Below are 111874 nucleotides of genomic sequence, written 5' to 3' on the forward strand. Positions count from 1 at the left end.
CCGGCCTGTTCGTCGGCTCGGAGGGCACCTTCGGAGTGATCACCGAGATCACGCTGCGCCTTCGTCCCGCGCCCGCCGCCGAACCCCGCACCGTCGTCGGCGCCTTCGACGGCCTCGTCGCGGCGGGCGCCGCCGTCGCGCTCACCACGCGGCGCGGCCTCCAGCCCGCAGCCCTGGAACTCCTCGACCGGCACTGCATGCAGGCCGTCGAGGACTGGAAGCACCTCGGGATCGAACCCGGCGCCGCCGCCCTGCTCCTCGCACGGATCGACGCGCCGGGCGACGCGGGGGCGGCGGAGGCGGCTGCAGTCGCCGAGGCGTTCGCGGACGCGGGAGCACTCTGGGCCGAACAGTCCACCGACGCCGTCGAGGCCGAAGCCTTGTTCGACGTCCGCAGGCTCGCCTACCCGGCCCTCGAACGCCTGGGGCCCGTGCTCACCGAGGACATCTGCGTACCGCGCTCGGCCGTGCCCGCCATGCTCGCCACCGTCGAGGAGATCGGGCAGCGGCACGGGGTGCGGATCGCGACCATCGCGCACGCCGGGGACGGCAACCTCCACCCGCTCCTGATCACCCCGCCCGGGGACGCCGAGGCGCGCTGCGCGGCGCAGGCCGCGTTCGAGGAACTGCTCGGCGCCGCGGTCGCCGCGGGCGGCACCGTCACCGGTGAGCACGGTGTCGGCCTGCTCAAGCGGGGCGGCATGCGGCGGGAACTCGGTCCCGAGGTCTGCGCGGTGCAGCGCGCAGTGAAGGACACCCTCGACCCGCTCGATCTGTTCAACCCGGGGAAGGTCGTCGGCGACCCCGGCCAGAGCTGACCCTTTGGACGGCGCTTTGCCCGCCGCGCCGACCTAAATGAACTAATTGTGTGCTTATCCGACTTACGGTGCGTGTGTTGTCAGGGGGGCTGCGCAACGTGTCCCTCGCGGACGCGGGTTGGGATGCCGATGAGTGAGATCAGCCGCAGAGGAGCAGTGGGTCTGGGACTCGGGATCGGCCTGGGCGCCGCTGCCGCGGGCCTCGCCGGATGCGGGACGGGCAAGGACACGGACCGCCCGCCCGCGGGCCCCGGCCGCCGCCCCGACCGGGACCCCCACTTAGGCAGGAAGGCCGCTCCACGGCTGATCGGTGACGGCTCGACGGCGTACACCGGCAAGCAGCCGAACCAGCCCGAGTCGCCCGTCCCCCTCGAACCCGGCCAGACGCCACCGCAGTTCGTGGTCTTCTCCTGGGACGGTGCGGGCGAGGTCGGCAAGGGCCTCTTCCCCCGCTTCCTCGAACTGGCCGAGACCCACGGCGCCCACATGACGTTCTTCCTGTCGGGCTTGTACCTCCTGCCCGAGTCGAAGAAGCGGCTCTACGACCCGCCCAACAACCCCGTGGGCGCCTCCGACGTCGGGTATCTCACCGACGCGCACCTCAAGGAGACGCTGAAGTACACCCGGCAGGCGTGGCTCGACGGCCACGAGATCGGCACGCACTTCAACGGCCACTTCTGCGCCGGCTCCGGTTCCGTGGCCAACTGGACGCCCGCGCAGTGGTACAGCGAGATCGAGCAGGCGAGATCGTTCATCAAGACCTGGCGTACGAACACGGGTTGGCACGACCAAGACCCCCTGCCGTTCGACTACGACAAGGAACTCATCGGCGGCCGCACGCCCTGCCTGCTCGGCCAGGACAACCTGCTGCCCACCGCCCGCGAGCTCGGCTGGCGCTACGACGCCTCGTCCCCCGGCGGCGTCCAGCGCTGGCCCGGGAAACGGCAGGGCCTGTGGGACCTGCCGCTCCAGGGCATCCCGTTCCCCGGCCACACCTTCGAGGTCCTGTCGATGGACTACAACATCCTGGCCAACCAGTCGAAGAACTCCACGCGAGCTCCGTCCTACAACTACGCCGCCTGGCGCCAGCAGGCCACCGAGTCGTACCTCGCGGGCTTCAACAGGGCGTACGAGACGAACCGGGCGCCGCTCTTCGTCGGCAACCACTTCGAGGACTGGAACGGCGGGATCTACATGGACGCCGTCGAGGCCGCGCTCAAGGAGATCGCCGGCAAGAAGGACGTACGCCTCGTCTCCTTCCGGCAGTTCGTCGACTGGCTGGACACCCAGGACCCGAACGTGCTCGACCGGCTCCGCTCGCTGGAGGTCGGAGAGGTACCCGCGGGTGGCTGGTCGCGTTACCTCGGCGACGCGGTCACGGCACCCACCGGCGCCGCAGGCAGTGGCACCTAGAGGGCTCTGGCGTGTTGTCCGCCTCGCTGACGCACACTGGTCGGGACCTGATCAGCGACGGAGAGGCAGGCGCATGGACCGCTGGATCACCGCGGGAGTGGACGGATCGCCGGAGAGCTCGGCCGCGGCTGCGTGGGCTGCGCGCGAGGCGGAGCGCCGCGGATACGGGCTGCGCCTGCTGCACGCCTGGTCCCCGCTGCCGGACATCGCGGCGTCCGCGCCCGATCTCGAGGCGCAGGCCGAGTGGGCCACTAGTGTGACCGACGAGGCCGGGCGCGCCGTGGCCGGCGGCCACCCCGAGCTGGCGCTGTCGGTCGAGTCCCCGTCCGACGAAGCCGTTCCCGCGCTCCTCGGCGCCGCGGCCGACGCGGAGTTCCTCGTCCTCGGCTCCCGCGGGCACGGCGCGCTCGTCGGCTTCCTGGTCGGGTCGGTCGGGCAGCAGGTCATCGCCGAGTCGTCGCGGCCCGTCGTCCTGGTGAGAGCCGGCGACCGCGCCGAGCCGGAGGCGGCGGGACGCGAGATCGTCGTCGGCCAGGAGGGCGCGCCCGAGGACAGCCGCGCGGTCCTCGAGTTCGCCTTCGCCGCCGCCTCCGCCCGTGGCGCGACGCTGAGGGTCGTCCGCGCGTGGACACTGCCACCCCTGTACGCGTACAGCCCCGCCTCGCTGAAGCTGCTCGACGAGGCCGGCGGCATGGAGCCGTACGAGGAGAAGGCGCTCGGCGAGGCGCTCGAACCGCTGCGCACGCGGTACCCCGACGTGCCGGTGGTGGAGCACGTCGAGATCGGCAGCGCCGGCCAGGTCCTTCTCGCGTCGGCCGCGGGGGCCCAGCTGGTGGTCGTGGGCCGCCGCGCCCGACGCTCGGCCATCGGATCCCGGATCGGGTCCGTCGCGCATGCCGTAATGCACCACGCGCCCTGCCCGGTGGCCGTCGTACCGCCCGCCTAGTTGCGCTTGGGGGGGTGTCCTCAGTCGTCGGCGACGGTGATGGCCCGCACCGGACAGGCGCGGGCCGCCTCCCGCACCAGCGGGTCACCGGCGCCGTCTTCGCGGCCCTCCAGCACCTCGCTGAAGCCGTCGTCGTCCTGCGTGAACACGTTCGGCGCCGTCAGCGCGCACATGCCCGCGCCCACACAGCTGTCCTTGTCGATCCGGATCCGCACGGTCTGCGCCTTTCTTGCGGCTCGGGCGGTCACCACGTGACCGGAAGTTCGAGCATGCCCTGGATCGTGTCTCCCGGCTTGAACGGGATCTCCTCGGCGGGCGCCGCGAGGCGCAGTCCGGGCAGCCGCGAGAACAGCGACCTCAGCGCGATCTCCATCTCGGCCCTGGCCAGGTTCTGCCCCAGGCACTGGTGGACTCCGTAGCCGAACGCGAGGTGGTGGCGCGTGGGGCGGTGCCAGTCCAGGGAGTCGGGGGCCGTGAAGCTGTCGCCGTCGCGGTTGATGAGCGACGTGGAGAAGATGACCCCGTCGTCCGTCCGGATGGTCTCGCCGGCGACCTCGATGTCCTCAGTGGCGACGCGCAGGATGCCGTCGGCGATGGACAGGAAGCGCAGCAGTTCCTCGACCGCGGCCGGCAGCAGCGCGTCGGCGGAGCGCAGCTCCTCCAGGAGATCCGGGTGCCGGAGCAGGGTGAACGTGCCGAGCGAGATCATGTTCGCCGTCGTCTCGTGCCCCGCGATCAGCAGGATCGTGGCGAGGCTGATCAGCTCCTCGCGGTCGATCTCCTTCTCGTCCGGCCCGCGGTGGATGAGCTCGTCGAGCAGTCCTTCGCCCGGCTCGCGCCTCTTGCGGTCGATCAACGAGCCCAAGTATGTATCGAGTTGCTCGCGCGCGGCCTCGATGTCCGACACCTTCGGCCCGCGCAGCAGCCGCCGCGACTGCTCCTCGAAGAAGTCGTGATCGGCGTAGGGCACACCAAGCAGTGAGCAGATCACCATGGACGGCACGGGCAGCGCGAACGCGCTCACCAGGTCGGCCGTCGGGCCCTGCTCGACCATCGCGTCAAGCAGTCGGTCGACCGTCTCCTGGATGCGGGGCCGCAGCGCCGTGATCCGCTTGAGGGTGAAGCTCGGGATCAGCATGCGGCGCTGGGCGTTGTGCTCGGGGTCGTCGACTCCGAGGAGGGCGATGCGGCGTTTACCGGAGAGGGCGAGCCGCTCCGTGGGCATCGGGAAGGCGCGGTTCTCACGGTCGGTGGACAGGCGCGGGTCGACGAGCAGGTCGCGCGCGGTCGACTGGCCGGTGACCACCCACACGGTCCGTCCGTCGAAGAGCGAGACACGCGAGAGGGGCCGCGCAGAGCGCAGCGGATCGTAGGAGGCCGGCGGGTGGTAGGGACACGTGCGGTCCTGGGGGAAGGCGACGGTGTCCGGCGTGGGGGGTGTCACGGTCATGGTGACCTCGCAGGCGGTGAGTCTTCCTCGGTGATCTTTATTAGATGCCTTGGGCATCCAGTCGGCCACTCGAAGATCGGCCAGTCCGCCGATCAGGGACATCTGGCCGAACCCTGTTGTTCCGATTCTCTCAGCGGTGTGTTTTGTCTGGTCGGGGCGTGCCGTCGGACCGGCGGGGCGGACGGAGCAGGTGCCGTACGGCCGGAGCCGACGGGGTGTCCTCAGTCGTGGCGCGGCTTGTTCGCGCCCCGTCGACCGCACCGGTGCCGACCGCGCCCGCGGGGAAATGCGGATGCTTGTGCGAGCGGCGGTGGGTATCGTCGCCGCACGTGGAACCACTCAACGAGAAACAGATCCGGGCGTCCTTCGTGAACAGCACGAAGGGTGAGGCCGCCCGGATGAAGCTCCCCCTCGACTTCGCCGAGGTCCCCTGGGAGGACCTCGACTTCCTCGGCTGGGTCGACCCGGGAGCGCCCCTGCGGGCCCACCTGGTGCGGTCCGGCCCCGACGGGCCCCTCGGCATCACCCTGCGGGTTCCCTCGGTGGGCCGGACCAGCGCCGTGAAGTCCAGCATGTGCCAGGTGTGCCTGACCGGACACGCCTCCTCCGGTGTCGCCCTCCTCGCGGCGCCCCTGGCCGGGGCGCGCGGGCGGGAGGGCAACACTGTCGGCATCTATCTCTGCGCGGACCTCGCCTGCTCGCTCTATCTGCGCGGCAAGCGGCAGCCCAAGCTGCGGGCCGGGCGCTACGAGGAGTCGCTCTCGCTCGACGAGCGGATCGCCCGCGCCATGAGCAACCTGGACGCCTTCGCGGCCAAGGTCACCGAGGCTGCGTGACGGGTGCGTGACCGGCGTGGGGCTTGTTCGGGACCGGTTTCGGCGAGGCGGCCTTACACCGCCGCGTCCAGCAGCGGGATGAGTTGTTCCTCCTCGTGCAGCAGATGCCTCTCCAGTTCGTCCGTGAGCCGTTCCACTTCGGGGAGCACCAGGCTGGGGTCGGCGGCGTCGTTGGAGACCGTCTCCTGCAGACGTGCGAGGAGCGCTGCGATCCGCTGGTGCTCCTCGCGCATCAGCTCCAGGACCGCGCCGAGCTCGGGGTGGCGCGAGCTGATGAACGGGAACAGGGCGGCGTCCTCTCCGGCGTGATGGTTGTGCAGTCCCTTGCAGAGCGTGAGGCAGTTGACCCGGAGCTGCGCTCCCAGGCCGAGACCCGGGCCCGACTCGGCCATCTCCTTGCGGATCAGGCCCAGTTCACGCCGGATCCCGTCGTGGACGGCCTTGAGGCCGTCACCCCATGACGTCGCGCCCGTCACCTTCGGCGGGCCGCTCTCGATGGCCCGCAGGGCGACCACGGGGATCACGCGGGAGGTTTTCGCCTGGTACTCCGCCCAGCCGGGATCGCGCTCGACCGCCCGGGCGAACGCGGCGTCGCGCTCGGCTCCCGTCAGGACCTCGGCCTCCGCCTCGTAGGTGAACACGCCGTCCTCGACCGAGACGCGCGGGGTGGCCAGGAGATTGTGGAACCAGTCCGGGTTGCCGGGCGCGCCGCCCGCCGAGGCGATCACCAGGACGCGCTCGCCGCCGTCGGGGAGGAAACCGACCGGCGTGGTGTGTGCGGCGCCCGAGCGGGCTCCCGTGGTGGTGAGGAGGAGGATCCGGCCACCTTCGAAGGGGCCTGAGAGCCGGCCGCGATGGGCTCGGAACTCTTCGATGACGTGCTGATTGAAATCGTTGGGCATTCTCTTCTTTCGTCTCCGGGACTTACGAAATCTGGATCGCGGAAGCAAAAGAAGACCGGCGGGCCTCGCGCCCGCCCCGGCCTCACTCGGAGGCCGGGTGCCCTACTCGTTGATGGCCCAAGGCCGACCCGGCAGTCACGGGGCGTGACCCTAGTTCATGCGGGCGTGTGGCGGCAATGCGTTTCTTTCCGGTGCGGGCTCGGGGTGGTCGTTCTGCTGAGGTGTGCTCTCAGGTGCGGGATCGTCAGGTGCGTTTTCGGGTGCGGGGCCGCGGGTGCGTGTACGTGCTCGCCTGTGGGGGCCTCCGGTTGGGCGGCTTCCTACTGGACCTTCGCCTGGATCGCCGAGATGCACGAGGCGATGGCCTGCTGGAGGTCCTCCAGGCGCTTGAGCATGTCGTCCTCGTAGACGTCGTCCTCGGCGTCGTCGAGGGTGAGCTCCTCGAATACCTTCGTCGCCTTCTGCAGGCTGTTGTAGAACTTCGCCCTGCGCTCCTTCACCCGGAGGTCTGGGTCGCTCTCGACGGTCTTGGTGACGAGCTCGCGGACGCTGTCGTACGCCTCACGCGCCCACTCGCCGGCCTCTTCGCCGTCGTCCAGCTCGTCGATCAGGGAGAGGTGGCGCTCGGCCTCCTCGCGCAGCTCGCGGGGTGCCTCGATCTTCTGTCCCGCCGCTGTCTTGATCTGGCCGTTCTCCGCGATCTGACGCACGTACTCGACCCGGTCGCCGGCCTTCGCCTCGGCGGCTACGGCCTTCTTCAGGTCGTCGGTGCGCACGATGTCCCTGACCAGCTCCGTGCGCAGGGCGGGGTCCTCCTCCAGTCGGTCCATGAGGGCTTTCCTGGCCGCCTCGGCGGTGCCGGGGTCGGCGAGGATCGCGGCGCGCAGCGCGGTCGGGTTCTCGGCGACCTCCAAGGCCTTGGTCGGGCGGATGCCCTCGGCCTCGGCGGCCGCCGAGATCGCGTGGCCGCGCGGCGACACGGCGATGGAGCGCGACGCGTAGTACGTCAACCAGGTGTCGGAGTCCGGGAGTTCGACGTCCTGGCCCGGGGTGAGCGCCTCGAAGTGCGGCACGAGACCGTCGTCGGCCGCCTTGTCCCAGGCCTTGTAGTAGCGCATGACGCGCTCCGGCGAGCAGCCCGCCAGCTCGCTGAACCGGCGGGCCGAGATCTTGGGTGTCTCGCCCACGGCCTGCCCGCCGGGACGCACGCTGCGCGCCACCATGACGGCGAACGCCCAGCCGCCGGTCCGGGCGTAGACGCCGAAGGCCCGTGCGTCCTCGGCGACCAGGTCCGAGACCGGCGCGGCATCGTCCGGCGTCTCCTCGTCCGACGCGCTCTCCCCGCTCGGCACCCAGATGTTCGCCTCGGCCTCGGCGGGCCCGGCCTGGGCCGGAACGGACCCTTCGGGCGCGACGTCTGCTGCTGCGGATTCTGTCGGGGCGGTCGCTGAGGTCACGCGGTTCTCCTGAGGCGTCTCGGGCGGACGAAGGTCGACGCGCTACTTTATCCCTCCCAATTGACCGTTTTGTACGCGGGTTCTTGTGTGGTGTCTCAGGTGCTGTGCTCGATCCTGCCGCCCACGACGACTGTTTCGGCCACGGTGCCGGGGATGTCCTCGGGTGCGGCGCTCAGGATGTCGCGGGACAGGACCACGAAGTCCGCTGCCTTGCCCACGCTCAGCGAACCTCGCTCATTTTCAAGGAAGTTGGCGTACGCGGAACCCATCGTGTACCCGTACACCGCGGTCTCCACGTCCACCGTCTCGCCCGGCATCCAGGGCTCGCCGCCGTCCAGCGGGCGTCGCGTGACAGCCGTGTAGATGCCGACCATGGGGTCCATCTCGGCCACGTTCCAGTCGCTGGAGAAGGCAAGGACGGCGCCCGACTCGTGGAGGCTGCGCATCGGCCAGGCCTTGTGCCAGCGGTCCGAGCCGACGTTCTCCGCCCAGTCCTTGCCCGGCCCGGCGACCTCGGGTGCGCAGTGCCTGGGCTGCATGCAGGCGACCACGCCCAGCGCCGTGAAGCGCGCGGTGTCGGCCGGGTCGAGGCACTCGACGTGCACGACCTGGTGGCGGGCGTCCCGCTCACCGTTGACCGTACGGGCGTGCTCGACGGAGTCGAGGACCGTGCGGATGCCGCGGTCACCGGTCGCGTGGACGAAGCACTGGAAGCCGCGCGCGTCGAGCTTGGCGAGGAGGTCCGCGAACTCCTCCGGCGGGTAGAAGGTATCGCCGCGGTGGTGGCCGCACCCCGTGTACGGCTCCAGGAGCGCGGCGGTGCGCGGCTCGACGACGTCGTCGATGTAGAGCTTCAACGGTCCGACGCGCAGACGGTCGTCCGCGTGGCGGGCCGCGGCGGCGGCGAAGTCGTCGAGGTCGGCGTCGGTGGTGCCGCGCGGGTGGAAGAGCGCGGCCACGATCCGCGAGCGGAGCCGGCCCTCGGAGCGGGCGCGCTCGAACAGGGCGAGGTCGTCGATCGAGTTCTGCGGTTCGACGACGGTCGTGATGCCGAAGCGGATCGCGTCGTCGAGGGACTTGGCCAGGCGCCCGTACTGGCGGTCGGCCGAGGCCCACGGCACGCCGAGCCGATTGAGCGCGCGGTGCCCGTCGCGGGACAGGCCCTTCACCGCGAAGTCCTTGATGAATCCGGTGGGTTCACCGGTCTCGGGGTCGGTGGCGGCCTCGCCGAACGGCAGGCTCGTACGGTCCTTGTCGATGCCGAGGCGGCGCAGCGCGGCCGTGTTCAGCCAGGCCGTGTGCACGTCGTAGCTGAGGACGAACGCGGGCGTGTCGCCGGTGACCGGGTCGAGGTCGGCGGCGGTGGGCATCCGGCCGCCGGGGATCGCCGAGTAGTCGAACGCCTCCGCCTCGATCCAGGCGGCGCCGGGGTGCGCCGCCCGCCACGTGCGGATCCTGTCGTGGATCTCGTCGAGCGTGTCCGCGCCGGACAGCTGGACGCAGGCGTCGTCGGAGCCGAGCCGTACGTGGTTGTGCGCGTCGATGAAGCCGGGCAGGACCAGCTTCCCGCCGGTGTTGATGACCTCGGTGCCGGGCCCCGTCCAGGCCCCGGTGTCCGCGTCGGCCCCGAGCCAGACGATCTTTCCGTCGCGCACAGCGAGCGCCTGCGCCTTGGGCAGCGCCGGGTCGACGGTGTGGACGCGTGCGCCGCGCAGGACGAGGTCGGCGGGGGCGGGTGAGTGGGACATGAGGGGTAACTCCTGTGGTGATACCGGTGGTTCGGGAGAAGGTCTACGCGGCGGGGGCGACGGTCCGCCGGGCGAGCGCCCAGTACACGAGGGCGGAGACGACCGAGCCGAGCAGCGTCAGGTCGGCGCCGCCGAGCGGGGCGACCAGCGGGCCGGTCCAGAGTTCGGAGTCGCAGGTCAGCGAGGCGAAGACGATGCCGGCGAGCAGCGCGGCGACCCCGGCCGGGTGGTAGCCGCCCCGGTACCAGTAGGCGCCGTCGCGGCCGGCGTGCAGGGACGGGGCGTCGTACCGGCAGCGGCGCATCACCATGTCGGCGAGGAACACGCCGCCCCACGGCGCGAACACGATGATCAGCAGGGACAGGAACGACAGCAGCGAGTCGGTGAAGTCCGTGAGGAACAGGGCGTAGAGCGAGCCGACCACGGTGACGCCCGCGCTGATGAGGATCGCCTTGGACCGGCTCCACGGGATGCCGAGGACCTGGAGGTTCAGGCTCGACGAGTACAGCGTGATGATCGAGTTGGTGACTGAGCCGCCGAGCACCAGGGCGAGGAAGAGCGGCTGGAACCAGCCCGGCAGCAGCCCCTCGGCGCCGGCCACCGCGTCCGACATGTCGGCCTGCGTGGCGGCGGCGACACCCGCGACGCCGAGCGCCACCGAGGAGACGAGCCCGCCGAGCGTGCCGCTCCAGGTGATCGACCGCAGCGAGGTGGTGCGCGGCAGGTAGCGGGTGTAGTCGGCGGGCATCGGGACGTACGAGAACGGTCCCGCCAGCATCACGACGAACGCGAGACTCCAGCCCGAGGCGCCGGGGACGCCGCCGGTCGACGCCCGGGTGTCGGCGCCCGGGATCAGGAAGACGAGGAGTGCGGCGAAGCCCACGGCGAGGATGTACGCCATCCAGCGCTCGGCGAACTGCACGGTGGCGTGGCCCCACAGGGCGACGGCGAAGGTGAGCACCATCGTGACGGCCAGCGCGAAGGCGCGGGCGGTTGAGCCGTGCCAGCCGAGGTCCGCGCAGAACGCTTCGAGGGCGAGCGCGCCGACCACGGTGTTCACGATCGTGTAGCCGATCGAGACGATCCAGTTGAGCAGGCCGGCGGGCCAGTTTCCGAGGACGCCGAAGGGCGCGCGGGAGATCACCAGGGTCGCGGTGCCGGTGCGGATCCCGCTCAGTCCGGCGGCGCTGATCGCGAAGAACGCCAGGCCTCCGACGACGACGGCCGCGGTCGCCTGCCAGAACGAGAGCCCGAAGGACACGGCGAGCGCGCCGTTGATGACGTACGTGAAGGTGAGGTTCGAGCCGAACCAGAGCCAGAAGAGGTCCTTCGCGCCGCCGTGCCGCTCCTCGTCGGGGATGGGGTCGATCCCGTGGGTCTCGACCTGGAAGACCTCGTCACCGGTGGCGGCGACCGCCGGTCCGGCCTGCGCGGGTCCGGCATCCTCGGTGTGCTGCTGTGTCATCCCGCCGTCCTTGAATGTTGTTCTTGAATATCGTTCTAACTTCTTGAACGGCATTCAAGATGCGCCTCCTCGTCCCGTACGTCAAGAGCCCTCGCGAAATCGCCGGATAGGGTCATGGGTGTCGGGACCACAGATCAGGGAGGCGCGGCTGTGGCGGCTACTGCGCGACGGCGCGACGGGCGGGTCGCCCAGGAGCGCATGCTCGAGGAGGCGATGACGGCCATCGCCGAGGACGGCCTGGCATCGCTCACGATGTCGGCGCTCGGCAAGCGCCTCGGCACCAGCGGCGGCCACATCCTGTACTACTTCGGCAGCAAGGACCGCCTCCTCCTCGAAGCCCTACGCTGGAGCGAGAGCGGCCTCACCGACGAACGCAGGGCGCTGCTGTCCCGGCGCGTCACCGCCGAGCGCAAGCTCGACCAGTTCGTCGAGCTGTATCTGCCGCGCGGCCCGCGCGACCCGCGCTGGACGCTGTGGATCGAGCTGTGGGCCCGCACCTCCACCGACGAGGCGCTGCGCCAGGCCCAGGACGAGCTGGACCGGGGCTGGCAGGAGGACCTCGAGACCCTTCTGGAGCGGGGGGTCGAGCAGGGGCGGTTCGCCCCCCTCGACACCGCCGAGCGCGCCTCCCAACTCCTCGCCCTGCTCGACGGGTTGAGCACGCGCATCGTGATCGGCCAGCGGGGTGCGGAGCGGTCCGCGGTGCTCGCCTCCGCGCGCTCGGCTGCCGAGCGGCTGGTGGCGCGGGCCTGACCGCCGGTGCGGGCGCGGTCGCGTGCGTGCCAGGGTCGGGCGACGGGGTGCGGCGTCCGCCGCTCGCCGGCACTGGCATGATCGGTGTCATGGCAGATCGCGTAATCGCCGCGTGTGACGGGGCGTCGAAAGGAAATCCAGGGCCCGCCGGCTGGGCCTGGGTCATCGCCGACGGCGGGGAGACCCCGGTTCGCTGGGAGGCGGGCGCGCTGGGCACGGCGACGAACAACGTCGCGGAGCTCACCGCCCTGGAGCGCCTCCTCGCCGCCACGGACCCGGGCGAGCGGCTCGAGGTCCGGATGGACTCCCAGTACGCGATGAAGGCGGTCACGACGTGGCTGCCCGGCTGGAAGCGCAACGGCTGGAAGACCGCGGCGGGCAAGCCGGTCGCCAACCAGGAGCTCGTCGCCCGCATCGACGCGCTGCTTGAAGGGCGCGCCGTCGAGTTCCGGTACGTTCCCGCGCACCAGGTCGACGGCGACCGGCTGAACGACTTCGCCGACCGGGCCGCGAGCCAGGCCGCCGTCGTCCAGGAACCTGCGGGCACCGACTACGGGTCCCCGGAGCCCCCGCCGTCACCCGACACGGTCGCCGGTCCGTCGAAGAGGAAGCCCAAGGCGGGTTCGGCCCGATCGAAGGCGGCCTCGTCGCGCACGCTCAACGCCAAGTTCCCGGGCCGCTGCGTCTGCGGCCGGTCCTACGCGGCCGGTGAGGCCATCGCCAAGAACCCGAAGGGCTGGGGCCACCCGGAATGCCGTACGGGCGCGGGTTCCGCGGAGTGAGCCGGGCGGGCTGTGGGGGCCGGCGGGTGGCGTGATGAGGGTGGGATCCGCGTGACCCCGGAACCGGACCTCACACGTGTGCCGGACCTCGCACGTGAGCCGGACCTCGCCTCCGAGCCGGACCTCGCCCCCGACCCCGCCGTCCCGGCGACTCCGGGTCCCTGGGACGGTCGGCCGTCCCTGTGGCTGCTCAGGACCCCGGAGCACGCAGAGCCGTACTCCCTGCTGGACGACTCCGCTCTCGACGCCGACGAGCGCGCCCGGGCCGCCGCCTTCGTACGGCGCATGGACCGCGACCTGTACCTGGCCGCACACATCTCCCTGCGCCGGCTCCTCGGTGCCTGTCTGGGGACCTCGCCGGGGAGTGTCCGGTTCACCCGCGAACCGTGCCCGCAGTGCGGCGGCCCGCACGGACGCCCGGCGCTGCCCGGCCCCCGCCCGCCGCTGCACTTCTCCCTCTCGCACTGCGAGGGGCTTGTCCTGATCTGCGTGGCGGGAAGCCCGGTGGGCGTGGATGCCGAGCGGGTGCCGGACCCCGAGGCCGTGGACGACCTGGTGAAGGAGCTGCACCCGGCGGAACGCGCCGATCTCGCCGCGCTCCCCGCCGGGTCGCGCGCCGCGGCCTTCTGCCGTGTGTGGTCCCGCAAGGAGGCCTACCTCAAGGGCGTCGGCGTCGGCCTCGGGCGTGCACTGGACGCGGACTACGTGGGTGACCGTCCACGCCACGGAGCCGTCCACCCCTCCGGCTGGTCCCTGCGCTCGCTCGACCTCGGACCGCAGCGCGGCACGCACGCCGCCGCGGTGGCCCTGCGGGACACCGTGCTCCCCGTCATGCGTGTCCTGCCCGACGCGTACCCGCACACCCCTCAACAGGTGCGCCGCACATAGCCGTCGCTGCCGGGAGTCGTCACGGCGTGGTCCCTGCGCACGATGTCCAACCGCTTTCCGAATGCGCTACAGGCCTTGCGCAGGCCGGTGTCGGTGTACTCGATCACCACGACCCGGTCGTCGAAGGCCTTGGCGTACACCCCGCACTCGCTGTAGGCGCCGCATTCCTCGGCGACAGCGAAGTCGACTCCCAACTGACGGCCGTAGGGGGCCAGTTCGGCCGTGTTCTTCTGGCCGACGGCGAGCCCGGCCCGGTGTGCTCGACCCACCAGCAACGACATGAACGCCTTTGCGTCGCGGGCGCTCAGCAGCCCCTTCGAGCGTAAGTAGCTGTCGTAGTTGTCCGGCTCGACCCCGTCGAAGCCGTGGTCGGCGCACCCGTCGATCCAGGGGCCGACACGGGCGGCCACCCGCTCACGCTTGTCCGGCGTGCCGATGTCCAGGAGCGGCTCGTCCCAGTCCTGGTCGATCACGACCCGTCCGTTCGGGTCGCGCAGCAGCAAGTCGGCGGGCCAGTCGTCCCGTTCGTCGGGCTGGGCCTGGAAGGCGTTGACGTAACAGAGGTTGTACAGGCCGGGGGCGGGCCGGTCCGCCCGGTCACGGGTCACGACACCGACGCCCTTCGCGGGAGGATAGGCACCACCGATCTGGTAGTCGAAACCCGCGTGCCGGGGCAGCGGACGCCAGTCCGGGCCCTCGCTCTTCGCGTCGCCGGACGAGCACCCCACGGCGAACGGGAACAGCAGGGTGGCGACCAGGACATGGATGAGTACGTTCGTGCGTGACGCCATGCCGTATTCCATCATCAGGTTCAGGGATTGCCCTCAGAGGTGAGCCGGGGGCGGTCCAGCACTGAGTCCCGACTCGAATGGTCCGTGCGTCGACTCGGCAGGTGTACCGCTGTGCTCAGCCCGAGGCCGTCGCACGGCCACCGCGAGGAGCCATTAGTGTGCCGGTACCGGATCTTTCAGGGGAGTTGCGTTGACCAGACTGCGCTGCGCCGTGCTCGACGACTACCAAGGCGTGGCCTTGTCCATGGCGGACTGGACCAGAGTCGGGTCGGACGTCGAAGTCCGGTCCCTGCAACGCCACTTGCCGACCGAGGACGCCGTCGTCGCGGCGGTCGGCGACTGCGAGATCGTGGTCGCGATGAGGGAGCGCACACCCTTCACGGACACCCTCCTCGCCCGCCTCCCGCAGCTGCGTCTCCTGATCACCTCGGGGATGCGCAACGCGTCCATCGACCTGGCCGCAGCGGCTCGGTACGGCGTCACGGTGTGCGGCACCGCCAGCAACTCCGAGCCGCCCGTCGAACTGACGTGGGCGATCATTCTCGGCCTCGCCCGGAGCGTGGTGCGCGAGAGCACCGCCCTGCGCGACATGGGCCCCTGGCAGAGCACACTCGGCGCCGACCTGCACGGACGCCGCCTCGGCCTCCTGGGGCTCGGGAAGATCGGGACCAAGGTCGCCCGTGTCGGCCAGGCCTTCGGCATGGAGGTGGCCGCGTGGAGCGAGAACCTCACCGAAGAGCGCGCCGCGGCGGCCGGTGTCACCCTCGCGCGCTCCAAGGAGGAGCTCCTGGAGAGCAGCGACTTCGTCTCCGTCCACCTCGTGCTCAGTGACCGCACGCGCGGTCTGATCGGCGCGGACGAACTCAAGCGCATGCGTCCCACCGCCTACCTGGTCAACACCTCGCGCGCCGCGATCGTCGACCAGGACGCGCTGGTGCGCGCCCTGCACGACGGCCGGATCGCGGGCGCGGGCGCCGACGTCTTCGAGACGGAACCGCTCCCGGCCGGCCACCCCCTGCGCAGCGCCCCGAACTTCCTCGGTCTGCCGCACCTCGGCTATGTCACCCGCCGCAACTACGAGGGCTACTTCGAGGGCGCGGTCGAGGACATCGAGGCGTTCCTGGCGGGGAGCCCAGTCCGCACGATTACGGCCTGAGCCGGGAGAAGGGCGGCTGGGCCCGGACGCGGGGCGAACAGGCGGGCCGGGTAGAGCCCGGCGGTACGTGTGAGGCCACGGGGGCCGTTGGCCAGTGAGTCGAGGCCGCCGTACGAGACGTTCCAGCGGGCGATCGAGCGCTTCAGCCGTGAGCGCGAGGAGGGCGACGAGAAGTTCCCGGACGCCCGGGACCGGCTGCGGGCCTCGCGGGGCGCCGCACACGTACCGGGGTGATCGCCATGCTGCACGCCTACGCCCGGATGGCTACGGGGTTCGACCCGTCGGCATGAGGTGGCGCGTGCCGGCGCGCAGGGTCACACTCCTCGTAGCCCTCAGTCCACGTAGCCGTCACAGACCGAACCGGCGCGCCGACTGCTCCTCCTGGGCCAGCCTGCGCAGCGTGAGCAGGACCGGCTCGTACAGAATCGCCGCCGCGACCGCGATCTCGACCTTCTCCACCTCCTCGGAAAAGGTGTCGAGCCGGTCGATGTCGTGCTCGGCGACGCGCTCCATGTGCCGTGCGTACGGGGCGAGTTCGGGCGCTCCGCAGGTGTAGCCGAGGCGGTTGAGCGTGGCGACCGTCGTGACGAGGGTGCGGTACGAGGGGGAGAGGCTGCCGATCTCGCGCGCGGTGTCCCAGCCGAGTTCCTCAAGGAGCCGGTCGACGGCCGATCTCGCCTCGACCGTCGCCGGGTCGTCCTCGGGAGCCTCCGGCGGCTGCGGCAGCGCCCACAGGGCCGCGCCCAGGCGGATCGTGCGGCCCAGCGAGTCGTCGTCCACCGCCGCGAGCACCTCGCGAGCGGTCGCCACCGGCACCCGGCCGACCTGGATCAGTGCCCGTACGAGACGCAGCCGGCGCAGATGGGAGTCGTCGTACTCGGCCTGTGTGGCCGTGATCCGCCGCCCAGGGGGCAGGAGTTGCTCCCGCAGGTAGTACTTGATGGTGGGGATGGAGACCCCGCTCAGCTCGCTGAGTTCCGCGAGTCGCATCTCTTGCACCCTTCCTTGGGCAGTGCCACTATCCAAACATGGGTGTCTGGGTAGTGGCACTCTCCGAAACCTCCAGAACTCTCCAACACAGCTGAATCGGGGGCGACATGGGCACGAAGAAACATGCCGGACGGATGACCGCGGGCGCACAGGGGGATGTGGTGGTCTTCCTCATCGGCATGCGCGTCAACCACTTCTGGGCGGTCCACCGGTGGCTGCCGGTGTTCATCGCGATGCCCATGATGATCAAGGAGCTGAACCGCGACCGCTCTCTCGGCCTCCTGCACCACATCCTCCTCACGGGCTCGCCGCGCACCTACATGGTCGTCCAGTACTGGGAGTCGAAGGAGAAGCTGCTCGCCTACGCAGCGGCCCCGGACAAGCGCCACCACCCGTGGTGGGTGCGGATCAACCGGTACGCCCGCAAGGGCGCGACGCACGTGGGGATCTGGCACGAGACGTACGTCGTACCCGAGGGCTCTTACGAGACGATCTACGGAGACATGCCGGCCCAGGGCCTCGCCAAGGCGTTCGGCGTCGCGGGCCTCGAGGACGGGGTGCAGGCGCAGGACCGGCTGAGGGTGTGAAGCGGAGCGCTCGAGTCCGGGCGTCGCCGTCGCCTCCGGTCGATTGTCAGTGCCACCAGGCACGATGGCAGCATGACAACGACTTCTGGTGAGCTCGTCCTGGCCGATGCCGCTGCCTATGCCCAGGCCGTCTCGGACGCGTCGCTGGCGGCGGGCGCTTACTACACGGGCGGTACGTCCGCCCTCGACGACGACGCGTACGACCGGCTCGTCCGGGCCGTCGCCGCGTACGAGGCGGACCACCCCGACGAGGTGCTGCCGCAGTCGCCGACCGGGAAGGTCGCGGGCGGCGCCGTTGAGGGGGACGTGCCGCACACGGTCCCGATGCTGAGCCTGGACAACGTCTTCGACGGTGAGCAGTTCACTACCTGGACCGCGTCGGTGGCCCGCAGGATCGGCCACGACGTGACCCGGTGGAACGTCCAGCCCAAGCTGGACGGCCTGGCCATCGCGGCGCGTTACCACGAGGGCCGCCTCACGCGGCTGATCACCCGGGGCGACGGGACGGCCGGGGAGGACGTCTCGCACGCGATCGGCACCATCGAGGGCCTGCCCGACCGCCTCACCGAGCCGCACACGGTCGAGGTGCGGGGCGAAGTCCTCATGACCCTCGGCCAGTTCGAGCATGCGAACGAGGTGCGTACGGAACACGGCGGCGCCCCCTTCGCCAACCCGAGGAACGCCGCGGCGGGCACGCTCAGGGCCAAGGAGCGCGCCTACACGGTGCCGATGACGTTCTTCGCGTACGGCCTGCTGCCCCTGCCGGACACGTCGGCCGGGCACACGGACGCGCTGCGCTCCCTGGCCCACGGCGAACTGATGGACCGCACGGCCGCGCTCGGTGTCAACACACCGGCCACGACGGCTGTTTCGGGACTCACCGTCGACACCGTCGAGGAGGTGCTCGCACGGGTCGAGCACATCGCGGGCCTGCGCGCCGAGCTGCCGTTCGGCATCGACGGGATCGTCGTCAAGGCGGATCTCGCCGCCGACCAAGAGGCCGCCGGAACGGGCACGCGCGCCCCGCGCTGGGCCATCGCCTTCAAGCTGCCGGCGGTCGAGAAGATCACCCGTCTCCTCGACGTCGAGTGGAACGTCGGCCGTACGGGCATCATCGCCCCGCGCGCCGTCCTCGAACCCGTCGACATCGACGGCAGCACGGTCACGTACGCCACTCTGCACAACCCGGCCGACATCACCCGCCGCGATCTGCGGCTCGGCGACCACGTGATGGTCTACAAGGCGGGCGACATCATCCCCCGCATCGAAGCGCCCGTCGCCCATCTGCGCACCGGCGACGAACAGCCGATCGCCTTCCCCGACGTATGCCCGCAGTGCGGCTCCGGCATCGACACGAGCGAGCAGCGCTGGCGCTGCGAGCGGGGGCGGAACTGCCACCTGGTGGCATCGCTCTCCTATGCGGCGGGCCGCGACCAGCTCGACATCGAGGGCCTCGGCGCCACCCGCGTCGTCCAGCTCGTCGACGCGGGCCTGGTCGCCGATCTCGCCGATCTGTTCGCGCTCACCCGTGACGGGCTCCTGGCGCTCGATCGGATGGGGGAGACCAGTACGGACAACCTCCTCGCAGCGATCGAGGCCGCCAAGGCCCAGCCGCTGTCCCGCGTGCTGTGCGCCCTCGGTGTGCGGGGCACCGGACGGTCCATGTCCCGCCGTATCGCCCGGCACTTCGCCACGATGGACCACATCCGCGCCGCGGACGCCGAGGCGATGCAGCGGGTCGAGGGCATCGGCGCCGAGAAGGCCCCGGTGATCGTCTCCGAGCTGGCCGAACTCGCCCCGCTCATTGACCGGTTGGCCGCGGCGGGGGTGAACATGACCGAACCCGGCGCCACCCCGCCTGCCCCCGAGGGCGAGGCCGAGACGGACGGAGCGGGCGAGCCGGCGACCGCCGCGGGACCGCTGGACGGCATGACCGTCGTTGTCACGGGGGCCATGACCGGCCCCCTGGAGAAGCTCAGCCGCAACCAGATGAACGAACTCATCGAGCGGGCCGGCGGCAAGTCCTCCTCCAGCGTCTCCAAGCGCACCTCGCTCGTGGTCGCCGGTGAGGGCGCGGGTTCCAAGCGGGCCAAGGCCGAGGAGCTGGGCATCCGCCTCGCCACGCCGGACGAGTTCGCCGAACTCGTCGCGGACCTCCTGGAGTGAGGTGACGCCGTCCGTGGAGAGGCTGCGCAGATGACTGTTCTGGCGGAAAGGTGCGTGCTCTGGACGGCTCCGCCGATGAGGCGCTCGACCATGCGCCGCACAGGAGACAAGGGCTGTCACGGGCCCTGCGTGGAGGGCACATGGCATCGGGGGATGGGGGGCCGGACAAAGGACTGATCGTGGAGGGCACGCCGGAAGGCCCGGTCGCGGCGCAACTCTGCTCCCTGCTGGGCGGTCCGCTGTCTGTCACGGCCGTCTCCCTGTGGGAGCTGCGGAGGATGCGAACCCGCCACGGAGTCGGGCTGTGTGGCTGATCTAGGCCGCATCGCCCGGGCACGGCAGGGAGTTGACACTGTGTGACGCAGTCGCACGGACCACAGAATCCCGCTGATCCCGCCGGCGCGCGTCCCGGCGAGCATCGGCCGCAGGCGGAGCGCCGGCCCCGGGCCTGGCGTGAGTACGGCACGCTCTTGATGGCGATCGTGGGGCTCACCCTGTCGCTCAGCACCATCTTGGCGACGGCGCTTCGCTGACTCCCGCTCCGGCCCCGCGCCGGTGCGGCCCGCACGACTCCAGAAGCGCCGAAGGCGTCGGCGCTTCTGGAGTCTCCTGGCCCTGCGCACCCCGATCTGGATGCCATGAGGAGGCGCGCGGCGTGATCATCGTCGGGGGGCGGGCCGTGCTCGGACGCGCGGATCACCGGGATACGAGAAAGCTTCACCTTCTTCACAATTTGTTGCAATGCCCACACCCGGAGTGACGGACGTGACAGGGCCCCGACAGCCGCCCGCCGAGGAGCCGTAGACTCGAGGCATGGACACCACGCGGCTCGCGCGGCTCGGCGCCGGGAAGTACCTGCTGGTCACCAGCTTCCGGAAGAACGGGAGCCCGGTGGCCACCCCCGTCTGGGTGGTCAGGGACGGGTCCGCGCTCGGCGCCTGGACCCCCGCCGACTCATGGAAGGTCAAGCGGATCCGCAATCGCGCGGACGTCCTGGTGGGCCCGTGTGACGCGCGCGGCAACCCGACCGGCGATCAGTCGCCCGCCACGGCGGAGATCTGCTCCCCCGAGGTGACGGCCCGCTATCGCAGCCTGATCGGGAGCAAGTACGGCCTGCTCGGCAAAGTGACGCTGTTCGGCAGCCGCCTGCGCCGCGGCCTCCACGGCACCGTGGGCATCCGCATCACGCTCGACGAGTGACCGAGGCGGTCAGGCCGCTTCACGGTGCCCGGGCCGAAGGGCACCCGGAGTCGTCTCCGCGCGGAACGCGACCACCATCTCCCGCGCGTGCCGCAGCCCGATCCGCTTGAAGTCGGCCTCGAGAACGTCGAGTTCGGCGAGTGTGTCACACCGGTCGCGGCCCAGCCGGGAGCGCGACTTGACCAGCCCCAGCCGGCACAGCGCGACACCGCGCGGCTCGTGCAGATGGCGGAACTCGGCGAGCGTCGACGCATAGGTGTCCCGGGCTGCCTCATAACGCCCGTCCCGGTAAAGGACGTTGGCGCGCATCTTGTGGTTGTACGCGAGGGCGCTCGCCAGATCCATCGCACGGCAGATGCCCTCGGCCTCCGAGAGCAGGGACAACGCCCGGTCGGGTTCGCCCCGGACGGACAGCACATCGGCCACGCCGCGCAGCGACCAGGCGCGGCCCCGCGCGTCGTCCGCCTCGGTGGCCACCCGGACCGACTCCTCGAACAGTTCCAGGGCCTTCGCGTGGTCGCCGGTGTTGCGGTGCATCTGCGCGATGCCGGACATCGCCCAGACCATGTGCCGCGGTTCGCCGTGGGCGCGGCCCTGTTCGAGCAGCTCCTCGTGGAGGGTGGCGACCGCCGCATAGTCGCCCTGGATGCGGCCCGTCTCAGCCAGGCCCGCGAGCGCGTAGCCGTGGGCGAGCCGGTCGTCGCTGTGGGCGGCCAGGGCGACGGCGTGCCCGAGCAGACGCCGGGCCAGGCGCAACGAGCCGCACTGGCGGGCGAGTGTGCCGCCGCTCCACAGCGCCCAGGCCATCGCACCCGTGTGCCCGGCGGTCCGCGCGCTGCGATAGCTGCCCCGCCACGCGTCGCCCGCCTCGCGGACGCGGCCGAGCCGCCGGTTCGCCTCGGCGAGCGCCAGTGCGGCGCGTGCCCGTTCCAGGGGGCCGGCCGCCGTGTCGAGGGACCGGCCCGCCGCCGCGCGCACATCCTCGTAGGAGGAGTTCACTGTGAGGGCCGTGCGCAACTCGCCCTGATACTCAGGGGCGAATGCCTTGCCGTACATGTAGTCGTGTCCCTTCGCCGGTCCCGTCGTGCCGCTGCGTTCTGATCAAGAACGTACGAGCGACGAGGGTCCCGGCGGATCCGTCCACGTATGTGTTGTGCCGTGCGACTTGAGTGCTACTCGACGTCGGCCGGTCATCAAATGGACGTACGGGAAGTACGGAAGGCCGCCCGTCCCCGAGGGGGTGGGGAGGCGGGCGGCCCGGCTTGGACATTCCTTGCCGGCCCTACGCGTTGGCCGCCTTACTCGTCGATCGCCGCGCCGAACATCGCGTCCGCGGAAGGTGCTCCGAGGGAGCCCGCGCCGTAGGTCCATGAGCCGGAGGCCGTGACACCGCCGGAGCCCGCCGAGAACACCCAGACGACCCCGTCGTTCGTGTTTTCGCCCGGCGCCGCGGCGAGCAGGCCGAAGCGGCCGTCGCGGTTCGGGCCGGTGAGGCGGACCTGGCCGCCCCACTGGTCGCCCTCCCGGATGCACGACGGCGAGATCCGGTGGCAGCGCACCGTGGGGTGACGGCTCACCGGATCTCGGGCCGCCACCTCGCAGTGCGCGGGGACCGTGCGGCGTCAGTGCTGCTGGGCCTTCTGCGGAGTCGCCTCGCTGGGACGCACGATGACGTACCCCTCACCTTCCAGCTTCAGCTGGACGGCCTCGCCCGAACCGCCGCGGATCATCGACCCGATGGACTGCGACCGGTGCAGCGAGGTGTGCAGATGGGCGGTCCAGCCCACGACCGCGTCCGTGTCGACGAACACCGGCTGCTGCGGCGAGACCGGGATGACCAGGGGGTTGCCCTCGCAGACGAGCCCCAGCCGGCCCTGCCCGGTGAAGACGCTGTTGAACAGCCCTCCGCCGGATATGCCCGCGCCCTTCACGGTCTTGATCTCGTACGACAGCGTGGAGTCGAAGCACAGGACGTTGCGCCCGTTGACCGTCAGGGCCTCGCCGGCTTCGACGTCGACGATGAAACAGTTCTGCGCCTCGTGCGCGAACCAGGCCTCGCCCTGTCCGCGCACCGTCATCAGGGGCAGGCCCTCGCCCGTGACCGCGCGCTTGAGCATGCCGCCCATGCCCTGGCCCTTGCGCTCGAACTGCAGGTTCCCGCGGTAGGCGATCATCGCGCCCTGGCGGGCCATCATGTCGCCGTCGACGGCATAGCGGATCGACTTGGCGTTCTGTGCGGTCATTCCCGGCGCGGAGGCGGGCTGTACGACGTGCTCGCTGGAAAAGAGATCACCCTTCATGCGGGCATCCTGTCCCGGACGGACCGCTTCCGCCAAGGCCGGGCGGCGCAACGGCCGGAACCCGACCAGCGCGCGGGTGGCCGCCGGCCCAACTCGCTTGTCAGGCGCGGGTCTTTGCCAGGAGTTCGGCGATCTCCTCGGTCGTGCCGGTCTCGCCGAGACGCGGGAAGATCCGCTCGATGCTGTTGTGGTGCGCCTCGACGTCCAGGTCCGTCATCGCGTCGGTGGCCAGGGTGACGTGGTAGCCGTGCTCGTGGGCGGCGCGGGCCGTGGACTCGACGCCGATGCTGGTGGCGACTCCGGTCAGCACGACCTGCGTGATGCCGCGGCGGCGCAGCTGGAGGTCCAGGTCCGTGCCGAAGAAGGCGCCCCAGTTGCGCTTGGTGACCGTGATGTCCTCGGGGTGGCCGGACAGTTCGTCCACGATGACGTCCCAGCCCTCGGGGCGGGCGCCGGTGCGGCCCTGAGTCTCGTTGCGCCCCGGCACGGCGTCCGCTGCGTCGGGGGCGGCGCTGACGCGCACGAGGACGACCGGCAGGCCGTGCGCACGGAAGACATCGGCCAACTCGACCGAGCGGGCGACGACTTCGGGGCCGCTGTACGGAGTCGTGGGTGCGCCGACAATGCCCTTCTGAAGGTCGACGACAACGAGAGCGGTGCGCTCGTCGAGGGTGGTGAGAGCCATGGGGGCCTTTCAGGGTGGATCGATTGCTTCTTTTTTTGGGGGAGGGTGCTCCGGTCAGGCTTCTGTGAGCCGTTCCAGGAGGGTCAGTGCGGTGACGATGGTCTGGCGCTCCTCTTCCGAGTAGCCGTCCTGGAGGGTGCGGGCCAGCCATTCCCCGCGGGCCTGCCGGGTGCCCTCCGCGCTCTCGCGGCCGGCGTCGGTGAGGGTGACCAGCTGGCGGCGGCCGTCCTCGGGGTCGGGCCGGCGCTCGATCAGCCCGCGCTGTTCGAGCGCGGCGAGTGTGGCGGCCATCGACTGCGGCCGAACGCCCTCGGAGGCGGCGAGACCGCTGGCCGTGGCGGCCTCCGCCTTGCTGAGCCGGTTGAGCGCGGAGACCTGGGACGGGGTGAGGTCCTGGCTGTCGGAGACCTCGCGGAGCCGGCGCCGAAGGCGGCTGAACATCACGCGCAGTTCGCGCGCGGCACGGTCCGCGGATTCTGAGATGCCCTCGGCGTGGTCGATGCCCTCGGCGTTGTTCATGCGTCCACGCTAAAACCTTCAGCCCAAGCTGTCCAGTCTGGGCTGAAGACCTGGGGGGGGGTGGGGGTCCGCGGCCCGTGGCGGCCACGCGCGCCGCCGCCACATCACCTAAGACCAGGCCCCGCGCCCCCGCCGTGACAGACGTGACGAACGCATGGAGCGCGCCGCCACCAGGGCGATCAGGCTGCCGCCAATGACCAGCAGGCCCGGGCCGACGCTGCGGGTGTTCACGACCCTGGAGATCGCGACGACCGGGCCGGTGTCAGTGCTGGTTCCCGTGCCGGAGACGGTGCCGTCCCCGGTCTCGGCGGCCTCGCCCATGTTCGTACCAGGACCCGTACCCGTGCCCACTCCCGTACCCGTCCCGCCCCCACCCGGAGCGCCCGCCTCGGAGCCTGCGGGAGGCGCGGCTGAGCCGTCGCCGCCGGGCCGCGCCTGCCCGGAACCGGCCCCCGCCTGCGACCCGTCGTCCCCGGACGCGCCGGCCAGGCGCACGTCGAGGGCCGTCATCGCCGCTCCGACGGGCTGGAAGAACGTCGTGCCCCCGGCATCGCAGTTTCCATTGCCGCCCGACGTCAGGCCCAGGGCGAGCCCGTCGGCGAACAGGGGGCCGCCGCTGTCGCCGGGTTCGGCGCACACCGTGGTCTGGATGAGTCCTGTGACCGTGCCCTCCGGGTAGTTCACTGTCGCGTTCAACGCGGTCACCCGGCCGGAGTGCAACCCCGTGGTGCTGCCGCTGCGGAAGACCCGCTGGCCCACCACGGGATCGGTCGCCCCGGTGATCCGTACGCCACGGCCTCCGCCGATGGCGACGACGTCACTTTCTGCGCGAGGCACCCCATCGTCGTAACGCACGAGGGAGAAGTCGTTCCCGGGGAACGTGCCGCTCACGGTGGTGCCCAGTGCCGTGGCGTCGCCGGGTCGTGCGAACCATGTCGTGCCGACCGGGCCGCAGTGCCCCGCGGTCAGCAGGAACGCGTCACTGCCGTCGGTCACGTCGAAGCCCGCCGAGCAGCGCCCGCCGCTCGCGAAGATCGGCGAGGCGCCGTCGACGCGGGTGGTGAACGTGCCACGGGTCCGCTCCATGCGGACGGACGCGCCGATGGCCTTGGCGACGTCGGCCAGCCGCGACCAGTCGGCGGCGGAGACAGTCGAATCGGCCCGCACCACGACCTCGTTCGAGCCGTAGTCCATCGCCCACGCCGTACCGGCCACGCGGGGCGCCGCCCGCAGCGTCGCGGTGGCCGAGCGCAGGTCGCGCATGCTGTGGCGCACGACCTCGGCCCGCGCCCCGGCCCGCCGCACGTCCGCCGCGGCGCCCGCGTCGGTCACCGCGACCACCGTCCGCCCGTCCGCGCCGAGCCAGCTGCCCGCCGTACGGGCGGTGCCGAGCTGCGTCACCAGCCGTTCGCCCACCGGTACGGGCGGACGGGAGGCGCCGGGTTCGCTCGCTATCGCGTGCGTGACCAGCAGGCTTCCGCAGAGCAGGCCGCCGACGGCAGCAAGGCGCGTGATCCGCCGGGCGGTGCGTCGCGCATGCCTCATCCAGACTCCCCAACGTGCGAAACGGCGTACGGACAACAGGTCAACGACCTTGAGGGGAAAGGGCGTTGAGAGCGCCGACCGGCCCGTCCCCTCGCTTCACGTACGTACGGGCGGGGCGCCTCGTTCAGCGGGGAGCTGCCCGGCCGCCGGGCCGTCGCCGACGCGGGGGCGGGCCGAACGAGTGGACGCGCGGCCCGAGGGACCTGCGAAAGCCCGGCCCGAGGAGCGCACGGGCCACGGGGAGTGCAAGGATGTCGCCATGGCAATCAAGGCATATTTCGACATCACCATCGACGACAAGCCCGCCGGGCGCATCAGCTTCAACCTCTTCGACGACGTCGTCCCGAAGACGGTGGAGAACTTCCGCGCCCTGGCCACGGGCGAGAAGGGCTACGGCTACGCGGGGTCGTCGTTCCACCGCATCATCCCGCAGTTCATGCTCCAGGGCGGCGACTTCACCGCCGGCAACGGCACGGGCGGCAAGAGCATCTACGGCGAGAAGTTCGCCGACGAGAACTTCCAGCTCAAGCACACCAAGCCGGGCCTGCTCTCCATGGCCAACGCGGGCCCGAACACGAACGGCTCGCAGTTCTTCATCACCACGATCGTGACCGACTGGCTCGACGGCAAGCACGTCGTGTTCGGTGAGGTCGCCGACGAGTCCAGCATGGAGCTCGTCAAGAAGATCGAGGGCCTCGGCTCCCGCAGCGGCGCGCCCTCGGCGAAGGTCACCATCTCCGAGTCCGGCGTTCTCTAGCCTCCGGAGCGACGCCTGACCGCCGGCCACTCGAAAGCCGGCGGACGGACACCGTCGACGGGCCGGGGCAGTCGATCAGGCCGCCCCGGCCCTCTCCCTTCCCGCCTTCCTGAAAAAACGCCTCACTCCGCAACGCCTCACCCCGCAGCGGCTCACCCCGCGGCGCCTCAGCGCCGGCGCCCCGCGACCGGCACATCGAGCGGCCGGGCGAGACCCACGACCCCCTCGTCGAGGCGCTGAAGATGCCGCAGCACGCGGAAGGTGACCGTGCCCGAGCGCAGCGCCCCCGTCCCGTCCACCTCCAGCATCGAGGCGATGCTCGCGCCCGCCTCGACCTCCCCGCCGGTCCCCTCGTCCCGCACCTGCGCGTCGATCACGTCGATGTTGTGCGCGATACGCACCCCGGCCCGCTCGAGCCGCGGATCCGCCGCGATGGTCTTGCTGTACGGCACGAGCTCGGCCGTCGCCGCCAGGGAACGGGCGTGATAGGCGCAGGTCTCCAGGAGCGCCACCAGATAGCGGGCCGTCTGCCTCCGCACCCGTAGCGGCGTGATCGGGTGCGTCAGCGGCTTCGTGGAGGCGCGCAGATCGTCCAGCGCCGTGTCCAGGTCCCGCGCCTTGTCGAGGAGATCGACCGCGGGCCCGCCGCTGAGCTGCTCCACCGCGGCCGACACGACGTCACCGAGCCTGACCAGGACCGTACTGAGGAGTTCGTCGGTACGGCGGTCCGTGTGCACGGGCAGCACGAGCACCGCCGCGATAATGCCGCACGCGGCGCCGAGCGCCGTCTCCTCGATCCGCAGGACGAGCACGTCCAGGCTGTACGTGTTGAGGAGTGTGTAGAGCAGGCCCAGCATCGCGGTGACGAAGAACGACATCAGGGCGTACGACAGCGGCGCCGTGAAGAACATCGCGAAGATGAAGACCAGGACGAGGGCGAACGCCGTCCACGTGTGGTTGCCGACCACGCTCGCGAGCGCGACACCGGCGACCACGCCGAACACCGTGCCGAGGAGCCGGCGGTAGCCCTTGACCAGGATCTCGCCCGTGGACGCGGTGTTGAGGAAGACCACCCAGCACGTCAGGACCGCCCAGTACCAGCGCTGACTGGAGAGGAACTCGCCGCCGACGATGGCCAGCGACGAGCCCACCGCGACCTGGAACGCGGCCCGCGTGGTGGGCCGCTGGAGCCCGCTGCGGTCGTCCTTGTCGTCCTCGTCCTGCTCGGAGCTGGTGATCGCGAGGTCCTCGGCGTCGAGTTCCTCGCGGGAGCGCGTCGTCGCCGGGGAGTCGTCAGACTCGTCCTGCGGCCCGTCGAGGGCGACCCGCAGGCCCATGACGGCGCGCGCCGCCTCACCGATCCCGCGGAAGACGTCCTGCACGGCGGCAGAGCCGCGCGGCAGATTGTCCTCGTCGCGGTAGGCGAGCAGCCGGTTGCGCAGGTGCGCGACAGCCGTCCCGCGGTTGCCCGTCACCGGGCGGGCGACGAGCAGGTGCAGAGCGCCCAGGTCGCGGCGCAGGGTCGCGGTCGCGTCGCCGTCGGCGTACAGGCGCTTCGACGGCTCCGGCACGGGCGCGTGCGGCAGATGCAGGGTGAGGGTGTCGGCACGCTCGGCACTGCGGGCGTTGAGCAGCAGGACGCCGAGCCGTTCGGCCGCGATCTCGGCATCGGCGACCCTGCGTTGTACGAGGGCGGCCGTGGCCGAGTCCCGGGTGCCTTCCTCCAGGCGGCCCTGGATCATCATCGCCGTCTCGTGCAGCCGTGCGGTGCCCCGCCGCAGGTCGTCGAGGACCTTCTCCAGCTGGTCCGGTTCGGCATCGAGCAGTTCCGCCTGCGTGTCCACCAGTTGCGCGAGCCGCGCCCTGAACGCGTCACGCAGCCGGCCGAGCACGCGCTCCGGTGTCTCCGGTACGACGGCGAAGCGCACGACCGCGCTGCACGCGAAGGCGACGGCCAGCGTCGCGTACAGCCGTGGCAGCGACGACACCGTCGCGCTCACGAACAGGGAGACGAAGTAGATCTGAAAGCCGATCAGGCCCAGCGCGGTGCCGCGGTCCCCGAAGCGGCGGCTGTAGACGGCGCCGAAGATCAGGGCGATGAAGAAGAGATCACCCGCGACGACCCGGTTGTGCAGCAGCGCGGCCAGCGACACCGCCGCAAGCGCCACGGGCAGACCGAGGGCGACGGTGACGGCCTGGCCGCGTACGTCCTTCTCCTTGATCGCGAACGTGGCCACCATCGCGGCCATGGCGCCGGCGACCATGTGCGTCACATCGGTGTGGAACGCCGCGAGAACGGCCAGGGTGAGCGCGATCGCGCCGACCGTCCGCAGTCCCGCCATCAGCCGCAGCAGCCCCGGATCGGACGCCACGAACCGGTCCCACGTGCCCCCGATCTCCGTCACCCGTGTCACTGCCCTCACTCTGGCGCACTCTCCTGATCCAGCCATGATCCGCGGACGCCTCAGCATCCCATGCGCGTCAACAGCGTTCCGAGGCCGGTCGCAGGAGGTGGGAGGCGGTACGGGACCGCGTGGGGGAGAGGAGGGCGCTTACCTCAGGGGCCTGCGCACCCACAGCTGTTTGTCGCGCGCTCCGGGCGCGTCGCCGGGGTCCGATGTGCCGAGATTCAGCCAGCCCCAGGAGCGCAGCAGCGTGGAGCCCGTCGCCTCGGGGCCTGCGGGGTCCGGCAGGTCCACCGCGGCGACGATCAGATCGGTGTCGTGGCGCGCGAGGAGCCGTACCTGAAGGTCCGTCGCGACGCCGTGGCGCCGATGGGCGGGCAGCACCATCAGTTCGGCGAGGACGAAGGCCCGGCCGGACGCGGTCAGTTCCTCGAACTCGGTCGGCAGGTCACCCCGGAAGCCCGCCCACCAGTCACCGGCGCGGTCGGCCCGGAACCCGTACACGCAGCCGACGAGGCCGCCCGAGTCGGCCGCCACCATGTCGAAGTCGGGACGCCGGCCGTGCCTCTCGAAGCGGGTCAGGAACCCCTGCCGGTCGCGGTACTCGGCCCCCGCGGCCCCGTGGTACGCCGAGACATACACGTCAGCGACGGCGTCTCGCTGCTGCTCCGCCTGCCACCGGGACAGCCGCCGCAAGTACACCTGAGCCATATGAGCCTCCCGTCAGGCCGCGGGACATGCCCGGGCTCAGCATGGTGACACTCACGGGCGACGAGGGGAACGGGGCGTCAGGCACTGCCGCGCGAACTCCCGGTGACCTCAGGGTACTTGGGGTCAAGTGCGCTTGGACGGCGCGGTCCTTGCGGCCGTCAGGACAGGGACCGCACGGTCTCCCGCACCTGGGTCGCGACCGTGTCCGGAAGCGGCGCGTAGTGGATCCGGGTCAGCGCCTGCTGGCCCTCGTCGCTCGCGGTGTAGGTCAGAAAGGACTTGAGCGCGGGGAGTGTGGCGGCCCGGTTGCCCTTGTCGCACACGATCTCGTACGTGACCAGGACGATCGGGTACGCCCCCGTGGCCGAGTGACCGTAGCGGAACTTCAGCGACATGTCCTTGCCCTCGCCCGCGACACGCGCCGCGGCGATTCCCGCGGACGCGGACTCCGGCGACGGGGCGACGGGCTCCGCCGTGCCCGTGTCGATGCTGACAGTCGGTACCTGGCTGCTCGCCGCGAAGGACAGCTCGAAGTAACCGATCGACCCGTACGAGGAGTTGACCTGCGAGACGACACCGCTGGAGCCGTTCGCCGAGCCGCCGCCCCTGCCCTGCCACGACTTCTCCGCCGAGTAGGGCCATGCGGCCGGGGCGGCTCCCGCGAGGTAGGCCTGCAGGTTCTGCGTCGTGCCCGAGTCGTCCGAGCGGTGCACCGGGCGGATGCGGGTGGAGGGCAGTTTCGCGCCGGGGTTGAGCGCGCGGATCTCCGGGGCGTCCCAGGAGACGATCCGGGTGTCGAAGATCTTGGCGAGGGTCGCGGCGTCGAGGACCAGGTCGTCGACGCCGGGCAGGTTGTAGCCGACCGCGATGGGGCCGCCCGCCATGGGCAGGTTGATGGCCCGGCCCCCGGTGCACGTCTGCTTCGACAGCTCGACCTCTTCGGGCTTCAGCGCGCTGTCCGAGCCGCCGAACGCGGTCGCGCCGCGCAGGAACTGGGCGGCGCCGGCGCCCGATCCGAGCGGGTTGTACGCGATCTGGACGCCGGAGCAGGCGCGCTGGTACTGGTCGATCCAGTACTTCATCACGTTCTGCTGGGCGGTCGAACCCGAGCCGGGAACCTGGCTCTTGCCCGCGCAGTCGATGTCGGCCACGGGGGAGGCGCCGGCCGGGGACGCTGCGTCGTCGGAGTCACCCGGGCCGCCCGCGCCGCACCCCGCGAGCAGGAGCAGGGCCGCGAGCGAAGCCACGCCGGCCGGAGCGCTCCGCTTGATCACACGTCTGGCACGGGCGCTCTGCACTGTCGTTCCCCCTGGTGAAACCGCGATCGGAAGAACAGATGCTTTCCGACCACGCCGGTCGCGGGGTGACGTACGGGTGAACTCCAGGCGAATCACCACCGTACGAAGGGCGAGCGGGGCACTTGGTTTCCGCTCAGTCCTTGCCCAGTCCTTGCCCAGCCCTTGCCCAGCCCTTGTTCAGTCCTTGTTCAGTCCTTGTAGTCGGGCGCGATCCGGTCGAGCAGGCGCAGCATCGCCGCCCACGCCAGCTCGTACGCGTCGTCGTCCTGGAAGTCCGCGTCGGCCTCCGCCTCGCCCGCGAGCTGCCGGGCGGTGTACTCGCACACCTTTGGCGACGGCACGGTCAGCGGGACGCCGCCCGCCTGTGCGGTGACCTGTATCTCGCAGGCCTTCTCCAGGTAGTACATGCGCAGGAACGCCTGGGCCGCGCTCCCGCCGACGGTGAGCAGGCCGTGGTTGCGCAGGATCAGCGCGGGGTGGCCGCCGATGTCGTCGACGAGGCGCTTCTGCTCGTCCAGGTTGAGCGCCACGCCCTCGTAGTCGTGGTAGCCGACCCGGTTGTGGAACTCCATCGACATCTGGTTCAGCGGCAGCAGCCCGCCCTGCTGTGCGGCGACGGCGCAGCCCGCCTTGGTGTGCGTGTGCAGGACGCAGTGGGCGTCCTCGCGGGCGGCGTGGATCGCGCTGTGGATGACGAACCCGGCCGGGTTGACCGGATAGGGGGTCGGCTCGACCGGGTTCCCGGACAGGTCGATCTTGACCAGGTTGGAGGCGGTGATCTCCTCGAAGAGCAGCCCGTACGGGTTGATCAGGAAGTGGTGGTCCGGGCCCGGCAGGCGCAGCGAGATGTGCGTGAAGATCAGGTCGGTCATGCGGAAGTGGGCCACGAGCCGGTAGACGGCGGCGAGTTCGCGGCGCAGCCGCAGTTCCGTCTGCGCGGCGTCCTGATCGGCGGCAGGGGTCAGCAGGTCGGTCACGAGACGGCTCCTTCGAGGGTCGGGTCGACCACGGGCGTGAGCGGGCGGCCGGTGCGGTGCCAGGCGATGACGTTCTCGGCGGGCGCGCACACGTACGCGCGCTGCGAGGCGTCGGACAGGAACGCGCTGTGCGGGGAGAGCTGGATGCGTGGGTGGGTGCGCAACGGGTCGTCGGCGGGCGGGGGTTCGACCGGGAACACGTCGAGCGCGGCCCCGGTGAGGTGCCCGCTGTCCAGCGCGCGCAGGAGAGCGTCGGGGTCGACGAGTTCACCGCGCGAGACGTTCACGAGGAACGAGCCCGGCCGCATCCGGGCGAGCAGGGCCTCGTCCGCGAGACCGTGGGTCTGCGGGGTGAGGGGGGTGTGCAGGGACAGCACGTCGGCGCGGCTCACCAGCTCGTCGAGGCCGAGCCGGTCGACCTCGGGCGGCCAGCCGGCCGGGTCGGCGTGCGGGTCGAAGGCGGCCACGCGGCCGAAGACGGGTGCCGCCATCCGCGCCAGGGCGCGGGCGATACGGCCGAACCCGACCAGGCCGAGCGTCAACTCGCCGGCCCGGCGTGGCAGTTCACCGAACTCCGTGTTCCATCCGCCGGTCCGCACCGTGGCGTCGGCGTGCGGCAGGTGGCGTACGAGGGAGAGGGTGGCGGCGAGTGCGTGCACGGCGACGTCCTCGGTGGCCGCGTGCGGCAGGTTGCTCACCCACAGGCCGCGCCGGCGGGCCTCGGCGGTGTCCACCATGTCGTAACCGGCGGACATCGTGGCCAGCATGCGCACCGTCGGCAGCCGGTCCAGGAGGGTCGCTTCCACCGGGGCGTAGCCGACGATCAAGGCCTCGGCGTCGTGCGCGGCAGCCGCGATCCTGGCGGGGTCGCGGCTCCCGACCACGCGGACCTCGAAGCCCGCGTCGCGCAGCAGGCGCGCGCCCGGCTCGACATCCAGCTCCTCGGGGTCGGTGAAGACCACCACCGGCTGACCCATCGCATTCTCCCCACGCTTGGAGCGACGACCTCAGGGCGACGAATGATTCGTCGGTCGCTTCGGTGTTGAAGTTACGTTTCGTCTTCCATAATTGTCCAGTCCGCATGAGACGGGCGTCTGTGAGGGGCGTCACGGGTGTCCGGCACCCGTGTCCCTCGTGGTCGACAATGGGCGCCGACCCCGGGTGCGGCCGTACCCGGGCAGCCGAGCTGAGGGGAAGCCCCGGTGGACCTGGACCACATCGACCTCGCCGTCGTCCGCGAGCTGCAGGCGGACGGCCGCCTGACGTACGAGACGCTGGCGCAGCGGGTCGGCCTCTCCCGGCCCGCCACCCGGGCCCGCGTCCAGCGGCTGCTCGAGGGCGGCGGTGTGCGTGTGGTGGCCGTCGTGCACCCCGCCGTCCGGGGTCTGACGGCGTCGGCGCATCTGTCGATCGGCGTCCGCGGACCGGCCGGGCCCGTGGCGCGCGCCATCGCCGCCATGCCCGAGGCCCCGTTCGTCACGCTGACCGCCGGCGGCTACGCGGTCATGGCCGAGCTGCGTACGAAGGGAATCGCCGATCTGGACCGGGCGATCGAACGCGTCCGCTCCCTGCCCGGCGTCGACGTCGTGAACCCGCTGATCTCCACCCGCCACCTCAAGGACCCGTATCTGCTCGCGGGGGACCCTGCCGTCACGGAACTCGACGAGACCGACCAGCTCGTCCTGCGCGAGCTGGAGGCTGACGGCCGCCTCCCGTTCGCCGAGCTCGCCGAGCGGGTCGGCCTCTCGGCCGGGGCGGCCCGCGCGCGCACGCTCCGGCTCCTCGACGGCGGCGTCGCGAAGGTCCTCGCGCTGGTGCGCCCGGAACTCCTCGGTCTCGGCATCCTCTGCGGCTTCGCCGTGCGCGTCGAGGCGGAGCGGGACGAGGTCGCGGCCCGCCTCGCCGACCGCGAGCAGGTCTCCTTCCTGTCCTCCTGCATGGGCCGCGCGGACCTGGTCGGCACGATCACGGTGGAATCCCTCGCGGCGATCCGGACGGCCGTCGAGGACATGCGGGCCGTGAAGGGCGTGCGCGCGGTGGAGAGCTGGGTGCACCTGGAACTCATCAAGGAGCGCTACGAGGATCCGGCGGCCAAATGAGTCGCCGGGAGTGGGGGCAGTCAACAGATGCGACAGGCTCTTATCGAGGCGTTCACAGTCGGCTTGAGGTACTCAAGGGCGCGGAGCGGCCGTCAGATCGGCTGCGTCCGGTGGATGGTGTACTGCTCCATGAGCTTGGCGCGGGTCGCCCCGAGCCGGTACGCCAGGATCTCGGCGACGGTACGGATCAGGGTCATGCCCAGCGCGGGATCGGCCTCGCAGAGATTGCGCACCGCCTTCGCGTCGAACTCGTAGGCACGCACAGGACTGAACGCCTCGGCCCCGAAGTCCCACCTGTGCGGCGGGAACAGCCATGACCAGCCGAGCAGATCACCCGAGCCCAGCGAGGCGACAGTCACCTTCCTGTGCTCGGTGACCTGCTGGTCCAGAGAGACCGCGCCCGAGCGCACGACCCAGAACCGGTCGGCGATGTGGCCCTCCTCGAAGATCCGCTCGTCCTCGTCGAACGACACCTCCTTGGCGAGCGTCATCAGCCGCTCCCGGTGCTCGTGAGGAAGGGCGGTCAGCAGTCGCGTCGCGTTCGTCATGGAACAGGCCTCCTCGCCGAGGTTCCCCAACCTCCATTGGAGCCGCCACGGGCCGATTGAGCACCCCGGGAGCGGCACCGAATTCTCACGGATTACGTGGTGTCACCCGCCGGCTTCGCTGCGACAGCGGAAAGCCACGCGACGACGTCCGTGGCTTCCTGCTCGCGCGCGACGTCCAGAGGCGTCTTGTCGCCGTAGCCGACCCGGCCGGGATCCGCCCCCCGCTCGTACAGGTACTGGGCGGTGGCCAGGCGGCCGCCGTGACAGGCGCACCAGAACGCGTCGGCCACCTCCTCCGGCGTCGGCGGTTCCCCGGCGGTCGCCCGGGCCCTGACCCGGTCGATCAGGCCGAGCGACGCGGCCTCCTCGAACGTGACGTGGGCGCCGTGCTCCACCAGCCGGAACGCGGCGCGCCACTGCCCGAAGGCGCAGGCGTCGGCGAGGGGCGTGCCGTTGCCGATCACCGCGCCGGGCGCCTCGATGTCCGCGCCGGCCGCGACGAGGGCGTCGACGGCGGCGACGTCGTCATTGCTCGCCGCCCAGTGCAGGGGCGTCTCGGTGTGTGCGCCGGAGAAACGCGCGTCGGGGTCCGCTCCGGCCTCCACCAGGGCGGCGATGACCTGGGCGCCGTTGGGAAAATGGCCGGGCCAGTCGGTCGCGATGTGCAGCAGTGTGCGGATCCCGGAGCAGTCCGGGCGGGCGGTCTCCGCGATCGCGGCGGAGGCCAGCCCCGGGTGTTCGGCGATCAGGTGGCGCAGGGCCGGTACGTCGCCCTGGCGGATCGCCGCCGTGACCGCGACGGCGATCGGGTCCTGCGAGTCGAGCGTGGTCGTCATGGGGGTGCCTTCTGCCGTGAGTGCTCTGTTGACCAGGAGGCGCAGTACCACGGCCTTTACGCGGCGTGGTGGGCGAGTGCCGCGTGCGGGTCGGGCACGCCGGGGGCGGGCGCCGGGTCGGCGTGCACCAGAGCGCCGGTGAGCTTGGGGACGGCGTGCAGCAGGGTGTGCTCCGCGGCGACCGCGACCTCGTGGGCGGCCCGCACGCTGAGGGCGCCGTCGACGACGATGGCCACCTCGGCGCGTAGCCGGTGCCCGATCCAGCGCATCCGCAGCTCGTTGACGGCCAGCACTCCGGGTACGTGCCCCAGGGCGTGCTCGGCGCTGTCCACGACGGCCGGGTCGACGGCGTCCATCACCCGCCGGAAGACCTCACGGCAGGCGTCGCGCAGCACGAGAAGGATGGCGGCGGTGATGGCCAGCCCCACGATCGGGTCGGCGAGCCGCCAGCCGACGGCGGTGCCGCCCGCCCCGATGAGAACGGCGAGCGAGGTGAACCCGTCCGTACGTGCGTGCAGTCCGTCGGCGACCAGCGCCGCTGAACCGATGTCACGGCCGACGCGGATGCGGTAGCGGGCGACCCATTCGTTGCCGAGGAACCCGATTACGGCGGCCGCGGCCACGGCCGGCAGATACGTGATGCCGCGCGGATTGACGAGCCGGTCGACGGCCGTCCACGCGGCGAACACGGCGGAGGCGGCGATGGTCAGGACGATGACGAGCCCGGCGATGTCCTCGGCGCGCCCGTATCCGTAGGTGAAGCGGCGGTTGGCGGCCCGGCGGCCCAGGACGAAGGCGACGCCGAGCGGCAGGGCGGTGAGGGCGTCCGCCGCGTTGTGGACCGTGTCGCCGAGCAGCGCGACCGAACCCGAGAGCACGACGACGACCGCCTGGGCCGCCGCGGTCACGCCCAGTACGGCCATCGAGATCCACAGGGCGCGCAGGCCCCGGGCCGAGGCTTCGAGCGCCCGGTCGGTCTTGTCGGCGGTCTCGTGGGAGTGGGGGGTGAGGACGTGCGCGAGCCGGTGCCGCCACCGGGCCGCTCCTGATACGTGGCCGTGGTCGTGCTCGTGGCCGTGGTGATGCGTGCCGTCGTGGGGTGCGTGTCCGTGCTGAGGGCTCAAGGGTCGGGCCTTCCTGGACTGGGGCGGAGGGCGAAGGCCGCGGGGACCGGGGCCGAGGTGGACACCGGAAGGCGTCCCGTTCCATTATGTGCGTATGAGCGCACGCATGCACCTATCACCTGCGCACAGTGCGCACCCGCAAGAGCCGAGCGGCGAGCAACTGGCATACGCCGCTGATCTCCTCGGCCTCCTCGCCGACCGCACGCGTCTCGTACTGCTGCACACGCTCGGCAAAGGCGAGGCGGACGTCACGACGCTCACCGAGGCGTGCGGCGCGGCCCGCCCCGCCGTCAGCCAGCATCTGGCGAAACTCCGTCTCGCGGGCCTGGTGACCGTCCGCAAGGAAGGGCGCCGCATGATCTATGCGCTGCTCGACGGGCATCTGCGACGCCTGGTGAGCGAGGCGCTGAACCTCGCGGACCATCACCTCGGCCGCCACCCCGTTCCGTAAGGGTGCGAGGGCGCGGTTCGGGCTCCTAGGATCCCCGGCATGACGGATTGCGACTGCTACCCATGCGGGAAGGAAGCGCAGTTCGCCGGTCTGCCGCCACGCGAACGCATCGCCTTCGACGAGCGCTGGCGGGTGGTCCACGCCATCGGAACGGCGCTGCCCGGTTGGCTGGTGCTGCTGCCGCGACGCCACGTCACGGCCGTCCACGACCTCACCGACGCGGAGGCCGCGACGCTGGGCGCCTGGCAGGTCAGGCTCTCCCGCGCGCTGCGGAGCGTGACCGGCTGTGAGAAGACCTACGTGGCGCAGTTCGCGGAGGCCGAAGGCTTCTCGCACGTGCATTTCCACGTGGTGCCCCGACCGCCCGGCCTCCCGCGGGAGCGCCGCGGTCCCGGCGTCTTCGCGATGCTCGGCCGGCCGGAGGGGGAGTGGGTGACGGACGGTGAGGCGGACCGGATGGCACGCGAACTACGGGCTCATCTCCGCCCCGATCCGCCTCTGTGACCGCCGTGGTGACCTTCCGTCAGTTCCCCACCGGGGAATCCTGGTCGAGTACGTACAGCTCCGGCAGATTCACGACGATCGCCTCCTGTGTGCTGCGCGCGATCACGACGACCGCCTCCTCGTCCGGGCTCGGGTTCTCCTCGCGGTGCGGGACGTAGGGCGGCACGAAAATGTAGTCGCCCGGTGCGGTGCGCAGCCGGATCTCTTCGGGGGTGCCGCTGGAGTCGTCCAGGAACACGAACTCCGGGTGGCCCTTCACGACATGGATCGCCGTCTCCGAGGCGCCGTGGTGGTGATTGGAGGAGGCGGTGTCGGGGGCCACGTGCGTCTGGCCCATCCAGATGCGCTCGGAGCCGACCGTGCTCCCGCTGATCGCCGCGAACCGCCGCATGCCACCGGTCTGGGCGGTGTCGCCGTCCAATTCGCCCGCGCGGATGTGGTGGAGCCGGGCGCGCAGCGGCAGGGGCCCGTCATGGCCTGGAAGGTCGGGGTGGAACGCGTCGCGCTCGGGTGAGTCGCCGGCGTGTGAAGGTGTGGCCATGGCAGTCCTGCTCGTCGTGGGCGGGCCGTCGGCGGTGGCCCGGCGTGGGATGCGGGGGGCACGCGCCGGTGTTGGTGCCGATGACGACGGAGACCCGGGTGCTCGCGGCTCGCTCGGTGGCGTGCCGTGAACGCTCAAGATCTTCGGCCGACCGTAGAGAGCCGGTCGAATGGATGTCAAGGTTTGTCCGTTGCCGTCGCTTCGGGTCCTGATCTCCGCCGAAGTCGCGTCCGGCGGAGGGTCGGCCGCGGTGATGGGTGGATCGACCCGGAAGCTCGTGCGGCTGTCCAACGCACCGTCAGGAGCTCACGAGGTGACAGGAGTTCATGGTGTCGAGGGAGCCATGTATGCGCGCGCGGCGGCGAGCCATCCGGGCGAGCCGGCCATCGGCGGTTGTCCAGCCGGCGGTGGACGTGACGACGTCGCGGGATCACTGCACCCCCTGCGGCCGGAACTGGATGCTGATCCGTCCGCCCGCGGCGCGCGTCGTCTTCGGGATGGCGTGCTCCCACGTCCGCTGGCAGGAGCCGCCCATCACGATCAGGTCGCCGTGGCCCAGCGGCCGGCGGACCACGTCGCCGCCACCGCGAGGGCGGAGCAGCAGGTCGCGCGGCGCGCCCACGGACAGGATGGCGACCATCGTGTCCTCGCGGGCGCCGCGCCCGATGCGGTCGCCGTGCCAGGCGACGCTGTCGCGCCCGTCGCGGTAGTGGCACAGCCCGGCCGTCGTGAAGGGCTCGCCGAGCTCGGCCGCGTAGTGCGCGGACAGTGTCTGCCGCGCCTCGTCGAGCACGGGGTGCGGGAGGACCTCGCCCGCGCCGTAGAAGGCGAGCAGGCGCGGCACGTCCACGACCCGCTCGTACATCTGCCGCCGCTCGGCCTTCCACGGCACGTCGGTGGCCAGCCGTTCGAACAGGGCGTCGGCGCCGCTCAGCCAGCCCGGCAGCAGGTCGATCCAGGCGCCGTCGCCGAGCACGGTCCTACGGACCCCGTCCAGTGGCCGCAGTCGCACGTCGTCGCTCTGGTCGAACAGGGACCCCTGGAGTTGGTGCGTTGCCATGAGGACAGCGTACTCCTTGATTCGAACGTATGCGCTAATTGGGTGGACGCGAACACCCCGGGTCCTGCGAAACTGGGCGTGTGGACGAGATGAGACGGTTCCGTCGGGCGGCCGGAGCGTGGGCGGCACGCGGGGGTGACGGCGGGTCCGCCGCGGACGCGGCCCGCGACCTGGCCGTCACGGCCGGTGTGCGCAAGGTCGTCCTGGTCGAGGGGGAGAGCGACCTGGTGGCCGTCGAGGCGCTCGCCCGGCGGCGCGGACGCAGGCTCGACGAGGAGGGTGTCGCGGTGCTGCCGCTCGGCGGCGCGATGAGCATCGGGAGGTTCCTCGCCGTGTGCGGCCCGGACGGGCTCGATGTCACCGTCGCCGGGCTGTGCGACGCGGGGGAGGAGCACTACTTCCGCAGCGTTCTGGAGCGGACCGGCCCGCACCCCCACCTCACCCACGCGGACATGGAGGAGCTCGGCTTCTACGTGTGTGTCGCGGACCTGGAGGACGAGCTGATCCGCGGCCTCGGCGCGGCCACCGTGCAGCAAGTCCTGGACGTGGAGGGCGACTTGAGGTCCTTCCGGACCTTCCAGAAGCAGCCCGCGCAGCGCGACCGGGGCGTGGAGCGGCAGTTGCGCCGGTTCATGGGGACGCACAGCGGCCGCAAGGCGCAGTACGCGCGCTCACTCGTGGAGCGGCTCGACCTCGACCGGGTGCCGCGCCCTCTGGACCGGCTCCTCGCGCATCTTTGACTCCGGTCCGCGTGTCAGACCCCCGGCGCGACCACCGACCCGTCCGACCCCGCCGCCGCGAACAGCGCTCAAACAGGCAGCAGCCGCGCGATCAGCGCGCTCAGCTGCTGGGCGTTCCGGCACTCATGCATCTCGACGATCTCCGCATACGTGTCGGCCGCCGAGTCGCCGGTGTCCCACAGTGAGCGCCGTTCGGGGTTGAGCCAGTACACCTTGCGGGCGCGTGCGGCGACGTCCCGCAGCGCCCCCGTGTTGGGGTCGCTCATGTTCGTACGGGCGTCGCCCAGGACGAACACGGTGCTGCGCGGGCCGACCGCGTCCGCGTACCGCTCGGCGAACTCGCCCAGCGAGGTGCCGTAGTCACTGCTCCCGTGCCAGCCCGTCACGGCCGCCGCCGACAGGATGCGGGCACTGAGTCCCTCCGGCCCCGCCGTGTCGCGGCCGATGAGGTCGGTCACCTCGTCGACGCGGTTGACGAAGGCGAACACCCGCACCTTGCTGAACTGGTCGTGCAGCGCCTGCACCAGCAGCATGGTGAAGTTTGCGAACCCCGCGACCGAGCCCGACACGTCACACAGCAGGACGAGTTCGGGGCGCGCGGGCCGGCGGCGACGCAGCACGGGCCGCATCGGTACGCCGCCCGTCGACAGGGAGCCACGGAGCGTCCGGCGCAGGTCGATCCGTCCGCGCGCGGCCCGGCGTCTGCGGGCGGCGAGACGGGTGGCCAGTTTGCGGGCCAGCGGCTGAACCGCCCTGCGCAGCTCGTCGAGCTGAGCGCGGCCCGCGATGAGGAAGTCGACACGGTCGGCGGTCGGGGCGATGGCGCGGCGGGCGATCTCGTCGGTGCCCCGACGCTCGGCGACCCGGCGCCGCGCCTCGGTGCCCACGCGCCCGCGGAACGCCTGGATGCGGCGGCGGATCTCGTCCGCCTGGAGCCGGTCGGTGAACTCGTCGTCGCCGGTGGACCCGGCCCGCATCCCGGCGAGGATCCGGGCGAGCAGGGTCTCCGGGCGCAGCCGGGCGAGTGTCTGGTGCGAGGACCAGCCGTCCGAGCGGCCCGAGGGACCCGATCCTGCGGACCCGCCCGAGCCGCCCGCACCGTTCGCGATGCCGTAGCCGCCGAGGCCGTCCACCGCCTCGGCCGCCAACTGGTCAAGCATCTCTTGGTCGTTGGCGGCCAGTGCGGCGGCGAGCCGCTCGCGCAGGTCGTCCGTGTCGGACTGCTGCCACGTTTTCAAGGCGCTCGGTTCGTGCCGTGTGTCCTGCGGGGCTCCGACGCTCCGGGGAAAGTACAGATCGAAGACGGGGTCGAAGACGGCCCGCTGCCCCTCGCTGTGCAGCAGCGCCGCCGCCAGGCCCTCCCGCAGATGCTCGCGGTCGGTCAGGCCGAGCGCCTCGACGGCGAGCCCGGCGTCCACGGTCTCGCCGGTGCCGATGCGCACCCCGTGCGAGCGCAGTGCCTGCACGAGCGCGGTGAGCCGCTCCGGGACACCGGCCGCCGTCGCGCTCACACGGCGTCCAGATCCAGCTTGGCCGCCGCCTTCAGCACATCCTCCTGGTGCTTGAGGACGACGCCGAGCGTGTCGCGTACGACCTCCTCGCCGAGGGTTGTGGCGCCGAGGGCGAGGAGCGTGCGGGCCCAGTCGATGGTCTCCGCGACCGACGGCACCTTCCGCAGGTCCATCGCGCGCAGCGCCCCGACGACCCGCACCACGGCCTGCGCCAGCGCCTCGTCGAGCCCCGGCACCTTGAGCCGTACGATCCGGCGCTCCAACTCCTCCTCGGGGAAGCCGATATGGAGGAACAGGCAGCGGCGGCGCAGCGCCTCGGACAGCTCGCGGCTCGCGTTGGAGGTGAGGACGGTGAACGGGCGGCGCGTCGCGCTGATCGTGCCGAGCTCGGGCACCGTCACCTGGAAGTCGCTGAGCACCTCCAGAAGCAGGCCCTCCACCTCGACGTCGGCCTTGTCGGTCTCGTCGATGAGCAACACCTTCGGGTCGCTGCCGCGGATCGCCGTCAGGAGCGGGCGCGGAAGCAGGAACTCCTCGCTGAAGATGTCCGTACGGGTCTCGTCCCAGGACTCGTCGCGGCCCGCCGTGATGCGCAGGAGCTGCTTGGCGTGATTCCACTCGTACAGGGCGCGCGACTCGTCCACGCCCTCGTAGCACTGGAGCCGGACGAGGGTGGCGCCGGCGACCTCGGCGACCGCCTTGGCCAGTTCGGTCTTGCCGACGCCCGCGGGGCCCTCGACGAGCAGCGGCTTGCCGAGGCGGTCGGCGAGGAAGACAGTGGTGGCCACCGCGGGGGACGCCAGGTAGCCCGTCGCGGCGAGCCGCGCGGACACATCGTCGACGGACGTGAAGTACCCGGTCGTCATGCGTGAGCCCCCTCCTCGTGCGGCGCCGCGCGCCGGCTGGTCTGCGGCCACTGGATCAGTTCCGCGAGGGGCTCCACAACAGGGACGCACTGTTTGCGTCGTAGGTCACGTGCCACAGCCGTACGGAACGCCCGAACCGGCCGGCTGCTGGAGTGCCCTCGGGGCCCGAACTGCTGGGTCTCAATCCGAGACCCACGTATGCTGACGGCATGAGGCGGACCTCCTTTGCCAACTGGCCCTGCTCCATCGCCCGCACCATGGACCTGCTCGGCGACTGGTGGACGCCGCTCGTCCTGCGTGAGGCTTTCTACGGGATCAAGCGGTTCGACGTGTTCCAGGATGAGCTCGGCATCGCGCGCAACACTCTGGCCGACCGCCTCCGGCGCCTCGTCGACGAGGGGCTCATGGAGAAGCGCGCCTATCAGCATGAGCCCGTCCGCTACGACTACGTCCTCACGGACATGGGACGCGACTTCTTCGGCGTGCTCGCCGCGATGAACCGCTGGGGCGACCGCTGGCTGGCGGAGGAGGCCGGTCCGCCCGTCGTGTTCCACCACGACCGGTGCGGCCACGAGAGCCACGCCGAGGTCGTGTGCAGCGAGTGCAAGGAGCCGATGACGGCCGACGACACGCGGCCCCGCCTCGGCCCCGGCTATCCGCCCCACCTCGCGGTGCGCCCCGGCATCAAGGCCCGTTTCGCGCACTGACTCCCCGTCCCGTCCTTCGGCGCTGTCTCTTGACGAGTGAGTCTATCTACGAAACTCTCGTGCTCAGGGTCGCTTTTCACGGATCCGCCCAGTGAACTTCCCGCAGACGGAGAGGCAACCGGCAATGGAGTGGACGGGCGCGCGCTACGCCGACAAACCGACGGTCGAGGTCCGCAGAACGGTTCAGGCGTCGCCGGAGCGGGTGTGGGAGTTCGTCTCCGACATCACCCTGATGCCGACGCTCAGCGCCGAACTCCAGTCGGTCGCTTGGCTGGACGGGGCGGCGGGCCCCACGCTCGGTGCCCGGTTCCTCGGGCGGAGCAAGCACGAGTCGCTGGGGGACTGGGAGACCACGTCGTACGTCGTCGCGTGTGAGGCGCCACGCGAGTTCGCCTGGGCGGTCGAGAACCCCGAAGAGCCAAGCGCCCTCTGGAGGTTCACCCTGACACCGCTCGACGACGGCGGCACCGATCTGGCCCAGAGGATGCAGCTCGGCCCCGGCCGCTCCGGGCTCTCGTACGCGATCGACGCGATGCCGGAGAAGGAGCAGAAGATCGTGTTCGTGCGGCTGCGGGAGTTCGAGCGGAGCATCACCTCCACGCTCGACGCGATCAAGGACCTGGCCGAGGGCCGCCCGGCTCAGGAAGGGCGGGGCGAGTGATGCGTACGTCTACGACGATCGAGGCCTCGGGCGGCAGCTGGCGCGAGACGGTCGACTTTGTGACCGAGGCCGAGCGGCTCGGGATGGACATCTGCTGGGTGGCCGAGGCGTGGGGCTCGGAGGCGCCCTCGCCGCTCGGATATCTGGCGGCGCGCACGGAGAGGATGCTGCTCGGCTCCGGGATCATCCAGCTGGCGACCCGCACCCCGGCCGCGATCGCCCGCGCGGCGATCACCCTGTCCAACATCTCCGAAGGCCGCTTCCTGCTCGGACTCGGACCGTCGGGACCGCAGGTGATCGAGGGGCTGCATGGTGTCCCCTTCGCGCGGCCCCTGTCCCGTATGCGCGAGACGGTCGAGATCGTCCGGCAGGCCGTGGCGGGAGAGAAACTCTCCTATGGGGGGCGGGAGTTCACCCTCCCGCTGCCGGGCGGCGAGGCGAAGCCGATGCGCCTGTCGATGCGCGCCGAGCATGATCTGCCCGTCTATCTGGCCACACTCTCGCCCAAGATGCTGCGGCTCACGGGCGAGGTCGCAGACGGCTGGCTCGGCACGAGTTTCGTGCCGGAAGGTGCGCAGCAGGCCTACTTCGAGCACCTGGACGCCGGGCTCGCCGCGGCCGGCCGCAAGCGCTCCGACCTGGACGTCTGCCAGGGCGCCGAGGTGGCGTTCGCGGACGACGAGGACGCGCTGCGCGCGATGGTCGCGGGCCGCAAGAAGGAACTGGCCTTCAGCCTGGGCGGCATGGGATCCGCGACCACCAACTACTACAACAACGCCTACAGCAGGCAGGGTTGGGCCGACACGGCGGCCGAGGTCCGCGCGCGGTGGCAGGCCGGTGACCGGGACGGCGCGGCGGAACTGATCACCGACGACATGGTTCTGGCCACCACCCTCATCGGCACCGAGCCCATGGTCCGCGAACGCCTGCGGGTCTGGAGCGCCGCGGGCGTCGACACGGTCCGCCTCTACCCGGCCGGTGACACCCTGGATGCCCGTCTCACCACTCTGGGCAGGGCGCTGGATCTCGTACGGGACGTGGGGCGCGAGGAGCGCTAGTCAGGATGTGTGCGGGTCCGCCGGGTCCACGTAATTGCTGAGTTCGATCAGGTTGTCGTCCGGATCCCGCACGTACACGCTGACGATGGGGCCGGTGGCGCCCGTGCGTTCCACCGTACCCTCCTCCAACGGGACGCCGTGGCTCGCCAGTTCGGTGATGATCCGCTTGACGGGCTCGTCGACGATCAGGCACAGGTCCGCGCTGCCGGGCGTGGGGCGGGCCGCCTTCGGCTCGAACTCGTGGCCCGCCTCATGGAGGTTGATCTTGCTGCGGCCGAAGGTCAGGGCGCGGCGGCCACCCCGGAAGGTGACCGCCTCCATGCCCAGGACCTTCGTGTAGAAGGCGACCGTGGCGTCGAGGTCGTGCACCCTGAGGACGAGGTGGTCGAGTCGGTCGATGCGCATGGCGCAAGCCAATCGAGCACCGGGCGGCTTGTCGACGACCGCCTGAGCCGCTGTCGGTCCGCTGCGGGGCGCGGGTCCGACCGCTGGCCGAGCCAGAGGTCACGGCCCGGCCACCGTTGCCGGTGGCGGGCCCGTATGCCGATCGTGCCCTATGCCGATCGCGCCCGACTAGCCCAGCACTCGACCCAGTGCGGCGAGCGCCGACTCGAGTTCCTCGCGGGTGATGGTCAGGGGCGGGGCCAGGCGGATCGTCGATCCGTGGGTGTCCTTGACCAATACGCCCTCGTCCAGGAGGAGTTCGCTGATCCGGCGGCCCGTGCCGATGGCCGGGTCGATGTCGACGCCCGCCCAGAGACCGCGGGCCCGGAAGGCCTTGACTCCCTTACCGGTCAGGGCTTCGAGCCCGGCGCGCAGCACCTCGCCCAGATCCGCCGCCCTGCGCTGGAACTCACCGGTGGCGAGCAGGTCGACGACGGCGGAGCCGACCGCCGCGGACAGCGGGTTCCCGCCGAACGTCGAACCGTGCTCGCCCGGCCGCAGTACCCCCAGGACGTCCCGCCCCGCGACGACCGCCGACACCGGCACGATGCCGCCGCCGAGCGCCTTGCCGAGGAGCAGCATGTCGGGGCGTACGGCCTCGTGGTCGACGGCGAGCGTGCGGCCCGTGCGGCCGAGCCCCGACTGGATCTCGTCGGCGATGAACAGGCAGCCGGCCCGCCGCGTCAGATCGCGTACCCCGGTGAGATAGCCGTCGTCCGGGATGACCACCCCGGCCTCGCCCTGGATGGGTTCGAGCAGGACGGCCGCCGTCGTCTCGTCGACCGCCGCCTCGAGCGCGGCCAGGTCGTTGTAGGGGACCACGCGGAAGCCCGGCGTGAACGGCCCGAACCCGGCGCGGGCCGACTCGTCCGTGGAGAAGCTGACGATCGTCGTCGTCCGGCCGTGGAAGTTGCCGTCGGCCACGACGATCGTCGCCCGGTCCGCGGGGACGCCCTTGACCTCGTACGCCCACTTGCGGGCGACCTTGACGGCGCTCTCCACGGCCTCGGCGCCCGTGTTCATCGGCAGCACCATGTCGAGCCCGGTCAGCTCCGCGAGGCCTTCGGCGAAGCCGGCCAGACGGTCGTTGTGAAAGGCGCGCGACGTCAGCGTGAGCTGGTCGAGCTGACGGTGGGCGGCCTCGATCAGGGCGGGGTGACGGTGGCCGAAGTTGAGGGCCGAGTAACCCGCGAGGAGGTCGAGGTAGCGGCGGCCCTCGACGTCCTCGACCCAGGTGCCCTCGGCGCGGGCGACGACGACGGGAAGGGGGTGGTAGTTGTGCGCGAGCACCGGCGTCTCGGCGCTGATGAGCTCGGCGGACGAACGCGGGGCCTGGACGGGTGCGACGGTCATGAACGGATCTCCTGGGTGCAGCACTTGATGCCTCCGCCGGCCTTGTGGAACTCGGAGAGGTCGACGGGGACGGGGACGTATCCGCGGTGGGCGAGCTGTTCGATGAGGCCGGTGGCCCGCGGGGCGACGAAGACATGGCGGCCGTCGGAGACCGAGTTGAGGCCGAAGGCCATCGCGTCGTCACGGGTGGCGAGCACGGCGCTCGGGAAGAGCCGCGCGAGCACCTCGCGGCTCCCGGCCGAGAACGCCTCCGGGTAGTACGCGACGGTGCCGCCGCCGGGATCGTCGGGGTCGTCGAGGGCGAACAGCGCGGTGTCCAGGTGGTAGAAGTACGGGTCGACCAGGCGCAGGCCGATGACCGGTACGCCGAAGAACTCCTGCGCCTCGTCGTGCGCGGCACGCGTCGTACGGAATCCGCTGCCCGCGAGAACGTAGCGGCCCGCCGGTACGAGGTCGCCCTCGCCCTCGCAGACCGACTCCGGGCGGTGGACGTCGTAGCCCGCCGCCTTGAACCACGTCTCGTACTCGGCGGACTCGGGTCGGCGTTGCTCCGCGTGGAAGGAGGAGCCGAGGACGCGGCCGGCCACGACGAGCGCCGAGTTCGCGGCGAACACCATGTCGGGCAGGCCCGGGACGGGTGGCACGGTTTCCACAGTGTGTCCGTGCGCGCGGTACGTCTCGATGAGGTTCTGCCATTGCGCGATGGCGAGCGCGGTGTCGACCCGCACGTCGTCACGCATCCACGGGTTGATGGCGTACTGAACGTCGAAGTATCGAGGCTCGCACACCAGATAGCGCCTGGGCACAGACGGGTACCTCCGCTTCCAGCGGGACAACGATCAGAGGGTGTCTCCACGGTAGGAAGCGGCAGTCGCGCTCGACAAGAGTATTTGGATGCGTGTGCCCGCAGTAATGATGCGTAGATAGGGAGGTCAGCGCTCGTTTGCTGCGTCGTCGGGGGCGGGTTCGCGGGCGCCGGCCTCCGCACTGTCCGGCAGCAGATGGGAAAGGACCATGTAGCTGATCGTCTTGCGGATGAACGGCTCGGCCCTGATGCGTTCGAGCACCTCTTCGAAATGGCCGACGTCCGTGGCCCTGACGTGCAGCAACGCGTCGGCGCCGCCCGTCACGGTCATCGCGGAGGTGATCTCCGGGTGGTTGCGCACGACTTCGGCGAGCCGACGAGGCGGCGCCGCGCCGTCGCAGTACACCTCGACGAACGCCTCGGTGCTCCAGCCGAGCGCGGCCGGCCGGACCGTGGCGGTGTAGCCGGTGATGACGTCGTTCTCCCGCAGACGGTCGGCGCGCCGCTTGACCGCGGTGGCGGACAGGCCGATGGCCGCGCCGATCTCCGCGAAACTCGTCCGGGCGTTGGCGATCAGGGCGGCGACGATCTTGCGGTCGAGATCGTCGAACGCGACGTGCTTGCTGTTCATGGCCGGTGGTCCTTCTCGTGCTGGTCACGGGCGCGCAGGGCGAGGGCCACCAGGGCGGCGTCCTCGGGGCGCCGCACATCGCGGCCGGTCAGCCCGGCGAACCGGTTGATCCGCTGCTGGATCGTGTTGCGATGGCAGTACAGGGCGGCCGCGGTGTCCGCGACGGACCCGGTCCCGGCCAGGTGCGACCGTACGGTATCGAGCAGGCGCCTCGCCTCGACGGCGGGCACCGCTTCCGTGTGCAGCCCGCTGAGGACGTCATCGGCGGGATCCCACACCAGGTGGTCCTCGCCGAGATGCCCCACGGCGGATACGAGCAGTCGGGCATCGGCAGCGACCTGAGCCGCTACGGCTTCGACGACTGCACGCGGATCAAGCACGTCATGGCCGCGCACGTCACGCCCTGACACTCCGCGAATGACGCGCGCCCGGCCCGCTATTTGATTACCGCGTTGGCCACGACGACGATCAGGCCGAGCAGCGCGTCGCCCACGCCGAGAAACAGCGACCGGGGCCACGACCTGCCGCTGACACGGGCCGCCGTCAGGCCCCAGCCGAAGAGCAGGGCGACGTTGAAGCCGAGGGCGACGTACTCGATCCCCGAGTAGTTCCACCAGCCGAGGCCCGCCCCGAAGAGCATCATGAGCGTCGGCAGGGTGGCGAGAAGCAGCGGCCACTCCTCGGCGAGCGCCCGCACCGCGGCGACCGCCCCGTGGTGGGTGTCGTCCCCGCGCCGGGCGATGAGGTGCGCGTACCCGTGTGCGAGGGCCGAGGCGACCGCGGTGATCAGGAGCCACTTGGCGTCGTACATGCGGTCCGCGCGTGACGAGCGGCCGTACTGGGCGAGGGCGGCGACCATGGAACTGGCGAGGACGGCTCCGTAGACGCCGCCGAACAGCACGTTGGGCCGGGCGGCGCCGCGGCTCAGGGTGCGGCCGCGACGACGGAGGGTCTGGCGGGTGTTCATGACGGGGTCCTCGGGGCATCTGTGGGGCGCCTGTGGCTGGGTGGAGGGGGCAATGGCGAGGGACGGGTGGTCGGCTGTCCGGTCACTTTCGCCCGAGGGGGGTCCGGTGGGCCGGGGCGACACGCGTGGGATGTCCGGGTTTCGCGCATGCCTTGAGGCGGTCGAGCGCAGAGGGAGTCATTGAAGTTGAGTCCGGATTCAAGTATGTTGCGGATGCTTCCCGAACCTGCGACCAGGAGGCTGTCTCTTGGGTACCCGAATCAGCGCCGTCCTCTTCGACTTCGGGGGAGTGCTGACCACCAGCGTGTTCAAGGCGTTCGAGGCCTTCGGCACCAAGCTCGGCGTGGATCCGCGGCTCCCGCTCCGGCTGCTCGCGAAGGACGAGCGCTCCGGCGCCCTCCTCGTAGAGCACGAGGAAGGCCGACTCGGTCAGCGTGACTTCGAGGACGGTTTCGCCGAGCGGCTGCGCGCACACGGAGCCGACGTACAGGGCCCCGGTCTCCTGTCCTTGATGCAGACCGAACTGCGCCCCGACCCGGCGATGCTCGACCTCGTCGCCGAGCTGCGGAACGCGGGACACCGCGTGGGCCTGCTCTCCAACTCCCTGGGCGACGACTGCTACGCGGGCTTCGACCTCGATTCCATGTTCGACGCCGTGGCGATCTCCGGTGAGATCGGCGTACGCAAACCGTCCCGGCGTGCCTACGCCATCGCGTGTGAGCGGCTCGGCACCGAGCCCGCCGAGACCGTCATGGTCGACGACCTCGAACACAACATCGTCGCGGCACGACGTGCCGGCCTCGCCGGGATCGTCCACCGCGAAGCGGCCACGACCGCCGAGGAGTTGAGGGCCTTGCTCCACCTGGACGGTGCGACGGAGACGACACAGGCAGCGGCAGCACACCCAGCACACGCAGCACATCCAGCACACGCAGCAGAAGCAACACGGGCAGAAGCGCAGCCCGATCCCCGGTCCCGCTAGCCGGCCGCGCCGCGCCGCTGCGCCGGTCCGGTCCCTGAAATCCATCCCCCGTGAGGAGAACCACGTGTTCGAGCTGACCGACAGGGCCAAGGAGTACCAGGAGAAGCTGCTCGCCTTCATGGACGAGCGGATCTACCCGGCGGAGTCCGTCTACGAGGCGCAGATGGCGGAGTCCGGCGATCCGCACTTCCACCCGCCCATCCTCGAAGAGCTCAAGGCGGACGCGAAGAAGCGCGGCCTGTGGAACCTCTTCCACCCGCACCCCGAGTGGGGCCCCGGCCTCACCAACCTCGAGTACGCCCCGCTCGCCGAAATCATGGGCCGCAGCGCGCACTTGGCCCCCGAGGCCACCAACTGCAACGCTCCGGACACCGGCAACATGGAGGTGCTCACCCTCTTCGGCACCGACGAGCACAAGGAGAAGTGGCTCAAGCCGCTCCTCGACGGCGAGATAGCGTCCGCCTTCGCGATGACCGAGCCCGCCGTGGCGAGCTCCGACGCCACCAACATCCAGCTCCGCATGGAGCGGGACGGCGACGACTACGTCCTCAACGGACGCAAGTGGTGGACCTCCAACGCCCTGCACAAGAACTGCAAGGTGCTCATCGTGATGGGCAAGACGGAGCCGGAAGCCGCGACGCACCGTCAGCAGAGCATGATGGTCGTGCCGATCGACACCCCCGGCGTCACCGTCCTGCGCAACCTCCCCGTCTTCGGCTACAAGGACCGCGAGGGGCACGCCGAGGTCGTCTTCGAGAACGTCCGCGTCCCGGTCACCGCGCTGCTCGCCGGAGAGGGCGACGGCTTCATGATCAGCCAGGCGCGGCTCGGCCCCGGCCGCATCCACCACTGCATGCGCGCCGTCGGCATGGCGGAGCGCGCCCTCGACCTGATGATCGACCGGGCCCAGGCGCGTACGACCTTCGGCGAGCCCGTCGCGAACCGCGCCAATGTGCAGGACTGGATCGCCGAGTCCCGCATCGAGATCGACATGGTCCGGCTGCTCACTCTCAAGGCCGCGTACCTCATGGACACCGTGGGGAACCGGCACGCGCGCACCGAGATCGCCGCGATCAAGGTGGCCGCACCCGAGGTCGCGCTGAAGGTGGTCGACCGGGCCATCCAGGTGCACGGCGGAGGCGGCGTCTCCGACGACTTCCCGCTCGCCAGCATGTACGCGCATCTGCGCACCCTGCGCCTCGCCGACGGCCCCGACGAGGTCCACAAGCGCACCATCGCGATGCGTGAACTGCGCCGCCGGGAACCGCAGTGGGGCCGCACCCGCTGACCGTCAGACCCCCGGTGCGGGACCCTGACGGGCCGAGGGAGGACGGAGGCGATCGGCGCACGCGGGTGTGCGAGGATCGCCTCGCTCCCGTACCGGCGGGCACCACAGGTGAGCACGCGGCGGCGAGCAGTACCAGGTGTGCAGCGCCCGGCGGGCACACACGTGAGCAGCAGAAGCCAGCACAGGAAGGCCCCACGACATGACCACCCGCGGCCACGCACAGGACGGGGAGGGCATCCCCTCGCTCGCGGACACCTCCGCCCTGCGTGAACCCCCCGCCACCGCGCGCGGCGCCCGGACCCGCGCCGCGCTCGTGGCCGCGGCCCGCGTCGTGTTCGAACGCGACGGCTTTCTGGACTCGCGCCTCACCGACATCACCGCCGAGGCCGCCTGCTCGACCGGCACCTTCTACACGTACTTCGCCGGCAAGGAGGAGATCTTCCAGGCCGTGCTCGAAGTCGCGCAGGACGACATGCTGCACCCGGGCATGCCGCGCCTCGACCCCGAGGACAGCTCGCCCGTCGGCGTGATCGAGGCCAGCAACCGGGCCTACTTCGAGGCGTACCAGCGCAACGCGAAGCTCATGCTGATCCTCGATCAGGTCGCGGCCGGCGACTCCGGGTTCCGGGAGGTGCGCCGGCGCCGCAGCCGCGCGTTCGCCGACCGCAACGCCCGCGCCATCAAGGACCTCCAGGACCGCGGGCTCGCGGACCGCGACCTCGACCCCCTCATGGCGGCGCGGGCGCTCTCGGGCATGGTGAGCCGCATGGCCTACTACGCGTACGGGCTCGGTGAGGACCACACGCTCGACGAGCTGGTAGAGACGTCCACCGCGCTCTGGGCCAATGCCCTCAAGCTCGACAGGAACGCCAAGTGGCGCGACAGGGAAGCCGGGTAGGAGGAGTCGGCGGCTCAAGAGGCCCGTCAGGGCCTTGAGGCCGCCGGCCTCAAGGGCAGAGCGCGCGTCGAGGTGGCGGGCACGTCCTTCGTGTGGCCCGCCGCGCCCCAGGGGCTGCCCGACAACGGCAACCTGCACGTCTTCGCGGTCGGCCCCGGCTGAGGTCACCCGACCATTCCAGTGCCCGCCTCACGGGGCGGGCACTCGAACACGGTCGCCGTGTCGATTCGCACGACCGCCGCGCGTCCACTACCGTCTCACCGCGCTCGGGCGCTCGCCCGAGCAGCCGCCGGCCAGGTCCGCGCGGGCCATCGAGAGACGGGAATGCCGCCGATGAGCTCGGGGTTCGACGGGCAGACAACGAGTGACGAGGAGCTGCACACACCGCTGCGCGATTTCCTGCGCACCGAGACCGGCAGCGCCTCCGTGCTGCTCGTCGCCGCGCTCGCGGCACTGGCCTGGGTGAACATCGGACCCGGCACGTACGAGGAATTCTGGGGGACGCACTTTTCCGTCCGTATCGGGTCCGCCGGGGTGTCGCTGGGGCTGCGGGAGTGGGTCAACAGTGGCCTGATGGCGTTCTTCTTCTTCGTCGTCGGCCTGGAGGCGCGGCGCGAGTTCGACATGGGGGAGCTGCGCGAACGCCGGCGCGTCACGCTGCCCCTCGTCGCGGGACTCAGCGGCATGGTCGTCCCCGTCGCCGTCTACCTGGCCATCAACGCGGGGCAGAGCACGGCCCACGGCTGGGGCGCCGCGATGTCGACCGACACGGCCTTCGCCCTCGGCATGCTGGCGCTGCTCGGGAACCGGCTGCCCGGCGGGCTGCGCATCTTCATCCTGACCGTGGCCGTCGTCGACGACTTCGTGGCGCTGATCATCATCGCCGTCGCCTACAGCGGTGACATCGACGTTCCCGCCCTGCTGGTGGCACTCGGTCTGTTCGGCGTGATCCTGCTGGTACGGGCCACCGGCACCCGGCGCGGCTGGGTGTATCTGCTCCTGGCCGCCGCGGCCTGGGTGGCGCTGCTGGCGTCGGGGGTGGACCCCGTCGTGATCGGCCTGGCCATGGGGCTGCTGACGTTTGCGTACCCGGCGAGCCGTACCGCGCTGGAGCGGGCGAGCGGCCTGTTCCGGCTCTTCCGCGAGCAGCCGACCCCCGAACTGGAGCGGTCGGTCCGCCGGGGCCTCGCGTCGGCCCTGTCCCCCAACGAGCGGCTGCAGCGCCTCTACCACCCGTGGACCAGCTATGTGATCGTGCCGCTGTTCGCCCTCGCCAACGCCGGCATCGAGCTCAGCGGCGGCGAACTGGCCCGCGCGTTCGCCTCGCCGGTCACCCTCGGCATCCTCTTCGGCTACGTCCTGGGCAAGCCGCTCGGCATCGTCGGCGCGTCCTGGCTGACGACCCGGCTCAGCCGCGGCAGGCTGCGCCCGTCCGTCGGCTGGGGCGCCACTACGGCCGGGGGAACGATCGCAGGCGTCGGATTCACGGTGGCCCTGCTCATCGCCACCCTCGCGTTCGACGGCGACCAACTGACCGAGGCGAAGATCGGCATCCTCAGCGCGGTCGTCGGCGCGTTCCTGATGACCTGGCTGGTCTCCTGGGTCATCGCAGTCCTGCCCCGCCCGACCCGGATGAGGGCCCTCCTCGGAACGGCCGAAAGCATCGTCGACCTGGCCGTGCCGGTCGACCCGGACCGTGACCACGTGCGCGGACCGCGGCACGCGCCCGTGACGGTCGTCGAGTACGGCGACTTCGAGTGCCCCTATTGCGGACAGGCCGAACCCGTGGTGCGGGAACTCCTCGCCGGCTTCGGCGACATCCGCTACGTCTGGCGCCACCTGCCCCTGAACGACGTCCACCCGCATGCCCAGCTCGCCGCGGAGGCGGCCGAAGCGGCCGGGGAGCAGGGCGCGTACTGGGAGATGCACGACCTGCTGTTCACCCGCCAGGACGCGCTGCGGGCCGCCGACCTCCTCAAGTACGCGGGTGAACTCGGCCTGGACACCGACCGGTTCCACAAGAACCTGAGGACGCACAGCGCAGTGGGGCGGGTCTCCGAGGACCTTGAGTCGGCCGACCTCAGCGGCGTCTCGGGCACCCCCACGTTCTTCGTCAACGGACGGCGCCACCACGGGGCGTACGACATCGAAGGGCTGTCGGCGTCGGTGCGCGCGGCGAAGGAGCGGGCGGTGCTGGCCGGCAGGCACGGGCCGCGGCGTCAGTAGTTCCAGGGACGCTTCTCGCCGGGCCGGATCTCGGCCGCGATGTCGTCGCCGAGCCGGGCGACGGCGGTACGTCCCTCGATCTCCGTCAGCCACTGGTGCGGGAGGCGTACGTCACCGTGAAGCGCGCCGAGGATGTTGCCGCACAGGGAGCCCGTGGAGTCGCTGTCGCCCGGGTGGTTGACCGAGAGCAGCGTGCTCCGCCGGAACGGGCGCCCCGTCAGTGCGCGGACGCGGCGGGCGACGGGGCGCCCGTGGGTGTCTTCGCGGCGCTGTCGTCGGGGGCGAACCACGCCATGCCGATCAGGAGGGACGCGACGAAGAGAGCGGCAGCGGCGATGGCCCCGATGGTTCTCGGTCTGCGTCTCGCCGCCGCCATGACGCCGCCGCGCCGGGCCGCCCCGCGGCGTGACGCCCGGCCGGACGACGGCAGCTGATAGGTCGTGGAAGTGGTCCGGATCTCCGGGGCGGTGTGACGGTGCGGCGTGGGCGCGGGGGCCACCGGCACGGGCTCCGGGAGGGGTTCGGGACGGCCCTGCCAGGCACCCGTACGGAACCAGTCCGTGACCTCCTGGGCCGTCGGCCGGTCCTCCGGTTGCTTGGCCAGCAGGCCGAGCAGATAGTTCTCGAACGACGGGGGCAGCCGGACGCCGAGCCGGCCCGGGGCCACGGGCGCGGCGTCCACGTGCTGGTAGAGCAGGCCGGTCGCGGTGTCGGCGCGGAACGGCGGGTTTCCGGTGAGGAGTTGATAGAGCACGCAGCCCAGCGAGTACACGTCGGACGGCGGGCCCGCGTTCTTGCCGAGGGCGCGCTCGGGCGCCAGATACAGGCCCGTGCCGACGATCTGCCCGGTGGTGGTGAGCCCGGCGGCGGGATCGTCCAGGAAGCGGGCGATGCCGAAGTCGCCCAGCTTGACCGTGCCGTCGGGGGTGAGCAGCAGATTGCCCGGCTTGATGTCCCGGTGCACCACGCCCTGGCGGTGGGCGGCCGCGAGACCGGCGGCCGCGCCGGTCGCGATGTCGGCCACGCGCTCCGGCGTCAGCCGCGCGCCGCCCGCGGTCTCCTGGGCCAGACTGCCGCCCTCGACGAGTTCCATGACGAGGTAGAAGCGTTGCTCCCAGGAGCCGAAGTCGTAGACACCCACCACATGCGGATGGCTGAGCGACGCCGAAGTCTGCGCCTCCATGCGAAACCTGGCTGCCGCGGACGGATCCGCGGCCTGCGCGAGGAGCAGCTTCACGGCCACGGGCCGGCCGAGCATCTCGTCGGTCGCCTGCCACACCTCACCCATACCGCCGCGGCCTATCGCCTTGTGCAACCGGTACCGATCCGCCAGCAACAACCTGCGCACCACCCTTGAAAGACAGCCCCGTCAAATTGGTTGCCACGGAACGTACTTCGCCCCGCGCGAGCGCGAGGACGAGCGGGAGGAGTGTGGCGGGATCAAGGATAAGGCGCGCGGAGAGCCGGTGATCACACTTCGCCGGGTGGCTCGTACAGAAGGTGAGAGGTGGTGATCACACCGGGCAGCGTGCTTCCTAGGAGTCGCCCGCACGGGTACGGGCCAGGGGGCCGCGCCGCAGGAGTTCGGCCAGGCCCTGGCGCGTCGCGGCGAGCACCACGCGGTCCTCGGTGCGCAGCACATACCCGGGGTGAAGGTCCCACACGAGACCCGTGGGGCGGTCGGGGTCGTCGTCGGCGGGGGACGCGGCCAGGTCGGGGCGCCGCTCGCTCGGCGCCGTCGCGTCGAGCGCGATCACACGCCAGGCACCGGCCCGGAACGAGTCGGCGACGGTCCGGCCGTCGAGCAGCGGATGTCCCGCCACATCGAGGGCGGCGAAGAGCAGCACACTGCGCTCGACGGGGATGGCGCCGAGGATCTGGCGGCCCATCATGGCGCCCGCGAACGCGGGTGCGGCGAGCGTGGAGACGCTCCGGCTGCGGGTCAGGGCCCGGGGATGCGCGGAGCGGAGCGTGCGGTAGACGGCGGTCGCGAAACCGTCGTCGAACAGGCGCAGCGCCACCCGCAGATCGGGCTTGACCGACCGCGCGTGCAGCGCGGCCTCGAGGTTGGTGATGTCACTGCTGGTGAGGGCGAGCAGGGCGTGGGCGCGGTGCACCTTGGCGGCCTCCAGGACGCCTTCCTGGGTGACGTCGCCGATGACGGTCGGTACGCGCAGGCGGCGGGCGAGGGCGACGCCGCGCGCCTCGGGGTCCTCCTCCACGCAGACGACGGGGATGCCGAGTTCACGCAGTCGGGCCAGAACCCGGGTGCCGATCTTGCCGAGACCGAGGAGCACGACGTGACCGGACAGGCCGCGCGGCGGGCGGCGCAGGGCCGATGCCGTACGGAAGGTGCCGAGCGCTTCGAGGACTGCCGCGAGGAGCACGGGCAGAAGGAGCAGTCCGGCGAGCCCCGTGAGGAGTTGGAGGAGCTGACGGGCGAGCGGCTCCCCGATGGCCGGGTCGTCGATGGCGAACAGGTCGAGGAGCGTGAGGTATCCGGCGTGCAGGGGGTGGCCGCCGGTGGTGGCCCAGGAGGCGACGGCCAGGCCGAGGACGCTCGTGACGAGACCGGCGAGGGACCAGCGCAGCCGGCGCGAGAACAGCGAGCCGAGGGGCATACGGCGGCTGCTCGCACGGCCGTTGGGAGTGGCGACCGTGGGGGAGACGGCCTCCAGGACCACCGTGCCACGCCCGGTCGCGGCGGCGACCGTGCGTTCGTCGGGCAGCAGCAGCGGGCCCTCCGTGCCGCCCACGTCCGAACCCTCGGCGCCCGCCGGGTCGTTGGCGGTCGCGGACAGCAGGGCGAGGGTGCACAGGCCGGGGTCGGCGACCTCGCCCCGGCCCGGCGGGGTGCGCTCCACGGCGCGCAGCAGGAGCCCGTCGGCCTGGACGACCTTGCTGGTACCGGCGACGGCGGTGGCCGCGAGCGCTGGTGCGGCGGTGTCGGCGTCGGACAGGACGGTCGTCGTGGTGTCCAGTGCCTCGGGGTCGACGCCGGGGGCGGAGAGTGCGGCGGCCTGGTCGAGGAGGTGTTCCAGGTGCTGGCCGAGCTTGCGGTTGTAGAGCCGGATGACCAGGCGCAGTTGGGGGTTGAGACGGCGGGCGGCCAGGGCGGCCCGGATGTTGGTCTCGTCGTCGCCGTGTACGAGGGCCAGCGCGGCGGCGTCGGCCACACCGGCCTCGGCCAGCGCCTCCTCGTCGAGTTCCGGCGCCTCCATGACCCGCGGCGGCGGAACGCTGTCGCCGGCCACGGTGGACACGGTACGGCTCATGACCGCCTGCATCCGCGAGAGCAGGGCGGCCGCCCGCGCCCGTCCGGCCGGACCGGTGCCCTGCCTGGTGACGCGTACGGATGGCACCACGACGGTGACCCGCTCGCCGTATACGGCGCGCAGTTCGGCGGCGAGCCGCTCGGCGAGCGCGTCACCACCGCACACGATCATGTGGCCGGTCGGCGGGGCCTGTTGAGGCTGGCGGGGCAGGGTGGTCATGGCAACAGTCAAGTGGATGGGAGGGCGGGCACACCCATCGGGCCCTGATTGTGTGCAGGTGGGCGTGTTGCGCGCACCACATGGTCCTAGGGCCTGTCTTCAAATTCCCGCCTGCCCAGCGGCGTCTGGCACGCGCATCTGCGGCGTTGTCGTCGGTTGCCGACTCCCCCAAGCTCTCGGCTGCGCTCGAGCAGGGGGGACCCCCATCGCGTCGACGCCCTCCTCCGCCTTGCAGCTGCACGCACCAGACGCCGCTGGGCCCGCCCTTCGGGCGGACGACGGGAATTTGAAGACAGGCCCTAGTCCCGTCGCCCTGTAGTCATGGAACGGTCGGCCGGCAGGCGCCACCCATGGTCCACGGGGCCGATGCCCGACCCCAGTGCGAATCCGGCGGCGATCGCCCCCGTGACGTACTCCTTCGCCAGGCGGACGGACTCCGGCACGGGCAGGCCATGGGCGAGGCCCACGGCGACGGCCGACGCCAGGGTGCAACCCGTGCCGTGCGTGTGCCGGTTGTCGTGGCGGGGAGCGCGCAGCCAGTGCTCCTCCGTGCCGTCGGTGAGCAGGTCGACGGCCGCCCCGGGCAGATGGCCGCCCTTGACGACCACCCAGCGCGGGCCGAACGACAGGAGCCGTGCCGCGGCCCGGCGCATGCCGTCGTCGTCCGTGACGGCGAGGCCGGTCAGCTGCGCCACCTCGTCCAGATTCGGCGTGGTCACTGTCGCGACCGGCAGCAGCTTCGTGCGTACGGCGTCCAGCGCGTCCTCGGCGAGCAGTGGATCGCCGTGCTTGGAGACGCTCACCGGGTCCACGACCACGGGGGCGTCCGTGCCGGCGAGCAGTTCGGCCACCGCCTCGACGAGGACCGGCGACGAGAGCATCCCGGTCTTGACCGCCTGGACGCCGATGTCGTCCACGACGCTGCGGTACTGCGTGCGCACCGCGTCGACAGGGAGTTCCCACGCTCCCTGGACCCCGAGGGAATTCTGCGCGGTGACGGCCGTCAGGACGCTCATGCCGTGGGCACCGAGCGCCAGCATCGTCTTGAGGTCGGCCTGGATCCCGGCGCCACCGCCCGAATCCGAACCGGCGACGGTCAGGACGCGGGGCGGCGCGACGCGTCCGCTGCTCGCAGGCACGGTCATGTGCGGGCCTCCTCGTACGGTGCGGTGCGGGCGTCAGCGGTCGGGCGGCGCAGCCTCAGGGGCGCGTACACGACGAGCGCGGCGACGAAGGCCACGTAGTACGCGAGGTCGGCGCCGTGCAGGGCCTTTGCGACCGGGCCCACGTACAGGCCGCTGTCCATGAACGGGACCGCCGCGGCGAAGGCGGCGACGAAGGCGAGGAGCCCGGGCCACCAGGGCTGTGGCCGGGCGGACTCGGCGGCCAGGTCGACCGGCGCGCCGCCCCGGGCCCTGGCGCGCGCGAACCAGTCGACGGCCACGACCGCGACGAAGCCCGGGATCCAGTAGCCGACGAACAGCAGGACGTTCTGGAAGCGGGCCGCGGTGTCGGCGGCATGCATCCACAGCACCAGCGGGAAGCCGAGCACCGCAGCGAGCGCCGCCGCGAGCGGCCGCGGGATCCGGACGCCGATGGTCTGCAGGGCCAGCGAGCCGCTGTAGTCGTTCATGGCGTTGCTGCACAGGGCCGCCAGCGCCACGGCGAGCAGCCCGAAGGAGCCGAGAACGCCGCCGCCGAGCAGCTCGTCGACGCCGCGCGCGGTCTGGTCGGTGAAGACGGAGGCGCCCCACAGCCCGAGGGCCTGGACAGCGACGAAGGAAACGGTGACGCCGAGGAGCGTGAACCAGAACATGCGCTGACGGGATGTGGCCGCCGGGAGGTAGCGACTGAAGTCGCTGGCGTAGGGCGCCCAGGACAGGGACAGGCTGAGCGCGATCGTGCTGGTCAGGACGAACGCGCCGGCCTGGTCGGCGCCGTGCGCGGCCCCGTTGGTGACCGGATGGACACCGTCGAGAAGCCTGACGGCGAGGACCACGAAGGCGGCGGCCAGTACGAAGGTCATCAGCTTCTGGAGCCGGTGGACGGCCTCGTAGCCGAGCACGCCCAGCGCGCCCTGCGCCAGCATCGTCACGAGCACGCCGACCCAGAACGGCCAGCCGCACAGCCGGGCGAGCGCGTCACCGCCGAAGAGGCCGATCAGCGCGTCCCAGGCGACCGACGACAGCCACTGCAGGACGCCGGGCACCGCGACGGCCCGGCCGAACGCGAGCCGCGCCAGCGGGAGCTGCCCCGCGCCGGTCGCGCTGCCCCACGTACCGAGATACGCGGTGGGCACGGCGCCGACGAGGGTGCCGATGACGACGGCGGCCAGTGCGGTGGCGAAGTCCAGGCCGAGTGCGATGCCGACGGTGCCGGTGAAGACGCCGGTCATGGTCAGGTTCGGGGCGAACCACACGGTGAACAGGCGCCCGGCGCCGCCGTAGCGGTGGGTCTCGGGGACCGGCGCGATCCCGCGCGCCTCGACCCGCAGATCACCGGGCGCCGCGGGCATCCGCCCGTCGAAGACGGAGCGCGGTCCGGTGGTCCCGGTGCTGCTCGGGGCATGGGGCAACGACATTGGCTGACATCCCTCCGCCAGTGCTAACTGGTTCAGGTTCGACGGGTGTGATCTCAGCCCTCGTGCGGGGCACCCCGTGTCCGGTACGTCGGCAAGGTTAGCTTCCCTGTTCGAGGAGGCAACCCCCGGGGGAGTGGCGGCGTCCGCTGCGTGGACGGCGCACACCGCCGCGCGCAATGCGTTCGAGGTGTGTGGCGCACCCCCGTACCGTGATCGATTCGAAGATCGCGGACGGTACGGGCACACGGGACCGGGCTCCGCGACCCCAGGGACACGCTGAGGACGGGACACGATGAAACAGCGCCACGGTTGGGCCGATGAACGGTTCGGGGCCGTCGCCGATGTGTTCGCGCGGAACTTCGCGGAGTTCCCCGAACTCGGCGCCGCCGTCACGGTGTTCGCCGGCGGACGGAAGGTCGTCGAACCTGTGGGGCGGCGTCTCGGACGAGCGGACCGGGCGCGCCTGGGAACTGGACACCGCCGTCCCCGTCTTCTCGGGCGGCTAGGGTCTGGTGAGCCTGGGCGCGCACATCCTCGCCCAGGAGGGCCGGCTCGACCTCGATGCCCCGGTGAGCCGGCCACCAGGAGGTGGCCGAGGCGGTAGCCACGGGCCGTTCGGCCGAAGCGGCGCACGCAGTGACGGCCATCGTCAGCGCCGCCCACAGCGAGGTCGAAGACCTACTGGCGGGCGGGTCGTGCGGGTACGGGGTCTGAGGGGAGGCGCAACCAGTCCCCTTGATCGCTTCCGGGCGGCGCCGGGCCGGCCCCCCTACGCGGCCGAGTTCCCCGAAGCGATGCCGAAGGCCGGGTCCGGCACTGACTCGGGGGACAGGAGCACTGAGGAACGGCCGTCGACGCCCACGGGCACGTCGCCGTCGATCGTCACCCGGCGCAGCTTGCGCTCGTGGTCGTCGGAGTCGTCCACGCCGTAGTGCTGCGTGGCGCGGTTGTCCCAGATGGCGACGTCCCCCGCCCGCCACTGCCAGCGCACCGTGTTCTCGGGGCGTTCGATGTGCGACTGGAACAGGTCGACGAGCGCGCGCGAGTCCCGGCCGGTCAGACCGGCGATGCGCTGCACGAAGTTGCCGAGCAGCAGCCCGCGCTCGCCGGTCTCCGGGTGCACGCGGACCACCGGGTGCTCGGTGAGGAACTTGGTCGACGCGAACACCTCACGGAACCGCTCGAGCTGCTCCGGCACGGCGTCCGGGCGCAGCGCCGCGTAGTCGTAGTCGTTCGAGTGCACGGCGCGCAGCCCGTCCGCGAGCGCGCGCAGCGACGCGGGCAGATGCGCGTAGGCAGTGGCAGTGTTGGCCCACAGGGTGTTCCCGCCGTAGGGCGGTACGGTCACGGCGCGCAGGATGGAGAACGCCGGGTAGGCGGGCACGAAGGTGACGTCCGTGTGCCACTGGTTGGCGCGTCCTCCGTGGTCCGAGTCGATCGGGAACGAGTAACGGCCGTCCACGGACGGGACGGTGGGGTGGGCGACCGGCGTGCCGAGGAGCCGGCCGAACGCCTCGTGGCTGTCCTCGTCCAGGTGGTCCTGGCCACGGAAGAAGACGACCTTGTGGCGCAGCAGTGCGGAGCGGACGGCAGCGACGGTTGCGGGCGGGAGGTCGCCGCCGAGACGTACGCCGGAGATGACGGCGCCGAGCCGGCCGCCGACCTTCTCGACCGTGATACCGGGGCCGTCGTCGGAGTTCTGGGCCGGGAGGGTGTCCGTGGTGGGTGCGGAGGTCATGATGAGGGTCCTTTCGGGGCGGGCGCGAAGGACGCGACGTTGGCCCGAGCGTGGCCAAGTGCGGCTGGAGGGGCGGCAATTGAGGCGGCGGGAGTGGCCTGCCTCGATGTCCGTGTGAACGGGGGCGGACGCAGATCGCGTACGCGTGCCTCAGATGCGGCGCAGGGTCGCCGGACAGCGGCCCGTACACGCCATCGGCGCATCGTGCCGGGCATCAACGGGCCGCGAGACGGGAGTGCTCGTCGCGGACATGTCTGCGAGCGTCGCAGCGCCTGCGCGACACGGTCAAGCGCGGTCCCGGGCGCCCCGGGTGATTTCACACCCCTGCAATGCCGCCGCCATCACCACCGACGGAAGCCCCTCACCACAGCGCTGCCGTACCCCCCGTTGGCCGCCGCCACTCCACGTGACCCGGCGACGGCCCTCGCCCACCTCCTCGACGCCGGTCAGGCAGGCCGCAGCCACACCGTCGCCAGCGGCGGCACTGTCAGCTGGATCGAGACGGGCCGGCCGTGGCTCGGCCGAGGGTCCGGCTTGAGGACGCCGGCGTTGACGACGTCGCTGCCGCCGTACCTTGCCGCGTCCGTGTTCAGGACCTCGAACCAGCCGGGGACCGAGTCCGGCACGCCGAGCCGGTAGTTCTCGCGGACCGCCGGGGAGAAGTTGCACACGGCCAGCAGGGGCGCGCCGTCCGCCGCGAACCGCAGGAACGCGAGGACGTTGTCGTCGGCCGCGTCCGCGGTGATCCACGAGAACCCCGCGGGCGTGGTGTCCCGTTCCCAGAGGGCGGGCGCGGCCGCGTACTCGTGGTTGAGGTCGCGCACCAGGTCGAGGACCCCGCGGTGGTCCGGCTCGGCCTCGTAGGCCGGGTCGAGGAGCCACCAGTCCGGGCCGTGCCCCTCCGACCACTCGGCCCCCTGCGCGAACTCCTGCCCCATGAACAGGAGTTGCTTGCCCGGGTGGGCCCACATGAAGCCGAGGTACGCGCGGTGGTCGGCTCGCCGCTGCCACCAGTCGCCGGGCATCTTCGACACGAGCGCGCGCTTGCCGTGCACCACTTCGTCGTGCGAGAGGGGAAGCAGATAGTTCTCGCTGTAGGCGTACACCATCGAGAACGTCAGCTCGTTGTGGTGGTACTTGCGGTGCACGGGCTCGTGCACGATGTACTGCAGCGAGTCATGGCTCCAGCCCATGTTCCACTTCAGGCCGAAGCCGAGACCCCCGAAGCCGCCCTGGCCGATGTGGTGGGTCGGCCGCGTGACGCCGTCCCACGCGGTCGACTCCTCGGCGATCGTCACGACGCCCGGGCAGCGGCGGTACACCGTCGCGTTCATCTCCTGGAGGAAGGCCACGGCGTCGAGGTTCTCGCGGCCGCCGTGCCCGTTCGGCGACCACTGGCCTTCCTCGCGCGAGTAGTCGAGGTAGAGCATGGAGGCGACGGCGTCGACGCGCAGGCCGTCGATGTGGAACTCCTCGCACCAGTACACGGCGTTGGCGACCAGGAAGTTGCGGACCTCCTTGCGGCCGTAGTCGAACTCGAGGGTGCCCCAGTCCGGGTGCTCGGCGCGGCGCGGGTCCTGCGGCTCGTACAGGGCGGTGCCGTCGAAGCCCGCCAGCGCCCAGTCGTCCTTCGGGAAGTGGGCCGGCACCCAGTCCACGATCACGCCGATGCCTGCCTGGTGCAGGGTGTCGACGAGGTACCGGAAGTCGTCGGGTGTGCCCATGCGGGACGTCGGGGCGTAGAAGCCGGTGACCTGGTAGCCCCACGACCCGCCGAACGGATGCTCGGCCACGGGCATGAACTCGACGTGGGTGAAGCCGAGATCACTCACGTAGGTGGCGAGCTGGTCGGCGACATCGCGGTAGTTCATGCCCGGCCGCCAGGAGGGCAGATGGACCTCGTACACCGAGAAGGGCGCCTCGTGCACCGGACGCTGCCCGCGCTTCTTCATCCACGCGGAGTCCCCCCACGTGTGGGACGACTCCGTCACGACGGACGCGGTCGCGGGCGGCACCTCGGTGCGCCGGGCCAGCGGGTCCGCGCGCACGGTGTGCGAACCGTCGGGGCGCGTGATGTCGAACTTGTACAGCGCTCCCTCGCCGATGTCCGGCAGGAACAGCTCCCACACGCCCGACGAGCCGAGCGACCGCATCGGGAACGCGGTGCCGTCCCAGGCACAGAAGTCCCCGCAGACGCGCACGCCGCGCGCGTTCGGCGCCCACACCGTGAACCGGGTGCCCGCGACCCCTTCGTGCGTCATCGGCTGGGCGCCCAGAGCGGTCCACAGCTCCTCGTGCCGCCCCTCGCCGATCAGATGCAGGTCGAACTCCCCGAGAGCGGGCAGGAAGCGATAGGGGTCATGCACCTCCCGCTCGTCCCCGTCGTACGTCACGAGCAGCGTGTACGCGGGAATCGCGTCGAGCGGCAGCACACCGGTGAAGAGACCGTCACCCGCGTCACGGAGCTCCACGCGCCGGCCCTTGACCGACACGGCGACGGCCTGGGCGTAAGGCCGCAGCACCCGGAATGCGACACCGCCGTCCACCAGGTGCGCGCCGAGCAGGGAGTGCGGGTCGTGATGCTCACCCCACAGCAGGCGTCCGCGGTCCGCCCCGTCCAGAACGGGGGCGGGCAGGACTTTGAGGCGACCGGAGCCGGGCTTGTCGGACAGGCCGACGGCCTTGGGGGCGGAGGTCTTGCGAGCTGCCACGGTTCTGTCTCCTCGGGGGTGAGCGAGTTCTGCAGGCGGACGGCGGGGTTGCCGCCGCCTGGTTCAGCGGGGATCGGCGAGGCGGCTGATCGCCGCCATCGGCACGGGCAGCCAGTCGGGCCGGTGCCGCGCCTCGTACAGCACTTCGTAAAGGGCCCGGTCCGTCTCGAAGGCGCGGAGCAGGTCGGGTTCCTCGCGCGGGTCCGACTTCGACTCGGCCGCGTAGCCGGCGCAGTAGGCGTCCCGGCAGCGCAGCGACCACTCGGGCCGCCAGGGCAGACGGGTGCGGGCCGCGTAGTCGAAGGAGCGGAGCATGCCCGCCACATCGCGTACGGGGGACTGCGCGTGGCGGCGTTCGGCGAGCGGGCGGGCCGGCTCGCCCTCGAAGTCGATGACGAACCACTGCTGCTCCGACCACAGCACCTGCCCCAGATGGAGGTCGCCGTGGATCCGCTGCGGGGGCCGCGCCGAGTCGACGAGCGCGAACGCGTCGAACGCGGCCCGCAGCCCCGGCGCGTGCGGAAGCACCGCGGGCACGGAGCGGGCCGTGGATTCGAGGCGTTCGGTCATCGCCTGCGCGAGGTGCCGGTTGCGGTGCGGCACAGTGGTGTCGACCGGGAACGCCGCGGTCAGCGCGAGATGGATCTCGGCGGTCGCCCGCCCCAGTTCGTACGCCTCGTCGGTGAAGTCCCTGCCGGAGGCGAGCGACCGGAGCGCGAGGGTCCAGCCGTCGTCCGCGTCGGGCAGGAACGGCTGGAGGACGCCGAGCGTCGCCTGCTGGGGCTGCGAGGTGCGGAACCACGCGACGGGTCCCGGCACACGGGTGCAGCCCTGTCGGGCGAGCGCCCGCGGCACTTCCAGATCCGGGTTGACGCCGGCCTGGACACGCCGGAAGACCTTCAGGATGAACGAATCCCCGTACACCAGCGACGTGTTGGACTGTTCGGCGTCGAGGACGCGTGGCGTGAGCCCGGCGGGCACGGTGACCTGCGGGTCGCGTTCGAAGCGCAGGGGGCCCGCCGTGCCCGGGTGGCGCAGCCGTTCCAGGAGCAGCCCGGCCGACCGGGGCTCCTGGAGGGCGTCGTACACCATGAGGCCGGTCAGCGGGCCCTCGGTCGCGCGGCCGATGAAGGCCGGCGCGAGCGACGGCGGCAGCATCTCCCTTACGCCGAGCAGGAGTTGGTAGAGATTGTCGGCCGGGGGCGTGCCCGAGCCGGAGCGGATCGCCTGCGAGGCGTGCTCGGCGCGCAACAGCAGGTGCAGGCAGCCCGGGTGCAGCTCGGTCATCGAGGCCAGGGTCAGCCCGGTGACGGGCCGGCCCTTCCCCGCGAACCAGCGCTGCCGCGGCAGCCATTCATGCAGCAGACCGGCGAGTGAGTTCAGCAGCAGAGAGGGGCTGACGCCGGTCGGACTCTGCAGTGCGGCCTTGGGCATGGCGACGACTCCTTTCGAGGGCGGACAGACGGACCCAGGGGCGTGGGGCCGCCGGTCACCACGTGGTGCTGACGGCTTCCTTGCGGAGCCGGAACCAGTAGAAGCCGTGGCCCGCAAGGGTCAGCAGGTACGGGAGCTGGCCGATGGCCGGGAAGCGGACCCCACCGATGAGCTCGACCGGGTGGCGGCCGTCGAAGGCCTGGAGGTCGAGCTCGGTGGGCTGTGCGAAGCGCGAGAAGTTGTGCACGCACAGGACGAGGTCGTCTTTGTACTCGCGCAGGAACGCGATCACGGCCGGGTTGGACGACGGCAGTTCGGTGTACGAGCCGAGGCCGAACGCTTCGTTCTGCTTGCGGATCTCGATCATCCGGCGCGTCCAGTGCAGCAGCGAGGACGGGGACGACATCGAGGCCTCGACGTTCGTGACCTGGTAGCCGTAGACCGGGTCCATGATCGTGGGCAGGGAGAGTCGGCCCGGGTCGCAGGACGAGAAGCCCGCGTTGCGATCGGGTGTCCACTGCATCGGTGTACGGACCGCGTCGCGGTCGCCGAGCCAGATGTTGTCGCCCATGCCGATCTCGTCGCCGTAGTAGAGGATCGGCGAGCCCGGCAGGGAGAGCAGCAGGGCGGTGAAGAGTTCGATCTGGTTGCGGTCGTTGTCGAGGAGCGGCGCGAGGCGGCGGCGGATGCCGATGTTGGCCCGCATGCGCGGGTCCTTGGCGTACTCCGCGTACATGTAGTCGCGCTCTTCGTCGGTGACCATTTCGAGCGTGAGCTCGTCGTGGTTGCGCAGGAAGATGCCCCACTGGCAACTCGAGGGAATGGCGGGCGTTTTGGCCAGGATTTCCGAGACCGGGTGGCGCGACTCGCGGCGTACAGCCATGAAGATGCGCGGCATGACCGGGAAGTGGAACGCCATGTGGCACTCGTCGCCGCCGGAGGTGTAGTCGCCGAAGTAGTCGACCACGTCTTCAGGCCACTGGTTGGCCTCGGCGAGCAGGACCGTGTCCGGGTAGTGCGCGTCGATCTCGGCCCGTACGCGCTTGAGGAAGGCGTGGGACGCGGGGAGGTTCTCGCAGTTGGTCCCTTCCTCGGCGTAGAGGTAGGGCACGGCGTCGAGCCGGAAGCCGTCGATGCCGAGGTCCAGCCAGAAGCGCAGCGCGGCGAGAATCTCCTCCTGCACGCGCGGGTTCTCGTAGTTGAGATCCGGCTGGTGGGAGAAGAAGCGGTGCCAGAAGTACTGCTGGCGCACCGGGTCGAAGGTCCAGTTCGACGCCTCGGTGTCGACGAAGATGATCCGCGCGTCCTCGTACTGCTTGTCGTCGTCGGCCCAGACGTAGTAGTCGCCGTACGGCCCGTCGGGGTCCTTGCGGGACTCCTGGAACCACGGGTGCTGGTCGCTCGTGTGGTTCATGACGAAGTCGATGATCAGGCGCATCCCGCGCTGGTGCGCGGCGTCGACGAACTCCACGAAGTCCGCGAGATTGCCGAACTCGGGCAGGACCGCCGTGTAGTCGGATACGTCGTAACCGCCGTCCCTCAGTGGGGACTTGAAGAACGGCGGCAGCCACAGGCAGTCCACGCCCAGCCATTGGAGGTAGTCCAGCCTGGACGTGATGCCCTTGAGGTCGCCGACTCCGTCGCCGTTGCTGTCCTGGAAGGAGCGGACGAGGACCTCGTAGAAGACGGCACGTTTGAACCAGTCGGGATCCCGGTCCTTGGCGGGGGTGTCCTCGAATTTGTCCTGGACGGGCTTGTTGACGATCATGTGGTGGGTGACCCTCCGGTGGGCGGTGAGGACGGTCGCAGGACGGTGAGGATGTGCGCGGGCGCGCGGCCCGGTTCCAGACGCACAAAGTTCGTCCTGCCCCATTGGTATGTCTCGCCGGTCAGCTCGTCGTGGACCGGCACGCTCGCGTGCGCGTCGAGTCCGAGCTGAGGCATGTCCAGAGAAACCGTCGCCTCCTGGGTGTGGTGGGGGTCGAGATTGACGACCACCACAACCGTGTCGGGGCCCGAACGCTTGCTGTACGCGATCAGCGCGTCGTTGTCGGTCCGGTGGAAGTGGAGATTCCTGAGCAGGTGCAGGGCGCTGTGGTTCCGCCTGACGCGGTTCAGGGTGGTGATGAGCGGGGCGATGGAGCGCCCCTCGCGCTCGGCCGACTCCCAGTCGCGCGGCCGCAGTTCGTACTTCTCCGAATGCACATACTCCTCGCTACCGGGGTGTAGCGGGGTGTTCTCGCACAGCTCGTATCCGGCGTACATCCCCCAGGTCGGGGAGAGTGTGGCCGCGAGCACGGCGCGCACCTCGAAGGCGCGGCGGCCGCCCTTCTGGAGGTAGCGGGGCAGGATGTCGGGTGTGTTCACGAACAGGTTGGGACGCATGTAGGCGGCCGTGTCCCGGGAGAGCTCCGTGAGGTATTCGGTGAGCTCCTGCTTCGTGTCGCGCCAGGTGAAGTACGTGTACGACTGCTGGAAACCGGCCTTGGCGAGCGCCCGCATGATCGGGGGCCGGGTGAAGGCCTCGGCGAGGAACACGACGTCCGGGTCGCTGCGGTTGATGTCGGAGATCACCCGCTCCCAGAACATGACGGGCTTGGTGTGCGGGTTGTCGACGCGGAAGACGCGGACCCCGTGACGCATCCAGAAGCGCAGAACCCGGGTCGTCTCCTCGATCAGCCCCAGCATGTCCTGGTCGAACGCGATCGGGTAGATGTCCTGGTACTTCTTCGGCGGGTTCTCCGCGTACGCGATCGTGCCGTCGGATCTGTGCTCGAACCACTCCGGGTGCTTCTCCACCCACGGGTGGTCCGGGGAGCACTGGAGGGCGAAGTCGAGCGCGATCTCCAGATCGAGTTCCCCGGCCCGGCGCACGAACGCGTCGAAGTCGTCGAGCGTGCCGAGGTCCGGGTGGATCGCGTCGTGACCGCCTTCGGGCGAGCCGACCGCCCACGGCACTCCGACATCCCACGGGTCGGCCGACAGGCTGTTGTTCGGCCCCTTGCGGAAGGTGGTGCCGATGGGATGGATCGGCGGCAGATAGACCACGTCGAAACCCATGGCGGCGACGGCGGGAAGGCGCTCGGCCGCCGTGCGGAACGTGCCGCTCACCGGGCGTTCGCCCTCGCGGACCACGGCGCCCTCGGAGCGCGGGAACATCTCGTACCAGGCCCCGTACAGCGCCCGTTCGCGCTCGACGAGCAGCGGCAGGGGCGCCGAGCGGGAGACGTTTTCGCGCAGCGGATGCTCCGCCAGCGCGGCGGTCACGTCCGGCGCGAGGGCCGCCGCGTGGCGGGCGGCGGGAGGCCGGTCCTCGTCGCGGAGCGCGTCCACGGCCGCGAGGACCGCGTTGCGTCCCGCGCCTTCAGGAACGCCGGCGGCGGCACGCTCGTGCAGCGCGGCGCCCTCCTCCAGGATCAGCTCCGTGTCGATCCCGGCCGGGACCTTGATGCCGGCGGACCGGCGCCACGAGGACACGGGATCGCCCCACGCCTCCACCGAGTACGTCCAGTTGCCCACGGCCGTCGGGGTGACGTCGGCGCCCCAGCGGTCGCTGCCCGGGGACAGTTCACGCATCGGGGTCCACGGGCCCGGCCGGCCGTCGGGGCCGCGCAGCACGACATTGGCGGAGACGGCGGCATGGCCCTCGCCGAAGAGCGTGGCGGAGACCTCGAACGTCTCGCCCGGGACCGCCTTCGCCGGACGCCTGCCGCAGTCGACGGCCGGGAGGACGTCCACGATCGGGACGCGGCCCGTCACCGTGCCTGGGTTCATCAGTTGCACCTCCGCCGTGCTCGAGGCAGGGCCGTCCTCGCTCGGGGGCCGCCGGGTTCACATGCGCCACGGGACGCGCCGTCACTCGCACACCAGTTGGCCCGGCACGTGGCCGGGCACAGCAGGGTGTCACCGACGGGCTGCGTCCCTCCGGCGACACGCTACGGGAGCCGACCGGGCTCGGCCTGTCGGGAAATGCCCCGGTTCAGGGCGTGTCGGCCGGCGTCCCGCTTCTGCCGGAGGGTCCGGCGTCACCGCCCGCTGAGGGCGGCGACGGCGACCGCGGGCGCCGCGAGCGGCGGGGCGGCCATGGGCGGATGCTCCACGCTGGGACGGAGATAGCGCTCGGCCGCGTCGGCGGCCTCGCGCCCGCAGCGCTTTCCCATCAGCACGCACAACGTGTAGGCCGTGTCCTCGAAGTGGGCCCGCACCTGGCGGTCGGCGGGCGCCGCCAGCCGCAGGCGTTCCCATGCGCGGTACCGCGCCAGATGACTGGCGACTTCGGTCTTGGTAGGCAGCAACATGTCTCTGTTCACTTCCCACTCTTCGATGCGCACGGTGCACCGGGTCGGTGCGCTGGGGCCGTGCACGGACAGGTACCGAACCGTTACGCCGATCGGTACCTCGTCCCATGGTGCATTTGGCGGTACTTCCCGTCCTGTTGGAGCTTCAACGACGCCGGGAGCGGCTCCTCGTGTTGCACGAATGGAGTAGCGCTCTCATCCTGAGGCTGACTCAGGAGCGATCAGTGCTCACGCTACGTGTTCGGGGTGCGACCCGTGGGGGGCGAGCAACGAGCGGGGGCTTCGCCGGTGAGGAGCCGAAGACGATGAATACAGCAGTCCCCTGCTACTACCACCTCGACGTCGAGGTCAGTTCGGAGCGTGTCGGGCAGGTCAGGCGCATCCTGGCCGCCCACCTCCGGTACTGGAAGCTGGACATTCTCGTCGACCCCGTCTGCCGCGGCGTCGAGGTGTTGCTTCACACGATCGACGAGCACGCCACGGACAAGAACACCACCGTCGAGATGTGGTGGAACGGCCAGCATCTGATCACCGCGGTGTCCGACCACGAGCGTGACCTGCCGGGCCCGCACTACGCCCCGAAGGAGGGATGCCTTGCGGAGATTGCCGCGCTGAGCGATGGCTGGGGCGGCTGCGCCACCGCCACGGGGAAGATCATCTGGTTCTCGCGCCGTGCCCGTCTCGGCGAGCGGGCACCGCTGGTCCCGGTCGGACCCCCGCCGCGCATCAGCGAAGCGCTCGAGATGCCGCGCGAGGTGCCTGTCCCGGCGTTCGCGGGGTCAGTGGTCACGGATCCGCTCGTGGCCACCGCCCCGGCAGCCCGCGCACGCGAGCCGCAACTGTCCGTCCCGCGCAGGGTGGTCCGCCCGACGCCGGTCATGTGACAGCAGCACGGCGCTCCGACCGGAGCGTGTCGCACCGGGCCGCGGTCTGCTTCGGCAGCCGCGGCCCGGCGGCGTGCCAGGACAGCGGCACACGAGGGCCGGGCGCGCGGCAGACGAGGCGCGGACGGCGCGGTGACGACACCGATACCAAGATCATCCGTACCGTGGCCGGATGCTCACCTGGACCGGACGCCCCTATCCCCTCGGCGCGGCATTCGACGGCGACGGAACGAACTTCGCCCTGTTCACGGAGGTTGCCGAGCGCGTCGACCTCGTCCTCCTCCACGACGACGGCACCCACGACACGGTCACCATGACCGAGGTCGACGGCTTCGTATGGCACTGCTATCTGCCCGCCGTCGGCCCCGGCCAGCGCTACGGCTACCGCGTGCACGGCCCGTGGGACCCGGCGGCGGGCCACCGCTGCAACCCCGCGAAGCTGCTCCTCGACCCGTACGCCACCGCCATCGACGAACAGATGGACAACGACCCCTCGCTCTTCGAGCGGACGGCCGCCGGACCGTCCCCGGCCGACAGCGCGGGCCACACCCTTGTCGCCGTGGTGACCGACAGCGCCTTCGACTGGGGCAACGACCGCCCGCCCCTGCGCCCGTACGCCGACACCGTCATCTACGAGGCCCACGTACGCGGCCTGACCCGCACCCACCCCAAGGTCCCCGCCGAACTGCGCGGCACCTACGCGGGCCTCGCGCACCCGGCGGTCATCGAGCACCTGACCTCGCTGGGCGTGACCGCGGTGGAGCTGATGCCGGTGCACCAGTTCGCGCAGGACGGCTTCCTGCGCGACCAGGGCCTGTCGAACTACTGGGGCTACAGCACGATCGGCTTCTTCGCCCCGCACAACGCGTACGCCGCCCGGGGCACCCGCGGCCGGCAGGTCACCGAGTTCAAGTCGATGGTGAAGGCGCTGCACGCGGCCGGCCTCGAAGTGATCCTCGACGTCGTCTACAACCACACCGCGGAAGGCAACGAGAACGGCCCGACGCTCTCCTTCCGAGGCATCGACAACGCGTCCTACTACCGGCTCGTCGACGGCGACCCTGCGCACTACTACGACACCACCGGCACCGGGAACAGCCTGCTGATGCGGCACCCCAGCGTGCTCCAGCTCATCATGGACTCCCTGCGGTACTGGGTCACCGAGATGCACGTCGACGGCTTCCGGTTCGACCTCGCGGCGACGCTGGCCCGGCAGTTCCACGAGGTGGACCGGCTCTCCGCGTTCTTCGACCTGATCCAGCAGGACCCGGTGATCGGCCGTGTCAAGCTCATCGCCGAGCCGTGGGACGTCGGCGAGGGCGGCTACCAGGTCGGCAAGTTCCCGCCCCAGTGGTCGGAGTGGAACGGCAAGTACCGCGACTCCGTACGGGACTTCTGGCGCTCCGGCGAGAACACCCTCGCCGAGTTCGCCTCCCGGCTCACCGGCTCCTCCGACCTCTACCAGCACGACAGCCGCCGCCCGCGCGCCAGCGTCAACTTCGTCACCGCCCACGACGGATTCACGCTGCGCGACCTGGTCTCGTACAACGCCAAGCGCAACGAGGCCAACGGCGAGAACAACCGGGACGGCGAGAGCACCAACCGGTCGTGGAACTGCGGCGCCGAGGGGCCCACCGACGACGAAGGCGTGCTCGAACTGCGTGGCCGGCAGCAGCGCAACCTCCTCGCCACGCTGCTGCTCTCCCAGGGCATCCCCATGCTCGCCCACGGCGACGAACTGGGCCGCACCCAGCAGGGCAACAACAACGCCTTCTGCCAGGACAACGAGATCTCCTGGATCGACTGGCGCCTGAGCGAGGACCAGCGCGAGCTGATGGAGTTCACCCGGCGCACCATCGCCCTGCGCGCCGCCCACCCGGTGCTGCGCCGCCGCCGCTTCTTCCGCGGAGACACGCACACCCACGAGGGCCGGCTCCTGCCCGACCTCGTGTGGCTGCGCCCGGACGCGCGCGAGATGACGGACGACGACTGGCAGCGCGGCGACGCCCACTCGGTCGCCGTGTTCCTCAACGGCGACGCCATCGCCGAGCCCACTCCGTACGGGCGGCCGGTGGTCGACGACTCTTTCCTGCTGCTCCTCAACAGCTACTGGAAGCCGGTCCGCTTCCGCCTCCCGGACGCCACCTACGGCGAGCGGTGGACCACCCGGATCGACACCACCGACCCGCAAGGTGTCGCGGACGAGTTGGAACACAAGCGGGGCACCGATGTGCTGGTCGAGGCCCGCAGCCTGATCCTGCTGTCCCGGGAGGCCGGGACGGCACCCGGAGCGGAGGACTGAACGCGCCGTCCGGTGGGCCGGTTCCGTGACCGGCCCACCGGACGACTACGCCGGCTCAGGCCCGCTTCAGACGCAGCGTCACCAGCTCGAAGGGACGCAGCGACAGTGTGATCCGGTCGCCGTCGCGCTCCGGGTCCGCCGCGTCGGCGAGCGGACGCTCCAGGAGGTCCGTCGCCGCCGCGGCCGCGACCTCGAAGCCCGCCGTGAGCGTGGCGTGCACCCGGCCGCCGCGGGACTCGTGGAAGCGGACCACCACGTCGCCGCTGCCGTCGTCGGCCAGCTTGACCGCCGTCACGACGACCGCGTCCTGGTCGACGTCCACCAGCGGAGCGACCTCGCCGGAGCCGGTCACGTGCCGCTCCGGCAGGTTGATCCGGTAGCCCTCGCGGACCGCGTCCCCGATCGTCGCGCCCGGCACCAGCGCGTGCCGGAAGCGGTGCACACCCTGGTCGGTCTCGGGGTCGGGGAAGCGCGGCGCGCGCAGCAGCGAGACACGGACGGTGGTCGTCGTGCCCGAGTCGCTGTCCCGCACGGTCCGCGTCACGTCATGGCCGTACGTCGAGTCGTTGACGAGCGAGACGCCCCAGCCGGGCTCCTCGGCGTGCACGAACCGGTGGTTGCACGCCTCGAACTTGGCCGCCTCCCAGCTGGTGTTGGTGTGCGTGGGCCGGAAGAAGTGCCCGAACTGCGTCTCGGACGCGTACCGCTCGGCGTGGATGTCCAGCGGGAACGCCAGCTTCAGGAACTTCTCCGTCTCGTGCCAGTCGACCTCCGTGTCGATCCCGAGCCGCCGCTCACCCGCCGTCAGCGAGAGAACCTGGGTGACGCGCGAGTCTCCGAAGCTGCGCACGACGCGCACCGACGCGCCCTCGCCGGGGGCCACCTCGTCGGCGTCCACGAGATCCGTCACGGTATTGCGGTAGAACTCGTCGACGTCCCACGCGTCCCACATGTTCGGGAAGTCCGGGTGGATCTGCAGCAGGTTCGCGGCCCGGCCCGGCGCCACGGTCTCGCGACCCGCGACGAGGTCGTACGCGGACACGACCAGGCCCCGGTCGTCGATCTCCACCCTCAACAGCCCGTTGTCCAGCACGAATCCGCCCGCCGCACGCGAAGCGATCGCGGCCTCGCCCTCGATGACCGGGTTACGGGCGCCGCCCGCGGGCACGCCGTCGCGGGTGTGCGGCGCCGAGTTGAAGACGAGCGTCCCGGAGCCCTCACCGGCCAGGGCGCGCTGGGCCGCGCCGATGATGCCGTTCAGCTCCTGCGTGACCCGCTCGTAGGTCCTGCGCGCCTCGCGGTGCACCCAGGCGATCGACGAGCCGGGCAGGATGTCGTGGAACTGGTGCAGCAGCACCGTCTTCCAGATCCGGTCCAACTCCTCGTACGGGTAAGGGAATCCGGCCCGCACCGCAGCGGTCGCGGCCCACAGCTCGGCCTCGCGCAGCAGGTGCTCGCTGCGCCGGTTGCCCTGCTTCGTCCTGGCCTGGGAGGTCAGCGTGGCGCGGTGGAGTTCCAGGTACAGCTCGCCGACCCACACCGGCGGGTTCGGGTACTCCGCCTCGGCCTTCTTGAAGAACTCCTCCGGCGTCTCCCACACCACCTGCGCGGACCCTTCGAGGTCACGGAGGCGGGCCGCCTTCGCGACCATCTCGCGCGTCGTGCCGCCGCCCCCGTCACCCCAGCCGGTCGGCGCGAGCGAGTGCCGCGCGACCCCCTTGTCCTTGAAGTTCTGCGCCGCGTGGGCGATCTCGCTGCCCTTCATGGAGCAGTTGTACGTGTCCACGGGCGGAAAGTGCGTGAAGATCCGGGTGCCGTCGATGCCCTCCCACTGGAACGTGTGGTGGGGGAACTTGTTGGTCTGCGACCACGAAATCTTCTGCGTGAGAAGCCACTTGGAGCCCGCGGCCTTGATGATCTGCGGAAGCCCCGCGGCGAAGCCGAACGTATCGGGCAGCCACGCCTCGTCGTTCTCGATCCCGAACTCGTCGAGGAAGAACCGCTTGCCGTGCACGAACTGACGGGCCATCGCCTCCGAGCCCGGCATGTTGGTGTCCGACTCCACCCACATGCCGCCCGCCGGCACGAACCGCCCGTCGGTGACCGCCTTCTTCACCCGCGCCCACACCTCGGGCCGGTGCTCCTTGACCCACGCCCACTGCTGGGCCTGCGACATGGCGAAGACGAAGTCGGGCTCGTCCTCCAGGAGCGCCGTCATGTTGGACGTCGTCCGCGCCACCTTGCGCACGGTCTCGCGCAGCGGCCACAGCCACGCCGAGTCGATGTGAGCGTGGCCGACGGCGCTGATGCGGTGTGCCGACGGCACGGCGGGCGCGGCCAGGACGCCCGTCAGCCGCTCGCGTGCGGCGGCCGCCGTGCCGTTCACGTCCTGGAGATCGACCGCGTCGAGCGCGCGCTCCACGGCGCGCAGGATGTCGTAGCGCCGCGCGGACTCCACCGGCAGCTCGGCCATCAGCTCGCCGAGCACTTCGAGATCCATGACGAGCTGCCACACGGTCTCGTCGAGGACCGCGAGATCCATCCGCGCCAGCGTGTACTGCGGCTCGCTGCCCGCGGTCTCCTTGTCACCCAACTGCGTCGGCAGGAAGGGATGGTAGTCGAGGATGACCGGGTTGGACGCCGCCTCGATGTGCAGGCGGACCTCCTCGCCGCCCTCCACCGGGGCGCCGACGCGCACCCACTGGTTGCGCGGGTTGAGGCCCTTCACCGGAGTGCCGTCCGGGCGGTAGACCAGGCCCTCGCACTGGAAGCCGGGCATGTTCTCGTCGAAGCCGAGGTCGAGGATCGCCTCGACGGTCCGGCCCGCCCAGGCCTCGGGCACCGTCCCGGTGACGCGGAACCAGCAGGTGGCCCACGGAGCGCCCCATCGCGCGCCCACCGCGATCGGCTCGGGCGTCGCCGCGAGCCCTTCTTCGACCGGCACCGGCTCGCCCGGCGCGTTCCACACCGCGACCTCCAGCGGCACGGACTCGGGGTACACGGCGGGTCGGATGCGCTCGTCGAGGACGCGCTTGAGACGGCCTTCGACCAGGGTGCGGTCGTCATGCATGAGGGGTACTCCGTAAGGTCCGAGGTGCGGGTGTTCACCAGGCGGGTGGGGCGGACGGGACGCTGTACAACTCCCCGACGCGGCGCACCTCGAATCGTGCGGTCCGTATCAGGTTCGACCGGTTACGGAACCGTGCCGACGGTCCGTGTGACGTGGTCCGGTGTGACCACTTCGGTGATGCCGCGCGCCACCAGATGTTCCTTGTCGTCGGCGCGGCCGGCGAGGACCGTGGTGGGCCGGGCCCCGTCGGCCGTGAGCCGGGCGAACGCCTCGAAGACGGCGCCGCCGGGGGCACACACCGAGCGGTTCGGGGCGGCCTCGTCGTCACCGGCGTCGACGACGAGCGCGGTGGTGCGCGGCGCGGGCGTACGGGGATGGGCGCGCCGGTCCGCGACGATGCGGGCGAGGGCCTTCGCCGCGGGTTTCGGCCGCCGCTCGCTCGTCAGCAGGCCGAGGCTGTACTCGAGTTCGGGAAAATCGGCGAGATCACGGCTGACGTCGTGCGAGCACCACCACGTCACGCCCCACAGGTCCGGGCAGTCGAGCGCGTTCTCGACGGTCGCCTCGGTGAAGTGCGCCGCGTGCTCGGCGGGGACCAGGGGCGCGGGCGCGCCGACCTCCTGCAGCCAGACGGGCCGGTGCGGATCGCCGGCCCAGGCCTTGGACAGCTCGATGAGGTACGCGGCATGGTGCTCGGTGGCCGTCCCGGTGCGGCCGTGGCGCTGCGCCGTCCCGTTGAACACCCACGAATGCACCGCGGTGAGCGCGCCGAGCCGTGCGGAGTGCGCGGGCGTGAACGGCTGGTCGTCCTGGTACCAGGCGGCGTCGTACGAGGCGTGCAGATGGGTCCGCCCCGGCGCGCCCTCCTCGCACGCGGCGAGCACGCGGCGCAGCCAACTCCCCGCCTGCTCCGGTGTGATGCGGTCCGGGTCGGGGTGCGGGCCCGCCGCGAACTGGTTGACCTCGTTGCCGATCGTCATGCCGATGAAGTTGGGCCGGTCGGCGAGCGCCGCGGCGAGCGTGCGCAGATACGCCTCCTGGCCCTCGACCACATCGGGGTCGGTGAAGAGGTTCCGCCGGTGCCACGTCTGCGTCCACGCGGGCAGGAAGTCGAAGCTCGACAGATGCCCTTGCAGGCCGTCCACGTTCACGTCGAGCCCGCGCTCGGCCGCCGCGTCGGCGAGCTCGACGAGGTGCTCGACGGCGCGCGGACGGATCAGCGTGCGGTTGGGCTGGAAGTACGGCCACAGCGGGAACACCCGGATGTGGTCGAGGCCCAGCGCGGCGATCGAGTCGAGATCGGCGCGCACGGCGTCGAGGTCGAAGTCGAGCCAGTGGTGGAACCACCCCTGGCTGGGGGTGTAGTTGACGCCGAAGCGCACGGCAGAAGTCATGCGGAGTCCTGGTTCTGTGGTACGTGGGGGCCTCGGTGACGAGATGTCCGCGGTACGGGTGTCAGCCCTTGACGGCTCCCTCGCCGACCCCGCGGAAGAAGTACCGCTGGAGGCAGGCGAAGAGGACGATCAGCGGCGCGACGGCGATGATCGTGCCGGCCGCGACGATCCGCTCGTCGTTGGCGAAGGTGCCGTGCAGATAGTTCAGGCCGATGGTGAGGGTGAACTTCGCCGGGTCGCTGAGCACGATCAGCGGCCACAGGAAGTCGTCCCATGCGCCCATGAACGCGAAGATCGCGACGACCGCGAGGGTGCCCTTCACGGAGGGCAGCGCGATCCGCAGGAACCGCTGCCAGGCGTTCGCCCCGTCGACGTAGGCCGCCTCCTCGATCTCGTAGGGCAGGTTGAGGAACGCGTTGCGCATCAGCAGGACGTTCATGGCGGCGATGCAGCCCGGCAGAACCACGCCGACGAGCGTGTTGTTGAGGCCGAGTTCGCGCATCGTCGTGAACTGCGCGATGACGATGCTCTCGACGGGCACCAGCATCGCGAGGATGAACACGAGGGTGGCGAACTTCCGGCCGCGGTAGCGCAGCCGGGCGAGCGCGTAGCCCGCGAGCGCGGAGCCGACGCAGTTGGTGACCACGTTGGCCGTGGCGACCTTCAGGGAGTTGAACGCGTAGTCCCAGACGGGGATGGTGTCGGCGACGCGCTCGTAGTTGTGGAGAGTGGGATCGCCCGGCAGGAACTTCGGCGGGGAGCTGAAGATGTCCTCGTGCGTTCCCTTGAGCGAGGTGGACAGCTGCCAGAGGAAGGGCCCGACGGTGATCGCGAGCACGGCGAGCAGCAGCGCGTAGCGCAGCACGAGCTCCCAGACACGGATGCGCCGGCCGTTCTCGTCGGTGACGCCCGGCGCGCGGCGCCGCCGAACCGGCTTGCGTGTCAGGCCTGTTGTGGCGCGGACGTCCTCGCTGACGCTCACGCGTCCTCCTTCCGGTCGGTGCGGAGCACGAGCAGCATCAGCGCGACGGTGACGACGAAGACGACGACGGAGATCGCCGAGGCGTAGCCGACGCGGCCGGTCAGGCCCGTGCCGGTGCGCTGCACGAGCATCACGAGCGTGGTGTCCTCGCCCGCGGGGCCACCGTTCGGCCCCGCCATCAGATAGACCTCGGAGAACACCTTGAAGGCGGCGACCGAGGAGAGCGCGGCGACCAGGACCATGGTGGAGCGCACGGCGGGCACGGTGACGGTGAAGAAGCGGCGCACCGCGCCCGCACCGTCCACCGAGGCGGCCTCGTGCAGTTCGCGCGGCACGTTGGCCAGCGCCGCCAGGTAAATGATCATGTAGTAGCCGAGGCCCTTCCAGACCGTGACGGCCATGGCGCTCAACAGGAGCAGCCACTGGTCGCTGAGGAAGCCGACCCTGCCGATGCCCACGGCTTCGAGCAGTGAGTTCACCAGCCCGCGCTCGTCCAGCATCCACACCCAGATGAGGCCGACCACGACGATGGACGCGACCACCGGTGTGTAGAAGGCCGACCGGAAGAAGGTGATGCCCGGGATGTTCTTCTGGACGAGGAGGGCGAGCAGCAGCGGGAGGAGTACGAGGGCGGGGACGACCCCGACCATGTACAGGACGCTGTTGCGCAGCCCCGTCCAGAACATGTCGTCGTGCAGCAGCTCCCGGAAGTTGGCCAGGCCCACGAACTCGCCGGGGATCAGGGTCCGGCGGTCGGTGAAGGAGTTGACCACGGTGGAGACGAACGGATACAGGATGAAGACGGCGACGACCAGCAGTCCGGGAGCGGCGAACAGCCAGGGGCTGGTGGGCAGATGGCGTCGGACGCGGGAGACCGGCCGCTCGCCCGAGGACTTCGCGGGTGACGTCTTATCTGCGTTCGCCGAGGTCTTGGCGGCGGTCTTCACGGTCGGAAGGGGACTCGTCATGATGTACGGCTCCGGGGCTCAGCCCTGCTGCTGGAGCAGCCGGTCGCAGGCTTTGACAGCGTTGTCAAGAGCGGTCTTGGGGCTCTCCTTGCCCTGGAGGGCCTTGGCGACGGAGTTCCGCAGCTCGGTCTTCATCTGCTCGCTGAACAGGACCGGTGTGTAGTTGACCGCGGACTTCAGCGAGTCCGCCGCGGCGATCCGCACCCGCGTCTCGTCCGAGCCGTCCTGCTTCGTGAAGTACGGATCGTCCAGGGAGCCCGCGGTGCTCGGGAAGATGGCGACCTTCTTGGCGAACTCCATCTGGTGCTGCGCGTCGGTGACGTAGTGCGCGAACGCCACGGCCGCGGGCTTCTGCTTGGAGCGCGAGTTCACCATCACACCCATCACGTACATGTTCACCTTGCCGGTGCTGGTGATCTGGTCCGTGATCCCGATGTTCTTGTAGAGGCTGGGCGCTTCCTTCTTGAACTTCGACAGGTCGAGCGCGCTGCCCGGGTTCATCGCCACGGCCCCGGTCAGGAACTTCTTGCCGGTCGACTCGGGCGTCGCGGTCAGCGCCTGCGGGTCGAGCGCCTTCGCGTCGTACAACTCCTTGTACTTCGTGAGGAGTTCGACACCCTTGGCGTCGTTGAACGCGAAGCCGGTGCCCTCCTTGTTCATGAGCGGAGCGCCGTAGCGGCCGAAGTCCTCGATGGTGGGCACGTTGGCGAGCGTGGCCACCTTGCCCTTGCTCTTCTTCGCGAGCTGGAGCGCGTCGTCGAAGAGCGCGTCGTACGTCTTCGGGGGCTGCGACGCGTCGAGTCCGGCCTTCTTGAACAGGCTCTTGTTGTAGAACAGCGGTCCGGTGTTGAGGTACCAGGGGAAGGCGTACGTGCCGTCCATGCCCGGTATCTGATGGCTCGCCCAGGCCCCCGGCAGATACTCCTTCTTGTACTTCGACGCCGCCTTGTCGAGGTCGAGCGCGAGGCCGGCCTTGGCGAGCGGGGCGACGAGGTCGGGGGAGACGTTGACGACGTCGGGCAGCGTGCCGCCGGCGGCGTCCGCGCTGATCTTGTCGGCGTAGCCCTCGCCTGGCTGGTCGATCCACTTCACGTGCGTGCCGGGGTACTTCTTCTCGAAGTCCTTGACCAGGCCGTCGAAGTACGGCTTGAAGTTGGCTCTGAGGTTCCACGTCTGGAACGTGATGCTGCCTTCGATCTTGCCCGAGGCGTCTGTCGAGCCGCTGTCGTCACCCCCGGAACCGCACGCGCTCAGCGGCAGGACGACAGCGATGGCGGCGGCAGCGGCTAGTGCTCTGCGAGAGATGGGCACGGTGACACGGCTCCTTTGCGGCGGCGTCGAATGTTGCCGTGCAGACCCTGCATTGCGAACACGGAAAAAGTCAATGCATTCTCTGAAACTTCCGGGAGTCGCCTGGAAGAACACCAGGTCAGAGTAGTGGAGTAGACCTTTTGCAGTGCGAGACTAATGCGCTTTAGGGTCTTGAACTCAAGCGCATTAGTCTCTGACCGCATGAGCTAGGCTGGTCGCGGCAACCCACCGGGGTTCCACGGGGAAAGGGGCAGCTGTGCCAGCCAAGCGGTCTCCCGCGCGCCGACCGACCATGAAGGACATCGCGCTCAGGGCGGGTGTCTCGGAGAGCGCCGTGTCCTTCGCGCTCAACGACCGGCCAGGGGTCTCCGAGGTGACCCGCGACCGGGTGCGGCGGGTGGCCGAGCAGCTCGGCTGGCGGCCCAGCACAGCGGCCCGCGCTCTGTCCGGCGAAGGCGCGGCCACGGTCGGCCTGGTCGTGGCACGACCGGCGGACACGCTGGGCGTGGACTCGTTCTTCCTCCAGCTCATCTCCGGCATCCAGGAAGTCCTGGCGGAGCGTCACCTCGGCCTGCTGTTCCAGGTGGTGGAGGACGTCGGGGCGGAGTGCGCCGTCTACCGGCGCTGGTGGGCCGAGCACCGGGTGGACGGCGTGCTCGTCGTCGACCCCCGCACGGCCGATCCGCGCCCCGCACTCCTCGACGAACTCGGGCTGCCCGCCGTGGTGATCGGCGGAGTGCCCGACGCGGAGCACCCTGGCATGTCGACGGTGTGGGCGGACGACGCCGGCGCGATGGCGTCGGTCGTCGACGAGCTGTACGCGCTCGGGCACCGCCGCATCGTCCACATCGCAGGCCTGCCGGGCCTCGCGCACACCGAGCGGCGCATCCGCACCCTGCGCGCCGAGGCCGAGCGCCGTGGCCTGACCGAGGTGCGCTCCGTGACCACGGACTACTCGGACGCCGAGGGCGCCGCGGTCACACGCCGCGTCATGGAGGGCGACACACCCCCGACTGCGCTCGTCTACGACAACGACGTGATGGCCGTCGCCGGGGTCGCCGCCGCCGGTGAGCTGGGGTTCTCGGTCCCCGGCGACGTCTCGGTGGTGGCCTGGGAGGACTCCCCGCTGTGCCGCATGGTCAAGCCCTGGCTGTCAGCACTGTCCCGCGACACGGTCCAGTTCGGCCGCACCGCGGCCCAGGAACTGACGGCACTCCTGGACGGCGGCCCGTCGCGGACGGTCCAGGTGCCGCTGCCGCGCCTGATCGAGCGCGAGAGCACGGGGGCGGCGCGGGGCGCGGAGGCCGTGGTGGGCGGGGGCGACTGACGGGCGGAGGCGCGTGACAGGCGGAGGCGCCTGACCGGCGGTCGACGGCAATTGCAGTGTGCCTGTTGCCGATTTCAGCCCGCGCACCCCGGCATCGTTCTCGTCAGTGGCCGTGCGGCAGCATCCGTCCGACGGCCTTCCACGCGTCGTGGACGCGTCCGTGGTGAGCGGCGCCGGAAGGCGCCGTAGGGCCAAAGGCGCGCGGCGAAGGGATCGCCCGTGGTTCCCAGTCGCAGGGCGCAGCCGTACGGGCGGTGCGGGGCCCGGCGCACTCCTCCTCGGGCACTGTGAACGCTTCATGTTCCTTGAGCGCCATGCTGATGAGCGTCAGCAGGAGCGCCACGTCGTCGTCGCAGTCGAGCAGCACCGTGATCCACGAGGCGCCGGGGCGCACCCGGATTGCGGTGCTGTCGCGCAACAGCGGAAGGAGGCGTTCGACCGCCGTCCGGGTGAGGTACAGGTCTGCCGCATCGTTGGCATGGAAGTGCACGATGTCGCACCCTGCTGTCCCGAAGGCGCGCCCAACGGCGCACCGGGGAGAGCCACTTACCAGGTTCGGCCAGGACTCCAGCTGGGTCATGGCGCGATGGGCCGCGGTCATGTGCACATGGTTGCGCATTCTTCACCCCGCCAACCAGCCCTATTCACCACCCGCTTGATGAATCACTGGTTTCGGACGCCTCACGGGGGGCGGAAGGGGGCGCGTGACGCGCGCGGGGTGAGGCGAGCAGGGAGCGCCGTGAACGCCTCGCGCCTGGCACCGGGTCAGGCGAGCAGGGCCGTCGTGAACGCTTGGCGCCCGGCGCTGAGCCACGACTGAATCCGGTCCCAGCGCTCCCAGCCCCCGCGCTCGCGCAGCGCCCGGACGTAGGCGGGGTCCCCGTCGGCCACGCGCCGGGCGACGAACGCCCGGCATACCGCGGCGGCCTGTTCGACGACCTCCGGCAATGCGGCGCGTTCCCGCGGTGAGAGCCCGTAACTGTCCGCGAGGAGCCGCAGCCGCCCCGGGGCGTCCCACGCGTGAGAGGGGTCAGGTACCGGATAGAGCCGGGCCGCGGACTCGGGGTCCAGCATCGGGACCCAGTAGCCGGCGGTCATCGCGACATCCCAGACCGGGCGGCCCGGGGCCGCCTGGTCGAAGTCGATCAGGGCCACGGCGCGGCCGTCCCGGAAGATGACGTTCTCCGGGCACACGTCGTTGTGGCACAGCATCGTGCCGCCCTCGGGATCGGCCAGCGCCCCGGCCCAGCCGGCGGATACGTCCACCGCGACGCGCGCACTCGCCTCGTGCAGGCGCCTCAGCAGGACCCCGACAGACCGGAGGGCCGTCTGCGACATGGCCCACCGCGGAAACGGCGGGACGGCCACGTAGCCGGGAATGAACCCCAACTGCTCACGCCCGTCGGCACGGACGCCGACCGGCACCGGAGCCGCGTCGAATCCCTGATGCCTCAGCGCCGCGAGGTAGGCGTGGAGCGCCCGGACATTCGGCGGCGCCGGCCGCTCGACCACGTCGCCCCGCCGGAAGACCGCGCCCGCGTTCACCATGCCGCCCGCCAGTTCGTGGCTGTCCGCAGGCCCCGTGTCCCCAGTCATGCCCGTCACACTAGCGGCGTGGCCGCGGGCGTGGTGCCCGAGTCGCTACGGTGCTGAAGTGACCGGATCCGAGCAGCTTCCGCTGCTCTTCCTCGACATCGACGGGCCGCTGATTCCGTTCGGCGGGCCGCCGGAGTCCTATCCGACGTATCCGATGTGCCGCCCGGGATGCCCCGCCCCGCCGGGCGCCGACCTGAACCCCCTGCTGGCCAGGATCAACCCCGAGTACGGCCCCCGGCTCGCGGCGCTCCCGTGCGAGCTCGTCTGGGCGACGACCTGGATGGACGAGGCGAACGACTGCGTCGCCCCGCTCCTCGGGCTGCCTCCGCTGCCGGTGGTGGACTGGCCGGACCCGCCGGTTCGGGACGCGTGCGATGAAGGGCACGGCGTGCGTGGCCTGCACTGGAAGACCCGCGCCCTGGTCGACCAGGCGCAGGGCCGTCCCTTCGCATGGGTCGACGACGAGATCACCGACACCGAGCGTGCCTGGGTCTTCGCACATCACCCGGAACGCGCCCTGCTGCATCGTGTGGACCCTCGACGGGGCCTCACGGAGGCCGACTTCGCCCGCCTGGACGAGTGGTTGCGCGCGGCTGCCGAATGATCAGGGCGGTGAGCGCGCCTGCCTCGACCGTGGTTGCGGCCCGCGGCGGACCGATCCGGGGCCGTGCCGGTGTTTGGGCAGGTCGGATCGTCAGGCCGCCGCGATGTCGTCGGTGAGGAGTTCCGCGATGACATGGCGGGCGATGGAGGCCATCACCGGGTTGCTCTCCCGGTAGTGCTGGAGCTCCAGGAGGGCGACCGACAGGGCCCAGCCGCGGCCCCGTGCCCAGGCGTCGTCGTCCGAGCCCGAGCCGGTCCGGAAGACCTCGCGCGCACCGGCGGGCAGCAGGTACCAGGCCGCGATGAGGTCGACCGCCGGGTCACCAAGACCCAGACAGCCGAAGTCGATGACGGCGCTGAGCCGTCCGTCCGCGACGAGCACGTTCCCGGGCTGCAGATCCGCGTGGATCCACACGGCGGGCCCGGCCCACCCCTGCGCCCGCAGGGCCGACTCCCAGACGGCGGCCGCCGCATCACCGTCCAGCTCCGCCCGCAGCTCACGGATCGCCGCACGCGTCACCTCGTCCCGCTCCGCCAGCGGCTCGGTGCGGTAGGAAGCAGGGCCGCCGGTGGGGTCGACACGCTGGAGTGCGGAGACGAACTGCGCCAAGTCCTCGGCCAGCAGGGCCGGTTCGGGGGTGCGGTCCTGGGCGGGGTTGGCGCCGTCGAGCCAGCGGTACACGGACCACGGCCACGGGTAGCCCTCGCCGGGAGTGCCCTTGCCCAGGGGCGTGGGGACGGCAAAGGGGAGCGCTCCGGCGAGCTGGGGCAGCCACCGGTGCTCCTTGTCCACGTCCTGCGCGGAGCCCGCAAGGCGGGGGAGCCGCACGGCCATGTCCTCGCCGAGGCGGTACATGGCGTTGGACGTACCCGCCGAGATGACCTCGGTGAGTGGCAGCCCGGCCCACTCAGGGAACTGCCCGTCGACGAGCCGGCGCACCAACGAGGCGTCGATGTCCGCCTCTTCGGGCCGCAACTTACGAGGGCACATGGAAGCCTTTCGCGTAGAGCCACATGGCGCGTCTGCCGTTGCGCCAAGATACGGAAGCGGGCGGCGCGGGCCCAAGCGATTAACCGCCGATGACTGCCGCCCCTCAGCTGGTCTGACGTGCGACCTGGGCGTCGAGCGCGGCGCAGAGCCAGTCGTGGGCGGCGCCGGGCGTCGGCCGCGAAGGACCGGTCAGTTCGGCGACAAGCTGCCAGTAGTGGTCGATACGCGGATCGGCGGCCAGCACACGGCTGAGCGTGCGGCGGAACGCGGGGGTGTCGCGTACGCCCCGTGAGGCCGCGTGGGCGGAGACGAAGCAGTCCAGCGCCTCGCCCTCGTGCGGTGACTGCTGGTCGCGCAGGTGCGGCGATGCCAGAGCGTGGGCCTCGCCGAGCCCCTCGTAGAGCACCCCGGGGCGGAACCCCTCGTCGGTCCGGTGCGCCGCGGGCTGGCCGCGGTCGCCGCCCTCGCACGATCGCGAGGTGAACGCGTGCAGCCGGGCGAAGGCCAGGACATGGGCCGGAGTCGGGTCCTCCGGAGGCTGCGGTACGGCCTGTTCGAGGACGGCGGAGACGACTCGGGCGGGCATCCGCAGCGGCAGCCACCGGCGCCAGAACCGGGCTGGTGCGGCCGTACTGGGCGGTGCCGACATCGCGCCGACGAGAAGCAGCCGCTCGGTACGCTCGGCGGGCGTGCAGTCCTGGAGCAGCTGGAGCGCGGCCTCCCGCCAGCGCAGCCCGGCCAGTCGGGAGCCGATGTCCCGCAACTGCCCCGCGACGACGTCCTCAAGAGCGTCGTCCAGCGCGCCCTCTTCACTCAGCACGCGGCTCACGTCCGGCAGCGGCAGGTCGAGGGCGCGCAGGGAGCGGATGACGCGGAGCCGGTCGAGCGCCTCGGGTCCGTACCGGCGATGGCCGCCCGTACTGCGGGGCCCTTCGGGCAGCAGACCGCGGTCCGAGTAGAAGCGGACCGTCTTGACGGTGACGCCCGCGCGTTCGGCGAGCTCCCCGATGGACCACGTGCTGTCGGCGGACACGGCTTGAACCTCCCTCAGGGGGAGTTCCTACGGTACCGGCGAGCGTGGACGGCCGGTGCGGCCGGTGAGTGGACTATGGCGTGGGAGGAGACGGGTATGACGGCATTCATCCTGGTGGCGGGGGCCCATACCGGCGGCTGGGTATGGCGGGAAGTGGCCGCCGGGCTGAGGGACGCGGGGGAGCGGGCGTACGAAGTGACGCTCACGGGCATGGAGGGCGGCGGTCGTCCGGCGGGGCCGGGCGTGGATCTGGAGACGCACATCGAGGAGCTGGTGCGGCTGATCGACCGGCTCGAGGCACAGGACGTGGTCCTCGTCGGCCACTGCTACGGCATTCACCCGGTGCGCGGCGCCGCGCACCGGCGGCCCGAACGGATCGCCAGGATCGTCCAGGTGGACGTCGGCATCCCCCAGAGCGGCGACCCGGCCCTCAAGTTGGTGCCCGACCAGACGGTCCGCGAGCGCGTGCTGACCCTGTCCCGGGAAAGCAGCGCCGGGACGCTGCCCGCGCCGGTGGTGGTGGAGTGGCAGCGCTGGGGCAGCGTCGCCGGCCTCACGGCCGAGGCGCTGGAACGCCTGACCGAACGGGCCGCTCCCCAGCCCCTGGCCACGCTCACCCAGCCGCTGCGTCTGTCCGGCGCGGGCGCCGAGCTGCCGACGACGGGTGTCCTGTGCACGGCCAACGGGTCGAGAATCGCCGTGGTCGAGGCGATGGTGGCCATGGGCGATCCCGCGTTCCGGGCGCTCGCCGACGCGGGTGTCACCTTCTTCGAACTCGACACCGGGCACTGGCCGATGCTCTCCGCTCCCCGCGAGCTCGTGGACGTCCTGCTCCGGGCCGCCGCGGGGGAGGGGCGCCAGGTGTCCGCCAGCGGGCGCGAACAGCCTGCACATCTACGGCCGTTCCTCATGGACGTCAAGGAGCGGCCGCGGGAGCGCACGGGCCGCGTCGATCTGCATCTGCCCGATGCCGACGGCCCCCGGCCCGCTGTGGTCTTCGTGCACGGCGGGCCGGTTCCGGCCGGCGCCCGCCCGACACCGCGTGACTGGCCCGCCTTCGTCGGCTACGCCCAGTACGTGGCGAGCCTGGGCGCTGTCGGCGTGACCGTGGACCACCGGCTCCATGAACTGACCGCGTACGGGCGGGCCGCCGACGACATCGCCGGGGCGATCGATCTCGTGCGGGCCGATCCACGGGTCGACGGCGCCCGCGTCGCGCTGTGGTTCGTGTCCGCCGGCGGACTCCTGTCGGCCGACTGGCTCGCGGCGCCGCCGCCGTGGCTGCGGTGCGTGGCGGCCTCGTACCCGATCCTCGCGCCGCTGCCGGGCTGGGGGCTCACCGACAGCCGGTTCCGCCCGGCGGCGGCGGTGCGTGGTGCGGGGCAGTTGCCGATCGTGCTGACGCGGGTGGGGCTCGAGCGCCCTGAAATCGCGGTGACGGTCGAGGAGTTCGTGTCCGCGGCAGCGGACTGCGGCGCCGCGGTCGAGGTGATCGACGTGCCGCTCGGACACCATGGCTTCGAGACGACCGACCCCACCGACGCGTCACGCGACGCGGTGGAACGGGCGGTGCGCTCGGTGCTCGGACACCTGGGGGCAGGGGCCCCTTAGGGGGTGCCTAGGGGGTGTCCGCATCCGGGGTCAGGGTCTGGACCGAGTCGAGGAAGACACGGCGCTCGGCCGCGGGGAGCCGGGACAGGAGGTGGTCCTCGTGCGCGTGGATGTCGGCCTGCGCGGACCTGCGCACACGCCGGCCCTCGTCGGTGATGGAGAGGAGCCGGACCCGGCGGTCGTGCGGGTCCGGGGTGCGGGAGATCAGCCCGTTCTCCTGCAACGTGTCCAGCGTGGAGATGATCCGGGTCTTGTCGGCGCCGATGGCCGCCGCGAGCGCGGCCTGCGTGCGGACCGGGCCGTCGTCCAGGGCGCTGAGGACGACGTATCCCCACATCGAGAGCCCGTGCGAGGCGAGCACCGGCAGCTCGGCGGCGATGAGGGAACGCACCAGGGGCTGCAGCATCGCGGCGAGGTCGCGCCGTCCGCCGTTCTTGGCCATCACGTGCCGATGATAGACGTTGACATGTGATAGGCGTCGACAGACCATAAGCGTATGCCTATGAATAAGGATCTGGTCGCGTTCGACGCGGAAGCGGTGCGTACGAGCGTCGACGTGGTGGGGCGGGCGACGGCCGGGGACCTGGTCAGGCCGACGCCGTGCGCCGGGTGGACGCTGCGTGACCTGCTCGGTCACATGGCCGCGCAGCACTACGGATTCGCCGCGGCCTCGCGCGCAGAGGCGGACATCGCGGTGTGGCAGCCGCGTCCCCTGGGGGACGACCCGGTCGGGGCGTACCGCGCGGCTGCCCAGCACGTCCTGGAGGCCTTCGCCGTCGACGGGGTGACGGAGCGGCCGTTCCCGCTCCCGGAGATCCGCGACGGCGGACCGTTCCCGGGAGCGCAGGCCGTCAGCTTCCACCTCGTCGACTACGTCGTGCACTCCTGGGACGTGGCCCGGACACTGGGGCACACGGTGACGTTCGGCCCCGAACTCCTCGATGCGGCGCTCGCCGTGGCGCGGGTGGTGCCCGGAGGCGAGGCGCGCCTTGGCCCTCGTGCGGCCTTCGCGCCGGTGGTCGCGGCCGACGGCGGCTCCCCGCTCGACGAGATCGTCGCGCTCCTGGGCCGCTCCCCGTCATGGCGGCCCGCGCCCGCGTAGCCCTTCGCCTGGTGGGCTCGGCCTCAGGGCGGCGAACTGATGTCGCAGCGCTCCTACCGCACCGGGGTCAACCCGGACGCGGTCGGCCTCGGCCATACGACGGCGAAGTGCCGTCCACGCACTGCGGCCTGTGAGGGCCGTCGGGCGGAGGAGAGTGTGCACATGGACACCACGGACAGTTCTGCAGAGGACACCCGGCCGTCGTACCGGCTGATTCCCGGGAGCGCGGCCTCGCCCGTCCTCCTCCACGTGCCGCACGGCTCGCGTGTCGTGCCGGCGTACGTCCGGAAGGGCATCGTGCTCGACGACGTCTCCCTGGAACGGGAGTTGGACCTGATCACGGACGCCCATACGCAGGACATCGCCGAACTCGCCGCGCGTGACGCGGCGATGACGCCCTGGCGCTTCGTCAACGAACTCTCCCGCCTCGTCGTGGACCCCGAACGGTTTCCCGACGAGCGCGAGGAGATGAGCGCGGTCGGCATGGGCGCGGTGTACACCCACACCACCCACCGTGAGGTTCTCAGGCCCGAACCTCCCGCCGATGGCCCAGAGCTCCTCGACACCTACTTCCACCCCTACGCCGCCGCGATGACGGACGCCGTCGAGGACCGGCTCGCCGCCGCCGGGCGCGTGGTGATCGTCGACGTGCACTCGTACCCGAGCCGGGCCCTGCCGTACGAACTCCACGGCGCGGGCCCGCGCCCGCACGTGTGCCTGGGCACCGACCCCTTCCACACCCCCGACGCCCTGCTCGCGCAGGCGCGCGCCGCCTTCGGCCGGCTCGGGGACATCGCCCTCGACACACCGTTCGCCGGGACGTACGTGCCGCTGCGGCACTACGGCAAGGACCCGAGGGTCAGCGCACTCATGATCGAACTCCGGCGGGACATGTACCTGGACGAACCGGTGACGCCCACGCCGGGCCTGCCCGAAGCCGCCACCGCGCTGGCGGAACTCGTGGACATGATCGGCGGCGCGCGCGACTGAGCCGGACGCACTCCAGCAGATCGCCTCGGCCGAGCAGATTCTTTGCCGGAACGGCAAGAAGGGTCGGTGGCGCGCCCTGGCCCGTTGCATGATCGGCGTCAGGGCCGCCCCGGCCGGTCGCACCCGGCGTGGCCGCACGGTATCTACAGGAGGTCGCATGTCGCAGCAGGCCGGGCAAGCCACACACCGACTGGTCGACGGGCCCGCGGGCCGGATCCACCTCGTGGAGCAGGGCACCGGTCCGCTGGTCCTGCTCGTGCACGGGTTCCCCGAGAGCTCGTTCTCATGGCGCCGCCAGCTGCCGGCGCTCGCGGCGGCCGGATACCGGGCCGTCGCACTCGACGTACGCGGCTACGGCCGCTCCTCGAAGCCCGCCGACCCGGCCGCGTACGGAATGCTCGATCTGGTGGACGACAACGTCGCCGTCGTGCACGCCCTCGGCGAGCGGTCCGCGATCCTCGTCGGGCACGACTGGGGCGCGAACATCGCTGCTCACTCGGCCCTGCTCAGGCCGGAGGTCTTCCGCGCGGTCGCACTGCTGAGCGTCCCCTACACCCCGCCCGGCGGGCCGCGGCCCAGCGACATCTTCGCGGGCATGGGCGGAGACGAGGAGTTCTACGTCTCGTACTTCCAGGAGCCCGGGCGGGCCGAGGCGGAGATCGAGCCGGACGTGCGCGGCTGGCTCGCGGGCATCTTCGCCGCGCTGTCGGCCGATACGATGGCCGCGCCCGGCGCACCCGACCCGCACTTCGTCGCCCGGGGCGGATCGATGCGTGAACGCTTCCCTGTCGACCGGCTCCCCGCCTGGCTCGACGAGGCCGAACTCGACGTGTATGCAGGGGAGTTCGAGCGTACGGGACTGACCGGAGCGCTCAACCGCTACCGGAACATGGACCGGGACTGGGAGGAACTCGCCGCCCATCGAGGCGCCCCCGTCACCCAGCCCTCCCTGTTCATCGGCGGCGCCATGGACGCGTCCACCACATGGCTGTCCGATGCCATCGGCGCCTACCCCACCACCCTGCCGGGCCTGCGCTCGTCGCACATCCTCGACGGATGTGGCCACTGGATCCAGCAGGAGCGCGGCGATGACGTCAACCGCATCCTCGTCGAGTGGCTGGCCGGGCTCCCCGACGCCTGAGGGGACGCCAGCCCCGTGCGCGCTGCGGTGACGGGATTCCTGGAAGAAATTCGTCAGCTCCCCGACGGCCACGCACGCACGCCTGGTCCGCGTCTCCTGGGCCGGCGAATGACCCGGCAACCGGCGGCGGTCACTTGCGGGCCACGTAGTACACGTTGAGGATGTCGCCCTCGACCTGCTCCACGTCGATGTCACCGAACCCGGCGTCGGCGAGCATCTGAAGCGCCCGCTGCCGCCCCCACACCGCGCCGAGCCCCGCGCCGCCCTCGCCCAGCGACACGGTCATGCAGTAGAAGACCGAGAAGGTGTACAGGGCGGGGCCGAGGGGATGGCCGATGTTCTCCTCCAGATTGCTGGAGGCGAAGATGTCGCCCATGAGGAACACGCCGTCGTCGCGCAGCGCGGCGGCCACCGCGTCCAGGGTGCGCGCCGGGCGGGCCAGGTCGTGGATCACGTCGAACGCCGTGATGAGGTCGTACGTACCGCTCAGATCGGCGGTGTCGACCACGTCGAACCGGACGTTGTCGAGGCCGAGCCGCTCCGCCTCGGCGCGGGCCGCCGCGATGCCCTTCCGGGAGATGTCGACGCCGCGGAACCGGCTCTTGGGGAACGCCTGAGCCAGCAGATTCACCGCATGGCCCTGCCCGGTTCCGATGTCCAGCGCGTCGATCCCGCCGCGCAGCCGCTCCGGCAGGCCCGGCGCCAGCGGGATGATCGAGTCGACCAGGGCCACGTCGTAGACGCGCCCCGTCTCCTCGGCCTGGAGCTCCTGGAACCGCGGATACGAGGAGTAGGGGACGCCGCCGCCCTTGCGGAACGCGTCGAGGACCTCGTCCTCGACAATGCCGAGGAGCGCGAGGTCCTGAAGGAGCGCGGCCATGTTCTCCGGCCCCGCTGCCCGGGTGAGAGACGCGGCGTGCTCGGGCGGGAGCCAGTACGTGCCGTCGTCCGGCCGGTATTCGACGACACCGGCGACGGTGAGACCGCCGAGCCACTCCCGTACGTACCGCTCGTCGAGATCTGCGGCCTTGGCGATCTGGACGCTGGTCGACGGCGGAAGAGGTGCCATCGCGTCGAAAAGCCCCGTCCGATGGCCGAGGCTGCACAGATAGCCCAGACACGCGTCATTGACCACCTGGACCATGCGCCCCGCGAACTCTTCTTTCCGCTCGGAATCGACTGCCTGCCCGGTCGTCATCGTGGACTCCTTCCGGCGGGACCGGGGCACTTCCCTCCCCAAGACCAGGACGCCGACGCGGCACCGCGCACAGCGTGCCCGTTCGGCACCTTTTATCCTGATTCTACGCTGGGCGTTCCGAGGCGCCCCCGGCTTCACGGCCTCTCGCCCGGCGGCGTGCGGCCAGGTGCGTGTCGTCCCACTGGGCGATGGCCGCACGAGGCCGTTCTTGCTGCAATGGGCGCAGGCCGTGATTCAGGGATGGTGCACGATGACCGACAGACTGGCCACCGAGGCCGGTGACGAGGACGGCCCGCCGAGCGGCGCCGTGCTCGGGGCCCCTTGCTGGGTGAGCCTCGCGGCGCACGACCTGGCCGCCACCAGTGCGTTCTACGAGGCCGTGCTCGGCTGGGAATTCCGCCCTGGCCGCCTCGGCGACCGGTTCGCCGTCGCGATGGTGGACGGCAGACCGGTGGCGGGCATCGGCGCGGTGGCGTCCACCCTCGGCCTGGCCACGTCCTGGCTGCCGTACTTCGCCGTCGGTGACCCGGACGAGACGGCGAGCCGGATCCGCGAACGCGGCGGCACCGTGGGCGTGGGCCCGATCCCCTTCCCGCTGGGCCGCGCCGCACTGGTGGCCGACAGCAGCGGCGCCGCCTTCGGGATCTGGTCCGGGCACGTCGAACGGGACTGGAGCGGATGTCACCCCGATGCGCACGTCAGGCTCCGCCTCGTGACCAGGAACGCCTTCGACGCCGCCATCTTCTACGGCGAGGTCCTCGGCTGGACCGGGCCCGGCGGCTGCGACGTCCGCTACGAGAACGAAGAGGTCGTCCTGGTCTGCGGCGGCCTGTCCATGGCCCGGATCAGCTCCGGCGCTGTCGAAGCGGCCCCCGATCCCGACGTCCGACCGCACTGGGAGGTCCAGTTCACCGTGGACGGCGTCGCCGAGCGCGCCCGTGCGGCCGTCAAGCACGACGGTGCGGTGGCGGGCGAGTGGGTGGACGAGGCGGGGCGCTGGGCCACGCTGCGGGACGCTCAGGGCGCGCAGTTCACGGTGTTCGAACCCCATGAGGGTGCCTCGGCAGGGTGAGCAGGCTCGGTCACCGCAGCAGCAGCTGGACGACGGCGACGGTCCCCACCGTCACGACCAGGGCGCGAAGAGCCCCGGGGCTGAGGCGCCGGCCTGCCCTCGCGCCGAGCTGACCGCCGACTGCGGAGCCGGCGGCGATGAGCAGTACGGCCGTCCAGTCGAAGTCGGCGACGAAGAGGAAGAAGAGCGCGGCGACGGCGTTGACGAGCGCGACCAGGACGTTCTTGACGGCGTTCAGGCGTTGCAGCGGCTCGTCCAGGAGCATGCCCATCAGCGCCACGTAGAGGATTCCCTGCGCGGCGGAGAAGTAGCCGCCGTAGACGCTGGCGAGCGTGAGGCAGGCGAACAGGAGGGGCCCCACGTCGCCGCGCGGGCGCGCGCCGGACCGCTCGCGCCGGCGCCGCACCCGGGCGCTGATCAGCGGTTGGAACGCGACCAGGACGACGGCGAGACCGACGAGGGCCGGCACGATCGTCTCGAACGCAGTGGCCGGAAGGGCGAGCAGAAGCGTGGCGCCCGCGAACCCGCCGAGCAGGGCACCACCACCCAGCTTCAGGATGCGCCGCCGCTGCCCGGCGAGTTCGGTGCGATAGCCGATGGCGCCGCTGATGGACCCCGGGATCAGACCGAGCGCGTTCGAGACGGTCGCGGTGACGGGCGGCAGGCCGGTGGCGAGCAGAACCGGGAACGTGATCAGAGTCCCGGAGCCCACCGCGGTGTTGATGGCTCCGGCGCCCACCCCGGCCGCACAAACGGCGACCATCTCCCACACCGTCACTCCGCCCCGCCCCTCTCCCCTTCGTTTTGCATGCCGCAGACGCTAGGCCGCGGACAGTTCGGCGCCTGCCGAAGCGTCCGCGGCGCCCGGAACGGCGGCCGTAGCGGCGGCCGGAGCCGGGGGAGCGCCGAACTCTCCCCCAGGCCTCGCGAAACCAAGACCGCCGGACCGCACCAGGCCCGTGCCATTCCTCGCGGACAGGCCCGACGAGAACCTGTCCCGGCAAATCCCTCAACAGGGCAGGGAGTTGAGGAAGTGGATCAGTGCGGTGTTGACGGCATCGGGCTGTTCCATGTTCGGCAGATGTCCCGCGCGGTCGACGACAGTGAGGGTCGCGTGCGGGGCCAGCCGCTGAAGGGCCCGGGCGTCCTCAGGTGGCGTGTACACGTCGTCCGCGCCCACCACGACGAGCGTGGGGGCGGACGTGGCCGCCAACGTCTCGCGGTAGTCCGCCCGTTCGGCGCGCCCGCGCAGGGCCGCGGCGGCGCCCGCCGGGTCGGTGGTCCGCATCATCTCCAGTACGTGCGCGGCGACCTGGGGCATCGCGGCGACGTTGTACGCGGCCAGCATCTTGTCGATCACCTCACCCGCGTAACCGTCCATGCCCTCCGCGAGGAGTCGGTCGGCGAGGCGGTTGCGCAACGCCTTGCCCTCGACGGTCTCGGCCACCGGCGAGGTGTCGGCGAGGACCAGGGCCCGCACGCGCTGCGGGTGGCTGCGCTGGAACTCCATGGTGATCTGGCCGCCCATGGACACACCGCCGACGACGGCGCGGTCGAGCTCCAGGTGGTCGAGGAGGGCGGCTATGTCGTCCGCGAACGCGGGGAAGGGGGTGGTGCCCGCAACCGTGTCGCTGTCCCCGTAACCGCGCAGGTCAGGGGCGATGAGGCGGTATCCGGCGGCGGTGAGCGCGGCGGTCTGGGGGCGCCACATGGTGCGGTTGAAGGGGTGGCCGTGGATCAGGACGACGGGCACGCCGTCGGCCGGGCCCAGGTCGTCGAAGTGGATCGCGGCACCGTTCGAAGTGAGGCGGCTCATACGGGCACTCTAGGGCCGAGATCATGACCGGCCGGCGGCGGGCGGGCACCACCTCGTGCGCGCGAGGGCACGGTTCGGCGCGGGGGCAGCGTTCGGTGACCCCGCGTCGCAGGACGTGACGGTGCGGGCGGCCGGCCCGCGCGTCAGTTGTGGCCGAACTTCCGCGGCTGCTTGTGCGAGTGGTGCTCCGAGATCCGGCGTGCGGGCTCCTCGGAGGGGTCGGTCGCCTTCTTGATCGGCTCCGGCGTCGACTTCTTCTCGGCGGGGGCGGTGCGGTCATGGTCGTGGCCGCCCGAGCGGGCGCCGCGGTTGTGCCGGCTCTGTTTCTTGCTCATGATCGCTCCTCCTGCCGGAGTGCGCCGGAATCGAGTGCCCGACGGCATTCCGGCCACTCCCAGACTTGCACGCGGCCGCGCCTGGTGCATGTCGGGCGCTCAGAGTGCATGGCGGGCAGGATAGGGCCCGAGACCTGGGACTCTTGTCTTCTGATCACCCGGTCGTTAAGATTTTCTGCGTCTCTGTTGTCTCCGATTGAGGTGGACGTTGCGCATCTGAGGATCGCGATCACCGCGCCGTACGGCCTTCGCCGCCGTACGCCCGTCACGCCGCAGCGGCCGTTCCGTGCCGCCCGTGACCCCGCGTGGATGCGACCTCGGTGCATGAGCCGTCCCCGATGATCTGTCGGACAGCCGCACCCCCTTGCCTGGTTTTCGGATCTCCGGATCCCCGGCTCGGTCGCCGCGTGGTGCTCGCATACGTAGCCCCCTCCCACCGCGCTTGCGAATGCGAGAAACACCATGGCGACACCCACCGCGCCCAGCGCCTCCCTGACCTGCTCCGGCCTGTCCTTCCAGTGGCAGGACGGCACCCCTGTCCTCGACGGGCTCTCCCTCGCCATCGGCCGGGGCCGCACCGGACTCGTCGGCACGAACGGCACCGGCAAGTCCACCCTGCTGCGCCTGCTCGCCGGCCAACTCACCCCCACCCAGGGGGCGGTGACGGTCGGCGGCAGCCTCGCGTACCTGCCGCAGAACATCACCCTCGACACCGCGATGCGCGTCGACCAGGCTCTCGGTATCGCCGAGCGGCGCGCCGCGCTGAGCGCCATCGAGAACGGCGACGTGAGCGAGGAGCACTTCGACACGGTCGGCGACGACTGGGACGTCGAGGAGCGGGCCCTCGCGACCCTGGGCTCACTCGGCCTCGCGGACGTCGAACTCGACCGCACCGTCGGCCAGTTGTCCGGCGGCGAGACCATCCTCCTGCGCCTTGCCGCCCTGCTCCTGGAGCGCCCCGACATCCTCCTGCTGGACGAGCCGACCAACAACCTGGACGTCTTCGCGCGGCGCAGGCTCTACGAGGCCGTCGACTCCTGGCGCTCCGGCGTCCTCGTTGTGGTCAGCCACGACCGCGAACTCCTCGAACGGGTCGACCGCATCGCCGAACTGCGCTCCGGCGCCGTGAGCTGGTACGGCGGCGGCTGGTCCGCGTACGAGGAGGCGCTCGCCACCCAGCAGGAGGCGGCCGGGCGGATGCTGAGGGCCGCCGAGGCCGACGTGCGCCGGCAGAAGCGCGAACTGGAGGAGACCCAGATCAAGGTGGCCCGCCGCGCCAGGCACAACAAGAAGCTGGACGCCCAGCGCAAGGCCCCGAGAATCGTCGCGGGGGAGAAGAAGAGGTCCGCGCAGGAGTCCGGCGACAAACTGCGCGGGCTGCACGAGGACCGGCTCGGCGAGGCGCACGAGCGGCGCGAGGAGGCCGCGGAGGCGATCCGCAACGACGCCGAGATCCGCGTGAGCCTGCCCCACACCGCCGTACCCACGGGCCGTACGGTCCTGAGCCTCAAGGAACTGAGCCTCCCGCACGGCAAGTTGCGCGACGGCAACCTCCACATCCACGGCCCCGAGCGCATCGCGCTGGTGGGGCGCAACGGAGCCGGGAAGACCACGCTCCTGCGCACCCTCACCGGTGAGCTGGAACCGCTGTCGGGCGAGGCGAAGACGTTCGTCCCGCTGCGGTTCCTGCCGCAGCGTCTCGACGTACTGGACGAACAGTTGAGTGTCGCGGCGAACGTGGCCCGCATGGCCCCGGGCGTCACCGACAACCACGTCCGCTCACAGCTCGCGCGGTTCCTGTTCAAGGGCGCCCGCGCGGAGCAGCCGGCCGGCACCCTCTCCGGCGGCGAACGCTTCCGTGCGGCGCTCGCGGCAACGATGCTCGCCGCACCGGCTCCGCAGCTCCTGATGCTCGACGAGCCGACCAACAGCCTCGACATGGCCAGCGTGCGGCAGTTGACGAGCGCACTGGAGTCGTACGAGGGCGCCCTCCTGATCGCCAGCCACGACCTGCCGTTCCTCGAGTCGATCGGCATCACCCGCTGGCTGCTGCTCGGCGAGGACCTTCAGGAGACGACCGCGGAGGAGGTACGCGACCTGCTGGAAGCGCCGGAGGCCGGGTGAAGCGAGGACCGTGGTCGGGGCTGACGGTCCACCCCCGGACGGCTGAGCCCTACGCGGTGCGCGGCGGGAGCCCGAGGCCGGACGGATCCAGGAACTGGATCCGTCCCGCCGTGCCAAGCCCCTCCGGGGTACCCGGGAAGAGCCAGAGGCCGCCCTTGCCGCGCCGATAGCCGGGGGCGTTCGCCACCACGTCGCAGCGGCCGTCGCCGTTGACGTCGAGGAGCGGGAACGTGGCGGCGAACCCGTCACCGCCCGACGGGTCGTGCGTGCCGGGCACACCGGGGGTGTCGAGGTCGAAGGCGGTCGCGTTCGCGCCCGTCGGGGAACCGTCGGGACCGCCCGGCAGCAGCGTGAAGCGGCCGTTGCCCTGGTCCTCTCCCGGCGTGTCCACGAGCAGATCCGGATGCCCGTCACCGTTCACATCGCCGGTGCCCGCGCCCCTTCCGAAGCCGTCCTTGCCCTGCGAGTCGCCCGGAACACCGGGTGTCTCCTGGTCGAAGACGGCGTTCGGCCGCCCGCCTCCTACACCGGACTTCGACCCGTACGCCACGGTGAGCCGCCCCGAGGCGGGGCCCTCCGCGACACCCACGTCGCGGTATCCGGGCGCGAGAACGTCCTCGATCCCGTCGCCGTCGACGTCACCGCTGCGCGGCACCAGGACTCCGTCGTACGTATCGTTGCCGAGGTTCCCGGGCGGCCGGGCCGGCGTCAGCCCGCGGGGGCTGCCCCGGAAGTACGTCACGTACGGGCCGTTGTCCACCGGCGGATCCGCGTCCTCCTCGCCCGGGCTGGGATCGGTGAACATGACATCGCCGTAGCCGTCGCCGTCGAAGTCCCCGCTGATCGCCTGGCTGGGGCTCGCCGTGTTCTTGAGTTCGGCGGTGCGGGCGGGCGCGCCGTCCTTGCCGAAGGGGCCGTAGGCCACCAGGCCCTGCCGGTCCGGCAGTTCGGTGTCCCTCCCGTTGGGGTGGTGCCCCGCGTAGACCAGGTCGACGGCCCCGTCGCCGTCGACATCGGTGGCCGCGCTCGCTACGACGAGACCGGCGGCCTTGACGGGGATCGGGTCGCCGAGGCCCTTCTTGCCGCCGGGCAGGATCACGGCAGTGCCGGGGTCGTCCCGGCGCGCCGGATCCTTGGCGTGGTGGTCGGTCAGCGTCGCGACCAGGTCTGTGTAGCCGTCACCGTTGAGGTCGGCGCGGAGCAGCGGACCGTAGAAGAAGTCGCGGTAGGTCCTGCGGCGCCCGGGGTCCAGGCCCTTCGCGGAGCCGGGGAGGACGAGCAGGTGGTAGCCGGTCGGCTCCCGGAACTTGTTCCGCGTGGTCAGGGACGTGACGAAGTCGTCGTAGCCGTCCCGGTCGAAGTCCCCGAGCCCGCGCTCGCCCGCACCCCGGCCCGTGGGCACCTTCGGAGCCGGGTCGGCGGTGCGGTCCTCGCGGGTGTCGCCCTCCGAGCAGCCGGCGAGCAGTGTCACCGCGCATCCGCAGGCGATCAGGGTCTGCGACAGACGACGGCGATTACGGGGCGCACGGGACAAGACGTTCCTCCGGGGTCTCCTGTGAGTTACGGATGGGACCGCTCAGGAACAGCCATGGTTGCGGTCCGGAAGATCGCGGTTCAGCAACGTCGCACGGGGGCCGCCGCGATGCCATGCTGGAAAGGAGATCTGGAAAGGAGATGTGGAGGACCGCCATGGGGTTCTATGCCGAGCAGGTGCTGCCCCGGATCATCGATGTCGCCTGTGGCGTGAAGATGACCGCACCGCTGAGACGGCGGGTCTGCGAGGGGCTGCGGGGCCAGGTCGTGGAGATCGGTTTCGGCACGGGACACAACGTCCCCCACTACCCGTCGACCGTCGAGGGCGTCGTCGCGATCGAACCCTCGGACGTCGGATGGCGACTCGCCACCGAGCGGGTCGGCGCGGCGTCCGTCCCGGTGCGCCGCGCGGGCCCGGACGGCCAGTCGCTGCCCTTCGAGGACGACAGCTTCGACACCGCGCTGTCGACCTGGACGCTGTGCACCATCCCCGACGCCGGGGCCGCCCTGCGCGAGGTGCGCCGCGTGCTGCGGCCCGGCGGGACACTGCACTTCCTGGAGCACGGCCTCGCACCGGATGGGGACGAGAACGTACGCCGCTGGCAGCGACGAATGGAACCGGTGCACAAGCGGCTCTTCGGCGGCTGTCACCTCACGCGCCCGATCACCGACCTGCTGACGGAGGCCGGTTTCACGATCACGGCACTGGACGTCTTCTACGAGCAGGGCGCGCCGAAGCCCATAGGCGCAGCCTCCCTGGGCGTCGCGCTCGCGCCGTAGACAGGCGAATATCCCTAGGGGTGTCCGGCGGATCCCCCTAGTCGGTACGGCCCGTCGCCGCGACGGTGACGCCCAGGCCGATCATCGTGAGCCCACCGACGCCGCCGACCATGCCGAGCCGCCGCGGCGAGCGGGCGAACCAGCTCCGCGTCGTCGCCGCGACCAGGCCCCACAGGCTGTCGGACACCACGGCGATGACGTTGAAGACCAGGCCGAGCACCAGCATTTGAAGGGTGACGTGCCCCTGGCCGCGGTCCACGAACTGCGGCAGCACGGCGGCGAAGAACACGATCGTCTTGGGGTTGGCCACGCCGACGGCGAACCCCTCCCACAACGTACGCAGGCTGCCGTGCGCGACCCCGTCACCCGTGAACGCGGCGTGCAGCGAACGCCGTTGGCGCACCGCCTTGATGCCGAGGTACACCAGATACGCGGCGCCGACGAGCTTCAGCGCGGTGAAGACGAGGACCGAGCGCTCCACGACGGCACCGACACCGAGCGCCACGGCCACGACGAGCACGTAGGCGCCGAGCGTGTTGCCCACGACGGTGGTCAGCGCGGCACGGCGGCCCTGACTCAGCGCCCGTCCGATCACGAACAGCACGCTGGGACCCGGAATCACGATCAGCAGGAACGACATGGCCGCGAAGGCCAGCAGCCGGTCGGAAGACACCATGAGGGCCATACAACACCTTGGGGTGTCGTGGCCGCATTTCCTTTTGCTTTCGGGGGACTGCTTTCGGGGGAGAGCCGCGCCCGTTCGGAGATCGAAGTGTGACTGCGGCCACTACAATCGGCGAATGGCGAAGTACTTCGACGTACACCCCGACAACCCCCAGCGGCGCACGATCAGTGGTGTGGCCGACAGCATCCGGGCCGACGAACTCGTCGCGTATCCGACCGACTCCTGCTATGCGCTGGGGTGCCGGCTCGGCAGCCGGGACGGCATCAGCCGGATCCGCGCGATCCGTCACCTCGACGACCGTCACCACTTCACGCTCATGTGCCAGAGCTTCGCCCAGCTCGGGCAGTTCGTGCAGATCGACAACGACGTGTTCCGTGCGATCAAGGCGGCGACGCCCGGCAGCTACACCTTCATCCTGCCCGCGACGAAGGAAGTGCCGCGCCAGCTGCTGCACCCGAAGAAGAAGACGGTCGGCGTCCGGATCCCCGACCACGCCGTCGTGCAGGCCCTGCTGGCCGAACTCGGCGAGCCGATCCTGTCCAGCACGCTGCTCCTGCCCGACGAGGAGGAGCCGCTGACGCAGGGCTGGGCGATCAAGGAGCGGCTCGACCACGAGGTCGATGTCGTGCTCGACTCCGGCGACTGCGGCACCGAGCCGACCACCGTCATCGACTTCTCCGGCGGCGAGATGGAGATCGTACGGCGCGGGGCGGGCGACCCTTCGCGGTTCGAGTAGCGCCCACAGGCCCGCTCAGCGCCGCCCGCGGAACGTGCGGCGCAGATCGTCGACCCAGGCGCCGGGGATCTCCCACGGGATGAAGTGCCCGCCCTCGTCATGGGCGTTGACGTTCACGTGGTGGTACCAGTCGGCGCGGTCGCTCGCGAGCCAGTTGTCGACGCGCTGCTGTGCCGTCGTGACGCCGGGCGGGTTCTCGTGGCCGACGAAGGTCAGCCCGGTGGGCGCCTCGACGACGGGCATGCGGCTGTGGGCGGGCGTCCACGGATAGCGGTTGGCGTTCGCGTAGTACCGCGTCGACGTGCCGATCGTGTTGCCGGCCCAGAAGATCGTGGCGTGGGTGAGGAGGTCGTCCTTCGTGAAGACGGTCTCGATGTCGCCGTGGTGGTCGCTCCAGCTGACCCAGCGCTCCAGGATCCAGGCGAGCAGCCCGACGGGCGAGTCGCTCAGGCCGTAGGCGAGCGTGCTGGGGTCGAGGACGTGCACGGCCAGGTGGGAGGCGAAGCGGCGGTCGAGGGTCAGGATCCCGGCCCGGATGTCGTCGGGCAGTCCGTCGGGGACGGGTCGGCCGCCACTGAAGTCCCAGGCGCGGTCGCCGGTGAAGAAGTCCAGTTTCAGGCCAGATCCGATGTGGATGCCCAGGAGTTCGTCCGCGTACTTGTGGCCGAGCTGACCGGTGACCAGGGCGCCGATGTCGCAGCCGCCGGCGGCGTACAGGGTGTGGCCGAGAGTGTCGGTCATGAGGGTGTGCCAGAGGTCGGCGACCTTCCAGAAGTTCATGTCGGGGTGGTCGCGCAGCGGCGCCGAGAAGCCGAAGCCGGGCAGGGACGGGACGATGACGTCGAACGCGTCGGCCGGGTCCCCGCCGAAGGCCGCGGGGTCGGCGAGCGGGTCGACGACCTTGGACCAGTGCCAGAAGGTCCAGGGCCAGCCGTGGGTGAGGATCAGCGGCGTGGGGTTCGGGCCGGCTCCGGGCCTGCGCATGAAGTGCACAGGGACACCGTCCACGCGCACCTGGTAGTGCTCGTAGGCGTTGATCGCGGCTTCGGCCTTGCGCCAGTCGTAGCTGTGCAGCCAGTACTCGGCCAGCTCCTGGAGGTAGGAGCGGTCGACCCCGTAGAACCAGTCGCCGTTCCCCACGTCGTCGGGCCAGCGCGTCATGCCGAGGCGCCGGCGCAGGTCGTCCAGGACGGCGTAGGGCACGTGGACGGGCGTGGGATCCAGGGGGAAGCGCGGTGTTCCGTCAGCCACGGGGGAATCCTTACCTGTTCGGGACGAGAGGTGCCGGGAGCGGCGGAAGAGGCCTGCGGCGCAGCCACGCCGTCAAGAGGTCGCCGACCGGCGCCGCCGCGTACCGGGCGACGTGCGCGGTGAAGGCCTCCGTCGTGACCACGCCGTGCCGGTGCGCCGAGATCCAGTCGCGCACCATGCGGAAGAACGGCTCGTCGCCCAGTGCGCACCGGATCGCGTGGACGGTGAGCCCGCCGCGCTCGTAGACCTGGTCATCGAACAGCGACTTGCGGCCGGGGTCGGCGAGCAGCAGATCCTGCGGGAGCACGGACAGCTCGCGGTGCGCGGCGGCGGCCAGTTCCTGCGTGGACCGGCCGCCCGAGCGCTCCGACCACAGCCACTCCGCGTACTTGGCGAAGCCCTCGTTCAGCCAGATGTCCCGCCAGTCGGCGATGGTGAGGCTGTTGCCGAACCACTGGTGGGCGAGCTCGTGCGCGACGAGCCGCTCCCAGCCCCGCGCGCCGTCCACGTGGTTCGCGCCGAACAGGGAGAGTCCCTGCGCCTCGACCGGGACGTCGAAGTCCTCGTCGGCCACGACGACGGCGTACTCACCGAAGGGATAGGGCCCGAAGAGGTCCTCGAAGAGCCGCATCATCTCGGGCTGCCGGGCGAAGTCGCGCGAGAACTCCGGCAGCAGACGCACGGGCACGTACGCGCTCTGCGGCACACCGCCGAGCCCCGGCTCGCCCAGCAGGACCGTCTGGTACATGCCGATCGAGAGGCCCACGAGATAGCTCGGCGTCGGTGCCTGCTGCTCGTACACCCAGGTCGTCGTCGACGACTTCGTCGTGCGCGTGAGCAGGCGCCCGCCGACGACCACCGTGTACGGCGAGGGGACCGTGAGGGAGATCTGGTACGCGGCCTTGTCGTCGGGCCGGTCGTTGCACGGGAACCAGGACGGCGCCCCCACGGGTTGGCTCGCGACGAGCGCGCCGTCCGACAGCTCCTCCCAGCCGAGCCCGCCCCAGGGGCTGTTGACCGGCTTCGGATTGCCCGACCAGTGCACCTCCACCGTGAACGCGGCCCCGGCCCGCAGCGGCTTGACGGGCCGGATCCGGAGCTTGCCGCCACGGTGCGTGAAGCGCGGCGGCCGGCCGTCGACGAGCACCTTGCCGAGCCGGAAGGCCTCGAGGTTGAGATGGAACTCGGTGAGCGGGGCCCGGCCCGCTATGGCGCTGATGCGGGCGTGACCTGCGAGGCGGTTGGGGCCGGGGCGGTAGTCGAGGGACAGCTCGTAGCGGTGCACCCGGTAGCGGGGGTCGCCGTGCCCGGGGAAGTACGGCTCTGAAGCCGCTGTCTGGCCGCTCACTGAAGTGTCCACTCCCTGCGCCGTACTCAACGTGTCTGTGTCGTGCCCCCCACCTCGTGCCATACGCATCGAAGCCCTGACCGACCTTAAGGTGTGTCCGCCCTTCCAGGGGATGTCCGGACACCCCTAGGACCGCCAGGCCTCGATCGGATTGCCCAGCCAGCGTGTGTCGTCGGGTACGGACTCCGCGGCCATGACCAGGGACGCGGGCCCAAGAGTGGCGCGAGCGCCGACCGTACTGCCCGGCAGGACGATTCCGCCAGGGCCCACCGTCGAACCCGCGCCGAGTGCCACCTTGTCCATCCGCAGGATCCGGTCGTGGAAGAGGTGCGTCTGCAGCACGCAGCCACGATTCACGCTGACCGCGCTGCCGAGGGTCACCAGGTCCGTCTCCGGCAGCCAGTAACTCTCGCACCACACGCCCCGGCCGACGCGCGCGCCCAGGCCGCGCAGCCACAGCGTCATGAGCGGGGTCCCCGGCACCGCTCCGATCAGCCACGGCACGGCGACCACCTCGACGAACGTGTCCGCCAGCTCGTCGCGCCAGACGAAGCCGCTCCACAACGGGTGTTCACCGGCCCGGTGCCGGCCCACGAGAAGCCACTTCGCGGCGACCGCCGCCAACCCGGCCACGACGCCCGCGCCGAGCAGCACCGCCCCGGACAGCGCGGCAGTCGCCCACCAGCCCGCGCCGGTCGCACCGGCGAGCGCGCACAGCACCCCGCCCGTAAGGACGGCGAGCGCCGCCGAGCAGAAGACGGGCACGAGCCGGAACAGTTCCACCGCGCCACGCGCCCACAGCAGCCGCGCCGGCGGGTCGTACGTTCGGGAGTGGTCGCCGCCCTCGGGAGCGCGCGGCAGCTTCATCGGCGGCAGCCCCAGATACGAGGTGCCCTTCTTGGCCTTCTTCGGAGTCGCCGACAGGACACCCACCAGACCGCCGTCCGGGACGCTGCGTCCCGGACCGGTCATGCCGGAGTTGCCGAGGAACGCCCGCCGCCCGATCGCGGCCCGCCCGATCCGCACCCAGCCGCCGCCGAGTTCGTACGGTGCGGTCAGGGTGTCGTCCGCGAGGAACGCGCCGTCGCCGACCGTGGTGAGGCTCGGCAGGGCGAGGACCGTGGAGACCTCCGCGCCTCGGCCGATCTTCATGCCGAGCAGCCGCAGCCACAGAGGGGTGACGAGCCCCGCATACAGCGGGAACAGCGTCTGCCGGGCCGCGTCCATCAGCTGGGTGACCGTCCAGGCCTGCCAGCCGGTGCGGCTGTGCGTCGGATGCAGCCCCGGCCGCAGCCCCAGGCTCAGCAGCCGCACGGCGCCCAACAGCAGCAGCGCGTACGCGCATCCGAAGGCCAGTGCGGCGGGCACCACCGCGAGGAGGGCGCCGCGCAGCGCCTCGCCGAGATCCGCGTCCGCGGGTACGAAGCGGAGGGCCACCGCGAGCGCGGGCACGGCCGCGAGCGCCGGCAGCGCGGAGAGGGCGAGGCCAGACGCGCCGTACATCAGCCGCCACCCGTACGAGCGCTTCGGCCGCTGCTTCGGCCAGTCCCGCTTGGCCTTGCCCAGCTTCACGGCGGGGGAGCCGGCCCAGCGCTGGCCGGTCGGGATCTGGGCGGTCACCGCGGATCCGGGGGCCACCTCGGCCTTCTTGCCGACGCGCGCACCGGGGAAGAGCAGGCTTCGGGTGCCGACGACGGCCCCGCCGCCGACCTTGACGGCACCGATCACCAGACGGTCGCCGTCCAGCCAGTGCCCGGACAGATCCACATCGGCCTCGACGGCGCAGCCGCGGCCCAGCTTGAGCATGCCGGTCACCGGCGGCAGCGAATGCAGGTCCACATCCGCGCCGATCCGGGCGCCCAGGGCGCGCGCGTACCGCAGCAGCCACGAACCGGTCAGCGAGGTCGCGCCGCTGTACTCGGCGAGCCGCTCCGCCGTCCACAGCCGCAGATGGACCTGGCCGCCGCGCGGATACGTGCCGGGCTCGACGCCCCGCAGCAGCAGCCGCGCGCCGCCCGCGGCGAGCGCGAGCCGCCCCGCCGGGCTCAACAGCACCACCGCCCCCGCGGCCACCCACCACCAGGACACCGCCGGAGCCCAGGCATAGGACCCGAACCAGTGCAGGACATTGCCGAGCGCGGCGAGAGCCACACACCAGCGCAGCCCCACCAGCGTGAACAGCGGGAGCAGCAGCAGGAGTTGAACGATCTGGGCGCGCACCGGCACCGGCCCGACATCGCGGTGAGCCTCCGTGCCCTGTGCGGACTCCTCCAGATGACGGGCGAGCTTGCGCAGCGTCGGGTGCTGGTAGATGTCGAGGACGGCGGCGCTGGGGTAGCGGGTGCGCAGCCGGGTGGTCAGCTGGGCGGCGGCCAGGCTGGAGCCGCCGATCGCGAAGAAGTCGTCCTTGGCACCGGTCACGGACACCCCGAGCGTGTGCGCCCACTGTTCCGCGAGCCATGCCTCCGTGCCGTACAGCTGCTCGGCGGGCCCCGTGGAGGTCTCCAGGCCGGGCAGCGGCCAGGGCAGCGCTGCCCGGTCGACCTTCCCGGACGTACGGGTGGGCAGGCTCTCGACGGGGGCGAGGAGCGGCACCAGGGCGGCGGGCAGCGCGGCCCGCAGGCGCTCGACGGCTCCGGCGCGGTCCCAGCCGTCCTGCGTGACGACGTAGCCGACGAGCAACTGGTTGCCGCCGCGCGCCGTGCGCACGGCGGCGGCCGCCCCGGCAACACCGGGCAGCGCCTGCAGAGCCGTGTCGACCTCGCCGAGCTCGATGCGGCGCCCGCCGAGCTTGATCTGCTCGTCGCCGCGCCCGAGGAAGACGAGGCCTTCCGGATCCGCCCTCACGAGGTCGCCGCTGCGGTAGGCGCGCTCCCAGCCGAGGGAGGGCAGCGGCGCGTACTTCTCGGCGTCCTTGGCGGGGTCGAGATAGCGGGCCAGACCCACGCCGCCGATGACGAGCTCGCCGGTGGCGCCGAGCGGGACGGGGGCGCCGGCCTCGTCGACGACGGCCAACTCCCAGCCATCCAGCGGCAGTCCGATCCTGACGGGCTCCTCGCCGGTCATCAGGCACGCGCAGGCGACGACCGTGGCCTCGGTGGGGCCGTATGTGTTCCACACCTCGCGGCCCTCGGTGACCAGGCGCTGCGCCAGCTCGGGCGGGCACGCCTCACCGCCGAAGATCAGAAGGCGTACGTCGTCCAGGACCTGGGGCTCCCACAGCGCGGCGAGCGTGGGCACCGTGGACACGACGCTGATGTCCTGCTCGACGAGCCAGGGACCGAGGTCGGCGCCGCTGCGGACTCGGGAACGCGGCACCGGCACCAGGCAGGCGCCGTTGCGCCAGGCCAGCCACATCTCCTCGCACGACGCGTCGAACGCGACGGACAGGCCGGCCATCACGCGGTCGCCGGGGCCGATCGGCTCGTCGGCGAGGAACAGTGCGGCCTCGGCGTCGACGAAGGCGGCGGCGCTGCGGTGCGAGACGGCGACGCCTTTGGGCTTCCCGGTGGAGCCGGACGTGAAGATGATCCAGGCGTCGTCCTCGGTGCCGGGCAGGCAGTCGGCGGATCCCCGGGGAGTCCTGGCGCCGCCCTCCTCCTTGCCGTCGGGTCCCCACGCCGTCAGGTCGTGGCCGGCGCCGATGACGGCCCGGACCCCGGCTTCGCCGAACACCAACTCGGCGCGCTCGTCCGGGTCTTCGGCGTCCACCGGGACATACGCGGCGCCGACGGCGAGCACCCCGAGAATCGCGATGTAGAGATCATTGGTTCCGGACGGGACGCGGACCCCAACCCGGTCGCCCCTGCGGACCCCGGCCAGCGCGAGCCGCACGCGCAAGCTCTCGACCTCGTCGGCGAGCGCGCGGTACGTGAGCTGCTTCGCGCCGTCATCCAGGGCCACCTCGTCGCGGTGGTCGCGCACGGACGCGCCGAAGATGTTCATGAGGGTGCGGGCAGGGGCGGCGGGCCCCGCGGTGAACAGGGCCGTGCCGCTGTGTGCCGCGACGGTGCTGTCCGCGAAGGACTCCGCGTCGGGGGAGGCGACCGTCAGGTCGAGGGGTTCGATCGGCGGCGTCCCGTGCTTCCCCGCGACGCCCCCTGCGTTGTCGAGTGCCACCGTGCCGGGCAGCGGTCCGTCGAGCGGGGGGCCGTCGCTGCCGTTGTGTGAGGTCGTCATGGGTTCCTTGCGTGTCGCCGCCGGAGCTGGATCAACGGTGATCCCGCATGAAAGCCGTGCTGCCGGTCCGGCCGGGCGCCGAACAACCTGACGAAGTGTAGTAACCCGCTCGATTGTTTACATGCAGGGACTTGCCTGGATCTGTGTGACAGTGCTAACTCCTCCGCGACCGTCGTCAGCCGCCCGTGGGCCGTCGGTGCGCCCGGGGTTGAGTGGATGCGAGTTACCTATTCGGCGCACATGAATTACCTATTCGTGTGTGGTGACTTGATGCGCGACCGAGTGGCCGTCCCGGGCGCCCCACTATGCTCAGATGTTCGGCCCGGGCGAGTTGTGCCCGGGTCGACATGCTGAGTTGTACGGGGATCACGGAGGAAACGTGCGCGGAACGGCAACCGGTATTGCTCTGGTCGCGGCGACCGCCGCTCTGCTGGCCGGGTGCGGCAGTGGCGGGGGAGACAGCAAGGAGGCCGGGGCGAAGCAGGACACGTCGAAGGCCCCCTCGCACGCGGCCTCGAAGCCGGCCGAGGGACAGGAGGCGACCCGCGAAGTGACCTTCGAGGTGCGGGGCCAGGGCAGTACGCAGGTCCTCTGGACGGCCGGTGAGAGCAAGACGGAGCAGGTGAACCTGCCCTGGACCAGGACGACCCAACTGACCATCAAGGGAGCTGAATCGAAGGTCGGCAGCCTGGTGTCGGTCGTCCCCGGCTCGGTGACCGGCTCGGACGGTCAGCTCGAGCCGGCATCCTGCGTCATCAAGGTCGACGGCAAGCAGGTCGCGGACAACAAGGACGGCAAGTCGATCGCGGGGTGCAAGTACCTCGTGAAGTGACCGCCGCCAGCTGACCGACGGAGCGCTACGCCACGGCTTTCGACGTTCCCTTGAGCTCGATCTCGACGAACGCCAGCCACGTGCCACCCGTGTTGACGACGTCGTGCTCGCCGCCCGCCGGGCGCGTGTAGGACTCGCCAGCGCGCAGCTGCGACTCGGTCACCGTGCCGTCGGGGGCGAACGCGCTGATCCGGCCGTCCACCACGGGCACGACCACGTAGTCGTGCTCGTGGACGTGGCGGCCGGTACGCGTGTCGGGCTCGAAGTCCCAGCGGGTCACCCGCACCTGCTCGTCCTCGTGCTGCACGCTCGGCTTCGCGGTCGTCGTCATCGAACCTCTCCCTGCTCTCGCTCACGGGGCGTCGGCGTCGGCGTCAACGCCCACGTCAGAGGCCTGACCGGCATCCGACGTCAGTGGAACACAGGCACGGGAGCGCGCAAACCTTATGGAGCTGCCCGGCGCCGACGGTCATGAGATCCCGGCCGCCACCGTCTCTCGGGTCGCGGCCTGGGCCCTCGGCAGCGACGCGGACACGACGACGCACTCGGCGGACGTGACGTTCACGGCCCCGGGGCGGGCCTGATCCGGAACGCTTATCCAGGGAACCTGTCAGCCCAGCAACTCGGTCCAGTTCGAAGGGACTCGGTCTGCCGGGCCGGGGGCCGACTGGGTTTCGGGATGGCTGGCGGGGGGAGCGAGGTCCGGGCCCGTCTCGATGAGTGAGGACGTGTTGTAGTCCCAGAACCAGCTCTCGCCCGGCTCGAAGCTCTGGATCACCGGGTGGCCGCTGGACTTGGCGTGTTCCGTCGCGTGCTTGCCCTGTGAGTCGTCGCAGCAGCCGATGTGGCCGCACTGGGCGCAGCGCCGCAGATGGAACCACCAGCCGCCGAGCGCGTCGCACTCGGCGCAGCCGGTGCCGCTCGGCGCGACCGAGGGGTCGATTCCGTTCGGGGTACTCATGAAGGCTCCTGAGGGGGGTCGGGTACGGGGTCGGGTACGGGTTCCGGGTCGGAGTTCGTGGACGTGAGGGGGAGATGTACCTGGAAGCGGGTGTCTCCGGGCTCCGAGTGCACTTCGAGCTGGCCGTGGTGCTTGTTGACGACGATGCGCCACGAGATGTCGAGGCCGAGCCCGGTCCCCTCGCCCACGGGCTTGGTGGTGAAGAACGGGTCGAAGATGCGGCCACGGATGTCGGCGGGGATTCCCGGCCCGGTATCGCGGAACTCCACGAGCAGAAGGTCACGATCGAGCGCGGTGCGCACGGTCAACGTGCCCTCGCCGCCCGCGTCGTTCATCGCCGATACCGCGTTGTCGATCAGGTTCGTCCACACCTGGTTGAGCTCGCCGGGGTAGGCGGGGACCTCGGGCAGTGTGCGGTCGTAGTCCTTGACGACCTTGATGCCGTTGCCGAACTTCCCGGAGAGCATCATCAGCGTGCTGTCGAGCAGCTCGTGCACGTCGGCGAACCGGGAAGGGGCCCGGTCCAGTTGGGAGTACTGCTTGGCCGCGTCGACGAGGTGGGAGATCCGCGCGGTGGAGTCCTCGATCTCGTTCATGAGGAGCTCGGTCTCGACCGTGTAGTTCAGCCACCGCACGGCGCCTTCGAGGGTCTCTTCGCCGACGGCCGACGCGACCTGGTCGAGCCAGTCGATGTCGAGGCCCGCCTGGACGAAGTTGGGCGCCAGCTGCCAGCCGGCGGTGATCCCGTGGTCGTCCAGCCAGTCCGTGAGGGCGTCCTCGCGGTCGGATGTTTCAAGGGGGGTCAGTGCGGGAGCCTTGGACACCTGCTCGGCCGTCCGCTCCTGGATCTCGATGAGCGTCTCCAGCGTGGCCCGCCGGTACGGGCCCGCGGCGATCGCACCCAGCTTGTGCCGCATGCCCGCGACCCGCTCCCGCAGCGACGACGTGGCCCGCGCGGCCGCAGCGGCCGGATTGTTGAGTTCGTGGGTGAGCCCGGCCGACAGTGAGCCGAGCGCAAGGAGCCGCTCCCGCTGCCCGATCCTCTGCTGGGTGCTCCGGGCACCGAAGAAGAGCCCCTCCAGCAGGTGGACGGCCATGGGGAACCATTCCCGCATGACGGCCGCGAAGGTGTCGGCCGGCAGGATGAAGAACCGCGAAGGCTCCGTGACCCGCATCGAGCTGTTGTACGTCTGCGGGGCGCGATCGCCGAGATAGGACTGGAAGGCGCCCGAGTACACACCGCGGCTGGAACTCCGGTTCACCTCGACGTCGTCGGCGCCGACGCGGCGCGACAGCACGAGCTCGCCCTCAAGGAGTACGTAGAAGCAGGTCGCCGGATCGCCCTCCGCGTATACGGGCCCGGGATCGAAGGCCTCCACGTGGCCCTCGCGGCACAGCCGGTCGAGCTGGTCCGCGTCGAGCTTCTCGAACAGGAACAGCGAGCCCAGTTCCTCGCGGCTGCACGGAACCCGCCGCCCGTTCACGACTGCTCCAGATACCGGTGTACGAGCATGACGGCCATGGCTCCCTCTCCGACGGCGGACGCGACGCGCTTGGCGGACTCGGAGCGTGCGTCCCCGGCCACGAACACGCCGGGGATATTGGTCTCCAGGTGGTA

General features: G+C 71.2%; 103 protein-coding genes, 2 pseudogenes and 1 riboswitch (2 of these 106 only partly in view). Of the genes and pseudogenes, 39 read left to right on the forward strand and 66 right to left on the reverse strand.

Annotated elements, in window-relative coordinates:
- The 3 genes from ACY0PA_RS39870 to ACY0PA_RS39880 form a co-directional block, all read left to right on the forward strand.
- Positions 1-818, forward strand: the 3' portion of a protein-coding gene (locus tag ACY0PA_RS39870) for an FAD-binding oxidoreductase (RefSeq protein WP_473082221.1). The gene continues 523 nt to the left of window position 1, outside the view; the window shows 818 of its 1341 coding nt (coding positions 524-1341); the start codon falls outside the window, past its left edge; it ends in the stop codon at positions 816-818.
- Positions 819-974: 156 nt separating this feature from the next.
- Complete coding sequence (locus ACY0PA_RS39875) at positions 975-2231, forward strand: polysaccharide deacetylase family protein (protein ID WP_473082222.1); 1257 nt, start codon at positions 975-977, stop codon at positions 2229-2231.
- A 73-nt stretch (positions 2232-2304) separates the two neighbouring features.
- Entirely contained in the window at positions 2305-3177 is an 873-nt protein-coding gene (locus tag ACY0PA_RS39880) for a universal stress protein (protein ID WP_473082223.1), read from the forward strand.
- A 20-nt stretch (positions 3178-3197) separates the two neighbouring features.
- Here the strand turns inward: ACY0PA_RS39880 and ACY0PA_RS39885 are convergent, their stop codons facing one another.
- Both ACY0PA_RS39885 and ACY0PA_RS39890 read right to left on the reverse strand, forming a co-directional pair.
- Positions 3198-3392 (reverse strand): ferredoxin, encoded by a 195-nt coding sequence (locus ACY0PA_RS39885; RefSeq protein WP_356278193.1) that lies wholly within the window; start codon positions 3390-3392, stop codon positions 3198-3200.
- 29 nt (positions 3393-3421) lie between these two features.
- Positions 3422-4627, reverse strand: a complete 1206-nt coding sequence (locus ACY0PA_RS39890) for a cytochrome P450 (RefSeq protein ID WP_473086580.1) — start codon at positions 4625-4627, stop codon at positions 3422-3424.
- A 329-nt stretch (positions 4628-4956) separates the two neighbouring features.
- On the opposite strand from ACY0PA_RS39890, the gene ACY0PA_RS39895 reads away from it, so the two are divergent.
- Positions 4957-5463, forward strand: a complete 507-nt coding sequence (locus tag ACY0PA_RS39895; RefSeq protein ID WP_473082224.1) for an FBP domain-containing protein — start codon at positions 4957-4959, stop codon at positions 5461-5463.
- Positions 5464-5516: 53 nt separating this feature from the next.
- Here ACY0PA_RS39895 and ACY0PA_RS39900 read toward each other — a convergent pair whose 3' ends face one another.
- From ACY0PA_RS39900 to ACY0PA_RS39915, 4 genes are all read right to left on the reverse strand, one after another.
- Entirely contained in the window at positions 5517-6365 is an 849-nt protein-coding gene (locus tag ACY0PA_RS39900; RefSeq protein WP_473082225.1) for a nitroreductase/quinone reductase family protein, read from the reverse strand.
- 320 nt (positions 6366-6685) lie between these two features.
- Positions 6686-7822: a hypothetical protein gene (locus ACY0PA_RS39905; RefSeq protein WP_473082226.1), complete on the reverse strand. Its 1137-nt coding sequence runs from the start codon at positions 7820-7822 to the stop codon at positions 6686-6688.
- Between the two features lie 95 nt (positions 7823-7917).
- Entirely contained in the window at positions 7918-9570 is a 1653-nt protein-coding gene (locus ACY0PA_RS39910) for an amidohydrolase (protein WP_473082227.1), read from the reverse strand.
- Positions 9571-9613: 43 nt separating this feature from the next.
- Positions 9614-11035: a purine-cytosine permease family protein gene (locus ACY0PA_RS39915; protein WP_473082228.1), complete on the reverse strand. Its 1422-nt coding sequence runs from the start codon at positions 11033-11035 to the stop codon at positions 9614-9616.
- Positions 11036-11185: 150 nt separating this feature from the next.
- Here ACY0PA_RS39915 and ACY0PA_RS39920 point away from each other — a divergent pair, with 150 nt between their 5' ends.
- From ACY0PA_RS39920 to ACY0PA_RS39930, 3 genes are all read left to right on the forward strand, one after another.
- Entirely contained in the window at positions 11186-11788 is a 603-nt protein-coding gene (locus tag ACY0PA_RS39920; RefSeq protein WP_473082229.1) for a TetR/AcrR family transcriptional regulator, read from the forward strand.
- 77 nt (positions 11789-11865) lie between these two features.
- Positions 11866-12570, forward strand: a complete 705-nt coding sequence (locus ACY0PA_RS39925) for a ribonuclease H family protein (protein ID WP_473086581.1) — start codon at positions 11866-11868, stop codon at positions 12568-12570.
- Between the two features lie 51 nt (positions 12571-12621).
- Positions 12622-13458, forward strand: coding sequence for a 4'-phosphopantetheinyl transferase family protein (locus tag ACY0PA_RS39930; RefSeq protein ID WP_473082230.1), 837 nt, complete (start codon positions 12622-12624; stop codon positions 13456-13458).
- On the opposite strand, the gene ACY0PA_RS39935 is transcribed toward ACY0PA_RS39930, so the two are convergent.
- On the reverse strand, positions 13437-14249 hold the full coding sequence (locus ACY0PA_RS39935) for an endo alpha-1,4 polygalactosaminidase (protein ID WP_473082231.1): 813 nt from the start codon (positions 14247-14249) through the stop codon (positions 13437-13439). The genes ACY0PA_RS39930 and ACY0PA_RS39935 overlap by 22 nt on opposite strands.
- Before the next feature lie 244 nt (positions 14250-14493).
- On the opposite strand from ACY0PA_RS39935, the gene ACY0PA_RS39940 reads away from it, so the two are divergent.
- Both ACY0PA_RS39940 and ACY0PA_RS39945 read left to right on the forward strand, forming a co-directional pair.
- The gene (locus ACY0PA_RS39940) at positions 14494-15405 is read left to right on the forward strand and encodes a D-2-hydroxyacid dehydrogenase family protein (RefSeq protein WP_473086582.1); all 912 of its coding nucleotides are present in this window, start codon (positions 14494-14496) and stop codon (positions 15403-15405) included.
- 87 nt (positions 15406-15492) lie between these two features.
- Positions 15493-15639 carry a hypothetical protein gene (locus ACY0PA_RS39945; RefSeq protein WP_473082232.1) on the forward strand — a complete coding sequence of 49 codons (147 nt, stop codon included), beginning with the start codon at positions 15493-15495 and terminating at the stop codon, positions 15637-15639.
- A gap of 114 nt (positions 15640-15753) precedes the next feature.
- Here ACY0PA_RS39945 and ACY0PA_RS39950 read toward each other — a convergent pair whose 3' ends face one another.
- Positions 15754-16395, reverse strand: coding sequence for a MerR family transcriptional regulator (locus ACY0PA_RS39950; RefSeq protein WP_473082233.1), 642 nt, complete (start codon positions 16393-16395; stop codon positions 15754-15756).
- Positions 16396-16502: 107 nt separating this feature from the next.
- On the opposite strand from ACY0PA_RS39950, the gene ACY0PA_RS39955 reads away from it, so the two are divergent.
- The 3 genes from ACY0PA_RS39955 (at position 16503) to ACY0PA_RS39965 (ending at position 20348) form a co-directional block, all read left to right on the forward strand.
- Positions 16503-16982: a DUF4188 domain-containing protein gene (locus ACY0PA_RS39955; RefSeq protein WP_473082234.1), complete on the forward strand. Its 480-nt coding sequence runs from the start codon at positions 16503-16505 to the stop codon at positions 16980-16982.
- 72 nt (positions 16983-17054) lie between these two features.
- Positions 17055-19148 (forward strand): NAD-dependent DNA ligase LigA, encoded by a 2094-nt coding sequence (gene ligA / locus ACY0PA_RS39960; protein ID WP_473082235.1) that lies wholly within the window; start codon positions 17055-17057, stop codon positions 19146-19148.
- 813 nt (positions 19149-19961) lie between these two features.
- Positions 19962-20348 (forward strand): PPOX class F420-dependent oxidoreductase, encoded by a 387-nt coding sequence (locus ACY0PA_RS39965; protein WP_473082236.1) that lies wholly within the window; start codon positions 19962-19964, stop codon positions 20346-20348.
- 9 nt (positions 20349-20357) lie between these two features.
- On the opposite strand, the gene ACY0PA_RS39970 is transcribed toward ACY0PA_RS39965, so the two are convergent.
- From ACY0PA_RS39970 to ACY0PA_RS39995, 6 genes and pseudogenes are all read right to left on the reverse strand, one after another.
- Entirely contained in the window at positions 20358-21404 is a 1047-nt protein-coding gene (locus tag ACY0PA_RS39970) for a tetratricopeptide repeat protein (protein ID WP_473082237.1), read from the reverse strand.
- A 242-nt stretch (positions 21405-21646) separates the two neighbouring features.
- Positions 21647-21868: pseudogene (locus ACY0PA_RS39975) on the reverse strand (esterase); the annotation flags it as partial.
- Between the two features lie 102 nt (positions 21869-21970).
- Positions 21971-22648, reverse strand: a complete 678-nt coding sequence (locus ACY0PA_RS39980; protein WP_453775952.1) for an AIM24 family protein — start codon at positions 22646-22648, stop codon at positions 21971-21973.
- Between the two features lie 100 nt (positions 22649-22748).
- On the reverse strand, positions 22749-23333 hold the full coding sequence (locus ACY0PA_RS39985; RefSeq protein ID WP_473082238.1) for a hydrolase: 585 nt from the start codon (positions 23331-23333) through the stop codon (positions 22749-22751).
- A 54-nt stretch (positions 23334-23387) separates the two neighbouring features.
- The gene (locus tag ACY0PA_RS39990) at positions 23388-23852 is read right to left on the reverse strand and encodes a MarR family winged helix-turn-helix transcriptional regulator (protein ID WP_473082239.1); all 465 of its coding nucleotides are present in this window, start codon (positions 23850-23852) and stop codon (positions 23388-23390) included.
- A 108-nt stretch (positions 23853-23960) separates the two neighbouring features.
- On the reverse strand, positions 23961-25397 hold the full coding sequence (locus ACY0PA_RS39995) for a S1 family peptidase (protein WP_473082240.1): 1437 nt from the start codon (positions 25395-25397) through the stop codon (positions 23961-23963).
- A gap of 259 nt (positions 25398-25656) precedes the next feature.
- On the opposite strand from ACY0PA_RS39995, the gene ACY0PA_RS40000 reads away from it, so the two are divergent.
- Positions 25657-26154, forward strand: coding sequence for a peptidylprolyl isomerase (locus tag ACY0PA_RS40000; protein ID WP_100593257.1), 498 nt, complete (start codon positions 25657-25659; stop codon positions 26152-26154).
- 167 nt (positions 26155-26321) lie between these two features.
- On the opposite strand, the gene ACY0PA_RS40005 is transcribed toward ACY0PA_RS40000, so the two are convergent.
- From ACY0PA_RS40005 to ACY0PA_RS40025, 5 genes are all read right to left on the reverse strand, one after another.
- Positions 26322-28496, reverse strand: a complete 2175-nt coding sequence (locus tag ACY0PA_RS40005; protein WP_473086583.1) for an FUSC family protein — start codon at positions 28494-28496, stop codon at positions 26322-26324.
- Positions 28497-28706: 210 nt separating this feature from the next.
- On the reverse strand, positions 28707-29270 hold the full coding sequence (locus tag ACY0PA_RS40010; protein WP_473082241.1) for a GNAT family N-acetyltransferase: 564 nt from the start codon (positions 29268-29270) through the stop codon (positions 28707-28709).
- 158 nt (positions 29271-29428) lie between these two features.
- On the reverse strand, positions 29429-30517 hold the full coding sequence (pstS, locus tag ACY0PA_RS40015; protein WP_473082242.1) for a phosphate ABC transporter substrate-binding protein PstS: 1089 nt from the start codon (positions 30515-30517) through the stop codon (positions 29429-29431).
- 239 nt (positions 30518-30756) lie between these two features.
- Positions 30757-31545 carry a class II aldolase/adducin family protein gene (locus ACY0PA_RS40020; protein ID WP_473082243.1) on the reverse strand — a complete coding sequence of 263 codons (789 nt, stop codon included), beginning with the start codon at positions 31543-31545 and terminating at the stop codon, positions 30757-30759.
- Entirely contained in the window at positions 31542-32522 is a 981-nt protein-coding gene (locus ACY0PA_RS40025) for a C-terminal binding protein (protein WP_473082244.1), read from the reverse strand. Before ACY0PA_RS40025 ends, ACY0PA_RS40020 begins: the two co-directional genes overlap by 4 nt.
- Before the next feature lie 225 nt (positions 32523-32747).
- Between ACY0PA_RS40025 and ACY0PA_RS40030 the strand changes: the two genes are divergently transcribed.
- Positions 32748-33644 carry an Lrp/AsnC family transcriptional regulator gene (locus tag ACY0PA_RS40030; protein WP_473082245.1) on the forward strand — a complete coding sequence of 299 codons (897 nt, stop codon included), beginning with the start codon at positions 32748-32750 and terminating at the stop codon, positions 33642-33644.
- A gap of 92 nt (positions 33645-33736) precedes the next feature.
- Here the strand turns inward: ACY0PA_RS40030 and ACY0PA_RS40035 are convergent, their stop codons facing one another.
- From ACY0PA_RS40035 to ACY0PA_RS40045, 3 genes are all read right to left on the reverse strand, one after another.
- Positions 33737-34192 (reverse strand): cyclic nucleotide-binding domain-containing protein, encoded by a 456-nt coding sequence (locus ACY0PA_RS40035; protein WP_473082246.1) that lies wholly within the window; start codon positions 34190-34192, stop codon positions 33737-33739.
- A 92-nt stretch (positions 34193-34284) separates the two neighbouring features.
- On the reverse strand, positions 34285-35028 hold the full coding sequence (locus ACY0PA_RS40040; RefSeq protein WP_473082247.1) for an ankyrin repeat domain-containing protein: 744 nt from the start codon (positions 35026-35028) through the stop codon (positions 34285-34287).
- A 56-nt stretch (positions 35029-35084) separates the two neighbouring features.
- The gene (locus tag ACY0PA_RS40045; protein ID WP_473082248.1) at positions 35085-36152 is read right to left on the reverse strand and encodes a cation diffusion facilitator family transporter; all 1068 of its coding nucleotides are present in this window, start codon (positions 36150-36152) and stop codon (positions 35085-35087) included.
- A gap of 106 nt (positions 36153-36258) precedes the next feature.
- On the opposite strand from ACY0PA_RS40045, the gene ACY0PA_RS40050 reads away from it, so the two are divergent.
- Entirely contained in the window at positions 36259-36603 is a 345-nt protein-coding gene (locus tag ACY0PA_RS40050) for an ArsR/SmtB family transcription factor (protein WP_473082249.1), read from the forward strand.
- A gap of 39 nt (positions 36604-36642) precedes the next feature.
- Entirely contained in the window at positions 36643-37107 is a 465-nt protein-coding gene (locus ACY0PA_RS40055) for an HIT family protein (RefSeq protein WP_473082250.1), read from the forward strand.
- 19 nt (positions 37108-37126) lie between these two features.
- On the opposite strand, the gene ACY0PA_RS40060 is transcribed toward ACY0PA_RS40055, so the two are convergent.
- Entirely contained in the window at positions 37127-37648 is a 522-nt protein-coding gene (locus ACY0PA_RS40060; RefSeq protein WP_473082251.1) for a cupin domain-containing protein, read from the reverse strand.
- A gap of 430 nt (positions 37649-38078) precedes the next feature.
- Positions 38079-38708, reverse strand: a complete 630-nt coding sequence (locus tag ACY0PA_RS40065; protein WP_473082252.1) for an alpha-ketoglutarate-dependent dioxygenase AlkB — start codon at positions 38706-38708, stop codon at positions 38079-38081.
- Positions 38709-38788: 80 nt separating this feature from the next.
- Here ACY0PA_RS40065 and ACY0PA_RS40070 point away from each other — a divergent pair, with 80 nt between their 5' ends.
- The gene (locus ACY0PA_RS40070) at positions 38789-39448 is read left to right on the forward strand and encodes a TOPRIM nucleotidyl transferase/hydrolase domain-containing protein (protein WP_473082253.1); all 660 of its coding nucleotides are present in this window, start codon (positions 38789-38791) and stop codon (positions 39446-39448) included.
- 68 nt (positions 39449-39516) lie between these two features.
- Here ACY0PA_RS40070 and ACY0PA_RS40075 read toward each other — a convergent pair whose 3' ends face one another.
- Both ACY0PA_RS40075 and ACY0PA_RS40080 read right to left on the reverse strand, forming a co-directional pair.
- On the reverse strand, positions 39517-40959 hold the full coding sequence (locus tag ACY0PA_RS40075; RefSeq protein WP_473082254.1) for a vWA domain-containing protein: 1443 nt from the start codon (positions 40957-40959) through the stop codon (positions 39517-39519).
- Positions 40956-41825 (reverse strand): AAA family ATPase, encoded by an 870-nt coding sequence (locus ACY0PA_RS40080; RefSeq protein ID WP_473082255.1) that lies wholly within the window; start codon positions 41823-41825, stop codon positions 40956-40958. Before ACY0PA_RS40080 ends, ACY0PA_RS40075 begins: the two co-directional genes overlap by 4 nt.
- Positions 41826-42034: 209 nt before the next feature.
- Here ACY0PA_RS40080 and ACY0PA_RS40085 point away from each other — a divergent pair, with 209 nt between their 5' ends.
- From ACY0PA_RS40085 to ACY0PA_RS40095, 3 genes are all read left to right on the forward strand, one after another.
- Positions 42035-42532 (forward strand): winged helix-turn-helix transcriptional regulator, encoded by a 498-nt coding sequence (locus tag ACY0PA_RS40085; protein ID WP_473082256.1) that lies wholly within the window; start codon positions 42035-42037, stop codon positions 42530-42532.
- A gap of 124 nt (positions 42533-42656) precedes the next feature.
- Positions 42657-43193 (forward strand): SRPBCC family protein, encoded by a 537-nt coding sequence (locus tag ACY0PA_RS40090; RefSeq protein WP_473082257.1) that lies wholly within the window; start codon positions 42657-42659, stop codon positions 43191-43193.
- Positions 43193-44251 (forward strand): LLM class flavin-dependent oxidoreductase, encoded by a 1059-nt coding sequence (locus tag ACY0PA_RS40095; protein WP_473082258.1) that lies wholly within the window; start codon positions 43193-43195, stop codon positions 44249-44251. Before ACY0PA_RS40090 ends, ACY0PA_RS40095 begins: the two co-directional genes overlap by 1 nt.
- Here the strand turns inward: ACY0PA_RS40095 and ACY0PA_RS40100 are convergent, their stop codons facing one another.
- From ACY0PA_RS40100 to ACY0PA_RS40125, 6 genes are all read right to left on the reverse strand, one after another.
- Positions 44252-44656, reverse strand: a complete 405-nt coding sequence (locus ACY0PA_RS40100) for a VOC family protein (protein ID WP_473082259.1) — start codon at positions 44654-44656, stop codon at positions 44252-44254. It lies immediately after the preceding gene.
- Positions 44657-44824: 168 nt separating this feature from the next.
- On the reverse strand, positions 44825-46048 hold the full coding sequence (rocD, locus tag ACY0PA_RS40105; RefSeq protein ID WP_326772083.1) for an ornithine--oxo-acid transaminase: 1224 nt from the start codon (positions 46046-46048) through the stop codon (positions 44825-44827).
- Entirely contained in the window at positions 46045-46884 is an 840-nt protein-coding gene (gene ddaH / locus ACY0PA_RS40110; RefSeq protein WP_473082260.1) for a dimethylargininase, read from the reverse strand. Before ddaH ends, rocD begins: the two co-directional genes overlap by 4 nt.
- A 96-nt stretch (positions 46885-46980) precedes the next feature.
- Positions 46981-47484: an Lrp/AsnC family transcriptional regulator gene (locus ACY0PA_RS40115; protein WP_473082261.1), complete on the reverse strand. Its 504-nt coding sequence runs from the start codon at positions 47482-47484 to the stop codon at positions 46981-46983.
- Entirely contained in the window at positions 47481-47789 is a 309-nt protein-coding gene (locus ACY0PA_RS40120; protein WP_473082262.1) for a helix-turn-helix domain-containing protein, read from the reverse strand. Before ACY0PA_RS40120 ends, ACY0PA_RS40115 begins: the two co-directional genes overlap by 4 nt.
- 131 nt (positions 47790-47920) lie before the next feature.
- Complete coding sequence (locus ACY0PA_RS40125) at positions 47921-48451, reverse strand: hypothetical protein (RefSeq protein WP_473082263.1); 531 nt, start codon at positions 48449-48451, stop codon at positions 47921-47923.
- 247 nt (positions 48452-48698) lie between these two features.
- Here ACY0PA_RS40125 and ACY0PA_RS40130 point away from each other — a divergent pair, with 247 nt between their 5' ends.
- The 4 genes from ACY0PA_RS40130 to nhaA all read left to right on the forward strand — a co-directional run bounded on the left by ACY0PA_RS40130 (position 48699) and on the right by nhaA (position 53845).
- Complete coding sequence (locus tag ACY0PA_RS40130; RefSeq protein WP_473082264.1) at positions 48699-49433, forward strand: HAD family hydrolase; 735 nt, start codon at positions 48699-48701, stop codon at positions 49431-49433.
- 64 nt (positions 49434-49497) lie between these two features.
- The gene (locus ACY0PA_RS40135) at positions 49498-50721 is read left to right on the forward strand and encodes an acyl-CoA dehydrogenase family protein (protein ID WP_356290719.1); all 1224 of its coding nucleotides are present in this window, start codon (positions 49498-49500) and stop codon (positions 50719-50721) included.
- Between the two features lie 199 nt (positions 50722-50920).
- On the forward strand, positions 50921-51619 hold the full coding sequence (locus ACY0PA_RS40140) for a TetR/AcrR family transcriptional regulator (RefSeq protein WP_473082265.1): 699 nt from the start codon (positions 50921-50923) through the stop codon (positions 51617-51619).
- Between the two features lie 324 nt (positions 51620-51943).
- On the forward strand, positions 51944-53845 hold the full coding sequence (nhaA, locus tag ACY0PA_RS40145; RefSeq protein ID WP_473082266.1) for a Na+/H+ antiporter NhaA: 1902 nt from the start codon (positions 51944-51946) through the stop codon (positions 53843-53845).
- Here nhaA and ACY0PA_RS40150 read toward each other — a convergent pair.
- The 5 genes from ACY0PA_RS40150 to ACY0PA_RS40170 form a co-directional block, all read right to left on the reverse strand.
- The gene (locus ACY0PA_RS40150) at positions 53839-54135 is read right to left on the reverse strand and encodes an ADP-ribosylglycohydrolase family protein (RefSeq protein WP_473082267.1); all 297 of its coding nucleotides are present in this window, start codon (positions 54133-54135) and stop codon (positions 53839-53841) included. The two genes, nhaA and ACY0PA_RS40150, sit on opposite strands and share 7 nt — an antisense overlap.
- Positions 54063-55184 carry a serine/threonine-protein kinase gene (locus ACY0PA_RS40155; protein WP_473082268.1) on the reverse strand — a complete coding sequence of 374 codons (1122 nt, stop codon included), beginning with the start codon at positions 55182-55184 and terminating at the stop codon, positions 54063-54065. Before ACY0PA_RS40155 ends, ACY0PA_RS40150 begins: the two co-directional genes overlap by 73 nt.
- Positions 55185-55380: 196 nt before the next feature.
- The gene (locus tag ACY0PA_RS40160) at positions 55381-57339 is read right to left on the reverse strand and encodes a potassium channel family protein (RefSeq protein WP_473082269.1); all 1959 of its coding nucleotides are present in this window, start codon (positions 57337-57339) and stop codon (positions 55381-55383) included.
- Positions 57340-57638: 299 nt separating this feature from the next.
- A complete protein-coding gene (gene thiD / locus ACY0PA_RS40165; protein ID WP_473082270.1) occupies positions 57639-58484 on the reverse strand; it encodes a bifunctional hydroxymethylpyrimidine kinase/phosphomethylpyrimidine kinase in 846 nt (281 codons plus the stop codon).
- Positions 58481-59920: a purine-cytosine permease family protein gene (locus ACY0PA_RS40170; RefSeq protein WP_473082271.1), complete on the reverse strand. Its 1440-nt coding sequence runs from the start codon at positions 59918-59920 to the stop codon at positions 58481-58483. Before ACY0PA_RS40170 ends, thiD begins: the two co-directional genes overlap by 4 nt.
- Positions 59913-60007, reverse strand: a riboswitch (TPP riboswitch). (Overlaps the previous gene by 8 nt.)
- Positions 60008-60212: 205 nt before the next feature.
- On the opposite strand from ACY0PA_RS40170, the pseudogene ACY0PA_RS40175 reads away from it, so the two are divergent.
- Positions 60213-60498: pseudogene (locus ACY0PA_RS40175) on the forward strand (serine hydrolase); the annotation flags it as partial.
- Between the two features lie 191 nt (positions 60499-60689).
- Here ACY0PA_RS40175 and ACY0PA_RS40180 read toward each other — a convergent pair.
- The 6 genes from ACY0PA_RS40180 to ACY0PA_RS40205 form a co-directional block, all read right to left on the reverse strand.
- A complete protein-coding gene (locus tag ACY0PA_RS40180; RefSeq protein WP_473082272.1) occupies positions 60690-61658 on the reverse strand; it encodes a TauD/TfdA dioxygenase family protein in 969 nt (322 codons plus the stop codon).
- Positions 61659-62104: 446 nt separating this feature from the next.
- Positions 62105-64330 carry a 1,4-alpha-glucan branching enzyme gene (gene glgB, locus ACY0PA_RS40185; RefSeq protein WP_473086584.1) on the reverse strand — a complete coding sequence of 742 codons (2226 nt, stop codon included), beginning with the start codon at positions 64328-64330 and terminating at the stop codon, positions 62105-62107.
- 102 nt (positions 64331-64432) lie between these two features.
- Positions 64433-65803, reverse strand: coding sequence for a maltokinase N-terminal cap-like domain-containing protein (locus ACY0PA_RS40190; protein WP_473082273.1), 1371 nt, complete (start codon positions 65801-65803; stop codon positions 64433-64435).
- Positions 65804-65858: 55 nt separating this feature from the next.
- On the reverse strand, positions 65859-67571 hold the full coding sequence (gene treS, locus ACY0PA_RS40195) for a maltose alpha-D-glucosyltransferase (RefSeq protein WP_473082274.1): 1713 nt from the start codon (positions 67569-67571) through the stop codon (positions 65859-65861).
- Positions 67568-69577: an alpha-1,4-glucan--maltose-1-phosphate maltosyltransferase gene (locus ACY0PA_RS40200; RefSeq protein WP_473082275.1), complete on the reverse strand. Its 2010-nt coding sequence runs from the start codon at positions 69575-69577 to the stop codon at positions 67568-67570. The genes treS and ACY0PA_RS40200 overlap by 4 nt, the downstream gene beginning before the upstream one ends.
- Positions 69578-69828: 251 nt before the next feature.
- On the reverse strand, positions 69829-70101 hold the full coding sequence (locus tag ACY0PA_RS40205) for a DUF5133 domain-containing protein (protein ID WP_473082276.1): 273 nt from the start codon (positions 70099-70101) through the stop codon (positions 69829-69831).
- Between the two features lie 305 nt (positions 70102-70406).
- Here ACY0PA_RS40205 and ACY0PA_RS40210 point away from each other — a divergent pair, with 305 nt between their 5' ends.
- Positions 70407-70985: a pep a2 gene (locus ACY0PA_RS40210; RefSeq protein ID WP_473082277.1), complete on the forward strand. Its 579-nt coding sequence runs from the start codon at positions 70407-70409 to the stop codon at positions 70983-70985.
- Positions 70986-71157: 172 nt separating this feature from the next.
- The gene (gene glgX / locus ACY0PA_RS40215; RefSeq protein ID WP_473082278.1) at positions 71158-73287 is read left to right on the forward strand and encodes a glycogen debranching protein GlgX; all 2130 of its coding nucleotides are present in this window, start codon (positions 71158-71160) and stop codon (positions 73285-73287) included.
- 55 nt (positions 73288-73342) lie between these two features.
- Here glgX and ACY0PA_RS40220 read toward each other — a convergent pair whose 3' ends face one another.
- From ACY0PA_RS40220 to ACY0PA_RS40240, 5 genes are all read right to left on the reverse strand, one after another.
- Positions 73343-76357, reverse strand: coding sequence for an alpha-mannosidase (locus ACY0PA_RS40220; RefSeq protein ID WP_473082279.1), 3015 nt, complete (start codon positions 76355-76357; stop codon positions 73343-73345).
- 122 nt (positions 76358-76479) lie between these two features.
- Entirely contained in the window at positions 76480-77751 is a 1272-nt protein-coding gene (locus tag ACY0PA_RS40225; protein WP_473082280.1) for a glycoside hydrolase 5 family protein, read from the reverse strand.
- A gap of 61 nt (positions 77752-77812) precedes the next feature.
- Complete coding sequence (locus ACY0PA_RS40230; RefSeq protein WP_473086585.1) at positions 77813-78697, reverse strand: carbohydrate ABC transporter permease; 885 nt, start codon at positions 78695-78697, stop codon at positions 77813-77815.
- Positions 78698-78729: 32 nt separating this feature from the next.
- Positions 78730-79701, reverse strand: a complete 972-nt coding sequence (locus ACY0PA_RS40235) for a carbohydrate ABC transporter permease (RefSeq protein ID WP_473082281.1) — start codon at positions 79699-79701, stop codon at positions 78730-78732.
- Positions 79702-79719: 18 nt separating this feature from the next.
- Positions 79720-81012, reverse strand: coding sequence for an ABC transporter substrate-binding protein (locus ACY0PA_RS40240; RefSeq protein WP_406101566.1), 1293 nt, complete (start codon positions 81010-81012; stop codon positions 79720-79722).
- A gap of 256 nt (positions 81013-81268) precedes the next feature.
- Between ACY0PA_RS40240 and ACY0PA_RS40245 the strand changes: the two genes are divergently transcribed.
- Entirely contained in the window at positions 81269-82339 is a 1071-nt protein-coding gene (locus tag ACY0PA_RS40245; RefSeq protein ID WP_473082282.1) for a LacI family DNA-binding transcriptional regulator, read from the forward strand.
- A gap of 103 nt (positions 82340-82442) precedes the next feature.
- On the opposite strand, the gene ACY0PA_RS40250 is transcribed toward ACY0PA_RS40245, so the two are convergent.
- Both ACY0PA_RS40250 and ACY0PA_RS40255 read right to left on the reverse strand, forming a co-directional pair.
- Positions 82443-82829, reverse strand: a complete 387-nt coding sequence (locus tag ACY0PA_RS40250) for a luciferase domain-containing protein (RefSeq protein WP_473082283.1) — start codon at positions 82827-82829, stop codon at positions 82443-82445.
- Between the two features lie 275 nt (positions 82830-83104).
- Positions 83105-83935 carry a phosphotransferase gene (locus ACY0PA_RS40255; protein ID WP_473082284.1) on the reverse strand — a complete coding sequence of 277 codons (831 nt, stop codon included), beginning with the start codon at positions 83933-83935 and terminating at the stop codon, positions 83105-83107.
- Positions 83936-83993: 58 nt separating this feature from the next.
- Between ACY0PA_RS40255 and ACY0PA_RS40260 the strand changes: the two genes are divergently transcribed.
- Positions 83994-84539: an HAD domain-containing protein gene (locus ACY0PA_RS40260; protein WP_473082285.1), complete on the forward strand. Its 546-nt coding sequence runs from the start codon at positions 83994-83996 to the stop codon at positions 84537-84539.
- Between the two features lie 90 nt (positions 84540-84629).
- Here the strand turns inward: ACY0PA_RS40260 and ACY0PA_RS40265 are convergent, their stop codons facing one another.
- Positions 84630-85529 carry an aminoglycoside phosphotransferase family protein gene (locus tag ACY0PA_RS40265; protein ID WP_473082286.1) on the reverse strand — a complete coding sequence of 300 codons (900 nt, stop codon included), beginning with the start codon at positions 85527-85529 and terminating at the stop codon, positions 84630-84632.
- A gap of 103 nt (positions 85530-85632) precedes the next feature.
- Positions 85633-86562, reverse strand: coding sequence for a helix-turn-helix domain-containing protein (locus tag ACY0PA_RS40270; protein ID WP_473082287.1), 930 nt, complete (start codon positions 86560-86562; stop codon positions 85633-85635).
- Positions 86563-86658: 96 nt separating this feature from the next.
- Between ACY0PA_RS40270 and ACY0PA_RS40275 the strand changes: the two genes are divergently transcribed.
- Positions 86659-88173: an alpha/beta hydrolase gene (locus tag ACY0PA_RS40275; RefSeq protein WP_473082288.1), complete on the forward strand. Its 1515-nt coding sequence runs from the start codon at positions 86659-86661 to the stop codon at positions 88171-88173.
- 7 nt (positions 88174-88180) lie between these two features.
- Here ACY0PA_RS40275 and ACY0PA_RS40280 read toward each other — a convergent pair whose 3' ends face one another.
- Positions 88181-88615, reverse strand: coding sequence for a MarR family winged helix-turn-helix transcriptional regulator (locus tag ACY0PA_RS40280; protein ID WP_473086586.1), 435 nt, complete (start codon positions 88613-88615; stop codon positions 88181-88183).
- Between the two features lie 60 nt (positions 88616-88675).
- Between ACY0PA_RS40280 and ACY0PA_RS40285 the strand changes: the two genes are divergently transcribed.
- The 3 genes from ACY0PA_RS40285 (at position 88676) to ACY0PA_RS40295 (ending at position 91406) form a co-directional block, all read left to right on the forward strand.
- A complete protein-coding gene (locus ACY0PA_RS40285; protein ID WP_473082289.1) occupies positions 88676-89275 on the forward strand; it encodes a TIGR03086 family metal-binding protein in 600 nt (199 codons plus the stop codon).
- Positions 89276-89437: 162 nt separating this feature from the next.
- Entirely contained in the window at positions 89438-90265 is an 828-nt protein-coding gene (locus tag ACY0PA_RS40290) for an N-formylglutamate amidohydrolase (RefSeq protein WP_473082290.1), read from the forward strand.
- Positions 90266-90422: 157 nt separating this feature from the next.
- Positions 90423-91406, forward strand: coding sequence for an alpha/beta fold hydrolase (locus ACY0PA_RS40295; RefSeq protein WP_473082291.1), 984 nt, complete (start codon positions 90423-90425; stop codon positions 91404-91406).
- A gap of 130 nt (positions 91407-91536) precedes the next feature.
- On the opposite strand, the gene ACY0PA_RS40300 is transcribed toward ACY0PA_RS40295, so the two are convergent.
- The gene (locus ACY0PA_RS40300) at positions 91537-92604 is read right to left on the reverse strand and encodes a class I SAM-dependent methyltransferase (RefSeq protein ID WP_473082292.1); all 1068 of its coding nucleotides are present in this window, start codon (positions 92602-92604) and stop codon (positions 91537-91539) included.
- Positions 92605-92854: 250 nt separating this feature from the next.
- Here ACY0PA_RS40300 and ACY0PA_RS40305 point away from each other — a divergent pair, with 250 nt between their 5' ends.
- Positions 92855-93676, forward strand: a complete 822-nt coding sequence (locus ACY0PA_RS40305; protein WP_473082293.1) for a VOC family protein — start codon at positions 92855-92857, stop codon at positions 93674-93676.
- A 10-nt stretch (positions 93677-93686) separates the two neighbouring features.
- Here ACY0PA_RS40305 and ACY0PA_RS40310 read toward each other — a convergent pair whose 3' ends face one another.
- The 3 genes from ACY0PA_RS40310 to ACY0PA_RS40320 form a co-directional block, all read right to left on the reverse strand.
- Complete coding sequence (locus ACY0PA_RS40310) at positions 93687-94454, reverse strand: sulfite exporter TauE/SafE family protein (RefSeq protein WP_473082294.1); 768 nt, start codon at positions 94452-94454, stop codon at positions 93687-93689.
- Positions 94455-94685: 231 nt separating this feature from the next.
- Positions 94686-95492: an alpha/beta fold hydrolase gene (locus ACY0PA_RS40315; protein WP_473082295.1), complete on the reverse strand. Its 807-nt coding sequence runs from the start codon at positions 95490-95492 to the stop codon at positions 94686-94688.
- Positions 95493-95635: 143 nt separating this feature from the next.
- Positions 95636-95827 (reverse strand): hypothetical protein, encoded by a 192-nt coding sequence (locus tag ACY0PA_RS40320; protein WP_473082296.1) that lies wholly within the window; start codon positions 95825-95827, stop codon positions 95636-95638.
- Positions 95828-96289: 462 nt separating this feature from the next.
- Between ACY0PA_RS40320 and ACY0PA_RS40325 the strand changes: the two genes are divergently transcribed.
- The gene (locus ACY0PA_RS40325; RefSeq protein WP_473082297.1) at positions 96290-97951 is read left to right on the forward strand and encodes an ABC-F family ATP-binding cassette domain-containing protein; all 1662 of its coding nucleotides are present in this window, start codon (positions 96290-96292) and stop codon (positions 97949-97951) included.
- 49 nt (positions 97952-98000) lie between these two features.
- Here ACY0PA_RS40325 and ACY0PA_RS40330 read toward each other — a convergent pair whose 3' ends face one another.
- The gene (locus ACY0PA_RS40330) at positions 98001-99422 is read right to left on the reverse strand and encodes an FG-GAP repeat protein (protein WP_473082298.1); all 1422 of its coding nucleotides are present in this window, start codon (positions 99420-99422) and stop codon (positions 98001-98003) included.
- A gap of 218 nt (positions 99423-99640) precedes the next feature.
- Between ACY0PA_RS40330 and ACY0PA_RS40335 the strand changes: the two genes are divergently transcribed.
- Positions 99641-100264 carry a class I SAM-dependent methyltransferase gene (locus ACY0PA_RS40335; protein ID WP_473082299.1) on the forward strand — a complete coding sequence of 208 codons (624 nt, stop codon included), beginning with the start codon at positions 99641-99643 and terminating at the stop codon, positions 100262-100264.
- Between the two features lie 37 nt (positions 100265-100301).
- Here the strand turns inward: ACY0PA_RS40335 and ACY0PA_RS40340 are convergent, their stop codons facing one another.
- Positions 100302-100940 carry a LysE family translocator gene (locus ACY0PA_RS40340; RefSeq protein WP_473082300.1) on the reverse strand — a complete coding sequence of 213 codons (639 nt, stop codon included), beginning with the start codon at positions 100938-100940 and terminating at the stop codon, positions 100302-100304.
- Positions 100941-101064: 124 nt separating this feature from the next.
- On the opposite strand from ACY0PA_RS40340, the gene ACY0PA_RS40345 reads away from it, so the two are divergent.
- Positions 101065-101685 carry an L-threonylcarbamoyladenylate synthase gene (locus ACY0PA_RS40345; protein ID WP_473082301.1) on the forward strand — a complete coding sequence of 207 codons (621 nt, stop codon included), beginning with the start codon at positions 101065-101067 and terminating at the stop codon, positions 101683-101685.
- 15 nt (positions 101686-101700) lie between these two features.
- Here the strand turns inward: ACY0PA_RS40345 and ACY0PA_RS40350 are convergent, their stop codons facing one another.
- The 3 genes from ACY0PA_RS40350 to ACY0PA_RS40360 all read right to left on the reverse strand — a co-directional run bounded on the left by ACY0PA_RS40350 (position 101701) and on the right by ACY0PA_RS40360 (position 108463).
- Entirely contained in the window at positions 101701-102936 is a 1236-nt protein-coding gene (locus ACY0PA_RS40350; RefSeq protein ID WP_473082302.1) for an epoxide hydrolase family protein, read from the reverse strand.
- A 10-nt stretch (positions 102937-102946) separates the two neighbouring features.
- Positions 102947-104347, reverse strand: coding sequence for a M1 family metallopeptidase (locus ACY0PA_RS40355; protein WP_473082303.1), 1401 nt, complete (start codon positions 104345-104347; stop codon positions 102947-102949).
- A gap of 63 nt (positions 104348-104410) precedes the next feature.
- The gene (locus ACY0PA_RS40360) at positions 104411-108463 is read right to left on the reverse strand and encodes a Pls/PosA family non-ribosomal peptide synthetase (protein WP_473082304.1); all 4053 of its coding nucleotides are present in this window, start codon (positions 108461-108463) and stop codon (positions 104411-104413) included.
- Positions 108464-108842: 379 nt separating this feature from the next.
- On the opposite strand from ACY0PA_RS40360, the gene ACY0PA_RS40365 reads away from it, so the two are divergent.
- On the forward strand, positions 108843-109295 hold the full coding sequence (locus tag ACY0PA_RS40365; RefSeq protein ID WP_473082305.1) for a hypothetical protein: 453 nt from the start codon (positions 108843-108845) through the stop codon (positions 109293-109295).
- Positions 109296-109320: 25 nt separating this feature from the next.
- Here the strand turns inward: ACY0PA_RS40365 and ACY0PA_RS40370 are convergent, their stop codons facing one another.
- Positions 109321-109626, reverse strand: coding sequence for a cupin domain-containing protein (locus ACY0PA_RS40370; protein WP_473082306.1), 306 nt, complete (start codon positions 109624-109626; stop codon positions 109321-109323).
- 115 nt (positions 109627-109741) lie between these two features.
- Here ACY0PA_RS40370 and ACY0PA_RS40375 point away from each other — a divergent pair, with 115 nt between their 5' ends.
- Positions 109742-109879 carry a hypothetical protein gene (locus ACY0PA_RS40375; protein WP_473082307.1) on the forward strand — a complete coding sequence of 46 codons (138 nt, stop codon included), beginning with the start codon at positions 109742-109744 and terminating at the stop codon, positions 109877-109879.
- A 26-nt stretch (positions 109880-109905) separates the two neighbouring features.
- Here ACY0PA_RS40375 and ACY0PA_RS40380 read toward each other — a convergent pair whose 3' ends face one another.
- The 3 genes in view from ACY0PA_RS40380 to ACY0PA_RS40390 are tightly spaced (each overlapping or abutting the next) and all read right to left on the reverse strand, a layout consistent with a single transcriptional unit that may run on beyond the window.
- Entirely contained in the window at positions 109906-110256 is a 351-nt protein-coding gene (locus ACY0PA_RS40380; RefSeq protein WP_473082308.1) for a UBP-type zinc finger domain-containing protein, read from the reverse strand.
- Positions 110253-111740, reverse strand: a complete 1488-nt coding sequence (locus ACY0PA_RS40385) for an ATP-binding protein (RefSeq protein WP_473082309.1) — start codon at positions 111738-111740, stop codon at positions 110253-110255. Before ACY0PA_RS40385 ends, ACY0PA_RS40380 begins: the two co-directional genes overlap by 4 nt.
- A protein-coding gene (locus ACY0PA_RS40390; protein ID WP_473082310.1) for an NAD(P)/FAD-dependent oxidoreductase crosses the window boundary here: on the reverse strand, positions 111737-111874 show its end. It continues 1539 nt past the right edge of the window; the window shows 138 of its 1677 coding nt (coding positions 1540-1677); its start codon lies off the right edge, out of view — the gene reads right to left on this strand; its stop codon occupies positions 111737-111739. Before ACY0PA_RS40390 ends, ACY0PA_RS40385 begins: the two co-directional genes overlap by 4 nt.

This window comes from Streptomyces sp. DS1-CR2 (assembly GCF_055760475.1).

What these genes read in the sequence shown, in the direction of transcription:
- ACY0PA_RS39880 (WP_473082223.1), top strand. Translation starts at nt 2,305, where the DNA reads ATGGACCGCTGGATCACCGCGGGAGTGGACGGATCGCCGGAGAGCTCG.
- ACY0PA_RS39890 (WP_473086580.1), bottom strand. Translation starts at nt 4,627, where the DNA reads ATGACCGTGACACCCCCCACGCCGGACACCGTCGCCTTCCCCCAGGAC.
- ACY0PA_RS39900 (WP_473082225.1), bottom strand. Translation starts at nt 6,365, where the DNA reads ATGCCCAACGATTTCAATCAGCACGTCATCGAAGAGTTCCGAGCCCAT.
- ACY0PA_RS39910 (WP_473082227.1), bottom strand. Translation starts at nt 9,570, where the DNA reads ATGTCCCACTCACCCGCCCCCGCCGACCTCGTCCTGCGCGGCGCACGC.
- ACY0PA_RS39915 (WP_473082228.1), bottom strand. Translation starts at nt 11,035, where the DNA reads ATGACACAGCAGCACACCGAGGATGCCGGACCCGCGCAGGCCGGACCG.
- ACY0PA_RS39925 (WP_473086581.1), top strand. Translation starts at nt 11,866, where the DNA reads ATGATCGGTGTCATGGCAGATCGCGTAATCGCCGCGTGTGACGGGGCG.
- ACY0PA_RS39935 (WP_473082231.1), bottom strand. Translation starts at nt 14,249, where the DNA reads ATGGCGTCACGCACGAACGTACTCATCCATGTCCTGGTCGCCACCCTG.
- ACY0PA_RS39940 (WP_473086582.1), top strand. Translation starts at nt 14,494, where the DNA reads ATGGCGGACTGGACCAGAGTCGGGTCGGACGTCGAAGTCCGGTCCCTG.
- ACY0PA_RS39950 (WP_473082233.1), bottom strand. Translation starts at nt 16,395, where the DNA reads ATGCGACTCGCGGAACTCAGCGAGCTGAGCGGGGTCTCCATCCCCACC.
- ACY0PA_RS39955 (WP_473082234.1), top strand. Translation starts at nt 16,503, where the DNA reads ATGGGCACGAAGAAACATGCCGGACGGATGACCGCGGGCGCACAGGGG.
- ligA (WP_473082235.1), top strand. Translation starts at nt 17,055, where the DNA reads ATGACAACGACTTCTGGTGAGCTCGTCCTGGCCGATGCCGCTGCCTAT.
- ACY0PA_RS39965 (WP_473082236.1), top strand. Translation starts at nt 19,962, where the DNA reads ATGGACACCACGCGGCTCGCGCGGCTCGGCGCCGGGAAGTACCTGCTG.
- ACY0PA_RS39970 (WP_473082237.1), bottom strand. Translation starts at nt 21,404, where the DNA reads ATGTACGGCAAGGCATTCGCCCCTGAGTATCAGGGCGAGTTGCGCACG.
- ACY0PA_RS39980 (WP_453775952.1), bottom strand. Translation starts at nt 22,648, where the DNA reads ATGAAGGGTGATCTCTTTTCCAGCGAGCACGTCGTACAGCCCGCCTCC.
- ACY0PA_RS39985 (WP_473082238.1), bottom strand. Translation starts at nt 23,333, where the DNA reads ATGGCTCTCACCACCCTCGACGAGCGCACCGCTCTCGTTGTCGTCGAC.
- ACY0PA_RS39990 (WP_473082239.1), bottom strand. Translation starts at nt 23,852, where the DNA reads ATGAACAACGCCGAGGGCATCGACCACGCCGAGGGCATCTCAGAATCC.
- ACY0PA_RS39995 (WP_473082240.1), bottom strand. Translation starts at nt 25,397, where the DNA reads ATGAGGCATGCGCGACGCACCGCCCGGCGGATCACGCGCCTTGCTGCC.
- ACY0PA_RS40000 (WP_100593257.1), top strand. Translation starts at nt 25,657, where the DNA reads ATGGCAATCAAGGCATATTTCGACATCACCATCGACGACAAGCCCGCC.
- ACY0PA_RS40005 (WP_473086583.1), bottom strand. Translation starts at nt 28,496, where the DNA reads ATGGCGGGACTGCGGACGGTCGGCGCGATCGCGCTCACCCTGGCCGTT.
- ACY0PA_RS40010 (WP_473082241.1), bottom strand. Translation starts at nt 29,270, where the DNA reads ATGGCTCAGGTGTACTTGCGGCGGCTGTCCCGGTGGCAGGCGGAGCAG.
- ACY0PA_RS40025 (WP_473082244.1), bottom strand. Translation starts at nt 32,522, where the DNA reads ATGGGTCAGCCGGTGGTGGTCTTCACCGACCCCGAGGAGCTGGATGTC.
- ACY0PA_RS40035 (WP_473082246.1), bottom strand. Translation starts at nt 34,192, where the DNA reads ATGACGAACGCGACGCGACTGCTGACCGCCCTTCCTCACGAGCACCGG.
- ACY0PA_RS40040 (WP_473082247.1), bottom strand. Translation starts at nt 35,028, where the DNA reads ATGACGACCACGCTCGACTCGCAGGACCCGATCGCCGTCGCGGTCACG.
- ACY0PA_RS40050 (WP_473082249.1), top strand. Translation starts at nt 36,259, where the DNA reads ATGCACCTATCACCTGCGCACAGTGCGCACCCGCAAGAGCCGAGCGGC.
- ACY0PA_RS40055 (WP_473082250.1), top strand. Translation starts at nt 36,643, where the DNA reads ATGACGGATTGCGACTGCTACCCATGCGGGAAGGAAGCGCAGTTCGCC.
- ACY0PA_RS40060 (WP_473082251.1), bottom strand. Translation starts at nt 37,648, where the DNA reads ATGGCCACACCTTCACACGCCGGCGACTCACCCGAGCGCGACGCGTTC.
- ACY0PA_RS40065 (WP_473082252.1), bottom strand. Translation starts at nt 38,708, where the DNA reads ATGGCAACGCACCAACTCCAGGGGTCCCTGTTCGACCAGAGCGACGAC.
- ACY0PA_RS40080 (WP_473082255.1), bottom strand. Translation starts at nt 41,825, where the DNA reads ATGACGACCGGGTACTTCACGTCCGTCGACGATGTGTCCGCGCGGCTC.
- ACY0PA_RS40085 (WP_473082256.1), top strand. Translation starts at nt 42,035, where the DNA reads ATGAGGCGGACCTCCTTTGCCAACTGGCCCTGCTCCATCGCCCGCACC.
- ACY0PA_RS40090 (WP_473082257.1), top strand. Translation starts at nt 42,657, where the DNA reads ATGGAGTGGACGGGCGCGCGCTACGCCGACAAACCGACGGTCGAGGTC.
- ACY0PA_RS40095 (WP_473082258.1), top strand. Translation starts at nt 43,193, where the DNA reads ATGCGTACGTCTACGACGATCGAGGCCTCGGGCGGCAGCTGGCGCGAG.
- ACY0PA_RS40100 (WP_473082259.1), bottom strand. Translation starts at nt 44,656, where the DNA reads ATGCGCATCGACCGACTCGACCACCTCGTCCTCAGGGTGCACGACCTC.
- rocD (WP_326772083.1), bottom strand. Translation starts at nt 46,048, where the DNA reads ATGACCGTCGCACCCGTCCAGGCCCCGCGTTCGTCCGCCGAGCTCATC.
- ACY0PA_RS40115 (WP_473082261.1), bottom strand. Translation starts at nt 47,484, where the DNA reads ATGAACAGCAAGCACGTCGCGTTCGACGATCTCGACCGCAAGATCGTC.
- ACY0PA_RS40125 (WP_473082263.1), bottom strand. Translation starts at nt 48,451, where the DNA reads ATGAACACCCGCCAGACCCTCCGTCGTCGCGGCCGCACCCTGAGCCGC.
- ACY0PA_RS40140 (WP_473082265.1), top strand. Translation starts at nt 50,921, where the DNA reads ATGACCACCCGCGGCCACGCACAGGACGGGGAGGGCATCCCCTCGCTC.
- nhaA (WP_473082266.1), top strand. Translation starts at nt 51,944, where the DNA reads ATGCCGCCGATGAGCTCGGGGTTCGACGGGCAGACAACGAGTGACGAG.
- ACY0PA_RS40160 (WP_473082269.1), bottom strand. Translation starts at nt 57,339, where the DNA reads ATGACCACCCTGCCCCGCCAGCCTCAACAGGCCCCGCCGACCGGCCAC.
- thiD (WP_473082270.1), bottom strand. Translation starts at nt 58,484, where the DNA reads ATGACCGTGCCTGCGAGCAGCGGACGCGTCGCGCCGCCCCGCGTCCTG.
- ACY0PA_RS40170 (WP_473082271.1), bottom strand. Translation starts at nt 59,920, where the DNA reads ATGTCGTTGCCCCATGCCCCGAGCAGCACCGGGACCACCGGACCGCGC.
- ACY0PA_RS40180 (WP_473082272.1), bottom strand. Translation starts at nt 61,658, where the DNA reads ATGACCTCCGCACCCACCACGGACACCCTCCCGGCCCAGAACTCCGAC.
- ACY0PA_RS40190 (WP_473082273.1), bottom strand. Translation starts at nt 65,803, where the DNA reads ATGCCCAAGGCCGCACTGCAGAGTCCGACCGGCGTCAGCCCCTCTCTG.
- treS (WP_473082274.1), bottom strand. Translation starts at nt 67,571, where the DNA reads ATGATCGTCAACAAGCCCGTCCAGGACAAATTCGAGGACACCCCCGCC.
- ACY0PA_RS40200 (WP_473082275.1), bottom strand. Translation starts at nt 69,577, where the DNA reads ATGAACCCAGGCACGGTGACGGGCCGCGTCCCGATCGTGGACGTCCTC.
- ACY0PA_RS40205 (WP_473082276.1), bottom strand. Translation starts at nt 70,101, where the DNA reads ATGTTGCTGCCTACCAAGACCGAAGTCGCCAGTCATCTGGCGCGGTAC.
- ACY0PA_RS40210 (WP_473082277.1), top strand. Translation starts at nt 70,407, where the DNA reads ATGAATACAGCAGTCCCCTGCTACTACCACCTCGACGTCGAGGTCAGT.
- glgX (WP_473082278.1), top strand. Translation starts at nt 71,158, where the DNA reads ATGCTCACCTGGACCGGACGCCCCTATCCCCTCGGCGCGGCATTCGAC.
- ACY0PA_RS40220 (WP_473082279.1), bottom strand. Translation starts at nt 76,357, where the DNA reads ATGCATGACGACCGCACCCTGGTCGAAGGCCGTCTCAAGCGCGTCCTC.
- ACY0PA_RS40225 (WP_473082280.1), bottom strand. Translation starts at nt 77,751, where the DNA reads ATGACTTCTGCCGTGCGCTTCGGCGTCAACTACACCCCCAGCCAGGGG.
- ACY0PA_RS40235 (WP_473082281.1), bottom strand. Translation starts at nt 79,701, where the DNA reads ATGACGAGTCCCCTTCCGACCGTGAAGACCGCCGCCAAGACCTCGGCG.
- ACY0PA_RS40255 (WP_473082284.1), bottom strand. Translation starts at nt 83,935, where the DNA reads ATGACTGGGGACACGGGGCCTGCGGACAGCCACGAACTGGCGGGCGGC.
- ACY0PA_RS40265 (WP_473082286.1), bottom strand. Translation starts at nt 85,529, where the DNA reads ATGTGCCCTCGTAAGTTGCGGCCCGAAGAGGCGGACATCGACGCCTCG.
- ACY0PA_RS40275 (WP_473082288.1), top strand. Translation starts at nt 86,659, where the DNA reads ATGACGGCATTCATCCTGGTGGCGGGGGCCCATACCGGCGGCTGGGTA.
- ACY0PA_RS40280 (WP_473086586.1), bottom strand. Translation starts at nt 88,615, where the DNA reads ATGGCCAAGAACGGCGGACGGCGCGACCTCGCCGCGATGCTGCAGCCC.
- ACY0PA_RS40285 (WP_473082289.1), top strand. Translation starts at nt 88,676, where the DNA reads ATGAATAAGGATCTGGTCGCGTTCGACGCGGAAGCGGTGCGTACGAGC.
- ACY0PA_RS40290 (WP_473082290.1), top strand. Translation starts at nt 89,438, where the DNA reads ATGGACACCACGGACAGTTCTGCAGAGGACACCCGGCCGTCGTACCGG.
- ACY0PA_RS40295 (WP_473082291.1), top strand. Translation starts at nt 90,423, where the DNA reads ATGTCGCAGCAGGCCGGGCAAGCCACACACCGACTGGTCGACGGGCCC.
- ACY0PA_RS40300 (WP_473082292.1), bottom strand. Translation starts at nt 92,604, where the DNA reads ATGACGACCGGGCAGGCAGTCGATTCCGAGCGGAAAGAAGAGTTCGCG.
- ACY0PA_RS40305 (WP_473082293.1), top strand. Translation starts at nt 92,855, where the DNA reads ATGACCGACAGACTGGCCACCGAGGCCGGTGACGAGGACGGCCCGCCG.
- ACY0PA_RS40315 (WP_473082295.1), bottom strand. Translation starts at nt 95,492, where the DNA reads ATGAGCCGCCTCACTTCGAACGGTGCCGCGATCCACTTCGACGACCTG.
- ACY0PA_RS40320 (WP_473082296.1), bottom strand. Translation starts at nt 95,827, where the DNA reads ATGAGCAAGAAACAGAGCCGGCACAACCGCGGCGCCCGCTCGGGCGGC.
- ACY0PA_RS40325 (WP_473082297.1), top strand. Translation starts at nt 96,290, where the DNA reads ATGGCGACACCCACCGCGCCCAGCGCCTCCCTGACCTGCTCCGGCCTG.
- ACY0PA_RS40335 (WP_473082299.1), top strand. Translation starts at nt 99,641, where the DNA reads ATGGGGTTCTATGCCGAGCAGGTGCTGCCCCGGATCATCGATGTCGCC.
- ACY0PA_RS40340 (WP_473082300.1), bottom strand. Translation starts at nt 100,940, where the DNA reads ATGGTGTCTTCCGACCGGCTGCTGGCCTTCGCGGCCATGTCGTTCCTG.
- ACY0PA_RS40345 (WP_473082301.1), top strand. Translation starts at nt 101,065, where the DNA reads ATGGCGAAGTACTTCGACGTACACCCCGACAACCCCCAGCGGCGCACG.
- ACY0PA_RS40355 (WP_473082303.1), bottom strand. Translation starts at nt 104,347, where the DNA reads ATGGCACGAGGTGGGGGGCACGACACAGACACGTTGAGTACGGCGCAG.
- ACY0PA_RS40360 (WP_473082304.1), bottom strand. Translation starts at nt 108,463, where the DNA reads ATGACGACCTCACACAACGGCAGCGACGGCCCCCCGCTCGACGGACCG.
- ACY0PA_RS40370 (WP_473082306.1), bottom strand. Translation starts at nt 109,626, where the DNA reads ATGACGACGACCGCGAAGCCGAGCGTGCAGCACGAGGACGAGCAGGTG.
- ACY0PA_RS40375 (WP_473082307.1), top strand. Translation starts at nt 109,742, where the DNA reads ATGGAGCTGCCCGGCGCCGACGGTCATGAGATCCCGGCCGCCACCGTC.
- ACY0PA_RS40380 (WP_473082308.1), bottom strand. Translation starts at nt 110,256, where the DNA reads ATGAGTACCCCGAACGGAATCGACCCCTCGGTCGCGCCGAGCGGCACC.